Annotated in this window: 105 protein-coding genes, 3 pseudogenes and 2 riboswitches (2 of these 110 cut by a window edge); of the genes and pseudogenes, 47 read left to right on the forward strand and 61 right to left on the reverse strand. The window is 70.8% G+C overall.

Translation table 11 applies throughout. The features are described from left to right. Positions 1-143, reverse strand: the 5' portion of a protein-coding gene (locus ACQP2T_RS28530; RefSeq protein ID WP_433519122.1) for an SDR family oxidoreductase. The gene continues 562 nt to the left of window position 1, outside the view; only the first 143 of its 705 coding nucleotides appear in the window; its start codon is at positions 141-143; its stop codon lies beyond the left edge, outside the window. Then, positions 137-589 carry a carboxymuconolactone decarboxylase family protein gene (locus ACQP2T_RS28535; RefSeq protein ID WP_433519123.1) on the reverse strand — a complete coding sequence of 151 codons (453 nt, stop codon included), beginning with the start codon at positions 587-589 and terminating at the stop codon, positions 137-139. Before ACQP2T_RS28535 ends, ACQP2T_RS28530 begins: the two co-directional genes overlap by 7 nt. Positions 590-747: 158 nt before the next feature. Here ACQP2T_RS28535 and ACQP2T_RS28540 point away from each other — a divergent pair, with 158 nt between their 5' ends. Continuing rightward, the gene (locus tag ACQP2T_RS28540) at positions 748-3,510 is read left to right on the forward strand and encodes a tetratricopeptide repeat protein (protein WP_433519124.1); all 2,763 of its coding nucleotides are present in this window, start codon (positions 748-750) and stop codon (positions 3,508-3,510) included. 118 nt (positions 3,511-3,628) lie between these two features. Here the strand turns inward: ACQP2T_RS28540 and ACQP2T_RS28545 are convergent, their stop codons facing one another. The 7 genes from ACQP2T_RS28545 to cobF form a co-directional block, all read right to left on the reverse strand. After that, positions 3,629-4,345, reverse strand: coding sequence for an alpha/beta hydrolase (locus ACQP2T_RS28545; protein ID WP_433519125.1), 717 nt, complete (start codon positions 4,343-4,345; stop codon positions 3,629-3,631). Between the two features lie 150 nt (positions 4,346-4,495). Further along, positions 4,496-5,197 (reverse strand): response regulator, encoded by a 702-nt coding sequence (locus tag ACQP2T_RS28550; RefSeq protein ID WP_433519126.1) that lies wholly within the window; start codon positions 5,195-5,197, stop codon positions 4,496-4,498. Continuing rightward, positions 5,191-6,264 carry a sensor histidine kinase gene (locus ACQP2T_RS28555; protein WP_433519127.1) on the reverse strand — a complete coding sequence of 358 codons (1,074 nt, stop codon included), beginning with the start codon at positions 6,262-6,264 and terminating at the stop codon, positions 5,191-5,193. The genes ACQP2T_RS28550 and ACQP2T_RS28555 overlap by 7 nt, the downstream gene beginning before the upstream one ends. Before the next feature lies 1 nt (position 6,265). Continuing rightward, positions 6,266-7,681 (reverse strand): alpha/beta hydrolase, encoded by a 1,416-nt coding sequence (locus tag ACQP2T_RS28560; protein WP_433519128.1) that lies wholly within the window; start codon positions 7,679-7,681, stop codon positions 6,266-6,268. Positions 7,682-7,857: 176 nt separating this feature from the next. Further along, positions 7,858-8,229, reverse strand: a complete 372-nt coding sequence (locus ACQP2T_RS28565) for a hypothetical protein (RefSeq protein ID WP_433519129.1) — start codon at positions 8,227-8,229, stop codon at positions 7,858-7,860. A gap of 123 nt (positions 8,230-8,352) precedes the next feature. After that, positions 8,353-8,997: a DJ-1/PfpI family protein gene (locus ACQP2T_RS28570; protein WP_433519130.1), complete on the reverse strand. Its 645-nt coding sequence runs from the start codon at positions 8,995-8,997 to the stop codon at positions 8,353-8,355. Positions 8,998-9,013: 16 nt separating this feature from the next. Continuing rightward, positions 9,014-9,772: a precorrin-6A synthase (deacetylating) gene (gene cobF, locus ACQP2T_RS28575; RefSeq protein ID WP_433519131.1), complete on the reverse strand. Its 759-nt coding sequence runs from the start codon at positions 9,770-9,772 to the stop codon at positions 9,014-9,016. A gap of 63 nt (positions 9,773-9,835) precedes the next feature. On the opposite strand from cobF, the gene ACQP2T_RS28580 reads away from it, so the two are divergent. The 4 genes from ACQP2T_RS28580 to ACQP2T_RS28595 all read left to right on the forward strand — a co-directional run bounded on the left by ACQP2T_RS28580 (position 9,836) and on the right by ACQP2T_RS28595 (position 13,231). Beyond that, a complete protein-coding gene (locus tag ACQP2T_RS28580; protein ID WP_433519132.1) occupies positions 9,836-10,222 on the forward strand; it encodes a pyridoxamine 5'-phosphate oxidase family protein in 387 nt (128 codons plus the stop codon). Then, entirely contained in the window at positions 10,219-11,478 is a 1,260-nt protein-coding gene (gene cbiE, locus ACQP2T_RS28585; protein ID WP_433519133.1) for a precorrin-6y C5,15-methyltransferase (decarboxylating) subunit CbiE, read from the forward strand. Before ACQP2T_RS28580 ends, cbiE begins: the two co-directional genes overlap by 4 nt. A gap of 66 nt (positions 11,479-11,544) precedes the next feature. Continuing rightward, a complete protein-coding gene (gene cobM, locus ACQP2T_RS28590) occupies positions 11,545-12,300 on the forward strand; it encodes a precorrin-4 C(11)-methyltransferase (RefSeq protein WP_433519134.1) in 756 nt (251 codons plus the stop codon). 94 nt (positions 12,301-12,394) lie between these two features. Continuing rightward, a complete protein-coding gene (locus ACQP2T_RS28595) occupies positions 12,395-13,231 on the forward strand; it encodes a cobalt-precorrin-6A reductase (RefSeq protein ID WP_433519135.1) in 837 nt (278 codons plus the stop codon). On the opposite strand, the gene ACQP2T_RS28600 is transcribed toward ACQP2T_RS28595, so the two are convergent. Genes ACQP2T_RS28600 through cobG form a run of 3 tightly spaced genes read right to left on the reverse strand, consistent with a single transcriptional unit; the run spans position 13,222 to position 16,671 of the window. Next, positions 13,222-14,703 carry a precorrin-2 C(20)-methyltransferase gene (locus ACQP2T_RS28600; protein WP_433519136.1) on the reverse strand — a complete coding sequence of 494 codons (1,482 nt, stop codon included), beginning with the start codon at positions 14,701-14,703 and terminating at the stop codon, positions 13,222-13,224. The two genes, ACQP2T_RS28595 and ACQP2T_RS28600, sit on opposite strands and share 10 nt — an antisense overlap. 5 nt (positions 14,704-14,708) lie before the next feature. After that, positions 14,709-15,329, reverse strand: coding sequence for a precorrin-8X methylmutase (locus ACQP2T_RS28605; protein ID WP_433519137.1), 621 nt, complete (start codon positions 15,327-15,329; stop codon positions 14,709-14,711). 37 nt (positions 15,330-15,366) lie between these two features. Further along, positions 15,367-16,671: a precorrin-3B synthase gene (cobG, locus tag ACQP2T_RS28610; RefSeq protein ID WP_433519138.1), complete on the reverse strand. Its 1,305-nt coding sequence runs from the start codon at positions 16,669-16,671 to the stop codon at positions 15,367-15,369. A 28-nt stretch (positions 16,672-16,699) separates the two neighbouring features. Further along, positions 16,700-16,887, forward strand: a riboswitch (cobalamin riboswitch). Positions 16,888-16,922: 35 nt separating this feature from the next. Here cobG and cobN point away from each other — a divergent pair. Further along, the gene (cobN, locus tag ACQP2T_RS28615; protein WP_433519139.1) at positions 16,923-20,522 is read left to right on the forward strand and encodes a cobaltochelatase subunit CobN; all 3,600 of its coding nucleotides are present in this window, start codon (positions 16,923-16,925) and stop codon (positions 20,520-20,522) included. Here the strand turns inward: cobN and ACQP2T_RS28620 are convergent. From ACQP2T_RS28620 to ACQP2T_RS28655, 8 genes are all read right to left on the reverse strand, one after another. After that, the gene (locus ACQP2T_RS28620) at positions 20,477-21,874 is read right to left on the reverse strand and encodes a cobyrinate a,c-diamide synthase (protein WP_433519843.1); all 1,398 of its coding nucleotides are present in this window, start codon (positions 21,872-21,874) and stop codon (positions 20,477-20,479) included. The two genes, cobN and ACQP2T_RS28620, sit on opposite strands and share 46 nt — an antisense overlap. An 8-nt stretch (positions 21,875-21,882) precedes the next feature. Then, the gene (gene cobO, locus ACQP2T_RS28625; RefSeq protein ID WP_357960427.1) at positions 21,883-22,485 is read right to left on the reverse strand and encodes a cob(I)yrinic acid a,c-diamide adenosyltransferase; all 603 of its coding nucleotides are present in this window, start codon (positions 22,483-22,485) and stop codon (positions 21,883-21,885) included. Between the two features lie 2 nt (positions 22,486-22,487). Further along, positions 22,488-24,680 (reverse strand): VWA domain-containing protein, encoded by a 2,193-nt coding sequence (locus tag ACQP2T_RS28630; protein WP_433519140.1) that lies wholly within the window; start codon positions 24,678-24,680, stop codon positions 22,488-22,490. Then, entirely contained in the window at positions 24,677-25,414 is a 738-nt protein-coding gene (locus ACQP2T_RS28635) for a histidine phosphatase family protein (protein ID WP_433519141.1), read from the reverse strand. The genes ACQP2T_RS28630 and ACQP2T_RS28635 overlap by 4 nt, the downstream gene beginning before the upstream one ends. Positions 25,415-25,420: 6 nt before the next feature. Continuing rightward, positions 25,421-26,170 (reverse strand): CbtA family protein, encoded by a 750-nt coding sequence (locus tag ACQP2T_RS28640; protein ID WP_433519142.1) that lies wholly within the window; start codon positions 26,168-26,170, stop codon positions 25,421-25,423. Positions 26,171-26,178: 8 nt separating this feature from the next. After that, positions 26,179-26,367, reverse strand: coding sequence for a CbtB domain-containing protein (locus ACQP2T_RS28645; protein WP_358449916.1), 189 nt, complete (start codon positions 26,365-26,367; stop codon positions 26,179-26,181). 1 nt (position 26,368) lies between these two features. Next, a riboswitch (adenosylcobalamin (AdoCbl) riboswitch) is annotated at positions 26,369-26,517 on the reverse strand. Continuing rightward, positions 26,509-28,059: a M28 family peptidase gene (locus tag ACQP2T_RS28650; RefSeq protein ID WP_433519143.1), complete on the reverse strand. Its 1,551-nt coding sequence runs from the start codon at positions 28,057-28,059 to the stop codon at positions 26,509-26,511. It overlaps the preceding riboswitch by 9 nt. A gap of 252 nt (positions 28,060-28,311) precedes the next feature. Then, entirely contained in the window at positions 28,312-29,805 is a 1,494-nt protein-coding gene (locus ACQP2T_RS28655; RefSeq protein WP_433519144.1) for a phosphoesterase, read from the reverse strand. 344 nt (positions 29,806-30,149) lie between these two features. Between ACQP2T_RS28655 and crcB the strand changes: the two genes are divergently transcribed. The 6 genes from crcB to ACQP2T_RS28685 all read left to right on the forward strand — a co-directional run bounded on the left by crcB (position 30,150) and on the right by ACQP2T_RS28685 (position 33,419). Continuing rightward, on the forward strand, positions 30,150-30,629 hold the full coding sequence (gene crcB, locus ACQP2T_RS28660) for a fluoride efflux transporter CrcB (RefSeq protein WP_433519145.1): 480 nt from the start codon (positions 30,150-30,152) through the stop codon (positions 30,627-30,629). After that, positions 30,626-30,979, forward strand: a complete 354-nt coding sequence (locus ACQP2T_RS28665; protein ID WP_433519146.1) for a DUF190 domain-containing protein — start codon at positions 30,626-30,628, stop codon at positions 30,977-30,979. Before crcB ends, ACQP2T_RS28665 begins: the two co-directional genes overlap by 4 nt. An 8-nt stretch (positions 30,980-30,987) precedes the next feature. Beyond that, positions 30,988-31,350, forward strand: a complete 363-nt coding sequence (locus tag ACQP2T_RS28670; RefSeq protein WP_433519844.1) for a fluoride efflux transporter FluC — start codon at positions 30,988-30,990, stop codon at positions 31,348-31,350. An 8-nt stretch (positions 31,351-31,358) separates the two neighbouring features. Beyond that, entirely contained in the window at positions 31,359-32,147 is a 789-nt protein-coding gene (locus tag ACQP2T_RS28675) for a sulfite exporter TauE/SafE family protein (RefSeq protein WP_433519147.1), read from the forward strand. A gap of 196 nt (positions 32,148-32,343) precedes the next feature. After that, on the forward strand, positions 32,344-32,994 hold the full coding sequence (locus tag ACQP2T_RS28680; RefSeq protein ID WP_433519148.1) for a Chromate resistance protein ChrB: 651 nt from the start codon (positions 32,344-32,346) through the stop codon (positions 32,992-32,994). Then, a complete protein-coding gene (locus tag ACQP2T_RS28685; protein WP_357960458.1) occupies positions 32,991-33,419 on the forward strand; it encodes a YkvA family protein in 429 nt (142 codons plus the stop codon). Before ACQP2T_RS28680 ends, ACQP2T_RS28685 begins: the two co-directional genes overlap by 4 nt. Positions 33,420-33,607: 188 nt before the next feature. Here the strand turns inward: ACQP2T_RS28685 and ACQP2T_RS28690 are convergent. From ACQP2T_RS28690 to ACQP2T_RS28700, 3 genes and pseudogenes are all read right to left on the reverse strand, one after another. Beyond that, positions 33,608-34,899, reverse strand: a pseudogene (locus ACQP2T_RS28690) (ArsB/NhaD family transporter). Continuing rightward, complete coding sequence (locus tag ACQP2T_RS28695; protein ID WP_433519149.1) at positions 34,896-35,348, reverse strand: CBS domain-containing protein; 453 nt, start codon at positions 35,346-35,348, stop codon at positions 34,896-34,898. The pseudogene ACQP2T_RS28690 and the gene ACQP2T_RS28695 overlap by 4 nt, the downstream one beginning before the upstream one ends. 42 nt (positions 35,349-35,390) lie before the next feature. Further along, on the reverse strand, positions 35,391-36,083 hold the full coding sequence (locus ACQP2T_RS28700) for a TetR/AcrR family transcriptional regulator (protein WP_433519150.1): 693 nt from the start codon (positions 36,081-36,083) through the stop codon (positions 35,391-35,393). 102 nt (positions 36,084-36,185) lie between these two features. On the opposite strand from ACQP2T_RS28700, the gene ACQP2T_RS28705 reads away from it, so the two are divergent. Continuing rightward, positions 36,186-37,331 carry an FAD-dependent oxidoreductase gene (locus ACQP2T_RS28705; RefSeq protein ID WP_433519151.1) on the forward strand — a complete coding sequence of 382 codons (1,146 nt, stop codon included), beginning with the start codon at positions 36,186-36,188 and terminating at the stop codon, positions 37,329-37,331. A gap of 13 nt (positions 37,332-37,344) precedes the next feature. On the opposite strand, the gene add is transcribed toward ACQP2T_RS28705, so the two are convergent. Together add and ACQP2T_RS28715 are read right to left on the reverse strand one after the other, a co-directional pair. Continuing rightward, entirely contained in the window at positions 37,345-38,289 is a 945-nt protein-coding gene (gene add / locus ACQP2T_RS28710) for an adenosine deaminase (RefSeq protein WP_433519152.1), read from the reverse strand. Beyond that, a complete protein-coding gene (locus ACQP2T_RS28715) occupies positions 38,286-39,260 on the reverse strand; it encodes a nucleoside hydrolase (RefSeq protein WP_433519153.1) in 975 nt (324 codons plus the stop codon). The genes add and ACQP2T_RS28715 overlap by 4 nt, the downstream gene beginning before the upstream one ends. Positions 39,261-39,328: 68 nt before the next feature. Here ACQP2T_RS28715 and ACQP2T_RS28720 point away from each other — a divergent pair, with 68 nt between their 5' ends. The 5 genes from ACQP2T_RS28720 to ACQP2T_RS28740 all read left to right on the forward strand — a co-directional run bounded on the left by ACQP2T_RS28720 (position 39,329) and on the right by ACQP2T_RS28740 (position 43,562). Beyond that, positions 39,329-40,336 (forward strand): LacI family DNA-binding transcriptional regulator, encoded by a 1,008-nt coding sequence (locus ACQP2T_RS28720; protein WP_433519154.1) that lies wholly within the window; start codon positions 39,329-39,331, stop codon positions 40,334-40,336. 22 nt (positions 40,337-40,358) lie between these two features. Further along, positions 40,359-40,787, forward strand: coding sequence for an MmcQ/YjbR family DNA-binding protein (locus ACQP2T_RS28725; RefSeq protein WP_433519155.1), 429 nt, complete (start codon positions 40,359-40,361; stop codon positions 40,785-40,787). A 155-nt stretch (positions 40,788-40,942) separates the two neighbouring features. Beyond that, entirely contained in the window at positions 40,943-41,761 is an 819-nt protein-coding gene (locus ACQP2T_RS28730; RefSeq protein ID WP_433519156.1) for an NAD(P)H-binding protein, read from the forward strand. A gap of 271 nt (positions 41,762-42,032) precedes the next feature. Then, positions 42,033-42,875 (forward strand): DUF6597 domain-containing transcriptional factor, encoded by an 843-nt coding sequence (locus tag ACQP2T_RS28735; RefSeq protein ID WP_433519157.1) that lies wholly within the window; start codon positions 42,033-42,035, stop codon positions 42,873-42,875. 75 nt (positions 42,876-42,950) lie between these two features. Beyond that, positions 42,951-43,562: a dihydrofolate reductase family protein gene (locus tag ACQP2T_RS28740; protein WP_433519158.1), complete on the forward strand. Its 612-nt coding sequence runs from the start codon at positions 42,951-42,953 to the stop codon at positions 43,560-43,562. Positions 43,563-43,567: 5 nt separating this feature from the next. Here the strand turns inward: ACQP2T_RS28740 and ACQP2T_RS28745 are convergent, their stop codons facing one another. Together ACQP2T_RS28745 and ACQP2T_RS28750 are read right to left on the reverse strand one after the other, a co-directional pair. Further along, positions 43,568-44,500, reverse strand: coding sequence for an SDR family NAD(P)-dependent oxidoreductase (locus ACQP2T_RS28745; RefSeq protein ID WP_433519159.1), 933 nt, complete (start codon positions 44,498-44,500; stop codon positions 43,568-43,570). Between the two features lie 110 nt (positions 44,501-44,610). After that, positions 44,611-45,183 carry a TetR/AcrR family transcriptional regulator gene (locus ACQP2T_RS28750; protein WP_433519160.1) on the reverse strand — a complete coding sequence of 191 codons (573 nt, stop codon included), beginning with the start codon at positions 45,181-45,183 and terminating at the stop codon, positions 44,611-44,613. 280 nt (positions 45,184-45,463) lie between these two features. Between ACQP2T_RS28750 and ACQP2T_RS28755 the strand changes: the two genes are divergently transcribed. Both ACQP2T_RS28755 and ACQP2T_RS28760 read left to right on the forward strand, forming a co-directional pair. Further along, the gene (locus ACQP2T_RS28755; protein ID WP_433519161.1) at positions 45,464-46,306 is read left to right on the forward strand and encodes an LLM class flavin-dependent oxidoreductase; all 843 of its coding nucleotides are present in this window, start codon (positions 45,464-45,466) and stop codon (positions 46,304-46,306) included. A 14-nt stretch (positions 46,307-46,320) separates the two neighbouring features. Next, positions 46,321-47,307 (forward strand): alpha/beta hydrolase family protein, encoded by a 987-nt coding sequence (locus ACQP2T_RS28760; RefSeq protein WP_433519162.1) that lies wholly within the window; start codon positions 46,321-46,323, stop codon positions 47,305-47,307. Positions 47,308-47,324: 17 nt separating this feature from the next. Here ACQP2T_RS28760 and ACQP2T_RS28765 read toward each other — a convergent pair whose 3' ends face one another. From ACQP2T_RS28765 to ACQP2T_RS28785, 5 genes are all read right to left on the reverse strand, one after another. Then, entirely contained in the window at positions 47,325-49,121 is a 1,797-nt protein-coding gene (locus ACQP2T_RS28765) for an ABC transporter ATP-binding protein (protein ID WP_433519163.1), read from the reverse strand. Continuing rightward, positions 49,118-49,606 (reverse strand): hypothetical protein, encoded by a 489-nt coding sequence (locus tag ACQP2T_RS28770; RefSeq protein WP_433519164.1) that lies wholly within the window; start codon positions 49,604-49,606, stop codon positions 49,118-49,120. Before ACQP2T_RS28770 ends, ACQP2T_RS28765 begins: the two co-directional genes overlap by 4 nt. Before the next feature lie 75 nt (positions 49,607-49,681). Next, on the reverse strand, positions 49,682-49,876 hold the full coding sequence (locus ACQP2T_RS28775) for a hypothetical protein (RefSeq protein WP_357960560.1): 195 nt from the start codon (positions 49,874-49,876) through the stop codon (positions 49,682-49,684). A 74-nt stretch (positions 49,877-49,950) separates the two neighbouring features. Beyond that, positions 49,951-52,824 carry a BTAD domain-containing putative transcriptional regulator gene (locus tag ACQP2T_RS28780; RefSeq protein WP_433519165.1) on the reverse strand — a complete coding sequence of 958 codons (2,874 nt, stop codon included), beginning with the start codon at positions 52,822-52,824 and terminating at the stop codon, positions 49,951-49,953. Between the two features lie 12 nt (positions 52,825-52,836). Then, complete coding sequence (locus tag ACQP2T_RS28785) at positions 52,837-53,274, reverse strand: S26 family signal peptidase (protein WP_433519166.1); 438 nt, start codon at positions 53,272-53,274, stop codon at positions 52,837-52,839. Positions 53,275-53,545: 271 nt separating this feature from the next. Between ACQP2T_RS28785 and ACQP2T_RS28790 the strand changes: the two genes are divergently transcribed. Together ACQP2T_RS28790 and ACQP2T_RS28795 are read left to right on the forward strand one after the other, a co-directional pair. Beyond that, on the forward strand, positions 53,546-54,391 hold the full coding sequence (locus tag ACQP2T_RS28790) for a universal stress protein (RefSeq protein WP_433519167.1): 846 nt from the start codon (positions 53,546-53,548) through the stop codon (positions 54,389-54,391). Between the two features lie 30 nt (positions 54,392-54,421). Next, a complete protein-coding gene (locus ACQP2T_RS28795; RefSeq protein WP_433519168.1) occupies positions 54,422-55,288 on the forward strand; it encodes a universal stress protein in 867 nt (288 codons plus the stop codon). A gap of 24 nt (positions 55,289-55,312) precedes the next feature. Here the strand turns inward: ACQP2T_RS28795 and ACQP2T_RS28800 are convergent, their stop codons facing one another. Next, a complete protein-coding gene (locus ACQP2T_RS28800) occupies positions 55,313-55,954 on the reverse strand; it encodes a response regulator (protein WP_433519169.1) in 642 nt (213 codons plus the stop codon). Between the two features lie 191 nt (positions 55,955-56,145). Here ACQP2T_RS28800 and ACQP2T_RS28805 point away from each other — a divergent pair, with 191 nt between their 5' ends. The 7 genes from ACQP2T_RS28805 (at position 56,146) to ACQP2T_RS28835 (ending at position 65,955) form a co-directional block, all read left to right on the forward strand. After that, the gene (locus ACQP2T_RS28805; protein WP_433519170.1) at positions 56,146-57,399 is read left to right on the forward strand and encodes an MFS transporter; all 1,254 of its coding nucleotides are present in this window, start codon (positions 56,146-56,148) and stop codon (positions 57,397-57,399) included. Then, complete coding sequence (ppk2, locus tag ACQP2T_RS28810; protein ID WP_433519171.1) at positions 57,396-58,190, forward strand: polyphosphate kinase 2; 795 nt, start codon at positions 57,396-57,398, stop codon at positions 58,188-58,190. The genes ACQP2T_RS28805 and ppk2 overlap by 4 nt, the downstream gene beginning before the upstream one ends. A gap of 61 nt (positions 58,191-58,251) precedes the next feature. Continuing rightward, a complete protein-coding gene (locus tag ACQP2T_RS28815) occupies positions 58,252-61,890 on the forward strand; it encodes a nitrate reductase subunit alpha (RefSeq protein WP_433519172.1) in 3,639 nt (1,212 codons plus the stop codon). After that, positions 61,890-63,524, forward strand: a complete 1,635-nt coding sequence (gene narH / locus ACQP2T_RS28820; protein WP_433519173.1) for a nitrate reductase subunit beta — start codon at positions 61,890-61,892, stop codon at positions 63,522-63,524. The genes ACQP2T_RS28815 and narH overlap by 1 nt, the downstream gene beginning before the upstream one ends. Further along, positions 63,521-64,132 carry a nitrate reductase molybdenum cofactor assembly chaperone gene (narJ, locus tag ACQP2T_RS28825; RefSeq protein WP_433519174.1) on the forward strand — a complete coding sequence of 204 codons (612 nt, stop codon included), beginning with the start codon at positions 63,521-63,523 and terminating at the stop codon, positions 64,130-64,132. The genes narH and narJ overlap by 4 nt, the downstream gene beginning before the upstream one ends. Further along, entirely contained in the window at positions 64,129-64,845 is a 717-nt protein-coding gene (gene narI, locus ACQP2T_RS28830) for a respiratory nitrate reductase subunit gamma (RefSeq protein ID WP_433519175.1), read from the forward strand. Before narJ ends, narI begins: the two co-directional genes overlap by 4 nt. Positions 64,846-64,923: 78 nt before the next feature. Next, positions 64,924-65,955: an Acg family FMN-binding oxidoreductase gene (locus ACQP2T_RS28835; RefSeq protein ID WP_433519176.1), complete on the forward strand. Its 1,032-nt coding sequence runs from the start codon at positions 64,924-64,926 to the stop codon at positions 65,953-65,955. A gap of 10 nt (positions 65,956-65,965) precedes the next feature. Here ACQP2T_RS28835 and dxs read toward each other — a convergent pair whose 3' ends face one another. After that, positions 65,966-67,891 (reverse strand): 1-deoxy-D-xylulose-5-phosphate synthase, encoded by a 1,926-nt coding sequence (gene dxs / locus ACQP2T_RS28840; protein WP_433519177.1) that lies wholly within the window; start codon positions 67,889-67,891, stop codon positions 65,966-65,968. Between the two features lie 31 nt (positions 67,892-67,922). Then, positions 67,923-68,603, reverse strand: a complete 681-nt coding sequence (locus ACQP2T_RS28845) for a GntR family transcriptional regulator (protein ID WP_433519178.1) — start codon at positions 68,601-68,603, stop codon at positions 67,923-67,925. 99 nt (positions 68,604-68,702) lie between these two features. Here ACQP2T_RS28845 and ACQP2T_RS28850 point away from each other — a divergent pair, with 99 nt between their 5' ends. Further along, a complete protein-coding gene (locus tag ACQP2T_RS28850; protein WP_433519179.1) occupies positions 68,703-70,331 on the forward strand; it encodes a sensor histidine kinase in 1,629 nt (542 codons plus the stop codon). Positions 70,332-70,361: 30 nt separating this feature from the next. On the opposite strand, the gene ACQP2T_RS28855 is transcribed toward ACQP2T_RS28850, so the two are convergent. From ACQP2T_RS28855 to ACQP2T_RS28865, 3 genes are all read right to left on the reverse strand, one after another. Continuing rightward, positions 70,362-70,781 (reverse strand): pyridoxamine 5'-phosphate oxidase family protein, encoded by a 420-nt coding sequence (locus ACQP2T_RS28855; protein WP_433519180.1) that lies wholly within the window; start codon positions 70,779-70,781, stop codon positions 70,362-70,364. A gap of 472 nt (positions 70,782-71,253) precedes the next feature. After that, complete coding sequence (locus tag ACQP2T_RS28860) at positions 71,254-71,571, reverse strand: SDR family NAD(P)-dependent oxidoreductase (RefSeq protein ID WP_433519181.1); 318 nt, start codon at positions 71,569-71,571, stop codon at positions 71,254-71,256. Positions 71,572-71,604: 33 nt separating this feature from the next. After that, the gene (locus tag ACQP2T_RS28865; protein WP_433519182.1) at positions 71,605-72,543 is read right to left on the reverse strand and encodes an NADP-dependent oxidoreductase; all 939 of its coding nucleotides are present in this window, start codon (positions 72,541-72,543) and stop codon (positions 71,605-71,607) included. 99 nt (positions 72,544-72,642) lie between these two features. Between ACQP2T_RS28865 and ACQP2T_RS28870 the strand changes: the two genes are divergently transcribed. The 3 genes from ACQP2T_RS28870 to ACQP2T_RS28880 all read left to right on the forward strand — a co-directional run bounded on the left by ACQP2T_RS28870 (position 72,643) and on the right by ACQP2T_RS28880 (position 74,523). Continuing rightward, positions 72,643-73,353 (forward strand): TetR/AcrR family transcriptional regulator, encoded by a 711-nt coding sequence (locus ACQP2T_RS28870; protein ID WP_433519183.1) that lies wholly within the window; start codon positions 72,643-72,645, stop codon positions 73,351-73,353. A gap of 305 nt (positions 73,354-73,658) precedes the next feature. After that, positions 73,659-74,054 carry a hypothetical protein gene (locus ACQP2T_RS28875; RefSeq protein ID WP_433519184.1) on the forward strand — a complete coding sequence of 132 codons (396 nt, stop codon included), beginning with the start codon at positions 73,659-73,661 and terminating at the stop codon, positions 74,052-74,054. A 100-nt stretch (positions 74,055-74,154) separates the two neighbouring features. After that, on the forward strand, positions 74,155-74,523 hold the full coding sequence (locus ACQP2T_RS28880) for a hypothetical protein (protein WP_433519185.1): 369 nt from the start codon (positions 74,155-74,157) through the stop codon (positions 74,521-74,523). A 106-nt stretch (positions 74,524-74,629) separates the two neighbouring features. Here ACQP2T_RS28880 and ACQP2T_RS28885 read toward each other — a convergent pair whose 3' ends face one another. Then, positions 74,630-75,250, reverse strand: a complete 621-nt coding sequence (locus tag ACQP2T_RS28885) for an alpha/beta fold hydrolase (protein WP_433519186.1) — start codon at positions 75,248-75,250, stop codon at positions 74,630-74,632. Between ACQP2T_RS28885 and ACQP2T_RS28890 the strand changes: the two genes are divergently transcribed. Continuing rightward, positions 75,249-75,821: a sensor histidine kinase gene (locus ACQP2T_RS28890; protein ID WP_433519187.1), complete on the forward strand. Its 573-nt coding sequence runs from the start codon at positions 75,249-75,251 to the stop codon at positions 75,819-75,821. The two genes, ACQP2T_RS28885 and ACQP2T_RS28890, sit on opposite strands and share 2 nt — an antisense overlap. Continuing rightward, positions 75,818-76,464: pseudogene (locus ACQP2T_RS28895) on the forward strand (response regulator). The gene ACQP2T_RS28890 and the pseudogene ACQP2T_RS28895 overlap by 4 nt, the downstream one beginning before the upstream one ends. Before the next feature lie 146 nt (positions 76,465-76,610). On the opposite strand, the gene ACQP2T_RS28900 reads toward ACQP2T_RS28895, so the two are convergent. Both ACQP2T_RS28900 and ACQP2T_RS28905 read right to left on the reverse strand, forming a co-directional pair. After that, positions 76,611-77,441 (reverse strand): glutamate ABC transporter substrate-binding protein, encoded by an 831-nt coding sequence (locus ACQP2T_RS28900; RefSeq protein WP_433519188.1) that lies wholly within the window; start codon positions 77,439-77,441, stop codon positions 76,611-76,613. Between the two features lie 116 nt (positions 77,442-77,557). Then, complete coding sequence (locus tag ACQP2T_RS28905) at positions 77,558-78,172, reverse strand: helix-turn-helix domain-containing protein (RefSeq protein ID WP_433519189.1); 615 nt, start codon at positions 78,170-78,172, stop codon at positions 77,558-77,560. 89 nt (positions 78,173-78,261) lie between these two features. Between ACQP2T_RS28905 and ACQP2T_RS28910 the strand changes: the two genes are divergently transcribed. Together ACQP2T_RS28910 and ACQP2T_RS28915 are read left to right on the forward strand one after the other, a co-directional pair. Next, positions 78,262-78,522, forward strand: a complete 261-nt coding sequence (locus ACQP2T_RS28910; protein WP_433519190.1) for a hypothetical protein — start codon at positions 78,262-78,264, stop codon at positions 78,520-78,522. Between the two features lie 71 nt (positions 78,523-78,593). Further along, entirely contained in the window at positions 78,594-80,180 is a 1,587-nt protein-coding gene (locus ACQP2T_RS28915; RefSeq protein ID WP_433519191.1) for an MFS transporter, read from the forward strand. 1 nt (position 80,181) lies between these two features. Here the strand turns inward: ACQP2T_RS28915 and ACQP2T_RS28920 are convergent, their stop codons facing one another. Next, positions 80,182-81,402, reverse strand: coding sequence for a hypothetical protein (locus ACQP2T_RS28920; RefSeq protein WP_433519192.1), 1,221 nt, complete (start codon positions 81,400-81,402; stop codon positions 80,182-80,184). 144 nt (positions 81,403-81,546) lie between these two features. Next, on the reverse strand, positions 81,547-81,981 hold the full coding sequence (locus ACQP2T_RS28925; protein WP_433519193.1) for a transposase: 435 nt from the start codon (positions 81,979-81,981) through the stop codon (positions 81,547-81,549). Here ACQP2T_RS28925 and ACQP2T_RS28930 point away from each other — a divergent pair. Then, positions 81,868-83,009 (forward strand): annotated as a pseudogene (locus ACQP2T_RS28930) (RNA-guided endonuclease InsQ/TnpB family protein). The gene ACQP2T_RS28925 and the pseudogene ACQP2T_RS28930 sit on opposite strands and share 114 nt — an antisense overlap. A 225-nt stretch (positions 83,010-83,234) precedes the next feature. On the opposite strand, the gene ACQP2T_RS28935 reads toward ACQP2T_RS28930, so the two are convergent. After that, positions 83,235-84,251 (reverse strand): LacI family DNA-binding transcriptional regulator, encoded by a 1,017-nt coding sequence (locus ACQP2T_RS28935; protein ID WP_433519194.1) that lies wholly within the window; start codon positions 84,249-84,251, stop codon positions 83,235-83,237. A 287-nt stretch (positions 84,252-84,538) separates the two neighbouring features. Between ACQP2T_RS28935 and ACQP2T_RS28940 the strand changes: the two genes are divergently transcribed. From ACQP2T_RS28940 to ACQP2T_RS28955, 4 genes are read left to right on the forward strand one after another with little or no spacing between them, the layout of a single operon-like run. Next, on the forward strand, positions 84,539-85,816 hold the full coding sequence (locus ACQP2T_RS28940) for a sugar ABC transporter substrate-binding protein (protein WP_433519195.1): 1,278 nt from the start codon (positions 84,539-84,541) through the stop codon (positions 85,814-85,816). A gap of 20 nt (positions 85,817-85,836) precedes the next feature. Further along, positions 85,837-86,763 (forward strand): carbohydrate ABC transporter permease, encoded by a 927-nt coding sequence (locus ACQP2T_RS28945; RefSeq protein WP_433519196.1) that lies wholly within the window; start codon positions 85,837-85,839, stop codon positions 86,761-86,763. Next, entirely contained in the window at positions 86,760-87,560 is an 801-nt protein-coding gene (locus ACQP2T_RS28950) for a carbohydrate ABC transporter permease (RefSeq protein ID WP_433519197.1), read from the forward strand. The genes ACQP2T_RS28945 and ACQP2T_RS28950 overlap by 4 nt, the downstream gene beginning before the upstream one ends. Before the next feature lie 18 nt (positions 87,561-87,578). Beyond that, positions 87,579-89,279: an amylo-alpha-1,6-glucosidase gene (locus tag ACQP2T_RS28955; RefSeq protein ID WP_433519198.1), complete on the forward strand. Its 1,701-nt coding sequence runs from the start codon at positions 87,579-87,581 to the stop codon at positions 89,277-89,279. Here ACQP2T_RS28955 and ACQP2T_RS28960 read toward each other — a convergent pair. The 3 genes from ACQP2T_RS28960 to ACQP2T_RS28970 all read right to left on the reverse strand — a co-directional run bounded on the left by ACQP2T_RS28960 (position 89,248) and on the right by ACQP2T_RS28970 (position 92,776). Further along, complete coding sequence (locus ACQP2T_RS28960) at positions 89,248-91,077, reverse strand: RICIN domain-containing protein (protein WP_433519199.1); 1,830 nt, start codon at positions 91,075-91,077, stop codon at positions 89,248-89,250. The two genes, ACQP2T_RS28955 and ACQP2T_RS28960, sit on opposite strands and share 32 nt — an antisense overlap. Positions 91,078-91,346: 269 nt before the next feature. After that, a complete protein-coding gene (locus ACQP2T_RS28965) occupies positions 91,347-91,541 on the reverse strand; it encodes a ferredoxin (protein WP_357960616.1) in 195 nt (64 codons plus the stop codon). Between the two features lie 8 nt (positions 91,542-91,549). After that, the gene (locus ACQP2T_RS28970; protein WP_433519200.1) at positions 91,550-92,776 is read right to left on the reverse strand and encodes a cytochrome P450; all 1,227 of its coding nucleotides are present in this window, start codon (positions 92,774-92,776) and stop codon (positions 91,550-91,552) included. 234 nt (positions 92,777-93,010) lie between these two features. Here ACQP2T_RS28970 and ACQP2T_RS28975 point away from each other — a divergent pair, with 234 nt between their 5' ends. Next, positions 93,011-93,646: a TetR/AcrR family transcriptional regulator gene (locus tag ACQP2T_RS28975; RefSeq protein ID WP_433519201.1), complete on the forward strand. Its 636-nt coding sequence runs from the start codon at positions 93,011-93,013 to the stop codon at positions 93,644-93,646. 21 nt (positions 93,647-93,667) lie between these two features. Here ACQP2T_RS28975 and ACQP2T_RS28980 read toward each other — a convergent pair whose 3' ends face one another. The 3 genes from ACQP2T_RS28980 to ACQP2T_RS28990 are packed head-to-tail and all read right to left on the reverse strand — an operon-like array spanning position 93,668 to position 96,441. Beyond that, positions 93,668-94,852, reverse strand: a complete 1,185-nt coding sequence (locus ACQP2T_RS28980; RefSeq protein WP_433519202.1) for an NAD(P)/FAD-dependent oxidoreductase — start codon at positions 94,850-94,852, stop codon at positions 93,668-93,670. Continuing rightward, entirely contained in the window at positions 94,849-95,049 is a 201-nt protein-coding gene (locus ACQP2T_RS28985) for a ferredoxin (protein WP_433519203.1), read from the reverse strand. Before ACQP2T_RS28985 ends, ACQP2T_RS28980 begins: the two co-directional genes overlap by 4 nt. Before the next feature lie 24 nt (positions 95,050-95,073). Then, the gene (locus ACQP2T_RS28990; RefSeq protein ID WP_433519845.1) at positions 95,074-96,441 is read right to left on the reverse strand and encodes an MFS transporter; all 1,368 of its coding nucleotides are present in this window, start codon (positions 96,439-96,441) and stop codon (positions 95,074-95,076) included. Positions 96,442-96,610: 169 nt separating this feature from the next. Between ACQP2T_RS28990 and ACQP2T_RS28995 the strand changes: the two genes are divergently transcribed. Together ACQP2T_RS28995 and ACQP2T_RS29000 are read left to right on the forward strand one after the other, a co-directional pair. After that, positions 96,611-97,285 carry a TetR/AcrR family transcriptional regulator gene (locus ACQP2T_RS28995; protein ID WP_433519204.1) on the forward strand — a complete coding sequence of 225 codons (675 nt, stop codon included), beginning with the start codon at positions 96,611-96,613 and terminating at the stop codon, positions 97,283-97,285. Between the two features lie 307 nt (positions 97,286-97,592). Next, positions 97,593-98,807, forward strand: coding sequence for a cytochrome P450 (locus ACQP2T_RS29000; protein WP_433519205.1), 1,215 nt, complete (start codon positions 97,593-97,595; stop codon positions 98,805-98,807). Positions 98,808-98,851: 44 nt separating this feature from the next. Here ACQP2T_RS29000 and ACQP2T_RS29005 read toward each other — a convergent pair whose 3' ends face one another. Together ACQP2T_RS29005 and ACQP2T_RS29010 are read right to left on the reverse strand one after the other, a co-directional pair. Next, positions 98,852-100,480 (reverse strand): CocE/NonD family hydrolase, encoded by a 1,629-nt coding sequence (locus ACQP2T_RS29005; RefSeq protein ID WP_433519206.1) that lies wholly within the window; start codon positions 100,478-100,480, stop codon positions 98,852-98,854. Continuing rightward, positions 100,477-101,076 carry a TetR/AcrR family transcriptional regulator gene (locus ACQP2T_RS29010; RefSeq protein ID WP_433519207.1) on the reverse strand — a complete coding sequence of 200 codons (600 nt, stop codon included), beginning with the start codon at positions 101,074-101,076 and terminating at the stop codon, positions 100,477-100,479. The genes ACQP2T_RS29005 and ACQP2T_RS29010 overlap by 4 nt, the downstream gene beginning before the upstream one ends. 69 nt (positions 101,077-101,145) lie before the next feature. Here ACQP2T_RS29010 and ACQP2T_RS29015 point away from each other — a divergent pair, with 69 nt between their 5' ends. After that, the gene (locus ACQP2T_RS29015; RefSeq protein ID WP_433519208.1) at positions 101,146-102,675 is read left to right on the forward strand and encodes a carboxylesterase/lipase family protein; all 1,530 of its coding nucleotides are present in this window, start codon (positions 101,146-101,148) and stop codon (positions 102,673-102,675) included. Here the strand turns inward: ACQP2T_RS29015 and ACQP2T_RS29020 are convergent. Genes ACQP2T_RS29020 through ACQP2T_RS29040 form a run of 5 tightly spaced genes read right to left on the reverse strand, consistent with a single transcriptional unit; the run spans position 102,655 to position 108,474 of the window. Next, positions 102,655-103,449, reverse strand: a complete 795-nt coding sequence (locus ACQP2T_RS29020) for an alpha/beta fold hydrolase (RefSeq protein ID WP_433519209.1) — start codon at positions 103,447-103,449, stop codon at positions 102,655-102,657. The two genes, ACQP2T_RS29015 and ACQP2T_RS29020, sit on opposite strands and share 21 nt — an antisense overlap. Beyond that, on the reverse strand, positions 103,442-105,421 hold the full coding sequence (locus tag ACQP2T_RS29025; protein WP_433519210.1) for a hypothetical protein: 1,980 nt from the start codon (positions 105,419-105,421) through the stop codon (positions 103,442-103,444). The genes ACQP2T_RS29020 and ACQP2T_RS29025 overlap by 8 nt, the downstream gene beginning before the upstream one ends. Next, the gene (locus ACQP2T_RS29030) at positions 105,418-106,263 is read right to left on the reverse strand and encodes a carbohydrate ABC transporter permease (RefSeq protein ID WP_433519211.1); all 846 of its coding nucleotides are present in this window, start codon (positions 106,261-106,263) and stop codon (positions 105,418-105,420) included. Before ACQP2T_RS29030 ends, ACQP2T_RS29025 begins: the two co-directional genes overlap by 4 nt. Then, entirely contained in the window at positions 106,260-107,180 is a 921-nt protein-coding gene (locus ACQP2T_RS29035) for a carbohydrate ABC transporter permease (RefSeq protein ID WP_433519212.1), read from the reverse strand. Before ACQP2T_RS29035 ends, ACQP2T_RS29030 begins: the two co-directional genes overlap by 4 nt. Before the next feature lie 4 nt (positions 107,181-107,184). After that, a complete protein-coding gene (locus ACQP2T_RS29040; protein WP_433519213.1) occupies positions 107,185-108,474 on the reverse strand; it encodes an extracellular solute-binding protein in 1,290 nt (429 codons plus the stop codon). Positions 108,475-108,495: 21 nt separating this feature from the next. On the opposite strand from ACQP2T_RS29040, the gene ACQP2T_RS29045 reads away from it, so the two are divergent. After that, the gene (locus ACQP2T_RS29045; RefSeq protein WP_433519214.1) at positions 108,496-109,113 is read left to right on the forward strand and encodes a LacI family DNA-binding transcriptional regulator; all 618 of its coding nucleotides are present in this window, start codon (positions 108,496-108,498) and stop codon (positions 109,111-109,113) included. 25 nt (positions 109,114-109,138) lie between these two features. Here ACQP2T_RS29045 and ACQP2T_RS29050 read toward each other — a convergent pair whose 3' ends face one another. The 4 genes in view from ACQP2T_RS29050 to ACQP2T_RS29065 are tightly spaced (each overlapping or abutting the next) and all read right to left on the reverse strand, a layout consistent with a single transcriptional unit that may run on beyond the window. Next, on the reverse strand, positions 109,139-109,510 hold the full coding sequence (locus ACQP2T_RS29050; RefSeq protein ID WP_433519215.1) for a carboxymuconolactone decarboxylase family protein: 372 nt from the start codon (positions 109,508-109,510) through the stop codon (positions 109,139-109,141). Continuing rightward, the gene (locus ACQP2T_RS29055; RefSeq protein WP_433519216.1) at positions 109,507-110,343 is read right to left on the reverse strand and encodes an NAD(P)-dependent oxidoreductase; all 837 of its coding nucleotides are present in this window, start codon (positions 110,341-110,343) and stop codon (positions 109,507-109,509) included. The genes ACQP2T_RS29050 and ACQP2T_RS29055 overlap by 4 nt, the downstream gene beginning before the upstream one ends. After that, on the reverse strand, positions 110,340-111,077 hold the full coding sequence (locus tag ACQP2T_RS29060) for an SDR family oxidoreductase (RefSeq protein ID WP_433519217.1): 738 nt from the start codon (positions 111,075-111,077) through the stop codon (positions 110,340-110,342). Before ACQP2T_RS29060 ends, ACQP2T_RS29055 begins: the two co-directional genes overlap by 4 nt. Beyond that, a protein-coding gene (locus tag ACQP2T_RS29065) for an aldehyde dehydrogenase (RefSeq protein ID WP_433519218.1) crosses the window boundary here: on the reverse strand, positions 111,077-111,435 show its end. It continues 1,099 nt past the right edge of the window; the window shows 359 of its 1,458 coding nt (coding positions 1,100-1,458); its start codon lies off the right edge, out of view; its stop codon occupies positions 111,077-111,079. Before ACQP2T_RS29065 ends, ACQP2T_RS29060 begins: the two co-directional genes overlap by 1 nt.

Consider the following 111,435-nt stretch of genomic DNA (forward strand, 5'->3'; position numbering starts at 1 on the left):
AGGCCGAGCAGCTCGGCCGCGGCGCGTCCCCGCTCCTCGTCACGGGCGCCGATGATCGCGGTGATGCCCCGTTCACCGAGCCGGCGCGCGATCTCGAAGCCGATGCCTTTGTTCGCGCCGGTGACGAGGGCGACCGCTACCATGCCGCGCCCGCGACCTGCCGGGTGGTGGCGTTGAGCCTGTTCCACAGGTTGACGGTGGAGATCGTCATGATCAAAGCGGCGAGCTCGGTCTCGGAGTAGTGGTCGGCGGCCTCGTCCCACACGTCGTCGCGGACCTGACCGCCGTCGGCGAGCCGGGTGACCGCCTCGGCCAGCGCCAGCGCGGCGCGTTCCGCGTCGGTGAAGTACGGGGCCTCGCGCCAGGCGGCCACCGCGAAGAGCCGCTCGTCGCTCTCGCCCTGCTTGCGCAGGTCCTTGGCGTGCATGTCGACGCAGACGCTGCACCCGTTGATCTGGCTGGCCCGCAGCAGCACCAGGTCGGACGTGACCTTGGGCAGCCCGGCCTGGTCGGTGGCCTTCTGGAGGTTCATCAGCGCCTGCATGGCACCGGGCAGGACGATGGCGGGGTTCTTCATGCGTGCTTGCATGGTCTGTCTCCTGGAGAGTTCTGAACGTTGTCGCTCATATGACTGAGGCGAGCGGGGAAATGTGACCGCCGCGCCGTACGACCAGCATCACGGGGGCGATTAATACATCGGCGATGCATCGACGATGTGGTGATCCGTCGCGGATATAGACTCCTGCGATGCTCGGCGGGAATGTACGGTTTGCGGTCCTGGGTGCCGTGGAGGTGTCGGTCGAGGGCCTGGAGCTTCCCTCGCTCGCCCCGCGGCACCGTGCGTTCCTGGCGTACCTGTTGCTGCACTCCGGCACGGTGCTGAGCGTCGAGCGGCTGAGCGAGGCGATGTGGGGGCCGACACGGCCGGACACCGCACGGGCACAGGTACACGCCGCGCTGACGGCGATCCGGCGCACGCTGCGCGCGGCGGACGCGGGCCACCTGGTCGAGACCCGGGCGGCTGGATACGTGATCACTCCGGAGCCGGGACGGCTCGACCTGCAGGAGTTCACCACGCTCGTGGCCAAGGCGGAGTCCGAAGCGAGATCCGAACCGGCTGTGGCCGTACGGGCGCTGCGTGGAGCGCTCGCCCTGTGGCGCGGGCCCGCCTTCGCCGACGTCCAGGCCCATTTCGCCGAGAGCGCCAGGGCACGGCTGGAGGATCGGCGGCTGGCCGCGATCGAGCGCCTGGGGGAGCTCGAACTCGCCGCCGGAAGGCACGAGGAGCTCATCGATCAGCTGGCCGCCGAGCTGACCGCGCATCCCTTACGTGAACGACTGGCCGGGCAACTGATGCTGGCCCTGCGCCGCGCCGGGCGCCAGACGGACGCGCTGGCCGTCGGCCGTGGCTACCGCCGCAGACTGGCCGATGAGCAGGGGCTGGATCCGGGGCCTGCCTTCCTGGCCGTGGAGGAGTCCGTCCTGCGCGGTGAGCCGTCGGCGGTTGCCACGATCCGGCCCGCGGCGGCGTTCCTGCCCTATGACATCGCCGACTTCGCCGGGCGCTCCGTCCAGGTGGAGGAGTTGTGCGAGCCCGCCCGCCAAGCGGTGACGATCTCCGCGATCGACGGCATGGCCGGCATCGGCAAGACGGCGCTGGCCGTCCATGCCGCGCATCGGCTCGCCGAGCGATACCCCGACGGGCAGCTCTTCATCGACCTGCACGCTCACACAGCGGGTCAGCTGCCACTTGAGTCCGGGGGAGCGCTGGAGGTGCTGTTGCGGCAGCTCGGCGTGCCGACCGAGCGCATCCCCGCGTCCATGACGGAGCGGGCCGCGCTGTGGCGGGCCGAGCTGGCCGGCCGCCGGGTACTGCTGGTGCTGGACAACGCCGCCGACGCCGCCCAGGTCCGGCCCCTGTTGCCGGGCGCTTCGAACAGCCTGGTGCTCATCACCAGCCGCCAGCGGCTCACCGACCTGGACGGCGCGCGGGCCCTGTCCATGGACGTACTGCCCCTGCCAGACGCCTTGGAGCTCTTCACCGGCATCGTGGGCGAGCGCGCGGCCGCCGAGCCCGAGGCGGTCACCGAGGTTCTGCTGCTGTGCGGGTTCCTCCCGCTGGCCGTACGCATCGCCGCCACCCGTCTGCGGCACCGCCCTCGCTGGAGCGTGGACCATCTCGCCGAACGCCTGCGTGATGAGCGCCGCAGGCTCGCCGAGCTGGCCAGGTCGGAACGCGGTGTGGCGGCCGCGTTCACCCTGTCGTACCGCCACCTCACCGCTGACCAGCAGCGGCTCTTCCGCCTGCTCGGACTGCATCCCGGCCGCGACATCGAACCCTACGCGGCCGCCGCGCTCGCCGATCTCCCCGTGGAGCGTACCGAGGACGTACTGGAGGACCTGCTGGACGCGCACATGCTTCAGCAGCGCGTTTTCGGCCGCTACGTCTTCCACGACCTGCTCCGCCGGTACGCCGCGGACCTGGTGGCCGAGCAGGAGCCGCCGCAGGCCAGGGACGGGGCGCTGACCCGGCTGCTCGGCCACCAGCTGACCACGGCGTCGGCCGCCATGGACGTGCTCTACCCCGACAGCGCCCACCGGCGACCGCGCGTCGAACGAGCCACGCCCCCACCGGTCCCGCTCCATGACGCGCCGCAGGCGTTGGCGTGGCTGGACGCCGAACGAGCCAACCTCGTCCTGGCCGCCGATCGCGACGTGGCGCACACCAGCCTGCTGGCCACCACGCTGTACCGCTATCTCTACGACCACGCCCACCACGACGACGCCCTCGCCCTGTACGGCAAGGCACTGCGGGCCGCCCGGCGCCGTGAGGATCCGGCCGACGAAGGGCGGGCGCTGACCGATCTCGGCTGGGTGCACCAGGTGCGGGGCCGCCATGACGTCGCCCGTGAGCACTTCGACCGGGCGCTGGCCGCCTGCCGTACAGCTGAAGACCGGCGAGGCCAGGCGCGGGCGCTGCTCGGCCTGGCCAGGGTGGGTACGGACGAAGGCGACCACGAGCGGGCCAAGGAGGCGAACCTGCGCGCCCTTGACCTGTTCCGCGACATCGGCGACCGGTTCGGCGAGGCCGTGACGCTGGACTACCTCGGCATCGTCCACGAGCGGCTGGGCCGGTACGCGCGGGCGGCCGACCTGCATCGTCAGGCGCTGGAGCTGTCCCGGGAGATCGGCAGCCGAGGCGGTGAGGCCGACGCCCTGGACAACCTCGGGGTGGCCTGCACCCGGCTGGGCCGGCTCACCGAGGCACGCGACCATCACGAGCAGGCGCTGGAGCTTTATCGGCTCTTCGGCTACCGGCGAGGCGAGGCCAAGGCACTCAACAGCCTGGCCGAGATCGCGGCGACCATGGGAGACCTCGGCCAGGCCGTACGCCTGCACAGCGCGGCCCTCGATCTGGCCGTGGAGCTGAGCAACCGGAGCGAGGAGAAGCGCGCCCGCGAGGCCATCGCCCAGCTCCTCTCCACACTGGAGACCTCTCACCGAAAGTGACCGGGGAAACAGCCAGCGCCTGGTCTCGGCCGGTGAACCGGAGCCTGTCGATCACGCCGTCCAGCGTGCGGTGGACGCGCCGATCGGAAACGGATCCCCGATCGGCGCGTCACGATTGTCAGCCCAGATGACGGGCGAAGAAGCGCAACGCGCTGCCGGCCTCGAAGGCCGGGACGTCCCCGTGCTTGCCCGGGTTGGCGTGCAGCGTCTTCTCGCTCGAAGCCAGGGCGTCGAACAGCGCCAGGGCATCCTCGCGCGGAACCCGCTCGTCGTCCCACTGCACCAGGAAACGCACGGGCACCGCGACCCCGGCGGCGGCCTCGGCCGAGGCCAGCGACGTTCCGCTCAGCCCCAGCACCGCCGCGCGGACGCGCGGCTCGGCGGCGACCAGCGGAATGCCGAGAGCGCAGCCCAGCGACATGCCCCAGTAGCCCACTGGGCCGACATCCCCGAGCGCGTCAAGGACTGCGCGCCATTCCGGGACGGTCTGGGCGGCCAGCAGAGTGTGGAGCTCGGCCAGCAGCGGGAGCGGGTCGCCCTCGCCGGCCATGCGGGCGCGCATCTCGGTGATGATCCGCTCGTGTTCGGCGCTCCTGGGCCGGTCGCCGTGGGCGGGGGCGTCGATGGCCGCCGCCGCGTACCCGCACTCGGCCGCCAGCCGTATGGCGCGGGCCACCACGCCAGGAGCCTGCTTGTGCTGTCCGCCGCCGTGTCCGATGAGAATCAGGGCACGGGGCTCGGCGCCGTCCGGCGTCCACAGCACGCCGGGGATCTCGCCAAGGGCGAAGGGTCGTTCGGTGACGCCGTCGGTAGACGTCTGAGAGATGAAGCGCATGCGCGTTTCACGCCTTTCGGGATGCCTTGCGCGGGCGCTCCCTAGGCCATGCGAGGGAGGGAGCCCCGACCTGTCACAGCGTTGATCGGTCTCACCTCCTGCGGTTCGATGCGGTGCACGGCGACGCCGAAGTTATCACAAGGGGGGCGCTCACGTTCCGCGAGGGCGAGCGACGCCTGACGCGGCACCAGGGCCGGGAGCGTCGCGGGCGACGATGCCGTGTTCGTGAGCATAGATCGCGGCGTGCACGCGGGTCCGCAGGCCGAGTTTGGTGAGAATCCGGTTGACGTGTGTTTTGACCGTGCCTTCCTCGATGGTGCATGCCCCGGCGATCTCGCCGTTGCTCAGTCCTCGGGCCAGGAGGCGTAGCACGTCGTGTTCGCGCGGGGTCAGCAGATCGAGTTCAGGTGTGGCGGGGCGCGGGGACAGTGCGGCGAAGCGGCTGATCAGGCGGCCCGTGACCTGCGGGTCGATCAACCCCCGGCCCTGGTGCAGCTCGCGGACCGCCGTGACGAGCACGTCGGGATCACTGTCCTTCAGCAGGAAACCGGCCGCTCCCGCGCGCAGCGCGCCGAACAGGTACTCGTCGAGGTCGAACGTGGTCAGAGCGAGCACACGGGGAGCGGATTGGGCGCCGGCGAGACGGTCGATGGCCGCGATGCCATCCATGCCGGGCATCCGCAGATCCATCACCACCACGTCCGGCCGCCGCCACAGCGCCTGGTGCACCGCCTCGGCGCCGTCGGCGGCCGTGGCGACCACGTCGATGTCGGGTTCGCCGTCGAGTATGGACCGGAGCGCCTCCCGCGCCGCCTCCTGATCGTCGGCTACCAGCACCCGGATCGTCACCATACGCTCCCTTTCCTAGGCAGATCGGCACGGACCCGCCACCCGCCCGTTTCGACCGGTCCCACCGACAGTGTGCCGTTGAGCAGGCGCACCCGTTCCCGCATACCGCGGATGCCGTGGCCCTCAGCCTGGGACGCCGGCGCCGGGGCGCCGTTGTCGAGGACCTCAACCCGCAGGCCGCGGTCGTCCTGACGTAGGTGGACGGAGACCTCGCTCGCGGTCGAATGGCGTACGACGTTCGTCAACGCCTCCTGGACCACCCGGTAGGCGGTGTGGTCGACGGCGGGCGGCAGGACGCCTGCTCTCCCCGTACGGCGGACGGTGATCGTACGGCCGATGGAGGTGAGCTGCCCGGCCAGCCGCTCCAGGTCGGCGGTGCCGGGCTGAAGGGCGGCCGGGTGCTCGCTGAGCGTCCGTAGCAGGTCACGCACCTCCGTCAGCGCGGACAGCGACAGCTTCGAGATCACTTCCAGGGCCCGCGTCGCCGAGGTCTCGTCGCCTGTTCGCCGGGCCGCCGCGGCCTGCAGCCGGATCGCCGTCAGGTGATGGCCCACGCTGTCGTGCACGTTCCTGGCCAGCCAGGTACGCTCCTCGGCCAGCACGAGCTCCGCCTCGGCCCGCTGCACACGCAGCGACTGACCGGCCCGGTCCCGGTGCAGCCGCAGCGCGTAGCCCGTGGCCACCGGGGCGACACTCATGATCACTATGCTGGTGAGCGCCAGCCCCTTTCCTCCGGTCACCAGGCCGATGCCCACCACCCAGCATGTGGAGATCGCCAGCACCAGAGCGGGACGCCGCGGCCGGTGGTAGACGGCCGTGCAGAACACGGCCATCGTGACCAGCATCCCTTCCCAGCGGTGCAACTGGACCATCCCGGCCAGCGCGATCACCGCGGAGGCCACCGCGGCGGTCAACGGCAGCACCCGCCGGACGAGCAAGGGGAGGCTGACGCCGGCGCTGAAGACGACCAGGAGCGGCACGTCGGGCGGGACCGATCCTGCCAGCGCCGTCAGCAGCGTCGCGGCGGTCGCGGCGCCGACGACGAGCAGAACCTCCCTCAGCCAGTGCATGTCACGATGATGCCGGACCACAGGTCGTGCCCGTGGGCGGGAGCTGCCCGGTGGTCAGGTAGCGGTGCACATGGTCGCGGATGCAGGGGTTGCCGCTCAGGTAGAGCGCGTGGCCGCCCTTGGCCGCCAGGTAGCGGGCGCCGTCAAGTTGTGCCGTGATCCGGCGGGCGTACGCGGGCGGCGCCACGTCGTCGTACAGGCCGCCGGCGATCAGGATCGGCGGCAGGCCGCGAGGCTGTACCGGATGGGGCGGGAAAGGCGTCTTTCGCGGAAGTCCGGTGCAGAAGTTGGCCAGCGGCCACGCGATGGTCCAGCCGATGCGCGGCGCGGCGCGCTTCAGCCGCTTCTCCATGGCCTTGACCTGGCCATATGCGGTCGGGTACGGGAAGTCGGCGCAGGTCGCGATCCTGCTGAAATCCGGATCGGCCACACCGGTGGACGGCTTGGCGAACCGGGTGGCGTCACCCGCGTACGCCTCGGCCAGGGACCTGGCCAGTTCTGGCCACGTCGCATCGAACGTGACGGTCGCGCGGGAGGCGATCAGCGTCGCACTGGCCGTTGCTCCGGCGCCGGGCGCGGGGATCGGCCTCTTGGCGGCGCGGTCCATGACCTCGTCCCACACCTTGAGCACGTCGCGGCCGTGAAGCGCGCAGCTCTGGTCGGCGGCGCACCACTCTGCGAACCGATGGAGGTTGCCTTCCTTGACCTTCGCCTTAGGCAGGAGCCATTCGGCCCACGATCGGTTGGTGTGGTCGATCGGGCTGTCCAGGTACATGCGGCCGACGCGGGAGGGGAACTTCTCGGCGTAGGCCACGCCGAGGACGGTGCCGTAGGAGTTGCCGTAATAGTGGAGTTTCTGCTCGCCCAGCGCCACCCGGACGGCCTCCAGATCGTAGGCCCCTTGACCGGAGTCCAGGTTGCCCGCGAGCTGGCCGGCGGCCTCGGCGCAGCCGAGCCCGAAGCGACGGTTCCGCTCCGTGTACTGGGCGTAGGTGGCGCGGTCGGGGAACACCCACTCCGCGTTCGTAGCCCACGGCGCCGGGCCGGGGCAGCGCACCCCGGTGCTCGCCTCGAACCCGCGCGGGTCGAAGACCACCACGTCGAACCATCGGGTCAGGTCGGCGAAGGTGTCCTTTATCTGACGCATGACCGAGATCTGCTGGGCGGGGCCGCCCATGTTGAGCACGAGCGTCCCCTTCTTGGTGGCCGGGTCCCTGGCGGGCAGCTTGGCGAGCCCCAGCGTGATCTGCGCACCCTTGAGGGCGGCCCAGTCGGCGGGCACGGTGAGCCGGCCGCATTGCAGGCCGCCTCCGCAGTCCTGCCAGGAAAGCTCGGCGCCTGCCGCCGCTGTCGCCGGTGCCGCCGTCACCGTGGAGAGCAGCATCGTGCCGAGCACGGCGAGGATCGTCTTCTTCATGACCCTCAGCCTTGCCGGACGGCCTGCTGCCGGTCGTCCACCTTTCGATAGATCCTCACGGGCGCCCAACGCTCACCCAGTCGCTGAGCCGGCGCTGGTAACGGGGGCGGAGGGCGGGGCGCTCCTGTGGCGTGGATGACTCCTCTGCATAGTTCCACCGGGCGCCCCGCTCGGTGCTACAGGACCGCGCCCGTGCCCTGCCGGCGGCGTTCGCGCGGCTCGGGCGGCTGGGGTGGGGGTTGCTTGCTGAGGCGTTCGAGCTCGATTGCGAGGGGGCCGGCCACGAACGATGACGACGCGGTCCCCACCACGATGCCGAAGATGAGCGCGATGGCGAAGTCGCGCAGCGTGTCACCGCCGAAGACGGCCAGCGCGGTGAGGATGAACAGGGCGCCCAGGCCGGTGTTGACGGTACGCGGTACGGTCTGCAGGATCGCCGCGTTGACGATGCCGGGGAAGCGTGCCTGCCGCGAGGCCTGCCATAGTTCGCGGACGCGGTCGAAAACCACCACCTTGTCGTTGATTGAGTAACCGATGATGGTCAGCATGGCCGGCCTCGTCCTGGTCGAGTACTACTTCGGTGATGGCGGGCAGCGCCCGACACGGAGAGTCTCGCCCGAGCCGCGTAAGCCGACCCCGCCCCTATCCCGTTGCGGTCCTCGTGGGATCAGTCAGCGCAGCGCCGCTTCGACCGTGCGCACCCTGGACATGACGCGCTGGACGATCTCCTGCTTCTCGCCGACAGGCGCCGCGTACTCGATCGCGGCCCGGGCGGCGGCCTCGCCGACCGTGTGGAGGAGCGTCCACGCCGCCAGATAGACAGATGCCAGGCATCCGCCCGCGGTGGCGATCGCGCCCTCCGCGTGGAACGGCGCGTCCAGCACCGTCACTCCGCGCTCTTCGAGCCAAGGCCGTGTGACGGTGTCGGTGCAGGCAGGTCGTCCGGCGAGGAGGCCGAGGTGCGCGAGCACCAGGGCTCCGGAGCACTGCGAGCCGATCAACTGTCGTTCGGGATCAAGGGGGAGACGCGTCAGCAGGGTGTCATCGGCCACGACGTCACGGGTCTTGATGCCGCTGCCGAGAAGTACGGCGTCGGCCTCGGTGATGAAGTCCAACGGCCGCTGACCGGTCACCTCCACGCCGTTCATCGAGGTCACGACGGGCGCTGGTGTCGTGATGTACGCGGTCACGTCCTGACCTTGCACGCGAGCGCGATTGATCAGCCCATACGCGATGAAGCTGTCGAGTTCGTTGAATCCATCAAAGGTGACGACCGCGACCTGCAAGATCACTCCCTGCGCAGCTCTCCACAACAAGCTCAAATGGTACGCCTCAACTGTCCATGCGGGGGAGGCGGCGCAGCAGGTAGGTGTCCATGATCCAGCCCTTGCGGGCCCGGGCCTCGGCGCGAAGCTCGCGGATCCGGTCGCCGACCTCGGCCACCGGGCCGGACACCAGGATCTCGTCGGGGCTGCCCAGATAAGCGCCCCAGTGGATGTGGAAGTCGTCGAGGCCGGCGAAGGAGCAGTGGGCGTCCAGCATGACCACGACGTCGTCGGCGGACGGGCCGTCCTCGGCCAGGCGGCGGCCGGTGGTCAGGTGCACGGGCCGGCCGACCTGGGTGAGGCTGGTGCGGTGGCGGGCGGTGAGCGCGGCCACGCTGCTGACCCCGGGGATCACCTCGTAGTCGAAGGTGACGTTCCCGCGTTGGAGGATCTCCTCGACGATGGTCAGCGTGCTGTCGTACACGCCCGGGTCGCCCCACACCAGGAACGCCCCTGTCTGGCCCTCCTTGAGCTCCTCGCGGATCAGCTCCTCGCAGGCCAGCGCGCGGCGGGAGCGCCAGTCCTCGACGGCGGCGGTGTAGGCGGGGGTGGTGCGGTCGCGCTCGGGGTCGCGGGCCTCGGCGATCCGGTACGGCGGGTGGCCGTGCTGGTCGATCAGGTCCAGCCTGAGGCGTACGAGATCCTGTTTCACCTCGCCCTTGTCGACGATGAAGAACACGTCCGTGGCGGAGATGGCCTTGGCCGCCTGCAGAGTGAGATGGTCGGGATCTCCGGCGCCGATGCCGATGATGAGTAGCCGCTTCACCCGCACGAGTCTGCCAGAGAGCCGGATATACGATATGCCTCCGCAATTCCCTTGAGGAGGCTCGTGAATCTGGTCGAGCAGGGCGCCGCTTTCGCCGCGTTCTGGCAGGAACGGCACCTGTGCACGCTCTCAACGGCGCGTTCGGGCGGGCCGCCGCACGCGGTGCCGGTCGGCGCGACGCTGGATCTGGAGACCGGCGTCGCCCGGGTGATCACCTCCGGCACCTCGTACAAAGCCCGGCTCATCGGGGCGGACGGCGCGCTGGTCGCGCTCAGCCAGGTGGACGGCCGGCGGTGGTCGACGCTGGAAGGGCGGGCCGTGGTGCGTAACGAGCCGGAGCAGGTGGCCGACGCCGAGCGCCGGTACACCGCCCGTTACAAGCCGCCCCGGCCCAACCCGGCGCGGGTGGTCGTGGAGATCCAGGTGACGCGCGTGCTGGGCAACGTGTGATCACCGTCGTCGGCATCGGCGCGGACGGCTGGGACGGCCTGCCGGAGGAGTCGCGACGCGCACTGGGGGCGGCGGAGGTGCTCATGGGCGCCTCCCGCCAACTCGGCCTCGTGCCTCGGTCCGGTGCGGAGCGGGTGGCCTGGCCCTCGCCGCTGCTGCCCGCGCTGCCCGAGCTCATGGAGCGGTACGCCGATCGCCAGGTGTGCGTGCTGGCCAGCGGCGATCCGATGTTCTACGGAATCGGCTCCACCCTGGTGCGGCTGCTCGGCGCGGCCCGGATCAGGGTGCTGCCGCATCTGTCGTCGCTGTCGCTGGCGTGCGCCCGGCTGGGCTGGCCGGTCGAGCAGGTGGACGTGGTCAGCCTGGTGGGCCGACCCCTGGCCGTGCTGAACGCGGCGGTCCTTCCTGGGCGCCGGGTCCTGGTGCTGGGCGCCGGTCGGGACGCTCCGGCTCTGGTGGCGGGGCTGCTGGTCGGGCTCGGGTACGGCGCGAGCCCGATGACGGTCCTGTCGGACCTGGGCGCGGCGTCGGAGTCCGTCCAGACGGGAACGGGCGCGACGTGGGCGGACACCGAGTTGTCCGGGCCGGAACAAGCGCCGTTCGGGCCGGGACAGGCCCGTGACGCGCCCTCGGTGTTGCAGGTGGTCGCGGTCGAGTGCGTCGCCGGACCCGGCGCCGAGCCGTTCGCTCGGGTGCCCGGACTGCCGGACACGGCCTTCGAGCATGACGGGCAGCTCACCAAGCGCGAGGTCCGGGCCGTCAGTCTGTCACGGCTGGCGCCGCTGCCCGGCGAGCTGCTGTGGGACGTGGGCGCGGGCGCGGGCAGCATCGCCGTCGAATGGCTGCGCGCCCACCCGTCGAACGCCGCCGTGGCGGTCGAGAGCAGGGCCGATCGCGTCGCCGCCATCCGCCGCAACGCCGACCGGCTCGGGGTTCCCGCCCTGCGTGTCGTGGAGGGGCGAGCGCCGGCGGCGCTGGAGGGCCTGCCCGCGCCGGACGCGGTGTTCGTCGGCGGCGGCGCCACCGCGCCCGGAATGCTGGAGACCTGCTGGGCGGCGCTGCGGCCCGGCGGCAGGCTCGTGGTGAACGCTGTGACCTTGGAGTCGGAGTCCCTCGTCGCCGGATGGTACGCCCGGCTGGGCGGCGATCTGGTGCGCCTGGCCGTGCAGCGGGCCGCGCCCGTCGGCGGGTTCACCGGCTGGCGGGCCGCGATGCCGGTGACCGTGTGGTCGATCACCAGAAAGGACGTGCCGTGACGGTGCGGTCGATCGTCAGGGAGGACGTGCTGTGACTTTAGGGCCCATGACCAAGGAGGACGTGCCGTGACCGTGTACTTCATCGGGGCGGGTCCCGGTGCCGCCGATCTGATCACGGTGCGCGGGCTGCGGCGGCTGGAATCGTCGCCGGTCTGCCTGTACGCGGGCTCGCTCGTACCCCGCGAACTGCTGGAGTCCTGCCCGGCGGGCGCCAGGCTGGTGGACACCGCGAACCTGACGCTCGACGAGATCGTCGCGGAGCTGGCCGCCGCCCACGCCAAGGGCATGGACGTGGCGCGGCTGCACTCGGGGGACCCGTCGGTGTTCAGCGCGGTGGCCGAGCAGATGCGCAGGCTGGACGCGCTCGGCGTCCCGTACGAGGTGGTGCCGGGCGTTCCGGCGTTCGCGGCGGCGGCGGCCGCGCTGGGCCGGGAGCTGACCGTGCCCGGTGTCGGCCAGACGGTCATCCTGACCCGTACGTCGGCTCGGGCCACGCCGATGCCCGACGGCGAGGACCTGACCACGCTGGGCGCCAGCCGGGCCACGATGGTGCTGCACCTGGCCGTGCAGCGGATCGACGCGGTGGTGGCGGAGCTGCTGCCCTCCTACGGGCCGGACTGCCCGGTCGCGGTGGTGGCGCGGGCGAGCCGGGCCGATGAGGTCGTTCTGCGCGGCGCGCTGAGGGACATCGCCGAGCAGGTCCACGAGGCGGGGATCCGCCGCACCGCGGTGATCGTCGTCGGCCGGGCGCTGTCGGCGACACAGTTTCCCGACAGCCACCTGTACAGCGCGGAGCGGGAGCGATCATGCGACGGGACTTGATCGGACGGGTTCAAGGCGCGAGACGGGACTTGATCGGACCGGTTCAAGGCGCGAGACGGGACCTGATCGCGGCCGGAGCGCGGAGGATCGCGGCATGAGACGGGTTCTGATCCTGGGCGGCACGGCGGAGGCGCGGGCGCTGGCCGCCGAGCTGGCCGACGTCCCGGGCGTGCACGTGGTGTCGTCGCTGGCCGGGCGGGTGACGAACCCGAGGCTGCCGGTCGGTGAGGTGCGCGCGGGCGGATTCGGCGGGCCGGACGGGCTGGCCACGTGGCTGGCCGCCGAACGGATCGACGCCGTGGTGGACGCCACCCACCCGTTCGCGGCGCGGATGACGGCTTCGGCGGCCGAGGCGTCGGCGCGCACGGGCGTGCCGCTCCTCGTCCTGCGCCGACCGGGCTGGCCGCAGGGACCAGACGACACCTGGCAGCGCGTCGACTCCCTGGAGGCCGCCGCCACCCGCCTGGCCGAAGCCGTCACCGCCCGCCTGGCCATCGCCAAGCCGGCCGACCCGACCGATTCAGCCAACCTAGTCGAGCCGACCGAGCCGACCGAGGGCACTGCCCAGCCGACCGGGCCGGTGCGGGTGTTCCTCACTACCGGGCGCCGGAGTCTGCCCGTCTTCACCGGGCTGGCCGGGGTGTGGTTGCTGGCCAGGTCCGTCGATCCGCCCGAACCGCCGGTCCCGCCCCACGTACACGTACTGCTCGCCCGTGGGCCCTACACGGTCGACGGCGAGCTGGCCCTCATCCGCGAGCACCGTCTGGACGTGCTGGTCACCAAGGACAGCGGCGGCCGGCTCACGGCCGCCAAGCTCGTCGCGGCCCGCGAGCTGGGGCTACCGGTGATCATGGTGGACCGGCCGCCGCTGCCGGCGGGTGTCCGCCTGGTGGAGACCGTGAGCGCGGCGGCCCTCTGGGCTCAGGGGTAGCGGCGCGGGGTGTAGACGACGCCGCGAGCGGTGACCCGGGTCGTGGAGGAGCCGACGATCAGCAGGCAGCGCATGTCCACCTGGGCCGGGTCGAGCTCGCCGAGCGTGGTGACGGTGACGTTCTCCTGCGCCCCGCCGACGTCGCGGCCGATCACCACGGGAGTGGCCGCGTCGCGATGCTCCAGCAGCAGGTCACGAGCGGCGGCGAGCTGCCACGTACGGCTGCGCGAGGCCGGGTTGTACAGCGCCAGCACCAGGTCCGCCTTGGCCGCCGCGGTCAGCCGGTCGGCCACCACGTCCCATGGTTTGAGCAGGTCCGACAGCGACAGTACGCAGTAGTCGTGGCCGAGCGGCGCGCCCGCCCTGCCGGCCACCGCCTGCGCGGCCGTCAGTCCGGGCACGATCCGCACCGGCACGTCGGGGAACCCGGCCGCCGCCTCCTCCAGCACCGCGCTGGCCATGGCGAACACCCCGGGATCGCCTGAGGACACCACGGCCACCCGCGCGCCCGCCGCGGCCAGCTCCAGCGCGTGCCTGGCGCGTTCGGCCTCCACCCGGTTGTCGGTGCGGTGGCGGCGCTGGCGCGGGTTGGGCGCCACCCGGTCCACGTACGGGCCGTAGCCGACCAGGTCGGTGGCCGCGGCGAGGGCCTCCTGCGCCTCCGGCGTGAGCCACGGCCGCCCGGCCGGGCCGAGGCCGACGACGGTCACCTCGCCCTGCCCCTCGGTCGAGGAGGGCTCGGGGACGAAGGTGCGCTCGGCCGGGCTGGCGAGCAGGGCAAGCGAGAAGTACGGAACGCCGTCGGCGTCCACGTCCTTGAGCGGCGCGACGCGTTCGGCGCCCATGGTGGCGCGCTCGACGTACCAGGCGTCGTCCAGCCGCCCGGCCTCGGCCAGGGCGTCGCGGACCTTCTCGAACGTCCTGCCCAGCTTCAGCACCGCCGCCGAGTCGGTGCCGCGCAGCCGCTCGGCCAGCACCTCGGCGGGCAGCGTGCCGGGCAGTACGGTCAGCACCTCGTCCCGCTCCACCAGCGGCCGCCCCAGGACGGCGGAGGCGGCGCTGACCGAGGTCACGCCCGGCACCACCTCGGTCGGATAGCGGTGGGCCAGCCGCTTGTGCATGTGCATGTAGGAGCCGTAGAACAGCGGGTCGCCCTCGCTCAGCACGACCACGGTCCGGCCCGCGTCCAGGTGGGCGGCCAGCCGTTCGGCGCAGTCGGCGTAGAAGTCGTCCAGCGCGCCCTGGTAGCCGCCGGGGTGGTCGGTGGTCTCGGTGGTCAGCGGGTACAGCAGCAGCTCCTCGATCTGTCCCTCCCGCAGGTACGGCAGCGCGATCGAGCGGGCGATGCTGCGGCCGTGCCTGGCGGCGTGGTAAGCGATCACGTCCGCCTCGCCGATCAGCCGGGCCGTCTTGACCGTGACCAGCTCAGGGTCTCCCGGGCCCAGTCCGACCCCGTACAGCCGTCCCGTCATCGCCGTCACTCCGTCTCGTTCGCGATGGCGTTGACCGCCGCCGCCGTCATCGCACTGCCGCCGCGGCGTCCGTGCACCACCAGGTATTCCAGGTCGCTGTCGGCCAGGGCCCGCTTGGACTCGGCCGCGCCGATGAAGCCGACCGGCACGCCGAGCACCGCCGCCGGTCTGCCGGCCCCTTCGGCGACCAGTTCGAGCAGCCGGAACAGGGCGGTCGGGGCGTTGCCGATCGCCACCACGGCGCCGTCCAGCCGGTCGCGCCATAGCTCCAGGGCGGCGGCGCTGCGGGTGGTGCCGAGGCGTTCGGCCAGCTCCGGCACGCCTGGCTCGCCCAGGGTGCACACCACGTCGTTGTCGGCGGGCAGCCTGCGCCTGGTGACGCCGGAGGCGACCATCCGCGCGTCGCACAGCACGGGCGCGCCGCGCCGAAGCGCCTCGCGGGCCCGGACGACCACCGAAGGCGACCAGTCCAGGTCGGTGACGAGGTCGGTCATGCCACACGCGTGGATCATCCGCACCGCCACCTGGGCCACATCCGGGGGCATCCCGGTGAGGTCGGCTTCGGCACGGATGGTCGCGAACGAGCGCCGGTAGATCTCGGCGCCGTCGCGCAGGTAGTCGGTCACTGCTGCCTTTCCTCGTATCGGTCGAAGCCGGCCCCCATCACCGCGGCCGTTCCTCGTCTTCATCAGCAGCGGCCACCCGTTCCTCGTAGCCGTCGGCGGTGGCCACCATCTGGGTCACCCGGCCGCGGGGCAGCCCGCAGCGCCGCTCGCAACCGGCCCAGTGCACCGGCGTCGCAGCGGGCGCGTCCAGGGTCGCCACCCACCGCCGTACGTCCTCCTGCACGTCCGCCAGCGATTTGGCGCAGCCGGGACGTCCGGTGCAGGCGCTCACCCCGACCCAGGGAGAGGCCGGATCGGTCACCAGCCCGGCCGCGGACAGCTGCCGCACCGCCCGCTCGGCCGCGGCGGGGGACAGGTCCAGCAGGACGACCGTCCGCCACGGCGTCAGCCGCACCGGAACCGCTCCACCGTCGGCGGCGGTGTCGGCGACAGCGCGTACCTGAGCGGCGGACAGCCGCCCGAGCGGCACCACGGCCTCCAGCGCCACGCGGCCGTCCCGCTGAACGACAGGTCCGGGGCGGTGGGCCGAGCCGGCAGGGGAGTCGTCCGATGCGGTCGTCGCACGGTCATCCGCCACGCCCAAATGGGCGGGACTGTCCGATGAGCCCAGGTGGGCGGCGATCCGGGCAGGACCGTCCGCCAACTCCGCGATCCGCCACGCGCCCCGGTCACGATCGGAAAACCCGCGCTCCCGTTCGTCGAGGAACGCCTCGGCGGCGGCGATCATCTGCTCGACCGCCGCGTCACGGGACACGACAAGCCCGGTGTCCACGCCCGCCAGCAGCAGTGACACCCAGGCATCACCGCCCGTCACCGCGCCGTCGGGCGGTGTCGCCCAGGCGTCACCGTCCGCCGCCGCAGGCACGAGAGCGACATCGGCGGCCAGCTGCCGCGTGTCACCCGTGCCGTCGTCCAGCGCGAACAGGAAGCGCCCCGGCAGCTCGGCCAGCCGGGGAAGCGCGCACAGAGCCAGGTCCAGGGCCTCTACCAGGGGTTGCGTGTCCACCAAACCAGAGGGCCCGCGGCCGCCGAGCGGCGAGGCGACGATGTTGCGTACACGTTCGTGCGCGGCCGAGGGCAGCAGCCCGGCGGCGGCGATCCGTTCGGCGAAAGCGGCCGGTTCGCGCAGACCCCGCACCTGTACGTTCGCCCGCGACGTGAGCTCGACCACCCCGGAGCCCAGCTCCGCCGCGCAGGCCGCCAGCTCGCGGAGCTGCCCGCCGGAGACCGCGCCGCCGGGCAGGCGGACGCGGGCCAGCGGGCCGTCGGCGGCCTCGTGCACCTGGAGCGCTCCCGGACAGGCGTCGGGCCGGACCCGTCCGGAAAAGTCGGCTATGGACACGATGAGGATGGTAACGCCACTTCTGGTGGAGGTTGATCCTGCCGTAGGCTCCTGGGTAGGCGATGGCAAAGGGAGGAAGCCGGTGCGAATCCGGCGCGGTCCCGCCACTGTGACCGGGGAGCGAACCCCACCGCAGGCCACTGCCCGGCAACGGGTGGGAAGGCCGGGGTGAGCGCTGATCCGGGAGCCAGGAGACTCCTGCCGTCGCGACACCCACGACCGGGGCGAGGACCCCGAGGGAGGATCGCGCCGTGCCTGGCGACAGCCGTACCGTCCTGCTGCTCTCCACCTCCGACACCGACCTGCTGAGCGCGCGTGCCTGCGGCGCCCCCTACCGCCTGGGCAATCCCGCCCGGCTCGCCCCCGACGATCTGCCCGGCCTGCTGGAGGGGGCCGACCTGGTCGTCGCACGGCTGCTCGGCGGCCGCCGCGCCTGGCAGGAGGGGCTCGACGCCCTGCTGGCCGGGCCCCGTCCGGTCGTGGTGCTGGGCGGCGAGCAGGCGCCGGACGCCGAGCTGATGGAGTTGTCCACGGTGAGCGGCGGCGTCTGCGCCGACGCGCACGCGTACCTGGCGCACGGCGGGCCCGCCAACCTGACCGAGCTGCACGCCTTCCTGTGCGACACCGTCCTGCTGACCGGGCGCGGGTTCGCGCCGCCGGAGCCCACGCCGTCCTGGGGGCGGCTGGAACGCCAGGTACGGTCACACGAGGGGCCCGTGATCGGAGTGCTCTACTACCGGGCGCACCACATGGCGGGCAACACGGCCTTCGTCGAGACGCTCTGCGCCGCCGTCGAGGAGGCGGGCGGGCAGGCGCTGCCGGTTTTCTGCTCCTCGTTGCGCACCGCCGAACCCGAGCTGCTGGACACCCTGCGGGCCGCCGACGCGCTGGTGGTGACCGTGCTGGCGGCGGGCGGCTCGCGTCCGGCGACGGCGGGCGCGGGCGGGGACGACGAGGCGTGGGACGTGGGCGCGCTGGCCGCGCTCGACGTGCCGATCCTGCAGGGCCTGTGCCTGACCTCGTCCAGGCAGGCGTGGGAGGACAACGACGACGGCCTCTCGCCGCTGGACGCCGCCTCGCAGGTGGCCATCCCCGAGTTCGACGGACGGATCATCACCGTGCCCTTCTCCTTCAAGGAGGTCGATCCGGACGGGCTGACCGTCTATGTCGCCGACCCGGAGCGGGCCGCGCGGGTGGCGGGCATCGCCGTACGCCACGGGCTGCTGCGCCACACCCCGCCCGGCGGGCGGCGGCTGGTGGTGATGCTGTCGGCGTACCCGACCAAGCACTCGCGCGTCGGCAACGCCGTCGGCCTGGACACCCCCGCCAGCACCGTACGGCTGCTGGCCAGGCTCGCCGAAGCGGGCTACGACCTGGGCGAGGGCTTCCCCGGCGTGGCCGAGCAGGACGGCGACGCGCTCATCCACGCGCTCATCGCCGCGGGCGGCCAGGACCAGGACTGGCTGACCGAGGAGCACCTGGCGGGCAATCCGGTACGCATCTCCGCCACCTCCTACGAACGCTGGTACCGCACGCTCCCCGCCGGCCTGCGCACCGGGATCGAGCGGCACTGGGGAGCCCCGCCCGGCGAGCTGTTCGTCCATGACGGCGACATCGTCCTGGCGGCGCTGCGCGCCGGGAACGTGGTGGTCATGGTGCAACCGCCACGCGGCTTCGGCGACAACCCGATCGCCATCTACCACGACCCCGACCTGCCGCCCAGCCACCACTACCTGGCCGCCTACCGCTGGCTGTCGGCCGAGTTCGGCGCGCACGCGATGGTGCACGTGGGCAAGCACGGCAACCTGGAATGGCTGCCGGGCAAGTCGGCGGGCATGTCCGCCTCGTGCGGCACTGACGCGGCCATCGGCGACCTGCCGCTGGTCTACCCGTTCCTGGTGAACGATCCGGGCGAGGGCACCCAGGCCAAGCGGCGGGCGCACGCGGTGCTGGTGGACCACATGGTGCCGCCGATGGCGCGGGCGGAGACGTACGGCGACATCGCCCGGCTGGAACAGCTCCTGGACGAGCACGCCACCATCGCCGCAATGGACCCGGCCAAGCTCCCCGCGATCCGCGCCCAGATCTGGACACTGATCCAGGCCGCCCGGCTCGACCACGACCTCGGGCTGGCCGATCGTCCGCACGACACCGAGTTCGACGACTTCATCCTGCACGTGGACGGCTGGCTGTGCGAGGTGAAGGACGCGCAGATCCGCGACGGCCTCCACGTGCTCGGCCAGGCGCCGGCCGGACCGGTCAGGGTGGACCTGGTGCTGGCCATGCTGCGCGCCAGGCAGATGTGGTCGGGCCGCGAGACCCTGCCCGGCTTACGTGAGGCGCTCGGCCTGGCCGAGGACGGCACGGCGGCGCTGGCCGAGGCGGACCGGGCCGAGGCGACCGCCCGTGCCCTGGTCGAAGCGATGGAGGAGCGAGGCTGGGCACCGGAGGCGGCCGAAGAGGTGGCGCAGGAGGTTGCCCACGCGCTGCCCGCCGATCGGCGCGAGCTCGTCACGCGGGTGCTCGCGTTCGCCGCCACCGAGGTGGTCCCGCGCCTGGCCCGGACGACCGACGAGCTCGACCATGTCCTGCACGCCCTGGACGGCGGCTACGTGCCCGCCGGTCCGAGCGGATCGCCGCTGCGCGGCCTGATCAACGTGCTGCCGACCGGCCGCAACTTCTACTCCGTCGATCCCCGGGCGGTGCCCAGCCGCCTGGCCTGGGAGACCGGCCAGGCGATGGCCGAATCACTGCTGGAGCGCTACCGCGCCGACACCGGCGACTGGCCGCGCTCGGTGGGGCTGTCCGTCTGGGGCACCAGCGCCATGCGTACGGCCGGCGACGACGTGGCCGAGGTGCTGGCCCTGCTCGGCATCCGCCCCGTATGGGATGAGGCGTCGCGCCGGGTCACGGACCTGGAGCCGATCCCGCTCGCCGAGCTGGGCCGGCCGCGCGTCGACGTGACCGTCCGCATCAGCGGCTTCTTCCGCAACGCGTTCCCGCACGTGGTGGCCATGCTGGACGACGCCGTACGGCTGGCCGCCGGGCTGGAGGAGCCGCCCGAGCACAACTACGTACGCGCCCACGTGACCGCGACCGGCGGCGAGGAGCGTCACGCCACGATGCGGATCTTCGGCTCCGCGCCGGGCGCCTACGGGGCCGGGCTGCTGCCGCTGATCGACAGCCGCAACTGGCGCGACGACGCCGACCTGGCCGAGGTGTACGCGGTCTGGGGCGGCTACGCCTACGGCCGCGACCTCGACGGCGTGGCCGCGCGCCCGCAGATGGAGGACGCCTACCGCAGGATCGCCGTGGCCGCCAAGAACGTCGACACGCGCGAGCACGACATCGCCGACTCCGACGACTACTTCCAGTACCACGGCGGCATGATCGCCACCGTCCGCGCGCTCACCGGCCGGGCCCCGGCCGCGTACGTCGGCGACAGCACCCGCCCCGACGCAGTGCGCACCCGCACCCTGTCGGAGGAGACCTCACGGATCTTCCGCGCCAGGGTGGTCAACCCGCGCTGGCTGGCGGCTATGCGGCGGCACGGATACAAGGGCGCCTTCGAGCTGGCCGCGACCGTGGACTACCTGTTCGGCTACGACGCCACGACGGGCGTGGTGGCGGACTGGATGTACGACAAGCTCGCCGAGACGTACGTGCTGGACCCGGAGAACCAGGAGTTCATGGCCAGGTCCAACCCGTGGGCGCTGCACGGCATCGCCGAACGGCTCCTGGAGGCCGCCGAGCGGCGCATGTGGGAGCACCCGGACCCGGAGATCCTGCGCGGTCTGCAGGAGGTCTATCTCAAGACCGAGGGAGACCTGGAGGACGACACGAGCCGGTGAGCGAGGGCCGGCGAGCCCGCCCAGTGAAGGTGCAGGTAGGACGCGGTGACCAGCGGGTCGCCGTGTCCGTCCGTGCCGCCGCCCCGGCTCCGGAACAGCGGCTCGCCGCCGTGCTCGACCGTGGTCCGGTGGAACTCGTGCCCGTGGAAGCGCTCGCCCGCCCTGGTCAGGGGCGAATCCCTCAGGGCCACGGCGTCCCGGTAGCCGAGCGTGAGCCTGCCGGTCATCCGCGCCCGGCCCGGCACCCGCCCGCACATGCGCCGCCCGTCCAGCTCCTCGCACAGGTAGAGCAGTCCCGCGCACTCGGCGGCGATCGGGCCGCCGAAGGCCGCCACCTGCTCACGCAGCGGCTCGTTGGCGGCCAGCTCGGCGGCGTACACCTCGGGGAAGCCGCCGCCGAGCACCACCGCGGCGGTGCCGTCCGGCAGCTTCTCCTCGCGCAACGGGTCGAAGGTCGCCACGTCCGCGCCGGCCGCGCGCAGCAGCTCGACGTGTTCGGCGTACCCGAACGTGAAGGCCGCCCCGCCCGCCACCGCCACGACGACGCTCTCCTCGACGCGTGCGCCCTCTCCGACGCGCGCGTCCTCTTCGGCGTCCGCGCTCTCCTTCGCCGCGTCCCATGCCGGGCCGGCGAGCGCGGACGCCGTCGCCGGGTCCCATGCCGTAGCGCTCAGCGCGGGCGCCGTCCTCGCCAACCGCATCAGGCCGTCCAGGTCGCAGGAGCGCGCCACCAGGGCGCCGAGCCGTTCCACGGCCCGTACCGCCTCGGCTTCACGCTCGGCGGCGGGCACCAGACCCAGATGGCGGGAGGGCGTGGAGACGGCGTCGTCGCGGCGGATCGCGCCGAGCACCGGCACACCCGCCGCGCCCAGAGCGGCCCGGCACAGCTCCTCGTGCCGATCCGAGGCCACCCGGTTGAGCACCACCCCGCCCACCCGTACGCGCGGGTCGAACGTGGCGAACCCATGCACCACGGCCGCCACCGACCGGCTCTGCCGGGCCGCGTCCACGACCAGCACCACCGGCGCGTCCAGCAGCCGGGCGACGTGCGCGGTGGAGGCGAAGTCGCCGTCGCCCTTGCCGTCGAACAGCCCCATCACACCCTCGACCACCGCCACGTCACACCCGGCCGCACCGTGCAGGAACAGCGGCGCCACCCGCTCCTCACCCACCAGCCACGGATCCAGGTTCCGCCCGGGACGCCCGGCGGCCAGCGCGTGATAACCCGGATCGATGTAGTCGGGCCCCACCTTGTGCGGCGAGACCGCCAGCCCACGCGCCCGCAGCGCCGCCATCAGCCCGGTGGCCACGGTCGTCTTGCCGCTGCCCGACGAAGGAGCGGCGATCACCAGCCGCGGCACTACCACTCGATGCCTTTCTGACCCTTCTGCCCGGCGTCCATGGGATGACGTACCTTGCCCATCTCCGTCACCAGATCGGCGAGTTCGACCAGCCGCTCGGGCGCGTCCCTGCCGGTGATCACCAGGTGCTGGTTGCCCGGCCGCCCGGCGAGCGTCTCCAGCACGTCGTCCAGATCGAGCCACCCCCACTTCAGCGGATAGGTGAACTCGTCCAGCACGTAGAACCGGTACGTCTCGGCCGCCAGGTCGCGTTTGATCTGCGCCCAGCCCTCACGGGCGTCGGCCGCGTGATCCTCCTCGGTGCCGGGGCGCTGGATCCACGACCAGCCCTCGCCCATCTTGTGCCAGGTCACCGAGCCGCCCTCGGCCGTGTCGCCGAGCACCTTGAGCGCGCGTTCTTCGCCGATGCGCCACTTGGCCGACTTCACGAACTGGAACACCCCGATCGGCCACCCCTGGTTCCAGGCGCGCAACGCCATCCCGAACGCGGCCGTCGACTTCCCCTTGCCCGGCCCGGTGTGCACGATCAGCAGCGGCCTCGTCCGGCGCTGCCGGGTCGTGAGACCGTCGTCGGGCACGGTGGCGGGCTTCCCCTGCGGCATGATCAGACCGCCTTCCGATGATCGCGTACGGCCCGGTGATCGCGTACGGCCGAGCCCAGATTCCGGTGATCGCGTACGACCGAACTCAGATCGGAGAGCGCGTCGAGCGAGACGAGGCGTGCCCGCAGCCGTACCGCCAGCCGGGCCGCCAGGCCCAGCCGCACCGGGCCGCTCTCGCAGTCCACGACCACGCTCGCCGTACCGTCCAGCAGGGCGGCGGCCCGCTCCACATCGCCGCCCGCCGTCACCCGCCCGTCGGTCACCAGCACCAGCAGCGGCCGCCGTGCCGGGTCGCGCAGCCGCTCCACGCGCAGCACCTCCGCCGCCCGCACCAGCCCCGCCGCCAACGGGGTACGGCCGCCGGTCGGCAGCGAGCGCAGTCGGGCCGCGCCCGCCTCCACCGACGAGGTCGGCGGCAGCGCCAGCACGGCGCCCGCGCCACGGAAGGTGACCAGGCCGACCTTGTCGCGCCGCTGGTAGGCGTCGAGCAGCAGGCTGAGCACCGCCGTCTTGACGGCGCTCATCCGCCGGCGGGCCGCCATCGAGCCACTGGCGTCCACCACGAACAGCACGAGGTTGCCCTCCCTGCCCTCGCGCACCACCTCGCGCAGGTCGTCCTGGCACAGCACCAGCCCGGGACCGGTACGCCCGCGCGTCACCTGGTGCGGCGCCGCCGCCAGCATCGTCGCCATCACGTGGAGATCGCGGACCCGTCCGCCGGGGCGGCGTGCGGCGGTGGCCCGGCCGCGTGTGGTGCGCGAGCGTGAGCGCCGCCCCGCCACGCCCTCGCCGATCCCGGGTACCTGAAGCAACGGCACCCGGTACGGCGCCGCCAGCCCGGCCACCCGGCCCGGCGGCTCCTGCTCGCGTGCGCTCTCGACGTCCGGTGACTGCCCGGCACCGGTTGGCTGCTTCGCCGACCCCTCGTCGCCCGGCATCCAGCTGTCATCCAGTACGCGGCCGCCATCCGGCATCCATCCGGCATCCGATGCGCGATCACCATCCGGCAGCCGGCCATCAGGGGGTCCGGTCGGCTGATCCCGCGTCGGCGTTTCGCTGTCACCGGCCGGTGGCGAGGCGCCCGCCGGACCGCCGTCCTCCCCAGGCCCGGAAAGGTCAGGAGGCCCGGAGGCGTCAGGGCCTCCGCCACCGGGACCCTCCGGATCGTCCGGTTCCTCATCCTCCGACGTGCTCTCCAGCAACTCGTCGAGCAGCGACTCGTCCAGTCCCGGCGCGTCGAAGGGGTCGCGCCGCCGCCGATGCGGCAGCGACAGGCGGGCAGCCGCCCGTACATCCTCGGTCGTCACTCTCTCGCGCCCATGCCAGGCGGCATGGGCGATGGCGGCGTTCGCCGTGACCAGGTCGGCCCGCAAGCCGTCCACCTCGAAGGCCGCGCACACCGTCGCGATCTGCCGCAGTCGCGCGTCGGGCAGCCGGACGCCGGACACCCGGCCGCGAGCCTGGGCGATCCTGGCCGCCAGTGCCGCTTCCTCGGCCGCCCACCGGGCCGCGAACTTCTCGCCGTCCGCGTCGAAGGCCAGCCGGCGTCGTACCACCTCGGCGCGCTCCACCGGATCCCTGGACGCCTTCACCTCCACCGTCAGCCCGAACCGGTCCAGCAACTGCGGCCGCAGCTCACCCTCCTCCGGGTTCATGGTCCCGACCAGCAGGAACCGGGCCGGATGCCGGACCGAGACCGACTCCCGCTCCACGTAGCACGTCCCCAGGGCCGCCGCGTCCAGCAGCAGGTCGACCAGGTGGTCGTGCAGCAGGTTCACCTCGTCCACGTACAGGACGCCGCGATGCGCGGCCGCCAGCAGGCCCGGCTCGAACGCCTTCACCCCCTCCGTCAGCGCCCGCTCCACGTCGAGCGAGCCGGCCAGGCGGTCCTCCGACGCGCCCACCGGCAGCTCCACCAACGCGGCCGGACGGCGGAGCCCTTGGGCGTCCGGCTCGTGCGGGCCATCCGGGCACTCGGCATCGGGCGCGGCCGGATCGCAGGCGAACCGGCAGCCGGGCACCACGTTCACCGGGGGCAACTGGGCGGCCAGCGCGCGCACGATGGTGGACTTGGCGGTGCCCTTCTCACCCCGTACCAGCACACCGCCCACCCGTGGCGAGACGGCGTTGAGCACCAGCGCCAGCTTCAGGTCGTCGAGCCCGACGACGGCGCTGAACGGATACGAGACGATCAAGACAGGACCTTCCGTACGTTCACGACAAGGATCTTCCGGTTAAGGATCTTCCGGTTGACGTGGGCGACCCGCCAGCCGCCTCGTGTGACGGTCAGCTCGGTGACGGACAGCGGCGCGAGATCGAAACGGGCGGCGCGCACCGGGTCCAGCCCCAGCGCGTGGCCGAGCGCCGCCCGGATGGCGCCCGCGTCGCAGACGGCGACCGCCTCGGGCTCCCCGCGTACCGAGTCGAGCCAGCCGGCCACCCGCGCCGCCAGCACGGCCAGGCTCTCCCCGCCGTGCGGCGCCGCGTCCGGATCCGCCAGCCAGCTCGCCAGCGCGTCCGGCTCCTCCCGCGCGACCCGCCCGTACGGCAGGCCGCGCCATCGGCCGTGATCCGCCTCGGCGAGCGCGGTGACCACGCACGGTTCCCAGCCGAGCGCGGCGGCGGTCTGCCGCGCCGCGACACTGGGAGCGACCCACGCCACCGACCCGGCCACCACCGCGCTGGCCACCGCTGAGTCGGCCGCCGCTGAGTCGGCCGCCACCGAACCGGCCGCCACCGAACCGGCCGCCACCGAACCGGCCGCCACCGACTCGGCCACGACCGAGGCGAGGCCATGGGCGCTGGCCAGGCCGTGTGCGCTGGCCAAGTCGTGCGCTCTGGCCAGGCTCGCCGCGTCGGCGTCCTCATCGGCCCCGGGAAAGCAGGCGGTCCGCATTCCCGGCGTACTGGCGTGCCGGACGAACAGCACGCCGGCTCAGCCCGGCGAGACGGCGGTCGCGGGTACGGCCGCCGCCCGCCGCGCCGCCCTGTCGCTCACCCACCCGAACAGCACACCGAAGGCCGTCCAGAAAACGAGCTGCGTCCCTAACGACACGAGCCTGAACTGCCACAGCAGCGTGGCGGGAAAACCCTCGGGCACCTCGTCCACGGTCGGCAGCAGCAGCCACGCGGCGACCACCGGGACCAGATACGCGACCCCGGCCGCGACCCACCGCGCCCATGGCCCGGCGGTCACCCGGCGCGCGGTCGCCACCGCGATCGCGATCGCGGCCAGCCCGACAAGGATCATCACGAAATAGAGGGCGGTCCGGCTGTTGATCGTTTCCGGGTCTCCGACAGCCGGCGGATTGGCCGGATATTTCACGAACGGTACGAGGATCATCGCCCCGAACGCCGACCCGGCGGCGGCGAGCGCCAGCCCGCCCTCCGACCGTGGACCGACCCGGCCCCGCAGACCCGCGTACACCAGGGCGAAGACCCCTCCCACGGCCAGCCCGTACAGGCCGGTGGCGAGGAAGAGCCCGGCCTTCTGGCCCGGCCTGCTGACCAGCTCCTCCTCGCCGAGATCGCCGTGGTCATGGCCAGGTTCCTGCGCGGCGTGCGCCTGTTCCAGTGCGATGGCACTGTCCACCTGCGGTTCCCCGAAGGCGAAGGCGAAGCCGCCCGCGATCAATCCGGCCAGCAGGCCCAGAAGCAGGCCCCTGACCAGCAGGGTGCGTACCATGCCGAGGTCTAGTGGCAGGGCACGCCGAGCAGGTGACGCCCGTCGTGCATGAGTTCGTGCAGGTACGCACCCGTCTGCGAGATGGCGCCGTTGTCCATCAGCACCAGGTAGGCGATCAGCAGCAGAACCGGTACGGCCAGCAACCACAGCCGCAGACGGGGGAACGGAATGACGGTAGGAGCGGACAGACCACTCATCAGTGCCTCCTCAGGGATGACGCGTCCCAACAAATGAGGTCACGGAGGTCCAAGCGACCTGGCTCCCGGGATCTACGTCCCGGATACAGTGGCGCGTCCGCACCGGCATCTCACCGGATTTCCCTTGGACAACCGTGAAATCTACCGGAACGTATCCTTTCCTCCCGTTCGCGTCAACACATCAAGAAAGTCAGAGGTTGGCGCGGTGAAGCGCGCACGGCTGGTGGCGGGTGCCACTCGCGGCGGGATGGAGCGCAGGTTGAAGGCGTATCGGGCGACGGAATCGGCGATGGCGTCCGCGTCCACGTCCAGCGCCGTGGCGTTGATGTTGGCGATGGTGTCGCACGCCTGGTGGTAGCAGGCGTCGTAGGCGACCCCGGCCGTCCCGCCGAACAGCGCCGCCTCCGCGGCCGTCTTGATCCCCTCGGCACCGGTGAAGATGCCGCCGGCCGGGATCCCGACCGCGATGAACGGCCCGTAGTCCGAACGCCCGTCGAAGTCCGTGCCCACCGTGGGCAGGCCACGGGAGCCGTAGAACGCCGCCAGCTGCTTCTCGATCTCGGCCGAACCGGGCGGACCGGCGGGGGAGCCGACGTTGTCGGAGTTGTCCCCGTCGTACAGCTTGTAGGCGTAGTTCGGCGAGCCCACCATGTCGAAGTTCAGATACACCCGGATGCGGTCCCGCTGCGCCTGCGACAACGACCCGACGTACTGATCGGAACCGAGCAGCCCGATCTCCTCGGCCGCCCAGAAGGCGAAGCGGACCTTGTTCTTGACCGGGTACAGCGCCATCTCCTCGGCGACCTCCAGGATCGCCGCGCTGCCCGAGCCGTTGTCGTTGATGCCGGGCCCCGCCGTCACGCTGTCGAGGTGCGCGCCCACCATGACGACGTCGCGCGGGTCGCCCAAGCGGGTCTCGGCGATCACGTTGTCCGTGCTGCCGAGCACGAGGTTGGCGTCGACCTTGAGGTGTACCGTCGCACCAGGCGTGCTCGCGAGCTCGTTGCCCACGGCGAAGTCGGCGAACACCATGGGGATCCCGCCCCGCCACTCGCCGATGTCCAGCGGGAACGCGTCGGTACGACCCGGCTGGCCCTCGTTGAAGATGATGAGCCCGGTCGCGCCCGCCGCGGCCGCGTTCTGCACCTTATTGACGAACGGGCAGGTGCCGCGCTGGACGAGCGCGATACGGCCGGTCACGAACCCGGCGAAGTCCGCCGCTTCGCAGCCGCTGGTCGAGGTCGGCGTCGGGGTGGGTGGCAGCGTGAGGTCCACACCCTGGACCTGCGCGGTCACCTCGCCCGGCGGGGAGGGCTGGAAGGTGAGGAAGTCCTCGTTCGGTACGTACGTCTTCGCGCTCGGCGCGGTGAGCGCCAGTGTCGGCGGGGCGTTCTCGGCCCAGCTCTCGACGAAGTTGATCGGCTGCCGCGTGACCTTGTATCCGGCCTTGCGCAGCTTGTTCGCCACGTAGTCGCGGGAGGCGTCGTAGCCGCTGGTGCCGGTCGCGCGGATGCCGCCATGGGCGGTGGCGATGGCCTGCAGGGCCTGCAGGTGCTTGGCGACGTTCGTCCCCTTGACCTGCTTGACCAGCAGCTTGGCGAAGACGTCGTCCAGGCCGCCGGCGTTGGCGGGCACGGCCATGGCGATGGTCACGGAGAGCGCGGTGATCAGAATAGTGATGACTCTGCGCATTCGGATTCCCCCTGTGGGACAGGAACGGGAAGGCAGACGATCCCCGAGTCTCGCCGAACGCGAACGTAACCCGGCCCCGCACCGTTGAAAAGACCCACGCCGCCATGGGGACCGGCCCCCGACCGGCGAGAGAGCACCACGCCGCTATGGGGACCGGCCCCCGACCGGTGAAGAGGGCACCACGCCGCTGATCGTGCGGACGCGGCGGTCCCGCGTGGTACGCGGGACCGCCCACGTCAGAGGGTCAGCGAGTCAGCGGACGCGGATGAAGACGGGGTTGGAGTAGAACCACAGGTCCTGCCACGGGCTCTCCTTGCCGTCGGCCGCCGGCTCCATCTCGTCGGTGCCGGTGCCGCGTACCCGCAGGTAGCTGTCAGTCTGCACGTCGCGCAGCGTGTGCCGGATGACGTAGTCCTTGCCCTGCTGGCGCCAGTCGCCCGGGCCGAAGCGCGCCACGACCTTGGTGGTGGGGTTGGTGTCGGCGTCCAGGTTGGCGCTGACGCCGCTCACCTGTCCGGTGATGAGGTCGACGCGCCGCACCTCCGGGCGTTCGCCGTTGCCGTTCTTGCCCTCCAGCGGCCGGAACCGGATCTCGACCTCGACGTCGGTGCGGTCGCGCCGGTTGACCACCAGCGTCTCGCCCACGGTGGCCTGGCGGCCCTGGTTGCCGGCGGTGACGTCGAGAGCGGTGATCAGGTCCCCGGTGGTGACGAAGATGCGGCCGTTGCGCAGGGCGTCCATGATGTCGCCGTAGTCCTGGCGCGCCATCACGTACGTCTTGCTGTACTCGCCCGGCCAGAAGTCCGAACCGCCACGGGTCCAGTGCACGTGCGAGTCGGAGGTGGCCGTGATCCACCAGTGCCGGCCCTCGCCCAGCAGCGAGTCCCACAGGCCGCCGACCCGTGCGGTCATCTGGTCGAAGCCGCCGTAGGTGGGGTGGTTGCCGTATCCGCCGCGGGCGCCGCCGTTCAGCGGGCCGGCCTGGTGCCCGGGGGCGCCCTCGAATCCCACGTACACGTCGGGGGCGACGTTGTTGCCGTTGCGGAACTCGCGCGGAGTGTCCTGACCCCACACCCCCAGCCCGGTCGCCGAACGCGCCGCGTGGTGCGCGATCACCAGCGGCTTCTGCCCCATGCCGCGGGCGGCCTTGAGGAACTCCACCATCTTGGCCTCGGTGTCGCGGCCCGCGTCGGCAGGGAAGGCGTCATGCTTGGCGAAGCGACTCTCCAGCTCGAACAGCTGCCGCGCCTCGTCGGCGTGGTGCGGGATCATCAGCGTGTGGTGGTCCAGCGCAGGCGCGTCGAACTCCATGCCCCAGAACTGCAGGACCTCGGGCACGAGCACCCGCGAGCGCAGCAGGTCGGGGTAGGCCTGCTCCAGGTTCACCTTGGAATGCGTCGGGCCGCCGTGGTCGGTGCACATCGCCCAGGTCAACCCGAAATACTTGGCCATGATGGCGTTGGTGACGATCGGGTAGACCGCGTCGGCGCCCTTGTGGAAGGTCGGCGGGTTGGTCTTGGTGTCGAACTCACCGCTGTACTCCGAGTGGACGTGGTGATCGCCCGCCCGCCACATCCGGCCGTTGCCGGCGCCGTTGCCGAAGGAGCGCTCGTCGTCGGCCTGCGCGGCGGTGCCGCCCACCAGGGGAGCCGCGGCGGCCAGCGTCGCCCCGACACCGGCGTACTTGACCAGCCGCCGCCGGGAAAGCCCGGCCGACTCGGCCTGTTCGTCCTTGTTGTTCCTCACGATGGAGCCTTTCGTGGTGCAGTTAGGGTGCCGACCCGCAAGCCTCGAAGAGCCCGCTGAACGCCGTGTGAACGCCGCTCGGGACGAGCAAGAACACTGCGTTGATCGCATCCGGAACCCGCCCGAGCCCGGGGCAGCTGTCGACGCTGAAAAGGGCCAGGTCCGAGAGGTCGCCGCCAGGTCCTGTTCGGGCCGATCGGTATAGTCGAGGAGAACCTCCCTGGGGGAGGTCGCGGTGGTGGGGCCCACCGCCTCGCCGTCGATCCGGTGGCGGGTAACCGTGGCACCCAGCCGCCAACGGTCCCTACCAGAGGTTGTTCTGTGCTGCTGGTAGGAGGATCTTCATGTCCCGTCCCGAAACGGAGCGTCCCGTGGACGCCGATGTCGACCTACGCGTGGCCGCCCAGCGTGCCGAGCTGCGCCGGGCTCCGTGGGCGACGCTGGGAGTGATCGCGCTCGGTGGCGGGGCGGGTGCGCTGGCCCGCTACGGCCTGGGTGTGGCCTTTCCGCGCCAGGCCGGGGCTTTTCCGTGGACGACGCTGGCCGTCAACACCGCCGGGTGTCTGCTGATCGGGGTGCTCATGGTGGCCATCACCGAGGTCTGGTCGGCGCCCGGATGGGTGCGCCCGCTGCTGGGCGTCGGCGTGCTGGGCGGGTTCACCACCTTCTCCACGTACATCCTGGAGACCAGCCAGCTGCTGGAGGGCGACGCGGCTCGCATGGCGCTGGCGTACCTGGCGCTGACCCCCGTGCTGGCCTTGACCGCGGTATGGGCCGGCAGCGCCGCGGCCCGCTGGTGCGCCGGAAAGAGCAGGCGGGCATGAAACTGGCCGGAGCGGCGCTACGGCTGACCATCTACGTCGGCGACACCGACACCTGGCACCACAAGCCGCTGTACCACGAGATCGTCCATCGCGCGCATGCGGCCGGGCTGGCCGGCGCGAGCGTCTTTCGCGGCATGGAGGGCTACGGCGCCTCCAACCACATCCACACCTCGCGCATCCTGTCGCTGTCGGGGGACTTGCCGGTGTCGGTCGTCATCGTCGATGCCGCCGAACGGATCCGGGCCTTTCTGCCGCAGCTGGACGAGCTGATCTCTGAGGGGCTGGTCATCCTGGACGAGGTCGAGGTGATCCGCTACGTCGGCCGCCCCGGCAGCGGGCAGGCCCAGTGAGCGGCCCGCTGACAGTGGCGCTGGTCGCTCTCGGCGCGGCGATCGGCGCGCCGCTGCGCTACCTGGCCGACCGGTTCGTCCAGGCGCGCCACGATTCCCTGTTCCCGTGGGGCACCTTCACCGTCAACCTGGCCGGATCGGCGCTGCTGGGCTTCCTGGCCGGACTGCCCTCCGACGGCGCGGTGCTGGCCTTCGCCGGCGCCGGGTTCTGCGGCGCGCTGACCACCTACTCCACCTTCAGCTATGAGACCCTGCGGCTGGCCCAGGACGGAGCTCGCTTCGTCGCCTGGGCCAATGTGGTGGCCAGCGTGGCCGGCGGCCTGGGCGCGGGCGTGTTCGGGTTCGCGCTGGCCCATGCGGTGACGGGCTGAGCCCGGTAGTGATCGATGCTGTGTTCGCGTGGACGCCGGATGTCGCGTTCGGGTTGAGGTCGGTGATCGACGGCACGTTCGCGCTGACGCTGGCCGCCGCGTGCGCGGCGGCGTTCGTGCTGGCGGTGGTCTCAGCGGTGGCCGGATTCGGCGGTGGGGTGCTGCTGCTGCCGGTCTTCACCGCGTTGTTCGGGTTACGCGTGGCGGTGCCGATGCTGACGCTCACCCAACTGGCCAGCAACGGCTCCCGCGTCGTGCTCAACCGGCGTGAGCTGCGCCGGCCACTGGTGGGCTGGTTCGCCCTCGGCGCCGTCCCGCTGGCCGTGGCCGGCGGCCTGCTGCTGGCGCACGCTCCGCTGGGGCCGCTCAAGCGGCTGCTGGGCGTCTTCCTGCTGGTCGTGGTCGCCTGGCGGCGCCTGCGTCCCCATCCCCGCTCGCCGGCCGACCCGGCCTTCGCGGCGGTCGGGGCGGCCTCCGGTCTCGGCTCGGCGCTGCTGGGCTCGGTCGGACCGCTCACCGCGCCGTTCTTCCTGGCGTACGGCCTGACGCGAGCCGCCTACATCGGCGCCGAAGCGGCCAGCGCCCTGGTCATGCACCTGGCCAAGATCGCCGCTTATGGTGCCGGAGATCTGCTCGGCTGGCGCGTCCTGGCCTACGGCGCGGCCCTGACCCCGGCCACGCTGGCCGGCGCCTGGCTGGGCAAGAAGATCGTCGCCCGGGTCAGCGACGGCGTGTTCGTCGTGGCGGTGGAGGTCGGGCTGGTGGCGGCCGGCGTGTTGTTGCTGATCGGTCTCTGACCTGGGCGGATTCCCGTGGTGGCGGCTTTCGACGGCCGGTGTAGGCCTGGCCGCGAACGGCGGCGAACGGCGGCGAAGGGTGGCGAAGGGTGGCGGTGATGCGACTCGGCGATCAGGGAGAGCCAGCCGTGATGCCAGAGCCCATCTCGCTGGAGCTGTTCGTTGCCGCCGATTGTTACGGATGTAACATGGGCGCGTGACGGAGGGCACGGACGAGCAGGGCTGGTTGTTGATCAGCGTGTCCACGGCGGGAGCCGCCCCCACGCTGCGGGTGCAGGTGTGGCGCAAGCTGCGCTCGCTGGGCGCGCTGTATCTGCAGCAGTCGGTGTGCCTGCTGCCCGAACGTGAGCAGACCCTGCGGCAGGTGCGCCGCTTGCTCGACCGGGTACGTCAGCAGGGCGGCACCGGCCGCCTCCTGCACGTGGCGCTGACCGATCAGGCCGAGGAGCGGCAGGTCATCGGCGAGTTCAACGCCGCCCGAGACACCGAGTACGCCGAGGTACTGGAGCGCCTGCCCGCCTTCCGGCAGGAGCTGGCGCGCGAGCGGGAGCTCGGCAGGGCCACCTACGCCGAGGTCGAGGAGTCGGAGGCCGACCTGGAGCGCTTCCGCTCCTGGCTGGGCAAGATCGCCGCCCGCGACTACTTCGCCGCCCCGGCCGGCGCGGCGGCGCGAGCCGGTGTCGAGGAGGCCGCGGCCGACCTGGCCGCCTTCGAGCAGGACGCGCTCGCGGCCGAATCACCGGCCACGGAGGCCAGCCTCACCGTGCCGGCGCGGACTGCGGCCGAGGCGCCCGTTAGCGAGAGCGATCTCACGGTCGCGGAGAACGGAACGGGGGAGCGGGCATGACCGGCTGGTGGGGATGGGATCTGCTGATCGGAGTTGCCGTCGCGCTGCTGGTCACCTGGCTGGCGCTGATCGCGGCACTGGCAGTCCTCCGGCCGCGTGGCGGGCTGCTGCGCGAGGCGTTGCGGCTGCTGCCCGACGTGCTGCGGCTGGTGCGCCGCCTGGCCGCCGACCGCGAGCTGCCACGCGGGGTGCGGGTACGTCTGGGGCTGCTGCTGGCCTACCTGGCCATGCCTCTCGACCTTGTGCCCGACTTCATCCCGGTCCTGGGCTACGCCGACGACGCGATCATCGTCACGGCGGTGCTGCGCTCGGTGGTCCGCCGCGCCGGGCTTCAGGCGGTGCGGCGCCACTGGCCGGGCACCGAGGACGGATTCACCGCGCTGTGCCGCCTGACCGGCCTGGCCGAGCGCGGCTCGGCGTCCTGAGCCTCGCAGAGAGCATGTGGCATCCTGCCGTCTGCTGGCCAGCGGGTTTGGGCGGCCCAACTGCTGACCTGCAGGTACTGGCGGCCCGCGCCCGCTGACCTGCGGTTTGGGCGGCCCGACTGCTGGTCAGCGGGGTGCGGGCGGCGTTCGCTCTCGGTTCACCCCGAATGCTGATGCTTCCGTACTTGTCACGTGAGGTAGCGCAGCCACAGGTAGGGCGCGACCAGTGTGACGGTGACCGCGGTGACGATCAGGCCGTACTTGGTGAACTGCCAGAAGCTGATGGGAGTGCCGTTACGGGCGGCGATGCCGAGCACGACCACGTTGGCGGCGGCTCCGACGGCGGTGGCGTTGCCGCCCAGGTCGGCGCCGAAGGCCAGCGCCCACCACAGCACCTGTCCGGGCCCGCTGCCGCCGCCCGCCTGCACGAGGTCCGACACGATCGGGCTCATCGTCGCCACGTAGGGGATGTTGTCGACGATGGCCGACAGCACGGCCGAGGCGCCCAGGATGCCCATGGTGGCCGGTGCCAGCTGTCCGCCGGTCGCCGCGGCGGCGGCCTGGGACAGCCGGCCGATGACGCCGGTCTCGACCAGCGCGCCGACCATGACGAACAGCCCGGCGAAGAACACCAGCGTGGGCCACTCCACCTCGGCGATGGCCTGCTCGGTGGTCACCTTGGTCGCGGCCACCAGCACACCCGCGCCGAGCAGCGCGACCACCGACGGCTCGTAGTGCAGCACCGGATGCAGCACGAACGCCGCCATCACCATCACCAGCACGACCAGCGACTGCCACAGCAGCCTGTGGTCGGCGATCGCCTCCCGCTCGTCCAGCGCCATGATCTCACTGGCGCGTTCGGGGTCGTAGCGGAACGAGCGGCCGAACATCAGCCAGCACAGCCCGACGAACACCGCCATCAGCACGATGACCATCGGTGCCATGTGGATGAGGAAGTCGTTGAAGCTCAGGCCCCCGCGGCTGGCGATGATGATGTTGGGTGGGTCGCCGACCAGGGTGGCCGTGCCGCCGATGTTGGAGGCCATCGCCTCGCGATCAGGAACGGTGCCGGGTTGACGGCGAGCCGCTCGCACACCAGGAAGGTCACCGGCGCGATCAGCAGCACCGTGGTCACGTTGTCGAGCAGCGCGGAGACGCCGGCGGTGATCAGCACCAGCTGCGCCATCAGCCGGAACGGCCGCCCGCGAGCGCGCTTGGCGGCCCAGATCGCCAGGTACTCGAAGACGCCCGTCTCCTTCAGTACGCCGACGATGACCATCATGCCGAGCAGCAGGAAGATGACGTTCCAGTCGATCCCGGTGTGCTCGGAGAAGAACGCCGTCTTCGCGCCCGTGGCGTGGACGGCCAGCATGATCCCGGCGCCGCCGAGCGCGGCGGCGACCCGGTGGACCTTCTCCGTGGCGATCAATGTGTACGCGGCCAGGAACACCGCCACACTCACCCAAGCCAGCACGCTCACGCTCCGAGCACCCGGTCCAGCAGCGCCCGCAGCGTCACCGCGCCCAGCAGGCGCCCATCGGTGACGATCGCGACCAGGGGGCTGTGGGTGCGGGCCATCAACGCGGCCAGCTCCAGGACGGTGGCATCGGGGTCGGTGACCGGCAACTCGCGCCGGTCCCGTGGCAGGACCTCGCGGATGGTGCGGCCCTCCAGCGCGTTCAGGAAGGTGTCGGCGTGCGCCTCGTCCACCACCCGGGCCAGCGCCGGATCGTCCTGGCAATAGCCGGGCACGGCCAGCCGCAGCACCTGGGTGCCGGGCAGGATCGTGAACGGCGCGCCGTCGTCGTCCACCACGATGATGCCGGGCAGACCCTGCTCGGCGAGCATCCTGGCCGCGTCGATCACGGGAGAGTCGAGACCGACCACGGGAAAGGCGGCAAGCAGGTCGTGGGCGCGCACCGGGCACATCCTTCGGGGTCAACGGGACACGGAATCGTCTGAAGCGCGGCATCACGCGGGCGGGGGCGGGTCGGCGGTCGCATTCAGGCCGTCCAGGAGCAGGTCGAGGCCGGTGATGAACTGGTCGCGGTCGTCGTGCTCGCGCAGGTCCGTGGTGCTACGCGCCAGGAAGGGGTAGTCGGCGGGGTCGAGCTCTGCCCAGCTTTCGGCGGTTTGCGCGAGGTAGGCGTCGCGGCTGGTGGCCGCGTCGAGGGCAGCGCGCGGGGTGATGATCTGGGCGCTGACGCCGGTGATGTAGTAGGAGATCGCGGTGGCGACCGCGAAATGGCGTCCGGCGGGCAGCCCGGTTCGTGCGACAAGGGTGCCGATGCGGTCGAGCAGGCGCAGCGCGTTCGCCAGCGTGGCCGGCGCGGTGACGTGGGAGGCCGCCCACGGATGCCGATCGAGGGCATCGAAGACGGCGATGGCGAGCGCTCTCAGCCCGCCGCCTTCCTCGGGGCGCGGAACCGCGGCGAAGGCGTGGCCGAGCACCTGGTCGGCGGCCAGGGCGACGAGCTCGTCCTTGTTCGTCATGTGCCAGTAGAGCGCGCCGGGTCCGGTGTTCAGCTGTTTGGCCAGCAGCCGGAAGGTGAGTCCGCGCTCGCCGTGCTCGTCCAGCAGCGCGACGGCCGCGTCGACGATCACCTCTCGCGAAAGGGCGCCGGCGCGTCCCCCGGTGGGTGCTCTTCCGCGTGTCCGTGGCATGACTTCATTTTGACACATCCTGGATCGGCGTTCCATATTACTTATGGAACGCCGATCCATATAGGTGTCCGGGCAGTCGCCCGTACGGAAACGAGGAAGCCCATGAACATCAGCCACCACCCGATCGCCATCGTCGGCGCCGGCCTCGGCGGCCTGACCCTCGCCCGGGTCCTGCACGTCCACGGCATCCCCGCGACGGTCTACGAGGCCGACCCCTCGCCGATGTCCCGTACACAGGGCGGCCAGCTCGACATCCACGAGGAAGACGGGCAGCGCGCGCTCGCCGACGCCGGTCTCACCGACGAGTTCCGCGCGATCATCCACGAAGGCGCCGAGGCGCTTCGCGTCCTCGACCAGCACGGCAAGCCGCTGTTAGAGGCCCCCGACGACGGCATGGCACGGCGTCCCGAAGTGCTCCGCGGAGACCTGCGCCGGATCCTGCTCGACTCCCTGCCCGGCCAGACGGTCCAGTGGGGGCGCAAGGTCACCGGTGTCCGGCCCCTCGGCGACGGCCGGCACGAGGTGACCTTCGCCGACGGCGCGAGCGTGACCAGCGGCCTGCTCGTGGGTGCCGACGGCGCCTGGTCGAAGATCCGCCCGCTGCTGTCCGACGCCGAGCCCGAGTACACCGGCACGACCTTCATCGACACCTACCTCTACGACGCCGACGAGCGGCACCCCGCGACGGCCGAGGTGGTCGGTGTCGGCGCGATGTACGCGCTGACCCCGGGAAAGGGGATCATCGCGCACCGCGAGGCGGGGAACATCCTGCACACCTACATCGAGCTGAACCGCCCCGCCGAGTGGATCGCCGACCTCGACTTCACCGATGCCGCCGCCGTGACCGCGCGGGTCGCGGCCGAGTTCGACGGGTGGGCGCCGGAACTCACCGCGCTGATCACCGACGGCGAGACCGCTCCGGTCGCGCGCATGATCCACACGCTCCCGGACGGACACCGATGGGATCGCGTGCCCGGGGTGACGCTCCTCGGCGATGCCGCGCACCTGATGCCGCCGTCAGGCGACGGCGCGAACCTGGCGATGTTCGACGGCGCCGAACTCGCCAAGGCGATCGCCGCGCACCCCGACGACATCGAAGCGGCGCTCACCGCCTACGAGAAGGAGCTGTTCCCGCGTACCGAGTCCTTCTACGCCGACGCCCACGAAATGCTGGACCTCTGCCTTGGCGACCGCGCACCGTTCGGACTCATCGACCTCATCAACGGTGATCCCCAGGGGCGGTCCTGAGCCACCCCGCCGATCACAGGGCGAAGGCCGCGGCGGCCGCGTGCTCCTGCGCGAGCCTGTCCTGCTCGGCCGTCCACCCGGTCGCCGCGCGCAGCTGGTCGAACTCCTGGGACACGGTGGTCCCGGAGGTGGTGCGCGCGTCGGTGCTGATGGTGACGGCCAGCCCGTCGGCCAGCAACCGGGGCGCGGGATGCGCCTGGAGGCTGGAGACCGCGCCGGTGAGCACATTGCTCGTCGGGCACATCTCCAAGGCGATGCCGTCGCGCCGCAGCCGCTCGAGGAGCGCGTGCTCGCCGACGCACCTGACGCCGTGGCCGATCCGGCGCGCGCCGAGCACGTCGATCGCCTCCCACATGCTGTCGGCGCCCGCCGCCTCGCCGGCATGGACCGTACACGGGAGTCCCGCCCCGTGAGCGAGATCGAAGGCGGCCCGGTGCGGGGTCGCGGGGTACAGCCGCTCATCGCCCGCGAGGTCGAGTCCGGCCACTTTGTCGCGGTGCCGCAGCGCCGTCTCGGCGACGGCGAGGCTCTCGTCGGGTGTCTGGTGCCGCAGGCAGCACAGCAGCAGCCCAGTGCGTACGCCGGTGGCCTGCCGCCCCGCCGCCAGCCCCTCGGCGACGGCTTGGACCGCCTCGTCCTGAGTCATGCCGCGATGGCCGTGCAACTGCGGGGCGAAGCGCGCCTCGCCGTAGACCACGCCGTCGGCGCTCCATTCTTCGACCAGCTCGCGGGCGGCCCGGTGGAGGGCCTCAGGGGTCTGCAGTACGCGCAGCGGCAGGTCGATGTAGGTGAGGAAGCGCGTCAGGCTGCCGCAGGAGGCGGGTGCCGTGACCAGTTGCTCGACGGGGGCGGTCAAGGCGATGCCCTGGTGGCGGGCCAGGTCGGCGACCGTGCCGGGGCGTACCGATCCGTCGAGATGACAGTGCAGTTCGTGACGCGGTACGGAAACAGCGGTCATTGGTGCTCTTTCACGTCATGTCGGCTTTGGCGGATTCCGGCGCAGGTGGTGAACAGCAGGTCCTTGAAGCCCGCTTCATCGACCCGGCGGACCAGCGTCAGATTGGGCGGCGGGGCGGAGCGGCGGCGGTCGATGATCAGCTGGCCGCGGGTCTCGTCGCCGAGGGCGATGTCCACATGGGCCCGCTCCTGTTCGGTGATCAGCCCGGGCCGCAGCGCCACGGCCATGGCGATGGGGTCGGGGAGGTCATATCCGGCCAGACCGGTCACGTCGCGGGCCCAGTCGGCGACAGTACGGTTCACGCGGTGGGCGAAGGTGGCCATCGGGGTACCGAGCCGCTCCAGCCGGGACTGGTCCTCGGGCGTCATGACGGCGTCCCGGCGGGAGACGTCCCAGCCGATCCAGGTCACCTTGTCGGGTGTGGCGCTCTCCAGCACCACCCGGGCCGCCTCGGGGTCGGCCCAGGCGTTGAACTCGGCGGTGGCCGTGATGTTGCCGCTCAGGTCCGCGGCGCCGGCCATGCAGTACACATGCCGATAGCGGGTCAGCAGATCGCGGTCGCGGACCAGCGCGGCCGCGAGATTGGTGAGCGGGCCGAGCGTGACCAGCGTCAACTCGCCCGGGTGACCGCGCGGGGCGGACAGCAGGACCTCGACGGCGTGCCGCTCCTCGGCCGGCCGCAGCGGGTCGGGCAAGCCGATGTCGCCCATCCCGTCCTGGCCGTGCACCTGCTGGGCGGTGGACGGCGGACGTGTCATCGGGCGTTCGCATCCCGGATGGACGGGGATGTCGACGCGCTCGGCCACCTGCAGGGAAAAGAGCGCGTTGCGGGTCCCCGTCGCCAGGGGTACGTTGCCCGCCACCGTGGTCACGGCGCGGATGTCGCCCAGACCGCTGGCGGCGGCCAGCAGCAGTGCCACCGCGTCGTCCGACCCGGTGTCGGTGTCGATGATCAAGGGAAGAGCCGGCACTGCTCACCTTTCCTCTAATCGGTTAGACCACGCTATCTAATCGATTAGATGGCAGAATGTAAACCGCCATGATGAAACGCGCAGACAAGCCCGTCACGCTCGCCGATGTGGCCCGCCGGGCGGGGACCTCGACGGCGGTGGTCAGCTATGTGATCAACGACGGTCCGCGTCCCGTCGCCGCCGCGACGCGCGAACGCGTCCTGGCGGCCGCGGCCGAGCTGTGCTACCGGCCCAACCGCATCGCCCGGGCACTGCGCTCGCGTACGACCGGCGTGGTCGGCCTGGTGCTGGCCGACGCGTCCAATCCCTACTTCGGCGCCCTGGCCAGACACATCGAGCAGGCGCTCGAGAAGCGCGACCGTCTCACGCTGGTCGGCAACGCCGGATACTCGGCGGAGCGCCAGCGGCATCTCACCGAACGTTTCCTGGCCGCCCAGATCGACGGGCTGGTGATCGTCGCCGCGGACGGAGGGGGAGATGTGGCGGCCCAGGCTGAAGCGGCAGGCGTACCGGCCGTGTACGTCCATCACGGGCACCCCGGCGGGCACGGACAGGTCGTGGCGGCCGACAACCAGGCCGCCGTACGTGAAGCCGTCGGACACCTGCGCCGGCACGGGCACCAGAGCCTCGCCTTCCTGGCCGGCCCCACCGACGAAGGGCCGGTGGGAGTGCGCCGCGAGGCGTGGGCCGCGGCCGTGACCGGCGATCCGGACGCCGTACTCCTGCGCTGTGACTACTCACGCGGCGCCGCGGACGCCTTGACCCGCCACCTCATCGCCGAAGGGACCATGCCGCGCGCCTTGATCACCGCCACGGACGAGCACGCCATCGGGGTCCTGTCCGGGGCGTGGGCCAGCGGGCTCGCGGTCCCCGATGGGCTGGCGCTGATCAGCCTCGACGGTACGCCGGAGAGCGCCCACACCGCTCCGGCGCTGACCGTCACCGAACAGCCACTGCAGGCCATGGCGGAGCAGGCCGTAGAGCTGCTGTTCGGCGACATTTCCCAGGCGCTTGCCGCGCAGGCCCCGTTGGTCATCAGGCGCAGCTGCGGCTGTGCGGCTCGCTCCACACTCTGAACAAGGGGCCTACGCTGGGGGTGTGTCCGACGATGATGGAACCCGGCCCGCCCGCGTCGAGGACGTGCATGAACTGGCCCTGGCCATGCCGCACGTCACCGTCGTACACGGGACCGGCGGCAATCCGGTCTACCAGGTGGGCGGTAAGTCGTTCATCTTCTTTCGCAACCCACGGCCGGATGCGGTCGACCCCGAAACCGGGGAGCGCTATCCGGATGTGATCGTCTTCTGGGTCGAGTCCGAGGCGGACAAGCAGGCACTGGTGCAGGACGAGGCGTCGCAGTTCTTCACCACCGCGCACTTCAATGGTCACCCGTCGGTACTCCTGCGGGCCGGCCGGCTTGGTGAGCTGACCCGGAACGAGCTGGCCGAGGTGGTCCAGGACGCGTGGCTGTCCCGTGCGTCAGCGCGCAGGGCGGCGGCCTGGCTGAGCGCACATCCTCCGGCGTGATCACACTTCGCCTGAGGAAGCTCGCTCACGGGTAAGCCTCGTCCCTTGCACAGCCTCTTGCCCGCAGGTTCATTCAATTAATTGATTGAGTAGGATGTGCGGCATGCCGCCAAAGGAACGGCATGCTCACCGAGGTTCAGGGGAGGCCCCACACAATGGTCACGGTTGTTTTCGGCTCCCGAGGGAGTGTCGGCCGCCATGTCGCCGCGGGTCTGGCCGCTTTGGGCAAGCCGGTCCGGCTGACGAGCAGGACACCGGACACCTCCCACATAGCGGCGGATCTGGATGTGCCGGAAACATTGCCCGCCGCGCTGGAAGGCGCCTCGCAGGTCTTCCTCTATGCCAAGCCCGCGGGCATCGCCGGTTTCGTGACGGCCGCCCGTTCGGCCGGGGTGCGGCACGTGGTGTTGCTCTCGTCCGGGGCGGTCGTGCAGCCCGGCGCCGACCGCAATCCGATCGCGCGGGACCACCGCATCGTGGAGTCGGCCCTGGAGGAGTCCGGGTTGTCCTGGACTTTCCTGCGGCCGGGGATGTTCGCGACCAACGCCCGATGGTGGTGGACGCGGGCGATCAAGGGCGGGGAGGCGGTGCGACTGCCGTACCCGGAGGCGATGACGGCTCCCGTCAGCGAGCGGGACATGGCCGCGCTCGCGGTGATGGCGCTGACCGAGCACGGGCACGGGCGGCAGGCGTACACGTTGTACGGGCCGCAGGCGCTCACCCTGCGCGAGCAGGTCGGGCACATCGGCGCGGCCATTGGCAGGGAGATCCCGATCGAGGTGGTCACACCCGAACAGGCGCGGGCCGACCTGGGCAGGACGATGCCCGCGATGGGAGTGGAGGCGATCATGGGCGCGTGGGCGATGGGCGCCGAGACCGTCCCGGAGACCTCCGTCATCGTCGAGAAACTCACCGGACACCCTGCCCAGACCTTCGCGGAATGGGCGCGGGACCACGCCGACGACTTCCGCTGACCACTCTCGGCCCTCGCTCGCTGTCGCGGCAAGGTGGCGGGCGTATGGCCAGCCGGGACCGTCTTCGCCCAGTCCTCCCTTCCACAGCGATGTGTACTCCTCCATCATCGGCAGGCCACGAGTCTGGGCAAGGAGCGCGGAGTCGGCGATGCCGCCGTGCTCAAAGGCGAGTTGACTGCCCGGTGCGGAGAGTTCGCCGACCTCGGTCAGCAGGCGCGCGGCTTCGTCGGCTGTCATGAGGGGCAGGAGAGCGATCCGACACACTGAGTTGATGCGATACATCGACCGGGTGCCCGCCCCACCACTCGACCGGTTCATCGACGACATCTACTGCCTGACCGGGGTGCCGCGCCACCGCCGGATGAACATCCCGCCGATGCCGTCGGCACACCTGTTCATCAACCTGGGCGAACCGGTCCGCCTGTGGGACTCCGACCCTTCGGTGCCGTCGGCGGTGTTCACCGATGGGTGGTTCATGGGCGTGTGGACCAGGCGTTTCCTCGTCGACTACCCCACACGGGTGCGACTCGTCGGGGTGCACTTCAAGCCCTGGGGGATTTCGCCGTTCGTCGACATCCCGGCGAACGAGCTGCGGAACCGATGGGTGCCGGTCGACGCCGTCTGGCAACGGTCCTTGGACCGGATCCGCAACCAGGTCGGCGACATCGCATCGGCCACCGAGGCGCTGGGGGTAGTGGAGGAGGAGCTGCGATCGCGATTCGCCGAGGCACCGTCGCTCGGTCTCGACCTGGTCCAGCACACGGGCGGGCGGTTGGAGACCTCCTACGGCGTGGTCCCGGTCGGTGCGCTGGCCGATGCCGCCGGGGTGAGCGGCAATCACCTGGCCGCGCAGTTCAAGTCTCACGTCGGGGTCACCCCCAAGCGGGTGGCGCGGATCTACCGCTTCGCGCGGCTGATCTTGTCCGTGGACGCCCTGCGCCCGGTCGACTGGTCGCGGCTCGCCCAGACGGCGGGCTACTTCGACCAGGCCCACTTCAGCAAGGAGTTCAAGGACTTCACCGGCCACACTCCGACGGAATACCTGGCCCTGCGGCGCCGATTCCCCGCCGAACGGGGGTTCCCGCCGGACAGCGGTCCGATGCCCGCTGAGTGATTTTTTACAAGCCCGGCCGCCCTCCGAGGCGAAAAGATCGGAGGCGAACGCGCGAGAAGGCTTGAGGAGGACCCTATGGGCACAGTGATCATGCACAACGTGGTGTCGGTGGACGGTTTCATCGCCGACGAGAACGACGGCGTCGGGCCACTCCACGATTGGTACTTCAACGGCGACATCCCGATCACCGAAGGCGGCGACCAGCCGTACGATCATTCCGGAGCCGGTAGCCGTTTCAAGGTCTCCAGCGCGTCGGCGGCGTACGTCCGGCCGATGTGGGCGGCGATCGGCGTGATCGTGATGGGCCGCACCCTGTTCGACCTGGTGAACGGCTGGGAGGGCCGGCCGCCCGCGGGTGACCACGTGGTCGTGGTGTCCCACCGGCCCAAGCCCGAGGGCTGGCACCCTGAGGCGTCATACCATTTCGTCGATGACGTGACGGCCGCGATCGGCAAGGCCCAGGAGCTCGCCGGGGAGCGGACCATCGGGGTGAACGCCGGCGAGGTGGGCGGCCAGATCCTCGCGGCCGGCCTCGTCGACGAGGTGGCGATGGACGTGGTGCCGGTGGTGTTCGGGTCGGGCAAACGCTACTTCGGCGGCATCGATGGGCAGCATCTGCTGGAGGATCCCCACGTGGTCATTCAGGGGGAAGGGGTGCTGCACCTGAAGTTCAAGGTACGCCGCTAGACCTCTCAGGAGCGGAGCATCGCGGTGGAGACGGCCCACAGGCGTTCGGCGTCGCTCTCGTCGAGCGCGTGCGGGGCGACCCCCTGAAGGTCGTCGGTCACCTCGGCTTCCTCGCAGTCTCCGAAGTAGCGTCCGGTGACGCCGTCGACCAGCGGCGAGGAGGCGACGAACACCGATGTCGCCGCCCCCTGCCCGACGGTCTTCCACTCGGTGCTGTCGATCCGCGCCTGGAGCTCCGGGGTCATCTCGACATGCCGCACCAGTCCGGTCTCGAGGATGGCGCCGGGGTGGATCGCGTTGACGAGGATCGCGTCGCCCGCCCATCGCCTGGCGCCCTCGACGGCCATGAGGACATTGGCCGTCTTCGACTGAGCGTAGGCGGACCAGGGGTCGTAGGGCCGGTTCTGGAAATGGATGTCCTCCAAGACCACCGGGGACACGTGGTGCGTGGCGGAGCTGACGTTCACGACGCGGGCTCCGCGCGCCGCGGCGAGGGCGTCGTGCAGGCCGAGCGTGAGCGCGAAGTGCCCAAGGTGGTTGGTGGCGAACTGCAGCTCCCACCCTTCGGGGCTGAGCCGCCGGGTCGGCAGGGCCATTATTCCGGCGTTGTTGACGAGGATGTGCAGGGGGCCCTGCCAGGCGTCGGCGAACGCGGCGATCGACGCGCGGTCGGCGAGGTCGAGCCGCGCGACGTGCACGTTGGTGTTGCCGGTCTTCGCCGTGATCTCCTCGGCCGCTTCACGGCCGGCGTCCATGTTCCGGACGGCCAGGGTGACGTCGGCGCCCGCACTGGCGAGCGCGCGAGCGGTCTCCGTACCCAGGCCCGACGAGGCGCCGGTCACGATCGCGCGCCTGCCCGACAGGTCGACGCCTTCGATCACCTCGTCGGCGGTGCTGTTCTTGTCGAACGGCGTGGTGAGTCGCTTGTGGTCGGTCATTTCAGTTTTCCCTGCCTCAGGTACGTACTGGCGGTATCTTGTCTTGGAGGCAGCGTAACGGACCGCCGGTAGCTTTGTAAAATACCGTCGGTATGAACGCGCGAACGTCGCTAGCGCGGTAGGCGGAGTCCCGCGATGAGGAATTCGACCAGCCGCCGCGCGTCGTAGCGGGGATCGTTCTCCGCGCCGATGCAGAGGTTCCCGACGCCGCGCATGAGCTCCAGTGCGTCGACGTCGGAGCGGATCTCGCCGGCGGCGGCCGCGGCCTGGAGCAGTTGGCCGCACACGGGTACGAGCCGGTCGAGGAAGTAGGCGTGCAGCGCGTCGAAGCCGGCGTCGTCGGAGCGGAGTACGGCGGCGAGCCCGTGCTTGGTGACCAGGAAGTCGACGAACAGGTTGATCCATCGCCCCAGCGCGGCGTAAGGACTTGCGACGGCCGCCAGCAGGGCTGGACCGGCCTCGGCGCAGGCCTCGACCTGGTGCCGGTAGACGGCGATGATGAGATCCGCCCGGGTCGGGAAGTGGCGGTAGATCGTGGCCACCCCGACTCCCGCCCTGGCCGCGATGTCGCGCACCGGCGCCTCGACGCCCGAGGTCACGAAGACGGCCGCGGCGGCGTCGAGCAGCGTCCTCTCGTTGCGCCGGGCATCGGCCCGCTTGCGGGAGCCCGCGCCTTCGTTCACCGTAACGTTCCCTCCGCTGCTGGCTTGCGAAACGGAACCGTGTTCCCTATATTGATCGGAACAGGATTCCGTTTACCTATGATGCCAGAGCGCCGACCCACGGCCAACCCACGCATCACCATCGCATCACACCTATGCCCGGGGTCGCAGTGGAATGCGAGTAAGTCGATGCGATGGGCGCTGGCCGCGCATATCGGAAACCTGTTCCGTTTAACCTCCGCTAGTGTCGAAAGGAACAAAGTCCTCAATGCCGCATACCACCCGGCCTCGCTTCGGGATCATGACCGCCCCGTCGCAGGTCGACTACCACGACGTCCTGCGGGTCTGGCGCGAGGCGGACACGATCCCCGAGATCGAACACGCGTGGCTGTTCGACCACCTCCTGCCCATCTTCGGCGACCCGAACGGAACGATCTACGAGGGCTGGACGCTGCTCTCGGCCCTCGCCGCACAGACCCGACGGCTGCGGCTCGGCGTGCTCGTGACCAGCAACCGCATCCGACCGCCCGCCATGCTGGCCAAGATCGCCACGACCGTCGACATCGTCTCCGGCGGACGCCTCGACTTCGGCATCGGTGTCGGCTCACGACCCAGCGTGCCCTGGGCCCGGCGCGAGTACGAAGCGCACGGCCTGCCCTACCACGACACCGCCCACGCCGTGGGCGGCCTCGCCGAAGCGTGCACGGTGATCAGGCGGTTGTGGACCGAGACCGAACCGTTCGACTTCCACGGCACGTACGTCCAGGTCACCAACGCGTTCGGCAACCCCAAGCCGGTCCAGCGCCCCCACCCGCCGATCCTCATCGGCGGACGTTCGTCCGCGACGCTGCGCGTGGTCGCCGAGCACGCCGACCTGTGGAACATCCCCGGCGGCGACATCGATGACGTCGTCAGCCGCAGCGCGCTGCTGGACCGCTACTGCGCCGAGATCGGCCGCGACCCCGCCTCGATCACCCGCTCGATCCACCTGCCCGTCTCCTACGACCAGCCCGGCACCACCCGGGACGCGATCGGCGAAGCGGTCGACGCCGGTTTCCGGCACATCGTCCTCGGGTTGTCGGCGCCCTATCCCGCCGACGTCGCACGGTGGGTCGCCGACCAGCTCATTACCAAAGACCACTGAAGGAGCCGTCAATCATGATCGAAACAGACACGTTGGCCGCGGACGTGGCCGTCAGCGTGCCCACCCCGGTCGTCTCGGTGAAGCCGGTGGTGCTGTCGGCCCCGGGCCGTGGCGAGGACCTGCGGGTGCGCGTGTCCGCGCCTGCGGCCGGGCCCGGACATGTGCACGGTCGCGGGCGCGTGTCCGCGGCCGAGCGCGAACTGCCGGTCATCGTCTTCTCGCACGGCTTCGGCTGGTCGTCGGACGGCTACGTCCCGCTGGCCGACTTCTGGGCCGCTCACGGCTTCGTGGTGATTCAACCCACCCATCTCGACTCGCGGACGCTGAGCCTGCCGCCAGAAGATCCCCGTACTCCGCTGATCTGGCGTTACCGGGTCGAGGACATGAAGCGCGTCCTCGACCAGCTCGATCTCCTCGAAGCCGCCGTACCCGGTCTCGGCGGGCGGCTCGACCGCGGCCGCATCGCCGCGGCCGGGCACTCCTGGGGCGGCCAGACGGCGAGCATGCTGCTGGGTGCGCGGGTCCTCGATCCCGAGGGCGAACCGGGAGAGGACATGTCCGACTCCCGGATCAAGGCGGGGGTGCTGCTCGCCACGCCCGGCCGGGGCGGAGCCGAGCTGAGTCCGTTCGCGGCCGAGCATTTCCCCTTCATGAATCCGAGCTTCGCGGATATGACCACACCGGCCCTCGTGGTCGCGGGGGACCGGGACCAGTCCCACCTGACCGCCCGAGGGCCGGAGTGGTTCACCGACCCCTACTTCTTGAGTCCGGGGGGTAAGAGCCTGCTCACGCTGTTCGGGGCGGAGCACTCGCTCGGCGGAGTCTCCGGGTACGACGTCGCGGAGACGACGGACGAGCACCCCGGACGTGTCGCCCTGATCCAGCGGCTCACCTGGGCCTACCTTCGCCACGTCTTCTACCCCGAAGACCCGAGCTGGCTCGCGGCGCGCACCGCGCTGGTGGACGATCCTGAGCCGCTGGGACGGATCGAGAGCGACTGAAGCGGCCCGGGTGGGCGCTACGCCTCGACGCGGTAGCCGCTGGCCTGGGTCTCGAACAGCCGCGCGTAGCCGCTGTCCGCGGCCATGAGGTCGTCGTGGGTGCCCCGCTCGACGATCCGCCCGTCGCCGAGCACCACGATGAGGTCGGCGTCCCGCACGGCGCCGAGCCGGTGTGAGACGAGCAGGCTGGTACGGCCCGCCCGGTGCTCACGCAGCCGCCGGTGCACCTCGTATTCGGCCTCCGCGTCGAGTCCCGAGCTGGGTTCGTCGAGGATGAGCAGGTCACGCTGTTCGCGGACGAGCGCGCGCGCCAGGGCCAGCCGTTGCCACTGCCCTCCGGACAGCACCACTCCGGCCTCGTCCTCCGGTCCGAAGAAGATCCGGCTCAGCATCGTGTCGTACCCGTGCGGCAGGGCCCGTACGATCTGGTCGGCTCCGGACATCTCGGCGGCGGCCTGGATCCTGCTCCGGTCGGACATAGCCTCGATCTCGCCGACGCCGATGTTCTCCGCCGCGGTGAGGTCGTAGCTCATGTAGTCCTGGAAGAGCACGCCCATCCGGGCGCGGAGGTCGGCCGGCGGTACGTCGCGAATGTCCACGCCATCCCAGAGGATCGCCCCACGGGAGGGATCGTAGAAGCGGCACAGCAGTTTGATCAGCGTGCTCTTGCCGGCTCCGTTGAGCCCGATCAACGCGACCGACGCGCCGTGGGGGATGGTCAGGTCGACGCCGCGCAGCACCCAGGGGTGGCCCTCGGCGTACCGGAACCACACGTCACGCAGTTCGATGCCGCGCCGCAGGGCCGGCAGCGCGGCCGGGTTGTGCGGTGGCGGGAGGTCGTCGGAGAGTGACATCACCCGCTCGTGGTGGTCGAACAGGAGCAGTGAGTGGCCGGCGTTGGCCGCGTTCTCCACGGTCGCGATGAGGGCGGCCTGGGTGCCGGCCACCGCGCCGGCGAAGGCCGTGACGTCGCCCAGGGTCAGCCGCCCGGACAGGGCCGAGTACACCGCCCAGACCAAGCCGATGCCGCTGACCAGGGCGGACAGGGTCGCCAGCGACGACTGCGTGAGCGCTTCGCGCCGGTCGAGGCGCCGCTCGGCGCTCTGCATCGTGGTGAGCTCGCCGATGACCCGGCGGCTGAGGAAGTCGCCGAGCCCGAAGAGCCGTACTTCCTTGGCGGCTTCCACGTCGGTGAGCAAGGAGGAGTAGAAGATCTGCCGGCGGGCCGCCGCCGACTGCCCGGCGAGCATCCTGGTGCGCCGCTTCTCCAGGGACATCCTGGCGGCGAGGGTGGGCAGCGCCGCGACCGCCACCAGCCCGGCCATCAGCGGGCTCAGCACGGCCAGGGCGCCGAGGAGCCCGGCCAGGGAGATGACGTTGCGGCAGAGATCGAACAGGCCCGAGGTGATCGGCCCCATCGCGCCGCCCGTCGCCTGCGTGGCCATCCGCAATTCGTCGAGGAAGACCGGGTCCTCGAAGCGTGACAGCCCTTGGAACTCGTTCACCTTCGTGTACAGGCGGTCCTGCAGCAACAGGTCGAGCCGGCGGTCCGACTCGCCCCGCAGGTATCCCGTGACGTGCGGCAGCACCCCGGAGGCCAGCCCCAGCGCGACGAGCCCGGAGACCGGGCCCAGCGCCCGTTCCGCGAGGCCCGTCGCCAGCCCGTCGATGAGCAGCTTCGTCGCCCACAGGGCGCCCGTGGGCAGCAGCCCGGCCACGACGGTGACCACCAGCTGGGACACCGCCAGCGCAGGTCCCGCCCGCCAGCACAGCAACCCCAGGGTGGCGGCCCGCCGCAGCCGGTCCGGCATCATCCGATGGTCGCCATGGCGGTGAGTTCCGTGTCCGCGGCCAGCACTCTGCCCTCCTGGTCGGCCCGGAGGAAGGTGGGGAAGGCCTCCACGCCGAGGGCGTGCGCGAGACTGCCGGCCTCATCGCCCGTGATCACGCTCGACACGCCGCCGACCACGGTGACGAGATCGGCCACCTTCGCGCCATCGCCGGTGATGACCGCCAGGGCGGGCTGCTTGCCCGCCTCCTCGGCGAACCGCGGTGCGCGCTCGTGACAGGTGCTACAGCCGACGTCGAAGAAGCCGACCAGCCGCGCGCCCGCCGCCGCCTCGGGCAGCGTGCGACCGACCAGGACGCCGGGATCGTACGGCATCAGCATCGCGTGTCCGGCCAGGCGTTCCAGCTCAGCGGTGTGCTCGCGGAGCCGGCGGAGCACCCCCAGGTTGAGCACCAGGCTGAACAGGCACAGGAGGGCGAGGAACACGACAGCGGCAACCAGGAAAGCCATCAGGCAACAACCTCACTTCAAGCGAGCCGGGGTCTGGCGGCGGGTGGCCGCCGCCGCCAGACCTGCGTGTCCTACTTAGCCGCCGCAGACTCTGAACGCGTAGCAGGCGCCGCATCGGGTCGTGCCGCCGGCGGTGGTGCAGATCTTGCGGAAGTCGGAGCGCTCCCGGCAGTAGCAGTGGACGTACCACTCGGCGGCCGCCTTCGCGGACGCCTTGGGCACCAGCTTGCCGAGAATCCGGTCGCCGAGCCGGCCAAGAACAGCAGTCATGGACTCGTTCCTTTCGTAGCGATGCGGTTAGCCGAAACCTATTCGGGCGGCATACAGCACCCCATACAGCCGCGCTACAGCCGGGCGGTGAGCAGCCGTTCCAGCACCGGATCGCAGCGCGTCGCGGGATCGGCGAACAGTCCCGCGGCCTTGCCGGCGTCCGCCGCGGCACGTGGGTCGCCGAGGGCCGCGCGTGCTCTGGCGAGCTGCCGGACGCAGGCGGCGTGGCCGTACGCGTCGCCGATCTTGGTGGTCAGCTCCAGGACGCGGGTCAGGTCGGCCACCGCCGCGGCCGGATCGCCCTGCCGCAGATGGATCTCGGACCTGCTGAGCAGCACCTCCCACTGGTCCTCCCGGTTGCCGGTCGCCTCGCAGCGGGCCAGTGCCTCCGCCAGTACCGCCAGTGCCTTGTCGCGCTGGTCGAGCAGGCAGTGGGCGCGGCCGAGCGCGGCCAGCGTGATGCTCTCGCCGTACAGGTCGCGATCGGCCCACCGGATGGCCAGGCACCGTTCGAAGCGGTCCACCGCCTCGGTGTGGCGGCCCAGCCGGAGCAGCACCTCGCCCAGGTTGTGCGAGACCAGCCCGACCCGGTTCGGCCGGTACGTCTCCAGCAGCAGCAGGCCCGCGCCGATGTGGTCGAGGGCCGCGTCGAGATCTCCGGTCCGCATGCACAGCCAGCCGAGATTGTGCAGCGCCAGCCCTTCCTCACCGCGCTCGCCCACGGCCCGCCAGAGGTCGAGCGCCCGTCGCAGGAGGGCGTGGGCCGCTTCGGGCCGGTCGGACTTCCACTCCAGCAGCCCCAGGGTCGCCAGCGTGGCCGCCTCCGCGACGTGGTCGCCCGCACGCCGCGCGACCTCGATGGCGAGCCGTGCGATGGTCTCGAGCTCCCGCCAGTAGCCGCTCTTCATCGCGATGGCCTTGATCAGGGCCGTCAGCTCGATGACGAAGCCGCCCTGCTCACTTTTCGCCGCCTGTACGGCCGCCGTCACCAGGCACGGCAGGTCCGTCTCCAGCCACCGTACGGCCGCGGCGAGATCCGGCAGGCCCATGTCGGAGGCGTGCTCGCCCTCGCCGGCGGGAATCAGGTGCGGTTGCAGCAGGGCCTGCAGCCGTCGGAGGCGATCGAGGTACCACTCCAGGGCCCGTCCGAGCGCCCGCGTACGCTCTCGCGGCGCGTCATGGGCGGCGGCCAGCTCTGTGGCGAACAGCCGCAGCAGGTCGTGCATGCGGAACCGGCCGTCGCCGACCGGCTCCAGCAGCCGGGCCTCGGTCAGCTCGTCTAGCGCGGCCTCCGCCGTCGTCTGGTCGACGTCGGCCAGCGCGGCGGTGAGCTCGACGCCGGCCTCGGGCACCTCCAGCACGCCGAAGGCACGGAAGACCGCCTTCGCGGTGCTGGTCAGCGTCCCGTACCCGACCTCGAAGCAGGTTCGTACCCGCAGGTCGGCGGCCTGGAGCTCGTCCAGCCGCCGTCGCTGGTCGCCCAGCCGCTCGCCGAAGCGGGCCAGCGACCAGTCGGGCCGGCCCGCCAGCCGGGCACCGGCGATGCGCAGGGCCAGCGGATGGAAGCCGCACCAGCGGGCGATCTCCGCGGCCGCTTCCGCCTCGGCGCTCACCCGCTCGGGACCGGCCAGCAACCTCAGCAGGCGCACCGACTCCACCTCGTCGAGCATGCCGACGGCGATGGGCACGGCGTCCATGGTGGTCAGCGCGGCACGGCTGGTGACCAGCGCCGCGCAGCCGCCGCCCGCCGGCAGCAACGGGGCCACCTGGGCGGCGCCGACGGCGTTGTCGAGGACGACCAGGACACGGCGGTCGGCCAGCAGCGACTGGTAGTGGGTGGCCGCCTCCGCCGGTGCCGCCGGTACGTCGCCGGGCGGCACTCCGAGCGCGCGCAGGAAACGGCCGAGCACCTCGGCCGGCCGCAACGGTGGCAGGCCCGGCGTGGATCCCTGGAGATCCACATACAGCTGGCCATCGGGATACCGGTCGGCCACGCCGTGCGCCACCGTCAGGGCGAGCGCCGACTTGCCCGCCCCACCGGGACCGTGCAACGCCACCACAGGCGGGCTCGCCGTGCCGTACAGGACGCTGCGCAGGTGAGCCCGCTCGGCCGAGCGGCCCACGAACACCAGGGGCGCCCGGGGAAGCAGGCGTGGGCGCGGGCGCCCGTCCTCGACGGGCACGGACGCGGTGTCACGGTCGGCCGCCAGCAGGGCGGTGTCCCTGCGCAGGATCGCCTGCTGCAGCAGGCGCAGGTCCGGCCCGGGATCGATGCCCAGCTCGTCGGCCAGCACCCGTCGGGCGGCCCCGAACGCGTCCAGCGCGCCGACCACGTCGCCGCAGCGGTAGAGGGCCGTCATGAGCTGACCGTGCAGCCGCTCGCGCAGCGGATACTGGCGGATCACCTCGCGCAACCGCGCGGCCGCGAGCTCGTTCCTGCCGAGGGCGAGCTGGATGTCGGCGTGTTCCTCCACCACACCCAGGTAGTGGTTGGTGAGGCGGGCGACCACCTCGCGCAGCGTGGGCCCGAGCGGCACGTCCTCCGCCGCCGTCCCCTCCCACAGGGCCAGGGCCTGGGTGAAGGCATCCTCGGCGGCGCTCGTGTCGCGCTTGGCCAGCGCCTGGCGGCCGCGCGCGGACAGCGCCTCGAACTCCAGGAGGTCGAGCTCCTCCGGTCCGGCCCGCAGCAGGTAGCCGACGTCGGAGGTGACCAGCCGCTCCTCATCCGGCAGCAGCTTGCGCAACTGCATGAGGTACGTACGCAGGTTCGCCACCGCGGAGCGGGGCGGCCGCTCGTCCCACACCTCCGCCACCAAGGACCTGATCGGTACGACGTGACCCGCCCGGGCCAGCAGCATGGCGAGAACGGTACGTTGCTTGGGCGCTGTGATCCTGACCGGCGATCCGTTGACCTGGATCCGCATCGGCCCGAGAAGTCGAAACCGCACGATGTACCCGCTTTACAGCGGTGGCCCGCCCAACCGGCGCAGCGCCACACCGAGCAGGCGGCCGGCGTCGAAGAACCCGCGCTGCCGGGAGTCGACGCTGTCGATGTTGTCACCCAGGACGACCAGCGCGCCGGCGGGCACCCGGGCCACGCCGTCCCCGATCCCCGGGGGAACGGGGTCGCCGGGTAACGCGACGGCGCGCTTGATGTTCCAGTGCCGGCCGTCCCGTCCCGGCGGCCCGAGCCCCGCAGCGGTGAGCGGCGGTTCGAGCACGACCACGTCGCCCGTGGTGACCTGGTCGATGCGGCGCCTGCGTACCAGGACCAGATCTCCGTCGGAGAGCGTCGGGGCCATGCTCGTCCCCTCGACCGTGACCACCACGTAGCGCCTTCGCGCCCACAGGGCGCCCGCCACCGCCGCCAATACGAACCCACCGATGATCATCTTCATGGCGCTCTTCCACGGTCGGCCCTGCGAGGAATGAGTCTTCTTCCGCGAAACGATCTACGTTGGGGCGTGATCTTGTCAAGGAGGCGAATTCTGGGGATTGGTCCACTGCGGGACCAATGGCACTCGTATTCGGGACTTCGGCCCCCTGTGGTCGGCCGCCTGTTTCGCGAGGCTGGAGCTGAGGTTCTGGTTCGGGAAGGGGACGGTTCAGGGATGGGACCGTTCAGGGAAGGGCCGTTCAGGGAAGGGCCGTTCAGGGAGGGGATGCGTGATGACCAGACGGATCGTGGTCGGCGTGGACGGATCCGAGCCGTCGACAGCGGCGGTGCGGTGGGCCGCCGCCGACGCGCGGCGCAGGGGATTGGCCCTGCGGATCGTGCATGTCTGCGAGCCGTGGCCGTACGGGCTCGCCGCGTTCAGCGCCGAGTACTGCGCGGGCACGCTGGATGCCGCCGCCGACCGGGCGCGTGAGCTGGCGGGCGGCGTGGAGGTGACGACGGAACTGCGCACCGGCAACCTGGTCGACCAGCTGATCGGCGAGTCGGCGTCGGCTGACAGCCTGGTGCTGGGCAGCAGAGGACTCGGCGGTTTCAGCGGCATGCTGCTCGGCTCGGTCGGCACCGCCGTCGCGGGGCACGCGTGGGGTCCGGTGGTGATCGTCCGCGGGCCCGGCCAGGGAGAGCACGGCCGGATCGTCGTCGGCTATGACGGGTCCGAGGACTCCGACTTCGCCATGCAGTACGCCATTGAGCAGGCCCGCGCCCGCCACACGCGGCTGCACGTCCTGTATGCCTGGCAACTGCCGATGTTCTCCCCGTACGCGGCCGCCTACGACAAGCTGCTGGACAACGCCTTCCAGCACGAGGTCCATGCGGCCGGCGAACGGGTGAGCCCTTGGCGCGACAAGTACCCCGACATCGAGATCACCGACGAGAACCTGTGCGAGCACCCGGCCGGCGCCCTGATCAAGGCCTCGACCACGGCCGACCTGGTCGTCGTCGGGTCGCGTGGGCTGGGCGGCTTCGCCTCGGCGGTGCTGGGCTCGGTCAGCCGCGCCGTGCTGCACCACGCCACGTGCCCGGTCGCGGTCGTACGGCCGCACCCGGAGAGGGCATGAACGGCGACTCGCCGACCACGGGGGCCGGCGATGAGCAGGACGATCGTGGTCGGCGTGGACGGCTCGCCATCGGCCGGATCGGCGCTCGGCTGGGCCGCCGACGACGCCTCCCGCAGGGGACTTCCGCTGCGGATCGTGCTCGTGCGCGAACCTTGGGCGGCCGAGCATCCGCCCACCGCGGCCAGTGACCGGCAGACGCTGACCGAGCGGTGCGCGTACGTGCTCGAGACGGCCGCCGACCAGGTGCGGAGACTCATGCCCGAGCTGGAGGTCTCGACGGCCGTGGTCATGGGCGCGGTGATCGAGCGGCTGAAGAGCGAGTCGGAGACGGCCGACAGCGTGGTGGTGGGCAGCAGAGGGCTCGGCGGCTTCGCCGGGCTGGTGCTGGGTTCGGTCGGGCTCGGCCTGGCCGGGCACGCGCGTAGCCCGGTGGTCGTCGTCCGGATGCCCGGCCCCGGCGGTCACGCGGAGATCGTGGTCGGCTTCGACGGCTCCCCGTTCGCGGAGTCGGCGCTGGAATACGCCCTGGAACAGGCCAGGGCGCGGCGCACGCTGGTTCGTGCCGTGTACGCCCGGCGGACACCGATGCTCGCTCCGCAGCCCACGGGGTACGGCCCGCTCCTGTGCGGGACGCCGGGCGAGGAGGAGGCGGAGATCCGGCTGCGCCTGGCACCGTGGCGCGAGAAGTACGTCGACGTCGAGATGATCGAGTCGATCGTCCCGGGGCATCCGATCCCCGCCCTGGCCAGGGCGTCCGAGAGGGCGGCGCTCGTGGTGGTCGGATCGCGCGGACTGGGCGGCTTCGCCGCGGCGGCGCTCGGGTCGGTCAGCCACGGTGTCCTGCACCGGGCTCGCTGTCCGGTGGCCGTGGTGGGCGCTCCGAGGATCACGACGTGACCGACTGCCCGGAGCCTCGGGCCGTCAGTCTCGCCGATCCGTCCGCAGCCGCGCCGAGAGTGCCGCCGCCTGGGTACGGCGCTGCAGGTCGAGCTTGGACAGCAGATTGGACACGTAGTTCTTGACCGTCTTCTCGGCCAGGAACATCCGCTCGCCGATCTGCCGGTTGGTCAGCCCCTCGCCGATCAGGTCGAGGATGTTGCGCTCCTGCTCCGACAGCGCCGCCAGGGGGTCCCTCCTGGCGGCCTGTTCCCGAAGCCGCGTCAGCATGGCGGCGGTGGTCTGCGGATCGAGCAGTGACTGGCCGGAGGCGACCGTACGCACGGCGCCGACCAGGTCGGAGCCGTGGATCTGCTTGAGCACGTAACCGGCGGCGCCCGCCATCACCGCCTCGAACAGCGCGTCGTCGTCGGCGTAGGAGGTCAGCATCAGGCAGGCCAGCCCGGGCAGCCCGGACCGGGCCTCGCGGCACACGTCCACGCCGTTACCGTCGGGCAGCCGTACGTCCAGCACCGCCACGTCCGGCCTGAGCGCCGCGATGCGCGCGATCGCCGACTCCGCGGTCCCGGCCTCGCCGATCACCTCTATGTCCTCCTCGGAGTCCAGCAGGGCGGCCACGCCGCGCCGTACCACTTCGTGATCGTCAACGAGGAACACCCGAATCATGCTCCGACGCTAACCGGCCAGGCCAACCACGGAATAGAGGCCAAAGTCCCAAAAGCGAGTGAAGACCAAAGCACTCAATAGGCAGGACTTTCGCCCCTAGAAGGCATGGAGCTGCTGCTGTGGGATGCGAGGGGATGAGGCAGGGCAAAAACTGCAGGTGGCAGCCGGTGAATATGACAGGAACGGGTGAGATGAGGACCGACCGAGCAGTCCTACGCGGCGATACCCGTCGGCCGGCGCTGATGCTGGCGGTGGCGACCGTGGGATTCGCGGTGAACTTCTGGGCGTGGGCGCTGCTCAGCCCGCTGGGCCCGCGCTTCAAGGAACTGCTGGGACTGTCGGCTGCCCAGCAGGCGCTGCTGGTCGCGGTCCCGGTGGTCGTCGGCTCGCTGGGCCGCATCCCCGTCGGGGCGCTGACCGACCGGTTCGGCGGCCGGGTGATGTTCCCGCTGATCTCGGCGGCCACCATCGTGCCGGTGCTGTTCATCGGCCTGGCCGGGCACGGCTCGCTGGTGGCGCTGCTGGTCGGCGGGTTCTTCCTGGGCATCGGCGGGACGGTGTTCGCGGTGGGTGTGCCCTTCGTCAGCGCCTGGTTCCCGCCCGAGCGCCGTGGCCTGGCCGTCGGTGTCTTCGGCATGGGGATGGGCGGCACCGCGATCAGCGCGCTGACCACGGTCAAGCTGGTCAGGACCGGCGGCTCGGCCACTCCGTTCCTGCTCACGGCGGCCGTGCTCGCCGTCTACGCCGTAGTCGCCTGGTTCGTGCTGCGGGACGCGCCGGGCCGTACGGCGCCCGCCGAGTCGATCATGGCGCGGCTGGCCGCGGCCGTGCGCCTGCCGATCACCTGGCAGGCCTGCGTGCTGTACGCGGTGACCTTCGGCGGGTACGTCGCCTTCTCCGTCTACCTGCCGGTCTACCTGCGGTCGGCCTACGGCCTGGAGCAGGCCGACGCGGCCGACCGGATGGCCGGGTTCGTGATCCTGGCGGTCGCGGCGCGTCCCGTCGGCGGCTGGCTGTCGGACCGGATCGGGCCGATTCGCGTCCTGGCCGCCGTGTTCGCCGTCGTCGCGCTCTGCGCCACGGTCCTGGCGTTCACCCCGCCGCTGATGATGCTGGGCACGGTCGCGTTCCTGACCATGGCCGCGGCGCTCGGCGCCGGCAGCGGGGCCACCTTCGCCCTGGTCGCGGTGGCGGCCCCGGCCGACAAGGTCGGCTCGGTCACGGGCCTGGTCGGCGCGGCCGGTGGGCTGGGCGGGTTCGTGCCGCCGGTGGAGATGGGGTTCGTCTACGGCCTGTTCGGCTCCTACGGGGTGGGCCTGGCCCTGCTGGCCGGAGTGTCGGTGCTGACGCTTGCGCTGACTTTGACCGCGGTGCGTGCCACGGCCAGGCGGCGCTCCGCCGCGCGACCGGTGCCGCTCGGACCGTCCGCCGAGGAAGCCCGATGACGAAGAGACTGCCGCGCAAGGCGTACGAGAAGGAGCTCTTCCGCCTGCAAGGAGAGCTGGTGAAGCTGCAGGAGTGGGTGCGCGTGCGAGGCCGGCGGGTGGTCGTGATCTTCGAGGGGAGGGACGCGGCGGGAAAGGGGAGCACGATCAAGCGCGTCGCCGAATACCTCAACCCGCGCGTGGCGCGCATCGCCGCGCTCCCGGCACCGACCGAGCGTGAGCGGTCGCAATGGTACTTCCAGCGCTACATCGAGCAGCTGCCCGCCGCTGGAGAGATCGTGCTGTTCGACCGCAGCTGGTACAACCGCGCGGGCGTCGAGCGGGTGATGGGGTTCTGCACCCAGGAGGAATACACGCGATTCCTGCACCAGTGTCCGATCTTTGAACGGTTGCTGGTGGAGGACGGGATCCTGCTGCGCAAGTACTGGTTCTCGGTGAGCGACGAGGAGCAGGAGCGGCGCTTCCACGCCCGGCTGAAGGATCCGATGCGGCAGTGGAAGCTGTCGCCGATGGACCTGGAGTCGATCAATCGCTGGGAGGACTACTCCAGAGCCAAGGACGAGATGCTGGTGCACACCGACATCCCTGAGGCGCCGTGGTACGACGTGGAGAGCGAGGACAAGCGGCGGGCCAGGATCAACATGATCGCGCACCTGCTGTCCACGATCCCCTATGAGGAGGTGCGGCGGGCGGAGCTGAAGATCCCGCACCGCCCGCCCGCCACCGGCTACCGGCGCCCGCCGCGCAGGCCGGAGACCTTCGTCCCGGACGCCGCGGCTGCGGTTACCTGATGATCAACGCTGATGGAGAGGCATGTCCGGTTTCGAGGAGCTAGGTGAAGGAGCTGTGCGTATGGCGGGTATGGATGGGCCGGTCAGCGACGCCCTGCTGAGACTCGGCCGGCATCTACGACCCGGCGCGGTCTCCGGCGACCTGCGGACCCTGCACCAGATCGGCGGACGTCAAGGCGACGCGTTCTACCGCGACCGATGGAGCCACGACAAGGTCGTCCGCTCCACCCACGGCGTCAACTGCACTGGCTCCTGCTCCTGGAAGGTGTACGTCAAGGACGGCGTGATCACCTGGGAGGCGCAGCAGACCGACTACCCCAGCGTGGGCGGCGACCGTCCCGAGTACGAGCCGCGCGGCTGCCCGCGCGGGGCCGCCTTCTCCTGGTACACCTACTCGCCCACCCGGGTCCGTTTCCCGTACGCCAGGGGCGTCCTGGTGGAGATGTACCGGGAGGCGAAGGCGAGGCTGGGCGACCCGGTCGCCGCCTGGGCCGAGATCACCACAGACCCGGACAAGCGCCGCCGCTACCAGTCGGCCCGCGGCAAGGGCGGTCTGGTGCGCGTCACCTGGGACGAGGCCTGCGAGATCATCGCCGCGGCGCACGTGCACACCATCAAGACCTACGGCCCCGACCGGGTGGCCGGTTTCTCCCCGATCCCGGCCATGTCGATGGCCTCCCACGCGGTGGGCGCCCGGTTCGTGTCGTTGATCGGCGGGGCGATGCTGTCGTTCTACGACTGGTACGCCGACCTGCCGGTGGCCTCCCCGCAGGTGTTCGGCGACCAGACGGACGTGCCGGAGTCGGCCGACTGGTGGGACGCCGCGTACCTGATGCTGTGGGGCTCGAACGTGCCGGTCACCCGCACGCCCGACGCCCACTTCATGGCCGAGGCGCGCTACCGGGGCCAGAAGGTGGTGGTGCTCGCGCCCGACTACAACGACGCCGCCAAGTTCGCCGACGAGTGGCTGGCCCCGCACCCGGGCACGGACGGCGCGCTGGCCATGGCGATGGGGCAGGTGATCCTCAAGGAGTTCTTCGCCGACCGGCCGACGGCCGGCTTCACCGATTACGTCAAGCGCTTCACCGACCTGCCGTTCCTGGTCCGGCTGCGGGAGCGGGACGGGTCGTACCTGCCGGACAAATTCCTCACCGCGGCCGACCTGGGGCAGGAAGGGGAGGAGGCGGCGTTCGCCACGGTGCTGCTGGACGCGGGGACCGGCGAGCCGGTCGTGCCGAACGGCTCGCTCGCCTTCCGCTACTCCGAGCAGGGGCGGGGCCGCTGGAACCTCGACCTGGGGGAGGTGGACCCGCTGCTGACCGTCCTGGGTGAGGAGGCGGTGACGGTCGCCCTGCCGCGCTTCGACGGGCACGGCGACGGGGTGCTGGAGCGGGGCGTGCCGGTGCGGCGGGTCGGCGGTCACCTGGTCACCACGGTGTACGACCTGATGCTCGCCCAGTACGGGGTGGCCCGCGACGGGCTGCCGGGGCGCTGGCCGTCCGGCTACGACGACGCGGCGGAGCCCTACACCCCGGCCTGGCAGGAGGCGATCACCGGCGTGCCCGCGGCCAAAGCGGCCCGGATCGCCAGGGAGTTCGCCCGCAACGCCGAGGAGTCGGGCGGCCGATCCATGATCGTCATGGGGGCGGGGACGAACCACTGGTTCCACTCCGACACCATCTACCGCTCGTTCCTGGCGCTGACCACGCTGACCGGCTGCCAGGGCGTCAACGGCGGTGGCTGGGCGCACTACGTCGGCCAGGAGAAGTGCCGGCCGATCACCGGCTGGGCGCAACTCGCCTTCGGCCTGGACTGGTCGCGCCCGCCCCGGCAGATGATCGGCACCGCCTACTGGTACCTGCACACCGACCAATGGCGCTACGACACCTACGCGGCCGATGTCCTCTCCTCGCCGCTCGGCGACGGCGCGTTCGCCGGCAAGGCCACCGCCGACCTGCTGGCGCAGTCGGCGCGGCTGGGCTGGATGCCGTCATATCCGACGTTCGACCGCAATCCGCTCGACCTGGCTGACGAGGTGGCCGCGGCGGGCGCGGAGGCGGCGCCGTACGTGGCCGAGCAGGTCGCATCGGGCCGGCTCGGGTTCGCCTGCGAGGACCCCGACGCGCCCGCGAACTGGCCGCGCGTGCTGACCGTGTGGCGGGCCAACCTGCTCGGCTCCTCGGCCAAGGGCAACGAGTATTTCCTGCGCCATCTGCTGGGCACCGACTCGGCCGTGCGGGCCGAGGAAGCCGCGCCCGGACAGCGGCCGCGGAGCCTGACCTGGCCGGAGCGGGCGCCGCGCGGCAAGCTCGACCTGCTGCTGTCGCTGGACTTCCGGATGACCTCCACCACGTTGTTCTCCGACATCGTGCTGCCCGCCGCCACCTGGTACGAGAAGCACGACCTGTCCTCGACGGACATGCACCCGTTCGTGCACGCCTTCACCCCGGCGATCGACCCGCCCTGGCAGACCCGCACCGACTTCGCGGCCTTCCACGCCATCGCCAAGGCGTTCAGCGCCCTGGCCCGGACCCACCTGGGCACCCGCACGGACGTGGTGGCCATGCCGCTGACGCACGACACGCCCGACGAACTGGCCACCCCGCACGGGCGGGTGCACGACTGGCGCGTGACGGGCCGGCCGCCCACTCCGGGACGCGACTTCCCCAAGGTCGTCACGGTGGAGCGCGACTACGGGGCGGTGGCGGAGCGGATGGCCGCCCTCGGGCCGCTGCTGGAACGGCTCGGCGCCACCACCAAGGGCCTGACGTACGACGTCTCCGGCGAGATCGACCGGCTGGGCAGGATGACCGGCACTGTCCACGGCCGCCCATCTCTGGCCCGCGACAGCGACATGTGCGAGGCCATTCTGGCGCTGTCAGGCACCACCAACGGGCACCTGGCCGCCCAGGGGTTCGCCACGCTGGGCCGGCGTACCGGAACCTCCTTCGACGGGCTGGCCGACGAGCACAAGCAGATCACCTTCGCCGACACCCAGGCCCGGCCGGTGCCCGTGATCACCTCGCCGGAATGGTCGGGCAGCGAGACCGGCGGGCGGCGCTACTCGCCGTTCACCATCAACATCGAGCACCGCAAGCCCTGGCACACCCTCACCGGCCGCCAGCACTTCTACCTCGACCACGACTGGATCCACGAGGCCGGCGAGGCGCTGCCGACCTACCGGCCGCCGCTCGACATGACCGCGCTGTTCGGCGAACCCGGCGTCGGCGACACCGGGGCGGACGGCATCGCCGTGCGCTACCTCACCCCGCACTCGAAGTGGTCCATCCACTCCGAATACCAGGACAACCTGCTCATGCTCACGCTCTCCCGAGGCGGGCCGACCATCTGGATGAGCCCGGCCGACGCCGCCAAGGCGAAGATCCGCGACAACGACTGGATCGAGGCGGTCAATCGCAACGGGGTCGTCGTGGCCCGCGCGGTCGTCTCCCACCGGATGCCAGAAGGCACCGTGTACATGTACCACGCGCAGGAACGCGTCGTGGACGTGCCCAAGAGCGAGGCGTCCGGGCGGCGCGGCGGCATCCACAACTCCCTCACCCGCCTGCTGGTCAAGCCCACCCATCTGATCGGCGGCTACGCCCAGCTGTCGTTCGCCTTCAACTATCTCGGGCCGACCGGCAACCAGCGCGACGAGGTCACCGTGATCCGCCGCCGAGCCCAGGAGGTCGACTACTGATGCGAGTCATGGCACAGCTGGCCATGGTGATGAATCTCGACAAGTGCATCGGCTGCCACACCTGCTCGGTCACCTGCAAGCAGGCCTGGACCAACCGGGCCGGAGTCGAGTACGTCTGGTTCAACAACGTCGAGAGCCGCCCCGGCCAGGGCTACCCACGCACCTACGAGGATCAGGACACCTGGAAGGGCGGCTGGGAGCTCAACCGGCGCGGCCGGCTCCGGCTGAAGGCGGGTGGGCGGCTGCGGAAACTGCTCACCATCTTCGCCAACCCGCTCATGCCCTCCATCCAGCAGTACTACGAGCCCTGGACCTACGACTACGACCGGCTCTTCTCGGCCCCCGCCACCGAGGACACGCCCGTCGCGCGGCCCAGGTCGCTGATCACCGGCGAGCACACGAAGATCACCTGGAGCGCGAACTGGGACGACAACCTGGCCGGCGGCCCGGAGCTCACCGCCGCCGACCCGGTTCTCCGTAAGGTGTCCGACCAGGTCAAGCTGGAGTTCGAGCAGGCGTTCATGTTCTACCTGCCGCGCATCTGCGAGCACTGCCTCAACCCCTCGTGCGTGGCCTCCTGCCCGTCCGGCGCGATGTACAAGCGCTCCGAGGACGGCATCGTGCTGGTCGACCAGGACCGCTGCCGTGGCTGGCGCATGTGCGTGACCGGCTGCCCGTACAAGAAGGTGTACTTCAACCACCGCACCGGCAAGGCGGAGAAGTGCACCTTCTGCTACCCCCGGGTCGAGGTCGGCATCCCCACGGTCTGCTCGGAGACCTGCGTGGGCCGCCTGCGCTACCTCGGCCTGCTGCTCTACGACGCCGACCGGGTCCTGGAGGCCGCCTCCGTCCCGGACGAGAAGGACCTGTACGAGGCGCACAAGAGCGTGCTGCTGGATCCGCGCGATCCCGAGGTGATCGCCGCCGCCCGCGCCGCGGGCATCCCCGAGGACTGGCTGGAGGCGGCCCGGAACTCCCCGATCCACCAGCTGATCTTCGAGTACGGCGTGGCCCTCCCGCTGCACCCGGAATACCGCACGCTGCCGATGGTCTGGTACATCCCGCCGCTGTCACCCGTGGTCGACGTCCTGGCGAACACCGGCCACGACGGCGAGGACGCCGGCAACCTGTTCGGCGCGATCGACGCCCTGCGCATCCCGATCGGCTACCTGGCCGAGCTGTTCACCGCCGGCGACCCCGGGCCGGTGCGGGCCGCGCTGCGCCGCCTGGCCGCCATGCGCTCCTACATGCGCCGCCTCAACCTCGGCCAGGAACCCGACGAGTCGATCGCGGCCGCCGTGGGGATGAGCGGCCGGCAGGTCGAAGGCATGCACCGGCTGCTCGCCCTGGCCCCCTACGCCGAGCGGTACGTCATCCCTAAGGCCCACGCCGAGCAGGGCGCGCGGCTGGAGGAGAGCGCCACCGGCTGCAGCCTCGACTACGAGGGCGGACCCGGCATGAGCGGCCCGTTCGGCGAGTCCTCCGGTCTGCCCGACCCGGTGGCGGTGGAGAACTTCCACGCGCTGCGCGCGCGGCAGTCCGGCGAGCTGAGTGGTCGGGTCAACCTCCTCAACTGGGACGGCAAGGGCACCCCTGAGGGGCTGTTCCCCAAGAGAAACCGGGACGGATCATGATGAGGGCTCTGGGAGAAGGCGAACTGCGGACCGCCCACCTGGTGGCCGGCGTGCTGCTCGGCTACCCCGACGAGCGGTTGTACGGCGCCCGCCAGGTGCTGGCCGAGGCGGTGATCACGCTGCCCGCCGGAGAGGTCCGCGACCGCCTGACCGCCTTCCTCGACCACGTCGCGGGCACCGCCCAGACCGACCTGGCCGCCCATTACGTGGCGACCTTCGACCTCAAGCGGCGCTGCTGCCCGTACCTGACGTACTACGCCTACGGCGACACCCGTAAACGCGGCGGGGCACTGCTGCGTTTCAAGCACGCCCTGCGCGCCGCGGGCTTCGAGGTCGCCGACGGTGAGCTGCCCGACCACGTGGCGGTGGTGTGCGAGCTGTCGGCCCGCGGCGCCGTGCGGGAGGCCGGGCGCCTGCTGCGGGAGCACCGGGCGGGCCTGGAGCTCCTGCGCACGGCGCTGGAGGACGAGCGCTCGCCGTACGCCGACGTGGTGGCCGCCGTGACCGCCACGCTGCCCCCGGCCGGCCCGCGTGAGAAGGAGGCCGCGCTGCGGCTGGCGGCCGAGGGACCGCCCGCCGAGGAGGTCGGGTTGGAGACCTACCGGTGAACGCCGTCGACGTCCTGCTGTGGGTGGTGGCGCCCTACGTGGCGCTCACCGTGTTCGTGCTCGGCCACGTCTGGCGCTATCGGTATGACAAGTTCGGCTGGACCACCCGCTCATCACAGATGTACGAGTCGCGGCTGCTGCGCGTCGGCAGCCCGCTGTTCCACTTCGGCATCCTGGTCGTCCTGCTCGGCCACATCGGCGGGCTGGTGATCCCCAAGAGCTGGACCGAGGCCGTAGGCGTGAGCGAGGCGGCCTACCACGCCGGCGCGGTCCTGCTCGGCACCGTCGCGGGCCTGGCCACCCTCGGCGGCCTGGCGATCCTCATCTACCGGCGCCGCACCGTCGGACCGGTGTTCACCGCCACCACCCGCAACGACAAGCTCATGTATCTGGTGCTGAGCGCCACCATCGTGCTCGGCCTGGCCGCCACGGTGGCGGCCAATGTCATCGGCGGCGGCTACGACTACCGCACCACCATCTCCCCCTGGTTCCGGTCGATCTTCTCCTTCAGCCCGGACCCCTCGCTGATGGCCGGCGCGCCCATCCTGTTCCAGCTGCACGCCCTCAGCGCGCTGCTGCTGTTCGCCATCTGGCCGTTCACCCGGCTGGTACACATGCTCACCGCGCCCATCGGTTACCTGACCCGGCCCTACATCGTGTACCGCAGTCGTGCCGACGAGCCGACCGGCTCCCGTACACCCTGGCGCCCCTGACCGACGCGGGCCGTATGGCTGTGATCGATGGGACTTTGGCCTCTGCACGCGGCAGGCACGCGGGCGGATCGTGGAGCCATGGCGATCCGCGGCCTGACCTGGGAGAACGACATGACCATCGACATCGCGCTCGAGGCGGCGCGCTGGGCACCGTCGGTGCACAACACCCAGCCCTGGACCTTCGCCGTCACGGGCCAGGAGATCGCCGTCCGCGCGAGCACCGACCGCAAACTGGCCCTGGAAGACCCTGGCGGCAGGGAAATGCTGATCAGCTGCGGGGCGGCCGTGTTCAACCTGCGTACCGCGCTGCACCAGGCCGGCCGTGAGCCGATCGTGCGGATCCTGCCCGATCCCGACCGGCCCTCGCTGCTGGCGACGGTCCGGGTGGGCGAGGCCGTCGAGCCGGACGAGCACACCAGTATGCTGGCCGGGCAGATCGAGGTGCGGCGTACGCATCGGGCGGGATTCACCGAGACGCCCGTGCCCGAGCGGCTCGTGGCACAGTGGCAGCGCGAGGCCGCCAATGAGGGCGCGACCTTCACGCCGATCGGGGCGCCCGCCGCCGTCCGGGCCCTGGCCGCGCTCACCGAGGCGGCCCAGGCCGTCCAGTCGCAGGACTGGCCCTTCACCCTCGAGGTCATGCGGTGGGCGCGCCCACCGGACAGCACCCGAGGCGATGGCGTGCCCGCCGACGCCTACCCCAAGCGATCGGGTGACACCGACCCCGAGCGGCCGACCGGCGCCTACGCAGAACAGCCGACCGGCGAATTCGCCCAGCGCGACTACGCCCACGAGCGTCCCTGGGGCACCGAGACCGACCAGCGCATGTCATGCGCCACCGGGGTGGTGGCGCTGCTGACCACTCGCGAGGACACCCGCGAGGCCTGGCTGGCGGCCGGGCAGGCGCTGCAGCACGTGCTGCTGCACGCCTCGGCCCACGGAGTGAGCGCCGCCTTCCACACCCAGGCGCTGGAGGAGCCGCACCTACGCGACTTCCTCCGGCAGCGGATGTGCGCGGGCGCCTACCCGCAGATGCTCATGCGGCTCGGCATCGCCGCCGACGAGAGCCACGGGGTCCGCCGCCCGCTCACCGACATGACCGACCCATGATCCATAGGGGTCAGGAGGACGAGGCGTCCTGTGGTTGGCGCGTGAGCTGGAGGAAGGTCTCCTCGGCTTGGCGGGCGATGTCCGCCGCGGTCAGGCCGAGGCGGGCGAGCACGCGATCGCGGCCGGCGTGGTCGAGGAACGCCACCGGCACCCCGAAGTCACGCATGGGCACGTCGACCCCCGCGTCGCGCAGGGCCTGAGCGACGGCGGAGCCGACGCCGCCGGCCCGTACCCCGTCTTCCACCGTCAGCACCATGCGGTGCCGGGCGGCGAGGCCGGGCAGCAGGTCATCGACCGGCTTGACCCAGCGCGGGTCGACCACCGTCGCGGTGATGCCGTGATCGGCCAGGCGCTCGGCGACCTGCAGGCACAGCGGAGCCAGCGCGCCGACGGACACGATCAGGACATCCGCCGCCGGTTCGGTGTCCGTGCTCCGGCGGTCAACAGGGGCTTCCCGGAGCACGTCCATGCCGCCGATCCGTCCGACGGCGGGGATCGGGGCACCGACGCTTCCCTTCGGATAGCGGACCAGCGTGGGCGCGTCGTCCACCGCCAGCGCCTCGCGCAACTGTTCCCGCAGGCGTTCGCCGTCCCGGGGTGCCGCGATCCGCAGCCCCGGAACGACCTGGAGGACGGCCAGGTCCCAGACGCCGTTGTGAGAGGCGCCGTCGTCGCCGGTGATCCCCGCCCGGTCCAGGACGAACGTCACCCCGCACCGGTGCAGCGCCACATCCATCAGCAACTGGTCGAAACAACGGTTGGCGAACGTGGCGTACACGGCGACGACCGGATGCAGCCCGCCCGTGGCGAGTCCCGCCGCGGCCGTGGCGGCGTGTTGCTCGGCGATGCCCACGTCGAGGACCCTGTCGGGGTAACGCTGGGCGAAGGGCTCCAGCCCGGTCGAGCGCAGCATCGCCGCCGTGATCGCCACCACGTCGGGACGTTCGGCACCGATCCGCACCAGCTCCCCGGCGAACACCGAGGTCCAGTCCTCTCCGGCCACGCGCAGCGGCACCCCGGTGTCCGGGTCGATCACCTTGACCTGGTGGAACCGCTCGTCGGACTGCTCGGCCGGCGGATAGCCGCGCCCCTTCTCCGTGATGCAGTGCACGATCACCGGGCCGGAGAACTGTTTGGCCAGGTGCAGCGCCTGCTCCACCGCCGCCCGGTCGTGACCGTCGATCGGGCCGACGTACTTCAGGCCAAGGTCTTCGAACATGCCCTGCGGCGCGACGAAGTCCTTGAGCCCCTTCTTGGCGCCGTGCAGAGCGTCGAACAACGGACGCCCGATCATCGGGGTGCGGTCGAGGATGTCCCGGGTACGCCGCAGGAACCGTTCGTAGCCGTCGGTGGTGCGCAGGGCCGCCAGGTGGGTGGCCAGGCCGCCGATCGTCGGTGAATAGGAGTGCTCGTTGTCGTTGACGACGATCACCAGCGGCAGCGACGGGTCGGCGGCGATGTTGTTCAGCGCTTCCCATGCCATCCCGCCGGTCAGGGCGCCGTCCCCGATCACGGCGACGACGTGACGGTCACGCCGACCGGTGAGACGGTGGGCCTTGGCCAGCCCGTACGCCCAGCTGAGGGCGGTCGAGGCGTGCTGGTTCTCCACGACGTCGTGCGGGGACTCGGCCCGGCTCGGGTAACCGGAAAGCCCGCCTTCCTGCCGCAGTCGCGAGAAGTCCTGCCGCCCGGTGAGCAGTTTATGAACGTACGCCTGGTGACCGACGTCGAAGATGACGCGGTCGGCAGGGGAGTCGTAGACGCGGTGCAGGGCGATGGTCAGCTCCACGACGCCGAGGTTCGGCCCCAGATGGCCGCCCGTACGGGAGACCGCGTCGATCAGGAACTCACGGATCTCGGCGGCGAGCCGGTCCAGCTCCGCGGGGCTTAACCCGTTGAGATCCGCCGGGCCGCTGATCGACGACAGAACGCTCATGGGATGACCACTGCTCCTTCGTGAAGTCTTCTCAAGCTGTGGGCCCGCGCTTCGGGCCGCCGCCCGACGACCAGTCACCCGGAATGTGCGACAGGTGCCGGCGCATCAGCTCTTCGGCGAGCGCACGGTCGCCTTTCAGGACCGCCGCCAGCAACGGACGGTGCTCCGCAGCGGAGCCGGCCAGGTCGCCCGCCGCGGTGAGGTGGCGCAGGTTGTACAGGCGGGTCTGGTCGCGCAGGCACGCCACCGAGTCGACCAGTCGCCGGTTCCCGGTCGCCTCCAGCAGCAGGAGGTGAAAGTCGCGATCGGCCTGAAGGTTGCCGGGCAGATCGTGCTCCTCGGCCGTCCGCTCGATGACATCGACGAGCCGCGACAGCCGCTCCACCCGATCTCCCAAGCCCAACTCGGCCGCCCGGCCCACCCCGGGCACCTCGAGCATCATGCGCAGCTCGAAGATCTCGGTGAAGTCCTGCTCGGTGAACGACACGACGCGGAATCCCCGGTTGGGCAGCGCCTCCAGCAGGCCCTCGTCGACCAGGGCGAGCATCGCCTCGCGTACCGGACTCGTGGACACTCCGAGCTCCGTCGCCAGCGAGGCCGCCGAATACACCTCGCCCGGCTCCAGGGCGCCCGTAACCAGCGCCTCCCTCAGCACCGACAGCGCCTGATCGCGCAGGCTCGTCCGCTGCAGGGAAGCTCCCGTCAAAACCATAGGCGGTACTATATCACCGATTAGCCGTCACGCCTCATAGGTCACCAAGGCTGTCAGGGGGAGCTTTACCGATCGATCGTGCGGGCAGAAACTGCGAGTATGAGCGATGGATCGGTGATGCCGTCCATGCGGCTGGACGAGCTGCTGGCCGAGCTGCAGGTGCGGCTGAACGCCGTGCTCGCCACGCGCGACCGCGTGCACGCGCTGCTGGACGCGGTGGTGTCGGTGGGCAGCGATCTCGATCTGGAAACGGTGCTGCGGCGGATCGTGGAGACCGCGACCAACCTGGTGGACGCCAGTTACGGCGCACTGGGCGTGATCGGCCATGGGAGCACGCTGATCGAGTTCATTCCCGTGGGATTGACCGAGGAGGAGATCGCCAAGATCGAACACTGGCCGCACGGGCTCGGCCTGCTCGGGTTGTTGATCAAGGACGCCCGGCCGCTGCGGCTGGCGCGGATCGCCGATCACCCGGAGTCCTACGGTTTCCCGCCCGGCCATCCGCCCATGGGCACCTTCCTGGGCGTGCCGATCCGGATGCGTGAGGAGGTGTTCGGCAACCTCTACCTGACGGAGAAGCGCGGTGGCGGCGAGTTCGACGAGGAGGACGAGGCCGTCGTCATCGCCCTGGCCACCGCGGCGGGCGTGGCGGTGGAGAACGCGCGCATGTACGAGCAGACCCGGCGGCGGGAGAAGTGGCTGCGGGCCTCCTCGGAGATCACCACCAGCCTGCTGTCCGGCACCGATCCGCGCGACGTCCTCGTCACACTGACCAGCAAGGCCAAGGAGATGACGGATGCCGACCTGGTCGAGCTGATGGTGCCCGCCGACGGCGGCACCCGGCTGGTGGTGGAGATCGCCGAGGGCGACCGAGCGGACGAGCTGCTGGGCGCCTCGTGCGCGGTGGCCACGACGATGGCGGGGGAGGTCTACACCCGTGGCCAGTCGCTCACCGAGGGCGACATGCGGCTGCTGGTGCCCTTGGGCGCCCCGCCTTCAGTACGCGGGGTGGTCGCCATGAGCAAGCGCTCGGGGCGGCTGCCGTTCAGCGAGGCCGACGGCCACATGCTGGAGGCCTTCGCGGGCCAAGCGGCCATCGCGGTGGAGCTGGCCGAGGCGCGCCGCGACGCGGAGCGGCTCAGCCTGCTGGAAGACCGCGACAGGATCGCCAGGGACCTGCACGACGTGGTGATCCAGCGGCTGTTCGCGGTGGCCATGACGCTGATGGGCGCCGTCAGGCTGATCGAGCGTCCCGAGGCCACGAGCCGGGTCCAGCACGCGGTCGACGAGCTGGACGAGACGATCCGGCAGATCCGAGCCAGCATCTTCGCCCTGCAAGGTTCGGGGACGAGCGGGCTGCGCGGTCAGGTCACCGAACTCGTCGACGGGGCCGCCGCGCACCTGGGCTTCCGTCCCGGACTGCGCCTGGAGGGGCAGCTCGACACGCTGGTCGGCCAATCCGTGGCCGAGCAGGTGACGGCCGTGCTGCGCGAGGCCCTGTCCAACCTGGTACGGCACGCCAAGGCGGCCAAGGCCGACATCCTGCTGGAGGCGGCGGCCGGCCGGCTGACCCTGGTCGTCACCGACAACGGGGTGGGCATCGAGCCCGTTGGCCGGCGCAGCGGGCTGGTCAACCTGGAGGAACGTGCCACCCGGCTGGGCGGCACGTTCACCGTCGATTCACCCGAGGGCGGCGGAACCCGGCTCAGGTGGTCGGTCCCGCTGTGATGTGGTGGCTCAGCTGGTCGGTCCGGCGGCTCAGGCGGTTGGTGCCGCGGTGATGCGGCGGCCGGAAACCTGTTCGGCCGCCACCATGATGTAGTGGTCACGGCTGCCCGGCGCCCACGGCACCAGGGGGAGCCGGGCGAGGCGGGCCATCTCCTCGGGCTCGTGTACGGCTCGCGCGTGCCCGACCGCGGTCACGGACCAGCCGGTACGCGAGTCGGGATCGAACTCGTCGGCCTCGAAGGCGACCACACTCCGCTGGGTGGCCGCGGCCAGCTTGGAGCCGACGGAGGTGCGGATCACGATGTGCTCGCCGTACAGGCAGAAGTTGACCGGCTGGACGGCGGGCAGGGCCCGGTCGGTGAAGACGATCCGGCCGATCCACGCCGTGTCCAGCAGGTCGAGGCACTCCTGGCGAGAGAGCACCTGCAGGCCGGACGCGTCTAGTTGCATGCTTCCCAGCATCGGCGGATCGGGAAGGGGACGTTAGGGTCTTTCGTCCTTGCTTCCCGGCCATGCGGCCAGGACCGCCGTCCTGGCCGCATCCCCGCCCTGACAGGAGCACCCACGAGCAACCCCGGATGTCAGCCCGTGAACTCCAGCTCGGCCCGATCCCGGCTGGCGTACAGATCCCATTGACGTGCTCCACGCCCTGAAGAGGCGAGGATTCCCGTGCTGCTTACGCAGCAGCCCATGCCACGTAAGCAGCACGAGCTGTGGAACGGAATGCTTGACGCTTCACTGACCCGCCCACCGGCAAGTCTCCACGTCCTGTCACCGCCCGTCCGGCGGCCTCGTCGTACCGATGAATACAGGAAGCGATCTCACGGCCAGCTTGGTTATCGCTTGCCCGTTCGACCACGGAAACCTTACCGTACGTGATTGAGACGTCGCAAGCAGTTCCGGTCACTGCGCGATCGCGCCCTCAGAGGGAGCTCAACAGCGGGCCGGCCGTGGTGATGCCCGGGACCGGGGTGTGCGGGGCGGGGGAGTACTCCAGTACGTCGATACCGCCGAAGTGCGCCGCCGCCTGTTCCAGGGCGGCGGCCAGGGCGGGGCGGTCCATGATGTCGGCGGGGAAGGCCGCCGCCGTGACGCCCGAGGTGGCGAGCTCGGCGACAAGCCCGTCCAGTTTGTCCTTGTTACGGGCGATCAGGGCGACGTCGAAGCCGTGTCCGCCGAAGAGCTTGGCGATGGACAGGCCCATGCCGGGGCCGGCGCCGACGATGGCGAGGGTAGGCATGATCAAACTCCTGTGGGACGGAGGGAAGCGGACTCAGGCGATGGAGACCGCGAGCTTGCCCCGCGCGCCGCTGCCGAAGTCGGCGAACGCCTGGGCGACCTGGTCCAGCGGGTAGGTGGCGGTGATGGGCACCCGCAGGGCGCCCGTGGCGGCATCGGCGGCCAGCTTGTCCAGGGTGAGCTGGTTCGGGTCGGCCATCACCGAGGTGACGCTGATCTCCTGACCCTGGACGGCGTCGGGGCCGAAGCCGAGGGTGGAGGCGAGCCGGCCGCCCGGCCTCAGCAGCGCCGCCAGCTGCGCGCCGTCGCCGGCCAGGTGCAGCACCGCGTCCACGCCGTCCGGGGCCAGAGCGCGCACCTGCGCCTCCACCTCCGCGGTGAAGTCCACCAGGTGGATCTCGGCGTCGGTCAGCCCCCGTACGAAATCGCTCTCCGCGCCCGGCCGCGCGGTGGCGAGCACCCGGGCGCCGCGAGCCACCGTGACCTGCACGGCGAGCGCGCCCACGCCGCCGGTGGCGCCGGAGATCAGGACGGTCTCGCCCTTCTGCGGGTCCACGGCGTCGACGCTGTCCAGGGCGGCCGTTCCGGCCAGTCCCAGCGCTCCGGCCGCGGCGGTCGAGAGCCCCTGGGGAATGTGCGCCACACCGTAGGCGGCGGATACGACGAGGTACTCGGCGAGCGAGCCGGTGCCCAGGAACGGCTTCATCGCCACGCCGAAGACGTGGTCCCCGACGGCGAACCCCTCGACGCCTTCACCCACGGCCTCGACCGTGCCCGCGAAGTCCTTGCCCGGGATCAGCGGATAGCGGTGCTCCATCATCTGCCGCAGGTAGCCGGCCGCGGTCGCCGCGTCGAAGCCGTTGATCGACGAAGCGGCGACCTTCACCAGCAGTTCACCGGCTTCGGGCCGGGGCGCGGCCACCTCGGTGACGGCGGGGCTCGCGGGGACGGAACTCAGAGCGACAGCGCGCATGAATGACTCTCCTCAACTAATCGGAATGGCCTATCCGGTCTCTCTGTGCAGCGTAACACCAGAATCGGATAGGTCATTCCGATTAGATATGATGGCTTCATGAGCCCTGCCGCCCGCCGCGTCCCCGCTTCCCCAGACCCCTCGGCAGACCCCTCGACCCAGGGCCTGCGCATCGATGCCCGGCACAACCGTGATCGCATCCTGGCCGCGGCCCGGCGGGTCTACGCGCGCGACGGCATCGAGGCGTCGATGGCCTCCGTGGCGCGCGAGGCGGGTGTTGGAATCGCGACGCTCTTCCGGCATTTCTCCGCTCGCGAGGACCTGGTCGCGGCCGTCTTCGCCGACACCATGCAGACGTACGCCGACGCCGTCGCCACCGCGCTGGCCGACCCCGATCCGTGGCACGGATTCACCCACTACATCGAGACCGTCTGCGGCATGCAGGCCGCGGACCGCGGTTTCGCCGACGTACTGACCATGACCTTCCCCAGCGCCAAAATCCTGGAGGCCAAGCGGGACGAGGCCTACCGGGGCTTCAGCGAGCTGGTCGTACGGGCCAAGGCGGCCGGCCGGCTGCGCCCCGACTTCACCACCGAGGACCTGGTCATCCTGCTGATGGCCAACGCCGGTGTCATAGCGGCCACGGCCGGCGCGGCCCCGGAGGCGTGGCGCCGGCTGGTCGGCTGCATGATCCAGTCGTACGCCGTCCCGGACCCCGCGAACCCCGAGCCCCTGCCGCCCGCGCCCACCCCGACGGCCCTGTACCGGGCGATGATCCGCTTGAGCCGCGCCCCCGCAGAGCGCCGATGACCTCTCAGCTTTCGTCGAGTTGAGAAGCGCACGAGGAGTGCAGACCGGCAGTGAGTCGACCTCAGCCACCTGGCCTGATCCGTAGGCGAACGCCGCACTTCGGAACCCTGGTCCGTGTAGTTCTCCGGCCGACAACCGCACGGGACGGACCTCAACGCGACTTGCGCAGATGATGCGAAGGCCACGAAGGGGAAGCAGGTGCGGTGGGTGGCTTTCGCGCTGGAGGTACACCTCGATCGGGCCGGAAGCCGGTTGCGGCGCACGCCCAGGGAGATCGCTGCAGGCATCCGGCCTATGCTTTGGGCGTGACAACCGAACGCACGTCCGATGACGTGTCTCCACTCCCTGCGGGAGCCGGCAGCCGTCAGAGCGTCGGCGGTTGGATACGGAAGATCGGCTGGGGCATATTCGCGCTGTTCCTGGCCGCATTCGCGGTTTTCGAAAGCGTCAAGTACGGCTTGCCGACCACGGCCGCCATGCTGATGTTCCTCGCACTGCCCGACCTGGCTCGGCTTGCGCGGGTCAGCCCGCCGGGACTGCTCTACCAGGCGGTGCACCGCGTATGGATCCCGCTAGCGGTGCTGGTCGGCTACTCCTTCGGCCCGATCGTGTGGCCGCCCCTTTTCACCGCGGGCCTCGGCTGGCTGACTCGCATCGCCGTGGAACGGGCGCTCGGGCGCGGACTTTCCCCGAGTCTATGATCAACTGAAACACTCCGGGGTGAGGACTCATCGGGCACAGTCGACGTGACCGACGATCAGGTTGTGTCGTTCGTCGAGCTCGCGCTGATGGAAGACTGACATGGGCGTCATGGAGGAATACCCTGCCCCCTGGGATAGTGTCCTGGGGTACGTGCGGCAGCCCGAGCGCGAAGCGGCCGAAGGTGACACTCCCTGGACCGTCGAAGACGTCACGTTCCTGTGGGAGGCCGCAGACAGGTTGACGCGGAACGAGCACAGCAACTACGCGGAGCTCTACCGCATCCCACTGGCCGCCGTTCAGCGCCTGGACTACCCTGACCGCCGCCAGGTGCTGCGCTGGGTGCCGGAGCGGCTCAGAGATGACGATTCGCAAGCGTGGAATGCGCTGCACGAGCAGATTGAGCAGGTGCTGACTGAGCCGCCCGAGCATGGCCTCGGTCGCTGCTCACGGACGACGCCACCGAGATGATCCGCGAGATCCTCGGTCGGGTAGCGGCGCATCGGGAACAGACATTGGAAATTCCCGACGCCGATGGCCGTGTGTGGACGGGCACCATCTTCCTGGACACGCACACTCAGGTGCTGGTACGCGGCATGGTGTCAATCAGCGCCATGCCGCCGATCATCAGTTGCCACGACTCCCACCAGGCCGACGGCGGAGTGTCCACGCTGCGCGACTCCTGCGCGGGGTAGGGCTGCGCGCTGGAGGCCGGGACGGTTCCGGCGGCGACGTCCTTGATCCACGATCCCACGGCCTCGGCGTACCCGGGGCTGAGGGTGTTCTCGCCGGAGTGCAGCGCGTGGGGAGCGTCCGGGAAGAACTTCACGGTCAGGCCGTTATGTACGTTCGCGCGGAAGCGCTCGGCGCTCTCGGCCGGCATCACCTGGTTGTCCTCGCTGCCCCACATGGCCAGCACCGGCTGGGTGAGCTCGCTGAGTGTGGCCGCCGGGTCGTAGTAGGCCTCGGGGAAGAGTCCGGCGTCGGCCGCGAGCCGGTGCAAGGAGATGTAGGACCTGCGCAGCGATCCGCGCACGCCGGCGCGGTCGAGCTTGTTCGTGGCGTTCCAGGCCTGGGTGCGCAGCGGCGTGAGGCCGGGGCCGCCGACGGTGCGCGCCGTGGTGCAGCACAGGCAGTACGCGGCCTTGGCCGAGGAACGGGCCGCCGAGCGGGAACAGGCCAGGATCGCCCGTGACATGCACGACATCCTGGCCCACGGCATCAGCGTCATGATCGTCCAGGCCGAGGCCGGGCCGTACGCCGTGCGGAGCGCTCCGGAACGGGCCGAGCAGGCGTTCAGGGCGATATCCGACGCGGGCAGGGAGGCGCAGGGCCAGCTCCGCCGCATGCTCAACCTGCTCAGAGACGCCGACTCCGCGCGGGCCCCGCAACCCACCCTTGGCGGCCTCCGGGGGATGGTCGCGCGGGTCTCCGAGACGGGCCCCGCCGTACGGCTGGCCGTCGCGGGCACTCCGTCCGCGCTGCCCGCGGACGCCGAGGTGGCGGCCTACCGAATCGTCCAGGAGGCGCTCACGAACATGGTCAAACACGCCGGGGCCACGACCGGCGAGGTCAGGCTCGACTGGAAGGACGACGAACTGATGATCACGATCTCCGACGACGGCCGCGGGGCCGCTCCAGGCAGGGGCGGTCACGGCCTGGTCGGCATGCGTGAGCGGGCCGCGGCCTGCGGCGGCACCGTCACCTACGACGCGGGCTCAACGGGGTTCGAGGTCGTGGTCAGGCTACCGGCCGGGGAGTCGATATGACGATCAGCGTGGTGGTGGCGGACGACCAGGAGCTGGTCAGGAGCGGATTCGCGCTGATCGTGGACTCCCAGCCGGACATGCGGGTCGTGGCCGAGGCCGGCGACGGGCAGGAGGCGGTCGAGGCGGTCCGCCGCCTCGCGCCCGACGTGGTCCTGCTGGACATCCGCATGGCATCGAGGCCGCCAGGGTCGTGTGCGCGGAGACGAGCGCGAAGGTCGTCATGTTGACCACATTCGACCAGGACGACTATGTCTACGACGCGCTCCAGGCAGGGGCGAGCGGCTTCCTGCTCAAGGACGTACGCGCAGACGACCTGGTCCACGGGATACGAGTAGCCGCCGGCGGGGAGGCTCTGCTGGCTCCCGCGGTCACCCGTCGGCTGATCGACGACATCGTCCGCAAGAAGGCTCGTCCCGGCCCGCCCGCCGCCGACCTGACCATACTGACCGGACGCGAGCGCGAGACCCTGACCCTGCTCGGCCGCGGCCTGTCGAACCCCGAGATCGCGGCGGAGCTCGTGGTCAGCGAACACACGGTGAAGACGCACGTCAGCAACGTGCTGTCCAAGCTCGGCCTGCGTGACCGGATCCAGGCGGTCATCGCCGCCTACGAGACAGGCCTGATCCAGCCCGGAGCCCGATAGTGGCGCCTTGATCACGCGATATTTCCCGGGGCGACCGGACCGCCACGATGCGCCCACGTTTCCTCGTGCTGCGGGTATCTGGCAGCGCGCACTGGCACACCGAAACACTCACCGAGCACCAGGACCGTAAGAGCTGAAGGTCAAGCTCAGGCGCAGCCTTCGAACTGTGGCACTGAGGTGGATATCGAAAGGCCCGTCGCGCCGAAGTGTTTGCGGAGGAGCTTGGGCGCCGTTCCGGACTGGTACATCGCGGTGATGGCCCGGTTGACCGCCTCGCATCCGGCGATGTCGCCGTGGCGGAGGGCGACGCCGTACCGCTCCTCCGTGAACGGGGCGTGAACGATGGTGTACGCGCCCTTGTCCCGGGCGGCGAACCCGGCCAGGATCAGGTCTCCGGTGGAGACCGCGTCCACCGCGCCGGACCTGAGGAGGTCCACACACTCGCTGTAGGTGCGGGCCGGGACCAGGACGGCGGCCACGCCGCGGCCTTCGATGATCCGCGACGTGGAGATGGAGCCCTGGGCCTCGCACAGTTTGCGCCCCGCGAGATCTCGTACGTTGCCGATGTTCGTCGTTCCGTTGCGGACCAGGATGTCCTGCTGCGATACGTAGTACGGCCCCGCGAACGTCACCTGCATCTTGCGCGGTGGGCTGATGGAGTAGGTGGCCACCACCATGTCGGCCTCGCCGGAGTTCAGCTTGGCCTCCCGGCCTTCCGACGTCGTGGCGATGAAGGAGACCTTCTTGCCCAGGTGGCCGGCCACATAGGTGGCCACGTCCACGTCGAAGCCCTCGAAGGTGCCCTGCCTGGTCCGCAGACCCAGGCCGGGCTGGTCCGGCTTCACCGCGACGATCAGCTCGTCCTTGTCCAGGATGGACGGGGTATGGCGGAGGGCGCTCATTCCGCACCCGGCCGCTGCCAGGGTGGTGGCCGCCGCCACGGCGACTCGCGCGAGGCCGCCGGGTAACTTGCTCATCGCTCCTCCGGGGTGCGGGCCTGCCGACGCGAGCCCCACGGTAGGGAAGGACGATGAAGCAAGAGTGAACCAGCGGTGGCGGCACCCGGTCGAGATGATGACGGTGGACGCGGTTTCTAGGACTTGAGGTCCCCGAGCTCGGCCGGGCCAGGTCTCGGTGCCGCGCGGATGTGCGTGCGTTCGCCCTGTCTCCCGATGAGGCTCAGGAACTCGACGGGACCGGCGCTGGTGGCCCCGAACCAGTGCGGGGTGCGCGTGTCGAACTCCGCCGCCTCCCCGGGCTTGAGGATGAGGTCGTGTTCGCCGAGTACGAGGCGGAGCGTTCCGTTGAGGACGTAGGCCCAGTCATAGCCCTCGTGGCTGCGCAGGTCGGGTTCGGCGTCGTCGCTTCCGGCGGGGAGGACGAACTTGTAGGCCTGGATCCCGCCGGGCCTCCGGGTCAGCGGCAGGATGACGGCGCCGTCGCCACGGGAGATAGGCCGCAGATTGACACGGGGGTCGCCGGTCGGCGGCGCGTCTACGAGCTCGTCGAGGGTGACCCCGTGGGCGCGAGCCAGCGGGAGCAGCTGCTCGAGCGTGGGACGTCGCAGGCCCGCCTCCAGCCGGGACAAGGTGCTGATGGAGATCCCGGTCTCCGCCGCGAGGTCGGCGAGTGTGACGTCCCGATGCAGCCGAAGGCGCTTCAACCTCGGTCCGACGGCGTCGAGAGTGCGGTCAATGGCTTCGTCCATCCTGCCATTTTGCCATTCGGCAACAGAGTTTGCGCATCCGCCTTGGCGTTCAGCACCATGAGGCACGCACCCGCAGAGAGGGACGACCTATGACGCACGAATTCGACAAGGACTTCTGGGAGCGGCACTGGCAAGAGAGGCCAGCCGGGGTTCCCGGATCCATGGGCGGCAGCCCGCCGAACCCGTACCTGGCTCGTGAGACCAGCGGACTGACGCCGGGCACGGCACTGGACGCGGGGTGCGGCAGCGGTGCCGAGGCGATCTGGCTCGCCTCCCACGGCTGGCACGTCACCTCGCCCGCGCTGTCGAGCGTCCACGACGTCGTCGTGCGCGCCACCCGACGCCGGTAGTCACACCATTCGACAGCGCCGGGGCCCACCGCTCCGGCGCCGATTCCCCTTGCCTTCGAGAAAGGAATCCCGTGAGTACGAACCCGTCCTCAGACGCGACAGCCCCCGGCCCGACCATCCAAGACCCACGACAACGACGTACGATCCTGGCCGGGGTCTGCGTCGCGCTCATGGCCGTCATCGCTTCGGTGTCCGGGTTGAACGTCGCCCAGCCGGAGCTCAGCGTCGCGTTCGACACCTCGCAATCCGAGGTCCTGTGGTTCATCAACATCTACACCCTCACTCTGGCCGCGCTGCTCCTGCCGCTCGGCGCGCTGGGCGACCGGTGGGGCCGCCGGCCGGTGCTCCTCGCCGGCCTGCTCCTCTTCGGTGTGGCGAGCGCGGCGGCCGGTCTTGCCACGTCGTCGGAGCTCATGCTCGCCGCGCGTTTCCTGAGCGGCGCAGGGGCGGCGATGATCATGCCGGCCACCCTTGCGGTCATCACCTCGACCTTCCCGGACGAGGAACGCGCCAAGGCGATCGGCGTGTGGACCGGCGTCGCCGGCGGCGGCGGCATCTTGGGGATGTACCTGTCGGCCATCCTGGTCGACCTGGCGAGCTGGCGGTGGCTCTTCGTCCTGCCGGTCGTGCTCGTCGTCGTCGCCATCGTCATGGCGCTGCGATCCGTCCCGAACTCGCGTGAGGCGTCCGGGCACGGGTTCGACGCCGTCGGTTCGCTGTCGTCCGTGGTCGCGGTGGTCGGGCTCGTCTTCTTTCTCCAGGAGGGCCCCGAACGAGGCTGGACCGCGCCCGCGACGCTGCTGAGCCTCCTGGTCGGCGTCATCGCCGCCGCCGGATTCGTGGCATGGGAGCTACGCCGGCCGGCGCCACTCCTCGACGTCCGCCTGTTCCGCGAGCGAGGTCTCGCGAGCGGCTCCGTGTCGCTCCTGACCGTCTTCGGCGTGCAGGCAGGGATCTTCGTGGTCCTCTTCCCGTACTTCCAGGCGGTGCTCGGCTGGTCCGGCCTGCGCTCCACCCTGGCGCTCATGCCGATGGCGCTGCTGATGATGTTCGCCTCCGGCCTCGCACCGAAGGTGGCCGCGCGTGTCGGCAGCCGCTCGACGATGGCCTCGGGGATCTTTCTGGGCGGCGCGGGGCTGGTCCTCATGGCCACCTTCGTCTCCGTCGACGGCGGCTACCTGTCGATCCTCCCCGGCATGCTCGCCATGGGACTCGGCATGGGTCTGACGATGACGCCGGCCACCGAGGCCATCACCGCCGCCCTGCCGCGCGCGCGTCAAGGTGTCGCGTCCGCGCTCAACGACGTCACCCGGGAGTTCGGCACCGCGCTCGGTGTCGCGCTGCTCGGAGCGGTCCTGACCGCCGGCTACCGCGGCGCCATCGATGCCCGCCTCGATGGAGTGCCAGGCGCCGACACCGCCCGTGAGGGCGTGGTCAACGCCCTCACGGCCGCCGACGGGGCGGGTCCCCAGGCGCGGGCGCTGATTCGAGCCGCCCAGGAGTCCTTCGTCGACGGCTGGCAGCAGGCCATGTGGGCGGGCGCGGCGGTCATGGCGGTCCTGTTCGTCTACGTTCTCGCGCGAGGTCCGCGGCAACGGCCCCAGGGCTCCGGCAGTGACAGCCGGGAACCCGACGATGTAGCCGCGGACCTGCGCTGACTCACGGTTTGGCGAGCGGTGTCACCGCGATCTTGTCGACGATGGGGGCGTACTTCGATCGGAGCAGGATATCGGGGAAGGTGTCGGAGATGGAGGAGTCGCCGTCGAAGTTCGGCAGTTCCCGCGAGGCGAAGGCGATGGTGTTGGCTCCCTTCTTGAGCTGGACCGGGACGGTGAGCTCCCAGAAGTTGTCGGCGTGGAATGAGTGCGGGAACCAGGCGCGCCGGGGCGGGGCGCCGTTGACGGAGATCTCGGCGTGGCGGGCCAGCGGGTCGGGGTTGTAGTGCGAGGCGGGTGACTGCTCGGGGTTGGCGTAGCGGACGGTCACGGCGTAGGCGCCGTTCCTGGGGGCGGTGACGTCGAAGGTGAGGGTGCTGGCGTTGCCTGGGGCGCCGCCGACGTCGGTGACGGCCTTGCCGCCGTCGGCCAGCGGGTACGCGGCGACCTTGGCGGTGCCGGCGACCCGGGCGGCTTCGGCTTCGTACCAGGTGGGCTTGAGCGTGCCGTCGGTGTTCCGCACGCGGAGGCGGTCCAGGCGGAGTCTGCCGGACTGGCCGGTGAGGGTGATCTTGTTGATGCCGCCGGACAGGAAAGCCTTCACCGTGGTGCCGGCGCTGACCCCGGTGAGGCGCCGGCCGTTGACGTCGAGCCAGGCCCGGCCACCGCCGAGGGTGTCGAGGGTGAGGGTGAATTCGCCGTCGTCGGGGGAGTAGGCCCAGAAGGTGGCAGTTTGATCCTTGCCGATGGTGACGTGGCCGGGGCCGGAGACCTTCTTGCGGCTGTAGTCGGTGCTCGCGCCCTTGAGGGTGGCGTACTCGGCTTCGTAGATCGTCTCGGCCGCCGCAGGGTTGGCGAGGGACAGATCGATCTTGTCGACGAGCGCGTCACTCTTGGTGGCGCGCGTGCCGTCCAGGCTCTTGGCGGCCAAGGTGAGAACGTGCTCGCCCTTGGTCAGCGCGACCTTGGCGTCGGCGTGGTCCCAGACCAGCCACCGGTAACCGAGGGGCAGGTGCACCTCCTGCTCGGCCTTGCCGTCCACGCGGAGGAAGACGTTGGTGGGGCCTTGCTCCTTGACGGCGTCGGCGGTGTTCATGGAGTTGGCGAAGACGGACAGGTCATAGGTGCCGTCCTGGGGCGCCGAGACCTTGACGTCCAGCGTCACGTCGGAGCCGGTACGCAGGCCGCCGACGTCGTGGCCGCCGGAGGTTGGCGAGAGCGGCATGGGACACGCGCAGGCGTGGCCGCCGGGACCAGGGTTCAGCGGAATCTGGCGTGGAACCCGGGGGTTTACGCCCGGGAGGAAACGGCAGCGCGGGAGGGCCTCCAGGCCCGAGCGGTGCCGTGACGGCCTGATCATGTGAGCGGATCAGTCCGGCCGTTTCTGGTTGTCGATGTACTCGTTGATGATCGGCTGTGAGGTGGCGGCGAGGTAGGGCGGGGACCAGCAGGCACGCTCATGATCGTGCTCGCCGTTGAACGCGGCCAGGACGGTGCCGAAGGTGTCGCATACCTCGATCATGATGGCTTCACAGCGGCGCAACATCTCCTCGATGAACACTTTGCGCCGGTGTATGGGGGTGAAGACCACATGCGCGTGGAGGCGGTGAACGACGGTGCGGCCTCTGGCGGATATCCGGATCCCTATTCCCACCGCGGTGACATGGACCGAACGATAATGTGTTCGATGATGAGACTGGTGGTGCAGGTGAAGCTCCTGCCGACGCCCGAGCAGGCGGCGGCGCTGGAGGCGACCCTGCGCGCGGTCAACGCGGCCGCCTGCCAGGTCTCCCGCCAAGCCCACGCCCAGCGCACCTTCCGCAACTACGACCTGCGCAAGCACACCTACACGCAGATCAAGGACGAGTATGGGCTGGCCGCCCAGGCCGCGCAGCATGTCATCAAGAAGGTCGCCGACGCCTACGCCACCCTGCACGCCAACATCCGCGCCGGGAACCTGGGCAAGGTGGGTTCTGCCCGCCGGGAACGGGCCGAGTCCACGCCGATCGCCTTCCGCGCTGATGCCGCCCAGCTCTTCGACGACCGCTGCCTGTCCTGGCAGCTCGACGCGCGGACGGTGTCGATCTGGTCGGTGACCGGCAGGCTGAGGAACCTGAGATTCACCGCCTCCGCCGAACAGCTACCACTCTGTCGGCACACCGCAAGGGCGAGTCCGATCTGCTCTACCGGGACGGCAGGTGGTTCCTGATCGCCACCTGCGACCTGCCCGAGCCCCGCGTCAAGGACCCGGACGCCTTCCTGGGGGTGGATCTGGGCATCGCCAACATCGCCACCACCAGCACCGGAACCCGCCATTGCGGCAAGGGGCTGAACGCGGTCCGGCACCGCCACCGGGAGTTGCGCCGCCGCTTGCAGGCCAAGCGCACCAAGTCCGCCAAGCGGTTGCTCAAGAAGCGCCGCCGCAAAGAAGCGCGGTTCGCCGCCAACACCAATCATGTCATCGCCAAGCAGATCGTGACCGAGGCAGAACGCACCGGCCAAGGGATCGCCCTGGAAGACCTGCAGGGCATCCGGGACCGGGTACGGCTTCGCAAGCCCCAGCGGGTCACGCTGCATTCCTGGAGCTTCCACCAGCTGGATGGCTTCCTCGGCTACAAGGCGGCCCGGGCCGGGGTCGCCGTCATCCACGTCGACCCGGCTTTCACCTCCCAGCAATGCTCCTCGTGCGGGCATGTGGACCGCAAGAACCGGCTCGATCAGGCCTGTTTCTCGTGCACGTCGTGCGGCTTCGCTGAGCACGCCGACGTCAACGCAGCCCGCAACATCGCCGCACGCGGCGTTACGGGCTGGGCAGTCAGTCACGCTGCCTGACGCGGACCAGACCGTCGAAACCATCGACGGCGAGGAGCTGCAAGCTCGGTCGCTTACGGCCGAGAAGCTGACCCATGGGCCTTTCCTGGTCGAATCGATTCGACTGGACCATAAGCGCCTCTTGGCGCGGTGGTCAAGAGCCGGAAACGGTCGCGACATGCCGCCGTTACGCGGACAGGGCCCGGATTTGGACCCGGAGTGGGTCTCGGGCGGCGTCCACGGTCGTCAGATGCGGGGCAGGGCGGGCCCGGTCGTGGCGCGCAGCGAGATCGGCGGGGCGATCAGGAGGTGGTGGTGCGGGGTGGCCGGGTCGGCGATGCGCTGGATGAGCAGCTCGACGGCGCGGGCGCCCATCTCGTCGGCGGGGACGTCGGCGGCGGTGAGCGGCGGGTGCAGGTTCTCGGCCCAGTGCTGGGCGGCGACGCCGGCGATGGAGAAGTCTCCGGGCACGGTCAAGCCCGCCTCGGCCAGCGCGCGGTACATGCCGGACACCGCCGCCTCGTTGATGGTGGCGATGGCGGTCAGCTCCGGATGGTCGGCGAGCAGCTGCCGCAGGCAGCTCTGTCCGGCCTGGGCGTCGTCGGCGCAGCAGACCCGCACGCCGTGCAGGCCGCGTTCGGCGATGGCGCGATCGAAGCCGGCCTGCGCGCGGTGGCCCGGCCCGTAGCCGGCGGCGACCAGCTCGGCGTTGCGGTTGACCAGCGCCAGGTGCCGGTGGCCGAGGTCGGCCAGGTGGTGGACGCACTTGGCGATGAGCGTCTCGTAGTCGACGTCCACCCAGGACATGTCCTCCGGGCGGCGGGTACGGCCGATGCCGACGAACGGCGGGCCGCTCTCCAGCAGCCGGGTCACCCGGTCGTCCTCCAGCCGGATCTCCATCAGGATGACGCCGTCCACGCGCCGGCCGGTGACGACGCGCTCGAAGGAGCGGTCGTGCTCGCCGCCCGAGGGTGACAGCAGGACGTCGAGGTCGGCGCGGGCGGCGGCGTCGACCACGCTGGCCACGAAGCCGAGCTGCATGTCGGTCAGGCGCTGGCTGGCGGGCGGGATGACCAGGCCGATGGTGCGGGTACGGCCCTCCTTGAGCGCCCTGGCGGCGGCGTTGGGCCGGTAGCCCAGCTCGTCGATGACGGCCTGGATGCGGCGCTTGGTCTCCTCCGACACCGGGCGCTTGCCGGTGAGCGCGTACGAGACGGTGCTGCGCGACACGCCCGCCCGCTTGGCGATCTCTCCGATGTTCACCCGTGCTCCTCGTCCGATCCACCGCCCGGCGACCATGGTAGGTCGAACCGGTTCACGAGATGGTACGTCGTCGGAGTTCGTGACGAGGATTCGCCCCCTGCCGCGCATCCCACGCGACGACGTCTCGGGAGTCTCGCGGCGTATCCCACGCGCCATCTCGGAGATCCGGCCGCACCTCCCATTGACTCTCGCGGTGAAGCGGGCCTATCTTCAGCGAATCGGTTCGGCGAATCGATTCGACTCGGCCGGGAACGGCCGCGGGACACCTGTCAGCGGAGGTCAGCCCAATGAGATCAGCGGCAAGGAGCCGGCGTGCGGCCGGCGCGAGTCTGGCGGTCCTGGCCGCCGTGGGCGGGCTGGTCGCCTGCTCGTCATCGTCTGAAAGCGGCAACGGTGCTTCGGCGAGCGCGAGCCCGGCCGCCGGGGGCGGGAGCTACACGGTCTGGGACCCGTACCCGCAGTACGACAAGAGCTCGGAGTGGGTGAAGCTGCTGGAGAAGTGCGGCACCGACGCCGGCGTCAAGGTCGAGCGCACCGGTTACGACACCAGCGACCTGACCAACAAGGCGCTGCTGGCCGCTCAGCAGGGCAACTCGCCGGACGTGCTCATCGTCGACAATCCCGTCGTTTCTACCCTGGCCGAGGCAGGCGTTCTCACCACCACCGAGGAGAACAAGCTCGACGTCACGGCGATCGCGCCGAACCTGCTGGCGGCCGGACAGAGCGGCGGCAAGACCTACGGCGTCCCGATCGGCGCCAACACCCTCGCCCTGTACTACAACAAGGACGTCCTGAAGAAGGCCGGGGTGGACATCGCCTCGGTGAAGGACTGGACGTCGCTGACCGGGGCGCTGGAGAAGGTGAAGGCGTCCGGTAAGAAGGGCATCACGTTCTCGGCGATCGGCACCGAGGAGGGCAGCTTCCAGTTCCTGCCCTGGTTCTGGGGCTCCGGCGCGAACCTCACCAAGCTCGACTCGCCCGAGGGCGTGTCGGCGGTGGCGCTGTGGAGCGACTGGCTGAAGAAGGGGTACGCCCCCAACTCGGTCATCAACAACACCCAGACGACGAGCTGGCAGGAGTTCGCGAGCGGCGACTTCGCCTTCGCCGAGAACGGCACCTGGCAGCTGGCCAACGCCAAGAAGGCCGGTTTCGCGTACGGCATCATCCCGGTCCCCGCCAAGGGCGGCGGCACCGCGCCCGCGCCCACCGGCGGCGAGTTCGTCAGCATCCCCGTCCAGTCCGGCACCGCCCGCTACGCCACCTCGCAGAAGCTCGTGACCTGCCTGACCAGCGCCGACAACTCGCTCACCACGACCACCACGCTGTCCTACATCGCACCCACGGAGGCGGTGCAGGCCAAGCAGGTGGCGGCCACGCCCGACCTGCGGGTGTGGGTGGAGGCGGTCAAGGCGGCCAAGGGCCGGACCAGCGACGACCTGGGCACCAAGTACCCGAAGATCTCCGAGCCCATGTGGGGCGCGGTGCAGGCGGCGCTGAGCGGGTCGAAGTCTCCGCAGGAGGCGATGACGGCAGCGCAGTCGTCGGCGGCGAACGCCACCCAATGAGTCAGGCGACACAGACCCCTATGGCCCTGGACCGCTCGACGACGAGGGGCCATCGGGCGGCACGCGCGCGGTCCGGCCAGTGGGCGGCCTGGGCGTTCCTCGCCCCGGTCGTGCTGTACCTGCTGGTCTTCTACGCCTATCCGCTCTACCGCAACATCGAGCTGAGCCTGCGCCACTACACCGTGCGCTCCTTTGTGCGGGGCGACGCCCCGTTCGCCGGGGTCGCCAACTACGCGAAAGTGTTCGCCGACGCGACCTTCGGGCCCGCGCTGTGGCACACGGCGGTGTTCACGCTGGTCTCGCTGGCCTTCCAGTTCGCCATCGGGCTCGCGCTGGCGTTGTTCTTCCTGAAGAACTTCCGGCTTTCGGCCACGTTGCGTGGGTTGTTCCTGGTGCCGTGGCTGCTGCCGCTGATCGTGTCCGCCTCGACCTGGTCATGGATGCTCAACAGCGACTCCGGCGTGGTCAACGCGGCGCTGTCGTGGCTCGGCATCGGCCCGGTGAACTGGCTGACCTCGCCGGACTGGTCGCTGTGGTCGGTCACCATCGCCAACATCTGGATCGGCATCCCGTTCAACCTGGTGGTGCTGTATTCGGGGCTGCGGGCGATCTCGCCGGCCATCTACGAGGCCGCCGAGCTGGACGGCGCCAACGGCTGGCAGCGCTTCTGGCGGGTGACGTTCCCGCTGCTGCGGCCGGTGTCGGCGATCACGCTGCTGCTCGGGCTGGTCTACACGCTGAAGGTGTTCGACATCATCTGGATCATGACCAAGGGCGGGCCGAGCGGGGCCTCGACCACGTTCGCCACCTGGTCCTATCGGCTCGGGTTCGGCAACCTGGTGCCCTCCTTCGGCCCCGGCGCCGCCGTCGGCAACCTGCTCATAGTCATGGCGCTGGTCTTCGGCTTGGTCTACATCCGCGCGCAGCGAAGGCAGGCGCAGGCATGAAGCACCTGAAGACCGTGATCGGGCTGGTGCTGACCGGCGTGATGCTGTTCCCGGTCTACTGGATGATCAACGTGTCGTTCACCCCCGAGCAGGACATGCGCAGGACCAACTGGTTCCCCGTCAACGGCACCCTGGACGGTTACCGGGCGGTGCTGGACCAGCAACTGCCCTATCTCGGGGTGAGCCTGGTCGTCGGGCTCGGCACGGTGGCGCTGACCCTGGTGCTCGCGGCGCCGGCCGCGTACTCGCTGGCCAAGCTGCGCCCGCGCGGCGGCGGGGCGCTGAGCTTCGTGCTGCTCATCGCGCAGATGATCCCCGGGATCATCATGGCGATGGGCTTCTACGCCATCTTCCTGTCCAGCGGCGTGCTCAACACCGTTCCCGGACTGATCGTGGCCGACTCCACCCTCGCCGTGCCTTTCGCGGTGCTGATCCTGACCACGTTCATGTCCGGCATTCCGGAGGAGTTGCTGCAGGCCGCCCGTACCGACGGCGCCGGGGTGGTGCGTGAGTTCGTCTCGATCGTGCTGCCCGTCAGCCGCAACTCGCTCATCACCGTGTCGCTGTTCGCGTTCCTGTGGGCGTGGTCGGACTTCGTCTTCGCCTCCACCCTGGACCAGGGCGGCGATCACCAGCCGATCACCCTCGGCATCTATCACTACATCGGCAACAACAACCAGGAATGGAACGCGATCATGGCGACCGCCGTGATCGCCTCCGTCCCCGCCACCATCCTGCTCGTCGTCGCCCAGCGCTATGTCGCCGCCGGCGTCACCGCGGGCGCCGTCAAAGACTGAGAAGGGACCTGTCACTTCATGACCGTCGCCGCTTCAGGCCCGGTGTTCTCCCTGCGGGACATTCCGTTCAGCTACCACGGCTCCTGGTTCGGCTTCTCGCCCGTGGTGGCGGAGCAGACCTATGCCGAGGATGTGCACCTGGTCTCGCACCAGACCGGCATGCACGCGATCCTGCGGCTGATCCCCAGTGCCGAGAGCGTCTTCACGGCCACCCCGCATCAGCTCACCTGGAGCCGTGACGACGGCCGCATCGACCTCGCCTACGAGGGCCCCGACACAGTGCGGGTCAGAGGCCGCGGTCTCGGGCTCCGCCTGCTGGCCGCCGATCCCGTCCTGACGCCGTTCAGCGGCCCGTACTTCTACCAGGACCCCGTCGACGGCTCGTACGTCTTCACCGTCTACCAGACCGGCCGCCGCTACCGCGTCACTCTCCTCGGCGGGCAGGCCGAGCACCGTGGCACGCAGGCGCTGGGCACCGCCGAACGCGGTCTCCTCCTCAGCGGTGAGTGGGAGATCGCCATCGAGGAGTACGAGACCGCTCGCGCCCCCTACACCAGCGGCGACGCCTTCGAGCAGGTCGCCGAGGCGGCGCGGGCGGAGTTCGACGCGTTCGCCACGGCGGTCGCGCCCTGGCGCAGTGACCGCACGCCCGCCGCCGAGCTGGCCGCCTACGTGCTGTGGTCGGCCACCGTCCGCCCCGCCGGTTTCGTCACCAGGCCCGCCGTGCTCATGTCCAAGCACTGGATGGACAAGGTGTGGAGCTGGGACCACTGCTTCAACTCCATCGCCCTCGCCGATGGCCTGCCGGAGCTGGCCTGGCACCAGTACCGGCTGCCCTTCGACCACCAGGACGCCGCCGGCGCGCTGCCCGACTCCGTCACCCACTCCGAGATCCTGTACAACTTCGTCAAGCCGCCCATCCACGGCTGGGCCCTCGGCCACCTCCGCCCCGCGCCCGACACTTATCCGTCGCTGGAACGCTGGACCACCTTCTGGCTCGACAACCGCCGCGCCCCCGGCCGTGAGCTGCCGCACTACCAGCACGGCAACGACAGCGGCTGGGACAACGCCACCACCTTCGACCCCGAGCGGGTCGTCGAGACCGCTGACCTGGCAGCCTTCCTCGTCCTGCAGATGCGCGAACTGGCCCGCCTGGCACCCGACCCCGGCGCCTGCGCCAAGTGGACCGAACAGGCCGACCGGATGCGCGACGCGCTCCTGGCCGAACTGTGGGACGGCGAGCGGTTCGTCGCCCGAGGCGCGCACTCCCGACGTACCTGGTCCAGCTCCAGCCTGCTCGACCTCATGCCGATCGTGCTGGGCGAGGAGCTGCCGCGACCCGTCCGGGCGGCGCTGGCCGCCCGGATCGAGCGGCACCTGACCGCGTTCGGGCCCGCCACCGAGCTGCCCGCCTCGGAGCACTACCAGGACGACGGTTACTGGCGCGGCCCGATCTGGGCGCCCTCGACCGTGCTGATCGAGGACGGCCTGCGCCGCGCCGGATTCCCGGACCTGGCCGACGAGATCAGCGCCCGCTTCCGCGCCCTGTGCGAGAAGTCCGGATTCGCGGAGAACTTCGACGCCCGCACCGGCGCGGGCCTGCGCGACCGCGCCTACACCTGGACGGCGAGCGCGTACCTCATTCTCGCCGCGGCCCACGAGCGGCGGTGCGCCTCGTCCGCACCCGTCACCGGCCCCAGAGCCGCCAGGTCTGGTTGAGCGGACTGGCCTGGCCGGCCGGGACGCAGGTCCACTGGTGAATGGGCGCCCTGGGGGCGGTTGAGATGGTGCTGACGTCGACGCACTTGCCGCTGTGCCGGGCGACGAGCTGATAGTCCCGGGGATCGTTGCCCGAGTAGGTCACCTTGCGCAGGGCGAACTGCTGGTTCTGCGCCCCGTCGGCGCAGGTCCGCTGGCTCACCGGCGTGCCGTCGGTGGTGGCCGCCGCGGTCACCTCAAGGCACTTCCCGCTCTGCTGGTTGACCAGGGTGTACGTGCCGTTCACGCCGGTCACCGGCCGGAAGTTCCACTGCTGCTGGTCACCGCCCTCGCAGGGGAACTGCTGCTGCACGTTGCCATCGGCCGTGCTCAGATCGGTGTTGTCCAGGCATTGCTGGGAGTGCTGCGCGACCGCCACGGACTGGAAGCCGCCGTCCGATGGCGGCAGCAGCGTGACGGTGAACGTGTCGTCGGCGTTGGTGTGCGGCAGGTTCAGCGTGATCGCGTTCCCCGACAGCGTCAGGACCGTGTTCTGGACGGTGATCGGCCCCTGGACCGCGCCACCGCCGTTGTACGGGACGCGCTGCACGACCGCGCGGACCTGGTTGTTCTGCACGATGCCGCTGGTGGTGTCGAGGCGGCGCAGACCGACGGCGGTGTTGCCGGTCGTCCCGCCCCCGCCCACAAGGATCTTGGCCACGCCGGCCGTCTTGGTGGCGAAGGCGTCATAGGCCGGGCTCGGGGTCGTCGAGACGGTCTGGCCGGTCTGGGAGGCGTAGAAGCGGTAGACCCACCATTCGCCCTTGGGCAGGTGCCGACCGGCGCTGTCGCGGACGAGCAGGTTGGCCAGATCGTTGTGCAGGTTGCCGGCGCTCGCCCAGTTCGCGCGCAACCCATCGGCGCCCGCGCGCTCCAGCCGGGCGATGTACCACGACCCGTCGCCGGGGTTCTGCTCGTTGGACGCGCCGTACTCGTTGATCTGGTACGGCCGCGGGTGCGGGACGCCGCGCGGGTCGAGCGTGGCGTTGGCGGCCGCCACGTTGGCCACCGGGTCGCCGGGCAGGGAATGCCAGCTGACGATGTCGGGGATGACGTTGTTGGCGCGGACGAAGTCGAGGTAGCCGTTCCACCAGGCGTTCGTCGTGGAGGGCACGCAGGCGCAGCTCGGTCCGACGATCAGCTGGTTCGGGAAGGCGGCACGGATGCGCTGGTAACTGCGCCGCCACAGCTCGAAGTACTGGGCCTGCGGGCGGTTCCAGAACAGGGAGATGTTCGGCTCGTTCCAGATGTCCCACTGCACGGTGATTCCGGCGGCCCGTACGTCGTTGATCAGGCGGGTGAGGAAGGCGTCGTAGTCGGACCAGTTGCCGTTGTCGCCCGGAAAGCGGGAGATCGGGTACCCATCCGCGCCCCATAAATCATGCGGAAGGATGATGAACTGGCCGCCGAGCGCGATCGTCCGCCGGGCCTGGGCCAGCGTCGCGTTCCACCTGCGGTCGTAGGCGCCCGACACCCAGCCGCCGGGTGAGCCGAGCTGCGCGCCACCGGCCCGCATGTACCGGAACTTGACGTCCCGGTAGAAGTGATCCGCCGGTCCGGACGCGTTCTCCGTCATGCCGTAGATCCACCCGGACGCGCGGTAGGTGGGGGCGCCGCCGGTCGTGGCGAAGTCGACGCTGATGGATTCGTCCGCGGCGTGGGCCGGCGCCGGGATGGTGAAGGCGATGAGCATCCCGGCCAGGAGCCCGGTGACGCGAGCGAGCCGTCTACCGAGCGGTCGTGGGGTTGCCGTGGTCATGTGCGGCTCCTTCGGAATCAATTCGACAGCGGCGTCCGTGCGTATAGCCGGGCTTTCGCCCATCGCAAGGACGTGTTTGGCGGGCTCTAACGAATCGATTCGACCGGAGCGTAGATCCGGTGCCGAAGGTGTGTCAATGGCCTTCATGTCCCGCGTTCCTCGCGGGCCACGGCGGTCAGGATCGTTGACCGCCGTGGAGACACGGTCTTCGGGTCACGCGAGTGCGGGCGCCATCCGGGCGCCGCCCTGGACACGCATGGGCGCGGGGGTCATTCTTCCACCGTGATGGCCAGGGCGGGGCAGACCATGGCGGCCTGCTGGACGTCCGCCAGCCGCTCGGGCGACGGGTCGTCGTTCAGCAGCACCACGATCCCGTCCTCGTCACGCTGGTCGAACACGTCGTCGGCGGCCAGCACGCACTGCCCGGAGGCGACGCACTTGTCCTGGTCAATAATGATCTTCATGATGTCCTCTACCAGGTGACGGGCAGCTCGTAGGCGCCGAAGATGAAGCCGTCGTGCTTGAAGGGGATCTGCTCGATCTCGGCGGCGGTCGCCAGGGTGGGGATCCGCCGCAGGAGGGCGGTGTAGGCGACCTGCAGCTCCATCCGCGCCAGCGGCTGTCCCAGGCACTGGTGAATGCCGTACCCGAAGGTCACGTGGAGCCGGGCGTTGCGCTGGAGGTCCAGCCGGTCCGGGTCGGGGAAGACGGACGGGTCGCGGTTGGCGGTCTCGTTGACCGCGATGATGCCCTCGCCCGCCTTGATGACCTGGCCGGCGATCTCGATGTCGGCCAGGGCCACCCGGCGCAGCCCGCCGTGGGTGATCGTCAGGTAGCGCAGCAGCTCCTCGACCGCCGAGGCGATGAGCTTCGGGTCGTCGCTCTCTCGTACGAGAGCGGCCTGGTCAGGGTTCCGCAGCAGGGCCAGCGTGCCGAGCGTGATCATGTTCGCGGTGGTCTCGTGCCCGGCGAACAGCATCAGCACCCCCATCTGGGCGGCCTCCGGCCGGGTCAGCTCACCGGCCTGGACCCGCTCGACCAGCCCGGACAGCAGGTCGTCGGCGGGTTTGGCGAGCTTCTCGCCGATCAGCCCGTCCAGGTACTCGGCCAGCCGCCGCTGGGCTCCTCCCCGCTCCTCGGGGGTCGAGTTACGGTTGATGATGGTCCTGCTGTTGGCCTGGAAGAAGTCATGGTCGTCGTACGGCACGCCGAGCAGGTTGGAGATGACCAGCGAGGGCAGCGGCAGGGCGAACCCCTCGACGAGGTCGGCGGGCTTCGGCCCGGCCAGCAGCCGGTCGATCAGGTCGTCCGCGATCTCCTGCGTGGCCGGCCGCATCGCCTCCACCCGCTTGACGGTGAACGCCGAGGTGACCATCCGCCGCAGCCGGGCGTGCTCGGGGTCGTCCATCATGATGAAGCCGATGCCGCCCGAGCCCCCCTCCTTGGCGGCCATGCTCTCCATCGACGCGGCCTCCGCCGGGGAGAGCCGGGGGATGCCGCGCGCGGGCTCGACGCTGACCCTCGGGTCGCCGAGCAGCGCGCGATGCTCGGCGTGGCCGGTCACCAGCCATGGGGTGCTGCCGTCCCACAGCCGGACCCGGGCCAGCGGGCCCTCCTCCTGCCGGGCTCGCATCGCGGGCGCCGGATCCATCGGGCACGTCGCCGACCTGGCGATGTCGTACTCCGGGATGGTCGTCACTATTTCCTCCTCGAATCGAAAGACTGCAGCGCTGGGTATTTAAATCAAGCGATTGATTTAAACTCTAGCGAGGGATGGGCGGCTGTCAAACGGCGGGCAGGGCCACTGATCGGCCTATTGCATAAGCTGTCCTTCCATCACGCCTCGCCGTGCACGGCCGAGGACCTGCGACGACCTGAGGGACTGGGCCGTCGCGGGCTGCGCGAAGTCCCGGTGCGGTAGAAGACGACGATCATGAAGATGACACGAGACGAGCAGGTCAGCGCGACGCGGGAGGCCCTTCTCGCGGCATCCGAGCGGCTGTTCGCCGAACGCGGGGTGCACGCCGTCGGCAACCGCCAGATCAGCGAGGCCGCCGGGCAGGGCAACAACGCCGCGGTCAGCTACCACTTCGGCACCAAGGCCGACCTGATCCGCGCCATCGCCCGCAAGCACGCCGGGCACATCGAGCTCATCCGCGAACGCATGATGACCGGCATCGGCGACTCCGCCGACCCGCGGGACTGGGCGTCGTGCCTGGTCCGTCCCTTCGCCGAACACCTGGAGACCCTGGGCAGCCCCACCTGGTACGCCCGGTTCACCGCGCAGGTCATGGCCGACCCCGCGCTCAACGCGATCATGGTCGACGAAGCCCTGACGGCCGCCCCGATCTTGCGGTTGTTCCGGGACGGCCTGGTCCGGTCCCTGCCCGGCCTGCCCGACGAGATCCGCCGCGAACGCGTCACCATGGCCCGCCACCTCATCGTGCAGATGTGCGTCGAGCGGGAACGGGCCCTCGCTGATCACGACCCCACCTTCCGGCACACCTGGGACGACACCGCCAACGGCCTGATCGACGTGATCGTCGCGATGTGGCAGGCACCCATCTGACGAAGGAGCCCGAGGCGCCGGCTATGCCGACCCCGCGAGCAGGGGGGTCGTGGCGAGTTCCGCCCGGTGCTGACGGGCCTGCTTGGGCATGTTCCAGCCCAGTACGCCGACGGCCTGACCATCACGGCGATAGACCGCGACGAAGCGGCGTTCGGCCACGGCGCCCTCCACGATGGACACCTCGGCGTCCGGGGACGGCATCCCATGGACGTGGATCTTGGCGTCGAACTGGTCGGTCCAGAAGTAGGGGATCGGGGTGTACGGGCGGTCCTCGCCGAGGATGTTGCCGGCGACGGTGATGGCCTGTTCGGTGGCGTTGGTCCGGTTCTCCAGGCGTAGCGACCTGTCGAGGGTTTCGTGGTGCCAGCGGGCCATGTCGCCGACCGCGTAGATGGCCTCCGCCGCGCGGCAGCGGGAGTCGCACACCAGCCCATCAGCGAGTTCGAGGCCGCTGCCGGCCAGCCACTCCGTCGCCGGTGCGGCGCCGAACGCGACCACGACCACGTCGGCCGGCAGCACCTCGCCGGTCTCCAGGCGCACCCCGGTGACGCGGCCGTGCCGTTCGGTCAGTCCGCTGACCGCGGCGCCGAGCCGCAGCTCGACGCCGTGCTCGGCGTGCAGCTCGGCGAGCAGTCCCGCGGCCGGCTGACCGAGCTGGAGGGCCAGCGGCGCCGGTTGCGGGCCGGCCAGGGCGACCGGTACGCCCATGCCGCGCGCGGTGGCGGCGATCTCGGCGCCGAGCACGCCGTCCCCGACGACCACCAGGCGCGTACCGGACAGCAGGTCCATCCGCAGCGCGAGCGCGTCGTCGAGGGTGCGCAGCATGTGGACGCCGGCCAGGCCGGTCTGTCCCGGCAGCGTACGGGGGCGCAGCCCGGTGGCCACCACCACGGCATCCGCGCTCAGCACCCGCCCCGACGCCGTACGCACGGCGCGGGCCGAGACCTCCAGCCCGGTCGCCGGATCGCCGAGGACGAACTCCGCGTCCAGCGCGGACAGCGCGGACGGGGGCCGCAGCCGGGCTCGCTCGGGTTCCCAGCTGCCGGACAGGATCTGCTTGGACAGCGGCGGCCGGTCGTAGGGCAGGTGGGACTCGGCGCCCAGCACGGTCACCTGACCCGCGTAACCCTTGCGGCGCAGGGCCTCCACGGTGGCCAGACCGCCGGCGGAGGCGCCGACCACGAGCACGTGGTCCGGGGTGTTCACGCGTCCTCGCTCACGAAGATCGCCGCTCCGGGGCAGACGTCGGCGGACTCGCGGACGACCGCGTGCAGTTCCTCGGTCGGCCGTTCGTCCAGCAGGATCACGATGCCGTCGTCATCTCGCTGGTCGAACACGTCGGGTGCGAGGAGCACGCACGTACCGGCGCCACAGCACTTGTCCTGGTCGATGGTGACTTTCATGGTTGGTCTTCCTTTTCGTAGGAGTTAGTGAGAACCGCCACGCCGGCGGGGCAGGAACGCGGCGATGGAGAGGGCGGCAAGGGCGGCCACGGCGCAGATGGACAGCACCACGCGCAGGCCGTTCTGGGAGGGGAACGCGGCGCCGCCGAGGGTGAGGGTCATGTGGGCCAGGACGGCACCGGCCACCGCGCTGGAGACGGAGGTCCCGATGGCGCGCATGAGGGTGTTGAGGCTGTTGGCGGCGGCGGTCTCCGACACCGGGACCGCGGCCATGACCAGGGAGGGCATGGCGCCGTACGCGAATCCGACGCCGGCTCCGATGACGCAGGAGACCACGACGAGCTGCCAGATGGCCGACATCAGCACGATGCTCAGGCCGTAGCCGGCGGCGACCACGAGCGCCCCGAGCATCAGGGTGACCTTCGGCCCCTTGGCGGCGGAGATGCGCGCCGACCACCGGGAGACGACCATCATCACCAGGCCCTGAGGTGCCAGGACGAGGCCGACGGCCAGCATGGTCTGTCCGAGCCCGTAGCCGGTGGCGGTGGGCAGCTGCAGGAGTTGCGGCAGCACGAGCGACATGCCGAACATCGCGAAGCCGAACATGGCGGAGGCGAGGTTGGTCAGCAGCACTTGGCGCCGGGCGCTGGTCCGCAGGTCGACCAGCGGCTGCCGGGTGTGTAGTTCCCACCGGCCCCATGCCGGCAGCACGACGACGGCCGCCACGAGCAGGCCGATGGTGCGTCCGTCGCTCCAGCCCCAGTCGGTGCCCTTGGAGATCCCCAGCAGCAGGCACACCAGGACGACCGACAGCCCGGCGGCGCCGATCAGGTCGAAGCGCCCGCCCGTACGGACGCCGGATTCCGGCACGAGGGCGAACACCAGGATCGCGGCGATGGCGCCCAGCCCCGCCGAGATCCAGAACAGCACATGCCAGTCGGCATGGTCGGCGATGAGCGCGGCGGCGGGCAGCCCGATGGCGCCGCCGACGCCCATGGATGAGCTCATGGTCGCGGTGGCCGCGCCGAGCCGTTCGGGCGGCAGTTCGTCACGCATGATGCTGATGCCGAGCGGGATGACGCCGGCCGACAGTCCCTGCAACGCTCGTCCGACGATCATCGGGGTCAGGTCGGTGGACAGGCCGGCGACAGCCGAGCCGACCGTCAGCAGGGCCAGGCTGATCAGCAGCAGGCGGCGCTTGCCGAGCATGTCGCCCAGCCGCCCCACCACCGGAGTGGCCACGGCGGCGGCGAGCAGGGTTGCGGTCACCGCCCAGGTGGCGTCGGAGGCGGAGGCGCCCAGGAGCGTCGGAAGCCGGGGGACCAGCGGGATCACCAGGGTCTGCATCGAGGCCGTCACGATCCCGGCGATGGCCAGGACCGCCACGAGCACGCCCGGCCGCGGCGGGGCGGATGCCTGGTGATCGGTGGGTCCGGCAAGGACTTGGGACACGGGAAAGCCTCCATCTGGACGAGTAGATGGGACTGAGTAAACCACATGATTGACTTAATTAAACCATGTGATTGACTTTGCTCAGTGTGACGTTCCCTACGATGCGGTGATGGCCGATTTGGAGGAGAGAGTGATGGCGGGCAGGACTGCGCGGCCCGAGCGGGGGACCGCGACGCGGGAGTTGATCCTGGCCACGGCGGAGCGACTGTTCGCCGAGCACGGCGTGTACGCGGTGTCGAACCGCCAGATCAGCGAGGCGGCGGGCCAGGGCAACAGCGCCGCGGTGGGCTACCACTTCGGCACGAAGGCCGATCTGGTCCGCGCGATCGCCCGCAAACACGCCGACGAGATGGAACAGCTGAGGGTGTGGATGGTCGCCGACGCCGCCGGCTCCACGGACGTCCACGACTGGGTGGGCTGCCTGGTGCGGCCGTTCACCCAGCACCTGGAGGCTCAGGGCAGCCCCACCTGGTACGCCCGATTCCGCGCCCAGGTGATGGCCGATCCGGCGCTCTATCAGATCACGGTCGAGGAATCGCTGCCCTCGCCCTCGCTGCGGTTGCTCGTGGACGGCTTGAACCGGTGCCTGACCCACCTGCCGGCCGTCGTGCGCGAGGACCGCTGGGCCATGGCGCGACATGTCATCGTGCAGATGTGCGTCGAGCGGGAACGCGCCCTCGCCGACGACGCCCCCACCCTCCATCCGACCTGGGACGACCTCGCCACCAGCCTGATCGACGCGATCGTCGGCCTGTGGCAGGCCCCGGTGACACCCCGCTCATGACCGGCCCGCCGTCTGCCCAGCCCGCCGATCGGACGAGGCGGCAGGCGGCTCCGCCGGCTGGACGACTTGAGCCCTGTTAAATCGCGTGCTTGACTTGGCTAAATCATCTGATTTACTTACGTGGCATGGCACGCCCTGTGCAGTCGGCCTGAACCAGCGCCGGCCTGGCCTGCTCCCTTCCGTGGACCTGGCCGCCGACCTGACCGACGCGATCGTCGGACTCTGACAGGCCCCCCGTGACCCATCGCCCGTGACCTGCGCGCCGCCGCGCTGTCAGACGAACAAGATCCAAGGAAAGGACGACACCATGACGAGCACACTGAACCCGGCCGAGGTTCCGGAGTTCCCGATGGAGCGCGCGGCCGGCTGCCCGTTCGACCCGCCGCCGAGCCTGTACGCCCAGCGCGAGCAGGGCCCGCTGACCAGGGTCCGGCTCTGGGACGGCAGCACCCCGTGGCTGGTCACCGGCTACGCCGAGCAGCGGGCCGTGCTCGGCGACCCGAGGGTCAGCGCCGACCTCAGCCGCCCCGGCTACCCCGCCACGGTGCCGTTGCCGCCCGGCGGTGTGAAGCGCAGCTTCATCGGCATGGACGACCCGGAGCACGCCCGGCTGCGCCGGATGGTGACCGCGCCGTTCGCCATCAAGCGCATCGAGGCCATGCGCCCGTCCGTGCAGAAGATCGTGGACGAGCTGATCGACGACCTGCTGGCCGGGCCGAAGCCGGTCGACCTGGTGGAAGCGTTCGCGCTGCCGGTGCCGTCACTGGTGATATGCGAACTGCTCGGGGTCCCGTACGCCGACCACGACTTCTTCCAAGAGACCAGCAAGACCATCATCAACCGGACCGTCACCGCCGAGCAGCGGCAGGCCGGCCACCAGGCGCTGCACGCGTACCTGGACAACCTGGTCAGCGAGAAGCTCGCCCACCCCGGCGACGACCTGCTGTCCGGGCTGGCCGAAAGGATCAAGGCCGGGGAGCTGACCCAGCAGGAGGCGGCCCGGATGGGCGCGCTCATGCTGATCGCCGGCCACGAGACCACCGCCAACATGATCGCCCTGGGCACCCTCACTCTCGTGGAGCATCCCGAGCAACTGGCCCTGCTGCGTGACGGCGACGACCCGGCGCTCGTCGCCTCCACCGTCGAGGAACTTCTGCGCTACCTCAACATCGTGCACAACGGACGGCTGCGCGTCGCGACGGAGGACTTCGAGGTCGCCGGCCAGACCGTGCGCGCCGGCGAGGGCCTGATCATGGTGAACGAGATGGGCAACCGCGACCCCGAGGCGTTCACCGACCCGGACCGGCTCGACATCCAGCGCGATGCCCGCCGCCACGTGGCCTTCGGGTTCGGCGTGCACCAGTGTCTCGGCCAGCCGTTGGCCCGCATGGAGCTGCAGGTGGTCTACGGCACGCTTTACCGGCGCGTTCCGACGCTGAAACTGGCCACCGACCTGGACCAGGTCCCGTTCAAGTTCGACGGGTTGGTCTATGGCGTGCACGAACTGCCCGTCACCTGGTGACCCATGGGGGCGGGGTGCTCAACCGAGCGCCCACCCTCTTCCGGTCATTTCCCGGACTCTTCCGACGTCATCCGGCGGATGGGGAGGAGCACCGCCGACGGGTGCCGCGGGTCGTGGAAGACCTGCTGGTCGGCGGTGCGGAGGGTGGTGGCGGTGGCGCGGGGTTCGCCGGTGCCGGGGTTGCGGTTGTAGCGGGGGAAGGCGCCGCTGGAGATCTGGACGCGGATGCGGTGCCCGCGCTCGAAGCGGTACGCCGTCGGCCACATCCGCACCTCCGCCGTGCGGGTCTCGTCGGCGCCGGTGAGGCTGATCAGGCCGTCGCAGACGTTGGTCGAGCGGCCGTCGGCGTCGACGTCGCACAGCCGGACGAAGACGTCGGCGAAGGGGAGGCTGGAGCGGAAGAAGATCTCGGCGCTGACGTCGCCGATGACCTCGACGTCGTCGTCCAGCGCGGCAGTGGTGTAGGTGAGGACGTCGGGGCGGGCCTCGAGGGCGGTGTTGTCCACGCGCCCGGCCTTCTCGCCGAAGGCCATGCGGACGCCGCCGACGGCGGGGGTGGGGTCGGCCGGGTCGTAGCGGTACCCGTCGGGGGAGGAGTCGGCGGGTGGCTCGGTGTCGAGGGCGCCGTCCGGCTGAAGGTGGAAGCGCTGGGGGTCGTACCCCGGCGGCGGCCAGGACGGGAAGTCGCGCCACTTGTCCTCGCCCATGACGAACAGGCGTACCGGGGCGCGTTCGGCCGGCTGCTCGCCCTTGGCCAGGGCCAGGCCGAAGTCGAGGGCCTCGGCGGTGTAGGTGTGGCCCACGCCCATGGAGATATGGGCCCAGGGGCCGACGGTGAGACGAGCGTTCCGCAGAGCGCGGTAGTCGCGGAGCTGGCCGGGCAGGAAGATGTCGTACCAGCCGCCGACCGTACTCACCGGCACGGTGATGTCCGCGACCCGGTGGCGGTGGTCGAGGTCCCGCCAGAACGGCGCGTCGGCGTCGTGGACGAGGATGTTCTGGATGTAGTCGTAGTGACGGCCGATCGCGGCGGCGTCGGCCTGGTTCAAGGGGAGCGTGCGCAGGGCGCGCTGGATCTTCTTGCCGCCCAGCATCTGGCGCAGCATGCCGAACCTGCCTTCCTGGCCGGCCACCTGTACGCCCCAGACGAACGGGGTCTCCAGGGAGAAGGCGTCCCCGCGGAGGAAGTCCAGGGTGAGAGCCGATTCGGAGACTCCCGGGATCATGGCCTTGACCTGGGGCGGCGCCGCGTCGGCGACCGCCCACTGGGTGAAGCCGCTGTAGCTGGCGCCGACCAGGACCATCGACTCGCCGAACCAGGGCTGCTCGATCACCCAGTCCAGGGTGTCGAGGCCGTCCTCGCGTTCACGGCGCAGCGGGTCGAAGGTGCCGTCGGAGCCGAAGGTGCCGCGGGTGCTCTGGATGAGGACCTGGAAGCCGCGCTCGGCCAGCGGCCGTGCCATCGGCGCGGCGGTCGCACCGGATCTGCCGTAAGGGACGCGGATGAGCGCGGTCGGCAGGCCATCGCCGCCGGTCGCCGGGGTCCAGCGGTCGGCCAGCAGGACGGCTCCGTCGCGCATCGGGACGCGCAGGTCGCGCTCGACGGTCAGATCCCTGGTGAGGGGCGGGGGCAGACGCAGCATGCGCTGGACGAGGTGGCTGTTCAGGTTCATCGGGGGCGGCCTCCGGAGGAAGGGGCGCGGGCAGGCAGCCCGCGAGCATACGCCGTCGAGAGGCGTAGCAGGCGGTCCGTGAGTTCTTCGGGGTCGAGGGGGTCGTCGGCGTCGACCACCCAGTCGTTGACGATCGCGCCGGTGCCGCCGGTGATCATCGTCGCCAGGTCCCGCGCCGTGTCGTCGTCGAGGTCACCGAACACCTCCCGCAGGCCCCGCGTGGTGATGAGCGAGCCGAACAGCCTGTTCAGGGCCCTGGTCATGGGAAAGGCGCAGGATCCGGTGAGCATCGCGCGATAGAAGGGCCGGTGCCGGGCGAAGTGCCGGGCCATCGCCAGCACGCGCGCGCGACGTGGCGCGCGGTCGTCGCCCACCTCCGGAATGAGCTCCCGTTCGACCAGGGCGGCCGCGGCCGCCACGAGGAGCGCGTCACGGTCGCCGAACTGCAGATAGACCAGCTGCCGGCTGACGTTCGCGGCATCGGAGAGCTCCCCGACGGGAAGGGCCGTGGTGCCGCGCTCGGACACCAGGCGTACCGCGGCGGCCATCAGCGTGGCGCGAGAGCGGAGCACCCGGCGGTCTTGTCTGACTTGCACGCCGCCAACCCTAGACATGTGTTAGAAAATGGACAACTGTTAAATCAGTCGTTTTAAGGGAGTCCAGCGATGTCCGAAGTCGAGCCCGAGGTCCGCACCACCGCCGGCGTCGTGCGCGGCCGTACCGAGGACGGCCTGGCCGTCTTCCGCGGCATTCCGTACGCCGAACCCCCGATCGGCGCGGCCCGCTTCCAGGCGCCGCGCCCGGCGCGCCGCTGGGACGGCGTACGAGAGGCCTATGAGTTCGGCCCGCCGGTTCCGCAGGACACGGACATGGGTGGTCGCGGCGGCGGGGACTTCTTCACGTTCAAGGGCCCGGGTGACGACTGGCTGACGGTCAACGTCTGGACGCCCGCCCCGGACCCGGCCGCCCGCCGTCCGGTGATGGTGTGGATCCACGGTGGCGCCTACAAGCTCGGCTTCTCCGGCAGCCCCGGCTACGACGCCCGGCACATCGTCCGCGACGGCGACGTGGTGTTCGTCTCGCTGAATTACCGCCTGGGCATCGAAGGCTTCGCCGGCATCGACGGCGCGCCCGCCAACCGGGGCCTGCTCGACCAGGTCGCCGCCCTGGAATGGGTGCGGGACAACATCACCGCCTTCGGGGGAGACCCCGGCCAGGTGACCATCCTCGGTGACTCGGCCGGCGCCGGGTCCATCGCCTCACTGATGGTCATGCCGAGCGCGGCGGGCCTGTTCCGGCGGGCCGTCGGGCAGAGCCTGCCGGGCACGTTCCTGTCCGGCGCGCTGGCCCGGGACGTCGGGGAGGCCATCGCCGCCGAGGCCGGCCTGCGCCCGACCGTCGAAGAGCTGTCCGGCGTGGATCCGCGAGAACTCCCGGCGGTCGGCCAGGCGCTGACGGCCAAGATGCGGCAGAACGAGGACCGTTGGGGCTCTTTCGCGCACACCCTGTCCCTCTACTCTCCCGTCGTCGACGGCGACGTGCTGCCGGTCACGCCCTGGGAGGGACTGGCCCGCGGCGCGGGACGGGACGTGGAGCTGATCATCGGCCACAACCGCGACGAGTGGCGGACGTTCCTGCTCCTCGGCAACCTGTTCGGCAAGGTCACCGAGGAGCAGGCGGCGCGGACGCTGCGGCGCTACGGTCCGGGCGAGGACGGCGAACGTGCCTACCGCGCGGCGTTCCCGGACGCGTCCGCCGAGGACCTGTTCGAGCTCGTGCAGAGCGACTGGCTGTTCCGCATGCCGACGCTGCACCTGGCCGAGGCCCAGGTCGCCGGGGGCGGGCAGGCGTACCTGTACGACCTGACCTGGCAGTCCCCGGGCACGGGGGGACTGCTGCGGGCCTGCCATGGCCTGGACGGCCCGCTGCTGTTCGGCACCTACGACGCCCACCTCGGCCCGGTGGCCATCGGCCCGGAGCACATCACTGAGGCCCGCGCGCTCACGGCCCAGATGCGCACGGCCTGGACGGCCTTCGCCGCCACGGGCGACCCGGGCTGGCCCGCGTACGACCCCCGGAAGCGCCTGACCCAGGTCTTCGACACGACACCGTCCGTCACCGCCTACCCCGAGGAGACCTCGCGCCGCCTGTGGCAGGACCACACCTTCGAGCCGCTACCCCTGCTGACCGCCTGAGGCCGAGACGGGGGCGGCATGCCCGATGATCTCGCGCGCGATCGTCGCGGGCACGGCGGCCGTCGCCATGTGCGCGACGTCGTCGAGGATCAGCAGCCGTGCCCCCCGAATGCCGGCCGCATAGAGCTCCTGGCTGGCGGGAGGGGTGGCGACGTCGGCCGAGCCGCCGATGACCAGGGCCGGCGCGGTCACGTCGGCGAGATCGTCGCGTACGTCCGCCGCCGCGAGCATCTCGCACGCGCGCGCGTACTGTTCGGCGTCGTTGGCGAGGAGCATGGCGCCGTAGCGCCGGACGATGTCCGGGTTCTCGGACGCGAACTCCGGGGTGAACCAGCGCTTGACGACGGTGTCGCGGATCACGGCGAGCCCGGCGCCGCGCACGGCCGCCGCGCGTTCGATCCAGGAGCCGCGCGGGAGCACCGGCGCGGAGCAGATGATCGTCAAGCTGCGTACGCGGCCGGGGTGCCGGGCGGCCGCCCGTGCGGCGACCATCCCGCCGAGGGAGACGCCGGCCAGGTGCGCCTGGTCGAGCCCGAGCCCGTCGAGCACGTGAACGAGATCATCGACGAGGTCGTCCAGCCGGAAGGGCCCGTCGGCGGCGTCCCCGGCACCGTAGCCGCGCTGTTCGTAGCGGACGACGTCGAAGCGGGTACGCAACGCCGGCACGAGGGCGTCCCACATGGCCGACGTGGTGCCGAGTGAGTTGACGAGGACGAGGGGGCCGGCCGATTCCCGGCCGGTGCGGGGTTCGAGACGCACGCCGCGCTCAGCCAACTCGGATCACCTCGACGGCGCCCACCTCGATGTCGATCACGAGCGCGTCCGCCTCGGTGCCGACCTCGCACGAAGATCCGGACAGCGACGTGACCACGGGCCGATCGCCGGCCACTCTGCGGGGGATGCGCAGGCGGCCGCGGATCGGTACAGGGTCGATGAGCCGCTCCGGCCGGCCGCCCGAATGGTTGATGAGATGGATGACGAGGGCGTCGCCGGACCGCCCGACCACGATCTCGACGCTGGTCGCGAACTCGGCGGACAAGATCCGCGCATCGCCGATCCGGTCGGCCACGGTGCCGGCGATGAAGTCCGCGACACTGCTCAGCCCGCTGACTCGCTGGGTGGTGCCGGCGGTCCACGGCAGCACGGTGACGCGACCGCGACCTCGGGGCACGCTCACCCGGAGCGGGTAGGGCGTGAAGTTCTCGTTGCCGTACGTCAGCTCGGGCGGACCGAAGGGGGCCTGCTCGGACAGCAGCCATCCGTCGTGTTCGCCGCCTTCGACGCCCCAGAAGGTACCGAGGAGCGGCAGCCGGTCCCCGAAGTGTCCGTCCGGACGGGCGCCGAAGCGGCCGCCGAGCTGACGGGTGCCGTCGAGCACAAGCGTCACGGCGAGTTCGTCGAGCAGCGCGGAAGGGTTGCCCGTGAGGATGAGCTCGCCGCCGGCGTCGGCGAACTCCAGGAGCGCCGCGGCCAGTTCAGGCGTGGTGATCGCGTCGGCGGGCACCGCGACCACCGCGTACGGGGCGAGCGCCTGCCGTTCGACGAGTTCGCGGGCGTACTCCGCGCCGAGGACGTCGAACGGGACGTGCCGCTGTTGGAGGGACTCGAACAGTCCCCGGTACTCGGTGAAGTCCGAGCGGTACTGCATGGCCGCCATGGCGGTGCCGCCCGGCGGGCGCACGATGGCGACCGGGGCGCACGGCCGCAGGTCCGCGTACAGGTCGTGGTTGTCGCGGTAGATCTCGAGCACGGGTGTCGATCGGGCGAAGGCGGAGAAATGCTCGGTCGTGGGCTTGCCGATGACGACGGCCGAGGGGCGCGCGCCTCGGGCGAGCGCCTGCGCGAAGTAACGCGCGTACTGTGCGGGCTGCTCGCCGACCAGGCGGTAAGGCAGGCCGACGTTCTGGGCGGAGTGGACGAGCGCCGGGGTGTGCGGATGGGCCGTCTTGTGCGCGCTCGCGAGCTCGCCGGGCGTGTGCTCCCACCAGTTCTGGCCGGCCGCGATCGGGCTGTTGGTCTCCAGGAACACCATGTCGGCGCGGGCGTCGGCGAGAAAGAGCGCGATCCCGGGCCGGCGGCTCTTGACGAGCCGGGCGTACCGGTCGGCCAGCGCCTGAAGATGCCGTCCGTTCAGTACGGTGAGGGTGGCATGGTTGTCGTGCTCGAAGCCCGTCGGGTATTCGAGATCGGGGTACGCCTCGCGGAAAGCGGTCAGGCAACGGCCGCAGTGGCACGTGCCGTAGAAATCCATGGTGTACGACGCGACGGGGAACTGCATCCAGTTGAAGAACACCCCGTCCACGTCATATCGGTCGACGAAGTCGGTGAGGATCTCGGGCACCCGCTTCTCGTAATAGTCGCTGCGCGGGCAGATGTTGGTCAGTCCGTCCGCCTCGCACATCCCGCCGTCAGCTGTGAGGTACGCCCATTCGGGTCGCGCCTGTACGAACCGGCTCGGCAGCCGGGAGAAATCGAACCGGGTCACCAGCCGCATTCCCCGCCGGCGGCAGTCGGCGAGGGCGTCCGCGATCAGGTCGCCCGAGGCGCGCCGCGTCAGCGCGGGGCTCATCTCTTGAGCGTCGCCGGTGACCGGATAGAAGTAGGAGATGCCGCCCGCGTTGAGCAGCCATACATCGAAGCCGAGCTGTTGGATGAGCCGGGTCGCGGCGTCGGTGTCCACGTCGCCGTCGGGGATACGGATGTTCGACTGGAACAGTTGGAACGGTTCCCGCCACCACTCGGTCATTTGATTCCCGTCGTCGCGATGCCTGAGATGAAATACCGCTGAAGGAACAGAAAGACCAGCACGATCGGCGCGATGGTCAGCACGGACCCGGCGAACATCACCCCGTAGTTGATCGTGCCGTCGCCCTGGGAAAGGAACGCGAGCGCGACCGGGAGCGTGTAGAGCTCCTTGGACTGCGCGACGACGAGCGGCCAGAGCAGGTTGTTCCAGGTGGACATGAAGGTCAGGAGCCCGATCGTGGCCAGGGCCGGCCCGCAGAGCGGCAGCACGACCCGGAAGAAGATCCGGAACTCCCCGGCGCCGTCGATGCGCGCGGCTTCCAGCAGCTCGTCGGGGATGTCGAGGAGAAACTGCCGGAACAGGAAGACCCCGCCCGCCCCGACCAGGAACGGCACGATCATTCCGCCGTAACTGTTGGTGAGCCCGAGGCCGTTGACCGTGATGAACAACGGCACGAACATCACCACGCCCGGCACCATGATCGTGATGAGCACCGCCCCGAGCACGAGACGCTTGCCGGGAAAGGCCAGTTTGGCCAGCGCATAGCCGACCATCGAGCAGAGCAGCACATTGCCCGCGACGCTGAAAACGGCGATGGCGACGCTGTTGACGAAGTACCGGTAGAAATCCTCCCCGCCGAGCAGGCTCGTGTAATTGCTCAGCGTCGGGTTTCTCGGGAAGAGCGTCGGCAGCAACACCTCGACGCCCGGTTTGAACGACCCGAGGGCGGTCCAGATCAGCGGGAAAAGCGTGACCAGCGCCGCCAGGGTGAGAAACCCGTAGATCGTGGCGGCCCGAGCGATCCGGCCGGGACGCGCCGCGCTGGATTCGACGGTGGTCATGTGCGCCTCCGGAAAACGCGGAACTGGATCAGCGCGAGGACCGCGATGGCCGCGAACAGGACGTAACTCGCCGCCGACGCGACCCCGTACTTGCCGAATCCGAACAGGTCGTAGACGTACAGCGAAGCCGTCGATGTGGCGTCGAGCGGCCCGCCCTGGGTGAGCACGAACGGTTCCTCGAAGACCTGCACGAAGGCGACGCTGAGAATCACGCCGGCCAGCAGCAGAATCGGCATGAGCATCGGCACGGTGATCGAGACGAACTTCCGCCAGGTTCCCGCGCCGTCGACGGTCGCCGCCTCGTAGAGCGGGGCCGGGATCCCCTGCAGTCCGGCCAGAAAGAGCACCATGATCAGGCCGGTCATCCGCCATACGGCGAGCAGGATGACGACGGGCATGGCCCAGAAGGAGTCCTGCAAGTAGTTGGGGCCGTCGACGCCGGCGATCGACAGGACGGAGTTCACGGCGCCCTCGTCGGCGAAGAGGTATTTCCACACGACGGCCACCGCGACCGTCGAGGTGACGACCGGGACGTACAGCGCCGTGCGGAACAGGCCCTTGAGCCGCTTGATGCCGTTGTTCAGCGCGACGGCGAGCACGAGGGCGCAGACGATCGTGAGGGGAGTCGCCACGAGGACGAACACCCCGGTGTTCACCAGCGACTTGACGAACTTCGGGTCGGCGAACAGGGTCTCGACGTTGTCGAACCCGACGAAGTCCACGGCGAAGGGGGAGCGCAGGTCCCGGCTGGTCATGTCGGTGAAGCTCATCGCCATCGACGACAGGATCGGCCCGAGTTGGAAGACGAGGAAGACGATCAGGAAGGGGGCGACCATGACCAGGCCGGCCACGGCCTGGGGCCGGCGCTTGGCGTCGAACCAGCCCGACCGGGGCCGGGCACGCGAGGACGAGGCCATGTCGTCAGCCGATCCCGATCGTGGCGGCCCGCTGCTGCAGCTGCGCGGCGGCCTTCTCCGGCGTGATCTTCCCCCGGGCGAGCTGCTCACCATACTCGGACATGGCCTTGCGTACCTCGATCCAGGTGACGATCGAGGGGGTCGCGCGCGCCGACTGGAGCGCTTCGCGGAAGGTGGCCAGCGCCGGGTTGGTGGACAACGGCTCGTTCTGCCAGGCGGCGGTGGCGGCTGGCAGGACGCCCGCGGTCGAGTAGAACTTGGCCTGGACCTTCGGCTGCGTGAGGTAGCGGACGAACTTCCAGGCGCCGGCCGGGTTCGGGGCCTCCTTGAACACCGACAGCCCCGACCCGCCGAGGTAGGAGTCGTTGTTGTCCGAGCCCGCGGGCAGCGGGGCTATGCCGATGAGGTCCGGGTTCGTCTTGTTGGCCTGCGCGGTCTGGCGTAGGTAGCCGTAGAAGAACGAACCGGACGTGGTCGCGCCCACGTCACCCTTGACGACGTCCGTCTCGGCCTCGCCGGGCTGGGTCGGGGCATAGGCGGTGGTCGCCGCACCCGAGGTGAAGAGCTTCTGGTACGTCGTGAACGCCGCGATCACCTGGGGGGTGTCGAAGGTGAACGTCTTACCGTTCAGGACCGTACCGCCCTCCTGGTAGATCAGCGGCAGCAGCAGCTGCCAGGAGTTCTCCGGCGTGAACGGCGCCGCGTAGCCGACATCGACGCCCCGGGCCTTGAGCGCGTCGGCGAAGCCGCGCACATCGCCCCAGCCGGCCGGCGGCTTGACCCCGGCGGCCTTGGCGAGGTCGGTGCGGTAGAACAGCGCCTGCACCGTGACGTACCACGGCACGGCGTAACGCGTGCCGTTGACCGTGCCCGCCTCGACGGCGCCCGGGAAGAACTGGGCGTCGTCCATGACGTCCGCCGGAACGGACGCGAGCCCGCCGGTCGCCACCAGCGAGGGCAACGCCGTACTGGGCTGCAGGATGTCGGGAACGTTCCCGGTGGCGACCGCGGTGTCCACCTTGCGGGGCAGTTCCTCGTTCGGCACCGGCGTGATGACGACATCCGTGCCGGGGTTCGCGGCCTCGAAGTCGGTGGCGATGGCCTCGAGCGCCTTCCCTTCGTTGGCGAAGGCCCACACCTGGATCTTCCCCGTGGCGGGGGAGTTGTCGATGGCCGTCGTCGTGGCCTGCTGGTCGCCCACGTCAGCCGAGCGACCGCAACCTGCGACGAGGACGATCGAGGCGAGCGCCGCGGCGAGGGTGATGGGACGGGGCGCGCGATGGCCGATCTTCATGCGCGCTACCTCTCTTCTTCGTTGACCAGTCGCTCAAGCGAGCTCGCCCGTCACGAGAGGTCGGCGCTCTACGACTCGGTGTTCGACGAGGACGACGTCGGCGCGGAGCTCGTCGTACGCCACCTGATCGAGCTCGGGCACCGCCGCATCGCGCACATCACCCACCAGGACAACAGCAACGCGCGGCCCTCTGACCTGCTGCACGTCATCCGGGCCGAGGCCTACGAACGCGTCATGCGCGAGCACGGGCTCGACGACGAGATCGCCATAGCGAAGACCTACTACCACGAACAGGGCGGCTACGACGGCGCCCGCCAGCTGCTGAGCCGTTCCCCGCGCCCGACGGCGATCTTCGCGGGCGCCGACCAGGCGGCCTTCGGCGCGCTCGCCGCGATCCACGAGGCCGGACTGTCCGTCCCGGGGGACCTCTCGGTCGCGGGTTACGACAACACCCAGCCGGCCGCCCTGCCCAACATCGCGCTGACCAGCGTCAACCAGGACGGAGTCGTCATGGGCGGCACGGCCGGCCGGCTCCTGCTCGAACGCATCCAGGGCCGCACCTCGGCGGTCCGCTTCTCCGTCACCCCCAGCCTGGTCATCCGCGGCTCGACCGCCCCGCCTGGCGACATGCGGGTGTGATCGAGCGCGACGTGTCAGGCCCGGCTCAACCGGACTTCGGCCGCTTCTCGTGTTCGGCGATGAGGGTGTCGATCTGGACGCTGAGTTTGGCGCCCAGGGGCCAGCCGATGTAGTGGGTCAGGAAGATGGCGATCTCGCGGAGCTCGGCCGCGGTCAGTTCGGAGTTGCCTAGAGCCGCCGGAATCTGGATGTCCAGGACGTCGTTCAGGCCCCGGCCGGCCAGGGCGCCGAGCAGGAGCAGGCGGCGGTCGCGCATGGACAGACCCGGGCGGGCCCAGATGTCGGCGAACAGATGGTCCACGGTGATGCCGAAGAAGTCGCCCGGGGCGTCGTCGATCTCCCAGCCGTAGACCTGGCGCATCATCTCCAGGCCCCGCTGCCGCTTGTCGTCGGTCATGACGGGTCCTCCTGGGGAAGCCCGAGGCCGGTGGCCAGGCGCTCGGCCGAGAGCCTGGCGAGGGGGGTGTCGACGCCGAGCTCGGCGGCGAGTTCGAGGGCGAGGGACAGGTCCTTCTCGCCGAGTGCTCGCACGTGGCTCATGATCTCGTACAGGGGGTCGCCGGGAGCCAGGGGCGTCGTGGTGCGGCGGATCATGATGGCGCCGGGGCCGCCGGTGGTGGCGTCGGAGTGGCGGACGATCCGGGCGAGCCTGCCCAGCGGGACCCCGGCCGCCTCGGCCAGGCGCTGCGCCTCGGCGGCGGCTGCGAAGGAGACGAAGTGGAGCAGGTTGCGGGCGAGCTTGGCGCGGGTGCCCGCGCCGACCGGCCCCATGTGCAGGACGAGGTCGGCCCAGGCTCCGAAGACCTCCTTCACCTGCTCGAACGCGGTCTCGGTCGCGCCGACCATGACCGCGAGGGTGCCCGCTTGCGCGCCCATGAAGCCGCCGCTGACGGGGGCGTCGACGACCTCGACCCCGTACGGACCCGCCTCGGCGGCCAGCCGGATGGCGGTATCGGCACAGATCGTGGAGTGGATGGCGATGATGGTGCCGGGATCGGCCGCGGCGAACAGCGCGGCGCAGACCGCGTTCACCTGGGCGTCGTCGCGGACCATGATCGAGATCAGCCCGGCGCGGGCCACGTCGGCGAGGTCCGCGGCGGGCCGCGCGCCTTGTGCGACAAGGGGTGCCATCGCCTCGGGACGGGTGTCATAGACGATCAGGCCCGGTCCGGCGCGGTGCCCGGCCATGGGAGCGCCCATCTGGCCGAGCCCGACGAAGCCGTACGTCATGCGCGGAACACCTCGCCACCGTCCACGTTGAAGATCTGTCCCGTGATCCAGGACGCCTCGTCCGACAGCAGGAACAGGCACATCCCGACGAGGTCGTCCGGGGTGCCCATCCGCTTGAGGGCGAGCTTGTCCCGTACGATCTTGGCCGACATCCCGGTGGGCACGACCGCCCGGTGGGCCTCGGTGTCGATCGGGCCGGGTGCTATGGCGTTGACCCGGATGCCGAGTGAGCCCAACTCGTGCGCGAGTTGCTGGGTGAGGCCGTTCACGCCCGCTTTGGCCAGGCCGTAGAAGCCGGAGTACTGCCAGGCGGCGGTGGAGGACTGGTTGACGATCGCGCCGCCGCCGCGCTCGGCCATGGCGGTGTAGCAGGCGCGGGCGCACAGGAGCGCGCCGTCCATGTTCACGGCCATGAACTTCTTGTAGTAGTCCCAGTCCACGGTGAACAGGAAGTCCAGCCTCATGGCGCCGAAGATGGCGGCGTTGTTGACCAGGTAGTCTATCCCGCCGTACGCCGCCACGGCCGCGCCCGCCATCGACTCGGTGGACGCCGGATCGGACACGTCGGTGGGGACGAACAGCCCCTTGATGTCGTCGGCCACCGCCGCGCCCCGCTCGCTGACGTCCGCGACCACCACGCTCGCGCCCTGGGCGGCCAGCGCCCGCGCGTACGCCTCCCCGATGCCCTGGGCCGCGCCCGTGACAATGGCGACCTTGCCCGCAAAGCTTCCCATCACCCTCCTTCCGCGATCACCTTGGTCTCCAGGTACTCCTCGAAGCCGGCGACGCCCATCTCGCGGCCGACGCCGGACTGCTTGTAGCCGCCGAACGGCACGTCCGCGGCGTACCAGACGCCGCCGTTGACGCTGACCGTGCCGGTGCGCAGCCGCCGCGCGACCGCCCGCGCCCGCTCCACATCGTCGCCGTGCACGGCGCCCGACAGCCCGTACGGCGAGTCGTTTGCCAGCCGTACGGCGTCGTCGTCGCCGTCGTGGGGCAGGATCACCAGCACCGGGCCGAAGATCTCCTCGCGGGCGGCCCTGGACCGGTTGGTGAGGCCGGTGATCAGCGTGGGCTCGATCCAGAAGCCCT

Origin of the sequence: Nonomuraea sp. CA-143628, from assembly GCF_050942315.1 — a bacterium.
Classification (GTDB): domain Bacteria; phylum Actinomycetota; class Actinomycetes; order Streptosporangiales; family Streptosporangiaceae; genus Nonomuraea.

Excerpts from the sequence above, each read along its gene's own strand:
- ACQP2T_RS28540 (WP_433519124.1), top strand. The coding sequence starts at position 748 with ATGCTCGGCGGGAATGTACGGTTTGCGGTCCTGGGTGCCGTGGAGGTG.
- ACQP2T_RS28665 (WP_433519146.1), top strand. The coding sequence starts at position 30,626 with ATGAAACTGGCCGGAGCGGCGCTACGGCTGACCATCTACGTCGGCGAC.
- ACQP2T_RS28890 (WP_433519187.1), top strand. The coding sequence starts at position 75,249 with ATGCACGACATCCTGGCCCACGGCATCAGCGTCATGATCGTCCAGGCC.
- ACQP2T_RS28700 (WP_433519150.1), bottom strand. The coding sequence starts at position 36,083 with ATGCCACGGACACGCGGAAGAGCACCCACCGGGGGACGCGCCGGCGCC.
- ACQP2T_RS28560 (WP_433519128.1), bottom strand. The coding sequence starts at position 7,681 with ATGAAGAAGACGATCCTCGCCGTGCTCGGCACGATGCTGCTCTCCACG.
- ACQP2T_RS28800 (WP_433519169.1), bottom strand. The coding sequence starts at position 55,954 with ATGATTCGGGTGTTCCTCGTTGACGATCACGAAGTGGTACGGCGCGGC.
- ACQP2T_RS28880 (WP_433519185.1), top strand. The coding sequence starts at position 74,155 with ATGGGCGTCATGGAGGAATACCCTGCCCCCTGGGATAGTGTCCTGGGG.
- ACQP2T_RS28535 (WP_433519123.1), bottom strand. The coding sequence starts at position 589 with ATGCAAGCACGCATGAAGAACCCCGCCATCGTCCTGCCCGGTGCCATG.
- narH (WP_433519173.1), top strand. The coding sequence starts at position 61,890 with ATGCGAGTCATGGCACAGCTGGCCATGGTGATGAATCTCGACAAGTGC.
- ACQP2T_RS28565 (WP_433519129.1), bottom strand. The coding sequence starts at position 8,229 with ATGCTGACCATCATCGGTTACTCAATCAACGACAAGGTGGTGGTTTTC.
- ACQP2T_RS28900 (WP_433519188.1), bottom strand. The coding sequence starts at position 77,441 with ATGAGCAAGTTACCCGGCGGCCTCGCGCGAGTCGCCGTGGCGGCGGCC.
- ACQP2T_RS28835 (WP_433519176.1), top strand. The coding sequence starts at position 64,924 with ATGGCGATCCGCGGCCTGACCTGGGAGAACGACATGACCATCGACATC.
- ACQP2T_RS29015 (WP_433519208.1), top strand. The coding sequence starts at position 101,146 with ATGTCCGAAGTCGAGCCCGAGGTCCGCACCACCGCCGGCGTCGTGCGC.
- ACQP2T_RS28885 (WP_433519186.1), bottom strand. The coding sequence starts at position 75,250 with ATGTCACGGGCGATCCTGGCCTGTTCCCGCTCGGCGGCCCGTTCCTCG.
- ACQP2T_RS29055 (WP_433519216.1), bottom strand. The coding sequence starts at position 110,343 with ATGACGTACGGCTTCGTCGGGCTCGGCCAGATGGGCGCTCCCATGGCC.
- ACQP2T_RS29050 (WP_433519215.1), bottom strand. The coding sequence starts at position 109,510 with ATGACCGACGACAAGCGGCAGCGGGGCCTGGAGATGATGCGCCAGGTC.
- ACQP2T_RS28850 (WP_433519179.1), top strand. The coding sequence starts at position 68,703 with ATGAGCGATGGATCGGTGATGCCGTCCATGCGGCTGGACGAGCTGCTG.
- ACQP2T_RS28705 (WP_433519151.1), top strand. The coding sequence starts at position 36,186 with ATGAACATCAGCCACCACCCGATCGCCATCGTCGGCGCCGGCCTCGGC.
- ACQP2T_RS28640 (WP_433519142.1), bottom strand. The coding sequence starts at position 26,170 with ATGGTACGCACCCTGCTGGTCAGGGGCCTGCTTCTGGGCCTGCTGGCC.
- ACQP2T_RS28860 (WP_433519181.1), bottom strand. The coding sequence starts at position 71,571 with ATGCCTACCCTCGCCATCGTCGGCGCCGGCCCCGGCATGGGCCTGTCC.
- crcB (WP_433519145.1), top strand. The coding sequence starts at position 30,150 with ATGTCCCGTCCCGAAACGGAGCGTCCCGTGGACGCCGATGTCGACCTA.
- ACQP2T_RS28720 (WP_433519154.1), top strand. The coding sequence starts at position 39,329 with ATGATGAAACGCGCAGACAAGCCCGTCACGCTCGCCGATGTGGCCCGC.
- ACQP2T_RS28785 (WP_433519166.1), bottom strand. The coding sequence starts at position 53,274 with ATGAAGATGATCATCGGTGGGTTCGTATTGGCGGCGGTGGCGGGCGCC.
- ACQP2T_RS29000 (WP_433519205.1), top strand. The coding sequence starts at position 97,593 with ATGACGAGCACACTGAACCCGGCCGAGGTTCCGGAGTTCCCGATGGAG.
- ACQP2T_RS28870 (WP_433519183.1), top strand. The coding sequence starts at position 72,643 with ATGAGCCCTGCCGCCCGCCGCGTCCCCGCTTCCCCAGACCCCTCGGCA.
- ACQP2T_RS28595 (WP_433519135.1), top strand. The coding sequence starts at position 12,395 with ATGAGACGGGTTCTGATCCTGGGCGGCACGGCGGAGGCGCGGGCGCTG.
- ACQP2T_RS28790 (WP_433519167.1), top strand. The coding sequence starts at position 53,546 with ATGACCAGACGGATCGTGGTCGGCGTGGACGGATCCGAGCCGTCGACA.
- ACQP2T_RS28555 (WP_433519127.1), bottom strand. The coding sequence starts at position 6,264 with ATGCACTGGCTGAGGGAGGTTCTGCTCGTCGTCGGCGCCGCGACCGCC.
- ACQP2T_RS28550 (WP_433519126.1), bottom strand. The coding sequence starts at position 5,197 with ATGGTGACGATCCGGGTGCTGGTAGCCGACGATCAGGAGGCGGCGCGG.
- ACQP2T_RS28685 (WP_357960458.1), top strand. The coding sequence starts at position 32,991 with ATGACCGGCTGGTGGGGATGGGATCTGCTGATCGGAGTTGCCGTCGCG.
- ACQP2T_RS28650 (WP_433519143.1), bottom strand. The coding sequence starts at position 28,059 with ATGCGCAGAGTCATCACTATTCTGATCACCGCGCTCTCCGTGACCATC.
- ACQP2T_RS28815 (WP_433519172.1), top strand. The coding sequence starts at position 58,252 with ATGGCGGGTATGGATGGGCCGGTCAGCGACGCCCTGCTGAGACTCGGC.
- ACQP2T_RS28920 (WP_433519192.1), bottom strand. The coding sequence starts at position 81,402 with ATGCCGCTCTCGCCAACCTCCGGCGGCCACGACGTCGGCGGCCTGCGT.
- dxs (WP_433519177.1), bottom strand. The coding sequence starts at position 67,891 with ATGAGCGTTCTGTCGTCGATCAGCGGCCCGGCGGATCTCAACGGGTTA.
- ACQP2T_RS28645 (WP_358449916.1), bottom strand. The coding sequence starts at position 26,367 with ATGAGTGGTCTGTCCGCTCCTACCGTCATTCCGTTCCCCCGTCTGCGG.
- ACQP2T_RS28745 (WP_433519159.1), bottom strand. The coding sequence starts at position 44,500 with ATGACCGACCACAAGCGACTCACCACGCCGTTCGACAAGAACAGCACC.
- ACQP2T_RS28975 (WP_433519201.1), top strand. The coding sequence starts at position 93,011 with ATGAAGATGACACGAGACGAGCAGGTCAGCGCGACGCGGGAGGCCCTT.
- ACQP2T_RS28910 (WP_433519190.1), top strand. The coding sequence starts at position 78,262 with ATGACGCACGAATTCGACAAGGACTTCTGGGAGCGGCACTGGCAAGAG.
- cobO (WP_357960427.1), bottom strand. The coding sequence starts at position 22,485 with ATGCCGCAGGGGAAGCCCGCCACCGTGCCCGACGACGGTCTCACGACC.
- ACQP2T_RS28805 (WP_433519170.1), top strand. The coding sequence starts at position 56,146 with ATGAGGACCGACCGAGCAGTCCTACGCGGCGATACCCGTCGGCCGGCG.
- ACQP2T_RS28960 (WP_433519199.1), bottom strand. The coding sequence starts at position 91,077 with ATGACCACGGCAACCCCACGACCGCTCGGTAGACGGCTCGCTCGCGTC.
- ACQP2T_RS28695 (WP_433519149.1), bottom strand. The coding sequence starts at position 35,348 with ATGTGCCCGGTGCGCGCCCACGACCTGCTTGCCGCCTTTCCCGTGGTC.
- ACQP2T_RS28740 (WP_433519158.1), top strand. The coding sequence starts at position 42,951 with ATGGGCACAGTGATCATGCACAACGTGGTGTCGGTGGACGGTTTCATC.
- ACQP2T_RS28765 (WP_433519163.1), bottom strand. The coding sequence starts at position 49,121 with ATGATGCCGGACCGGCTGCGGCGGGCCGCCACCCTGGGGTTGCTGTGC.
- ACQP2T_RS28735 (WP_433519157.1), top strand. The coding sequence starts at position 42,033 with ATGCGATACATCGACCGGGTGCCCGCCCCACCACTCGACCGGTTCATC.
- ACQP2T_RS28945 (WP_433519196.1), top strand. The coding sequence starts at position 85,837 with ATGGCCCTGGACCGCTCGACGACGAGGGGCCATCGGGCGGCACGCGCG.
- ACQP2T_RS28730 (WP_433519156.1), top strand. The coding sequence starts at position 40,943 with ATGGTCACGGTTGTTTTCGGCTCCCGAGGGAGTGTCGGCCGCCATGTC.
- ACQP2T_RS28965 (WP_357960616.1), bottom strand. The coding sequence starts at position 91,541 with ATGAAGATCATTATTGACCAGGACAAGTGCGTCGCCTCCGGGCAGTGC.
- ACQP2T_RS28955 (WP_433519198.1), top strand. The coding sequence starts at position 87,579 with ATGACCGTCGCCGCTTCAGGCCCGGTGTTCTCCCTGCGGGACATTCCG.
- ACQP2T_RS28995 (WP_433519204.1), top strand. The coding sequence starts at position 96,611 with ATGGCCGATTTGGAGGAGAGAGTGATGGCGGGCAGGACTGCGCGGCCC.
- ACQP2T_RS28845 (WP_433519178.1), bottom strand. The coding sequence starts at position 68,603 with ATGGTTTTGACGGGAGCTTCCCTGCAGCGGACGAGCCTGCGCGATCAG.
- ACQP2T_RS28865 (WP_433519182.1), bottom strand. The coding sequence starts at position 72,543 with ATGCGCGCTGTCGCTCTGAGTTCCGTCCCCGCGAGCCCCGCCGTCACC.
- ACQP2T_RS28855 (WP_433519180.1), bottom strand. The coding sequence starts at position 70,781 with ATGCAACTAGACGCGTCCGGCCTGCAGGTGCTCTCTCGCCAGGAGTGC.
- ACQP2T_RS28985 (WP_433519203.1), bottom strand. The coding sequence starts at position 95,049 with ATGAAAGTCACCATCGACCAGGACAAGTGCTGTGGCGCCGGTACGTGC.
- ACQP2T_RS28770 (WP_433519164.1), bottom strand. The coding sequence starts at position 49,606 with ATGGCTTTCCTGGTTGCCGCTGTCGTGTTCCTCGCCCTCCTGTGCCTG.
- ppk2 (WP_433519171.1), top strand. The coding sequence starts at position 57,396 with ATGACGAAGAGACTGCCGCGCAAGGCGTACGAGAAGGAGCTCTTCCGC.
- ACQP2T_RS28795 (WP_433519168.1), top strand. The coding sequence starts at position 54,422 with ATGAGCAGGACGATCGTGGTCGGCGTGGACGGCTCGCCATCGGCCGGA.
- ACQP2T_RS29030 (WP_433519211.1), bottom strand. The coding sequence starts at position 106,263 with ATGACCACCGTCGAATCCAGCGCGGCGCGTCCCGGCCGGATCGCTCGG.
- ACQP2T_RS28940 (WP_433519195.1), top strand. The coding sequence starts at position 84,539 with ATGAGATCAGCGGCAAGGAGCCGGCGTGCGGCCGGCGCGAGTCTGGCG.
- ACQP2T_RS29005 (WP_433519206.1), bottom strand. The coding sequence starts at position 100,480 with ATGAACCTGAACAGCCACCTCGTCCAGCGCATGCTGCGTCTGCCCCCG.
- ACQP2T_RS29040 (WP_433519213.1), bottom strand. The coding sequence starts at position 108,474 with ATGAAGATCGGCCATCGCGCGCCCCGTCCCATCACCCTCGCCGCGGCG.
- ACQP2T_RS28545 (WP_433519125.1), bottom strand. The coding sequence starts at position 4,345 with ATGCGCTTCATCTCTCAGACGTCTACCGACGGCGTCACCGAACGACCC.
- add (WP_433519152.1), bottom strand. The coding sequence starts at position 38,289 with ATGACCGCTGTTTCCGTACCGCGTCACGAACTGCACTGTCATCTCGAC.
- narJ (WP_433519174.1), top strand. The coding sequence starts at position 63,521 with ATGATGAGGGCTCTGGGAGAAGGCGAACTGCGGACCGCCCACCTGGTG.
- ACQP2T_RS29035 (WP_433519212.1), bottom strand. The coding sequence starts at position 107,180 with ATGGCCTCGTCCTCGCGTGCCCGGCCCCGGTCGGGCTGGTTCGACGCC.
- ACQP2T_RS29060 (WP_433519217.1), bottom strand. The coding sequence starts at position 111,077 with ATGGGAAGCTTTGCGGGCAAGGTCGCCATTGTCACGGGCGCGGCCCAG.
- ACQP2T_RS28775 (WP_357960560.1), bottom strand. The coding sequence starts at position 49,876 with ATGACTGCTGTTCTTGGCCGGCTCGGCGACCGGATTCTCGGCAAGCTG.
- ACQP2T_RS28950 (WP_433519197.1), top strand. The coding sequence starts at position 86,760 with ATGAAGCACCTGAAGACCGTGATCGGGCTGGTGCTGACCGGCGTGATG.
- ACQP2T_RS28760 (WP_433519162.1), top strand. The coding sequence starts at position 46,321 with ATGATCGAAACAGACACGTTGGCCGCGGACGTGGCCGTCAGCGTGCCC.
- ACQP2T_RS28755 (WP_433519161.1), top strand. The coding sequence starts at position 45,464 with ATGACCGCCCCGTCGCAGGTCGACTACCACGACGTCCTGCGGGTCTGG.
- ACQP2T_RS28600 (WP_433519136.1), bottom strand. The coding sequence starts at position 14,703 with ATGACGGGACGGCTGTACGGGGTCGGACTGGGCCCGGGAGACCCTGAG.
- ACQP2T_RS28905 (WP_433519189.1), bottom strand. The coding sequence starts at position 78,172 with ATGGACGAAGCCATTGACCGCACTCTCGACGCCGTCGGACCGAGGTTG.
- ACQP2T_RS29025 (WP_433519210.1), bottom strand. The coding sequence starts at position 105,421 with ATGACCGAGTGGTGGCGGGAACCGTTCCAACTGTTCCAGTCGAACATC.